Below are 115343 nucleotides of genomic sequence, written 5' to 3'. Positions count from 1 at the left end.
CATAATCCGAACAAAAGAATACGCAGGATTTTGCTACATCATCATCTGTCGGGAAGCGGCGGAGAGCCATTTTATCTTTCACCGGTTTTGTTACTTCATCTAATGTAAGACCGTATTGATCTGCCTGTGCCTGAAAAGCCGATTCCAATACAGGGCCCCATTTGAATCCCGGTGCAACATTATTTACTCTGATACCTAAAGGTCCCAGCTCTTTCGATAAATAATGCGTTGCTGTTCTCAATGCCCCTTTCCCGATACCATAACTCATTTGTAAAAAATCTTCGCTTGGGATGGCAGCAGAAGCAGAACCAATAAATACTACTGCCCCGCCCTCATCTTTTTTCAAGTAAGGAACGGCTTCTTGTACTAATTGTAATGTACCTTTAATATTTATATCCGATACTTTATCCCAATCTGCTAAATTGTTATCCAATAATCCACCCATTGTATTATCATAGGCAGCAACCTGGATTACTCCATCAAGGCGGTTAAATTTTTCATATCCCGCTTTTATTAGATTTGCGTTACTCTGCTTATCTGCTAAATTAAGATGCTGTGCAAAAGTTCGCTTTCCTGATGGATCAAGTTCTTGCTGTATTTCCACCAATTGATCCTCCATTAAATCTCCCATAATAACAGATCCACCCTCATCAAGAATGTTTCTGGCAACATCCCTTCCCAATCCACGGCCAACACCAGCGACTAAAATTACTTTGTCATTAAGTAATCCCATTACTATCCCACCTTTTTAAATGTATTATTATGGATTCGCTTATACATCAATCTATAAATGATAATGTTTTATAGCAATTTCACTCAGCCCTGCATCTTCAAGTGTAGACAGCGGAGCCAGAAACGTAACTGTCACAACTCCCGGGTTGCGTCCAATATCAACAGCCCCCGTAACAGTCGCGCGGTTCATGACTTCTGGAACGCTCATTCCAAGTACGGAAGCTGCGCGCTGTAAACCATTATCCGTCGCTTCATTTAAATCTGCACCTGTTCCAATAAATGATACAGGAGCAGTCTCCTCAATTTCCTCAAAACCATGTGCTTTAGCAACTTTTAAAGCTTTCGACTTTTCATCCGCAGGTAGCGGCTTCGCATTATATGGAAGATCCTCCTCAACAGGGAGTAAAATAGGGCCGTCAAGCTTGATTCCTTTTAGCAAGTCTACTTTTAAAGTAGCAATTCCAGAAACATCCGCTGTATGTCCGGCAATTTCGCCATTTCCCTGCATCGCATGCATATCTCCAAGATAAATGCCGCCCCCTTTTGTTTTTACAGGGCAAATTAAAACTGCTCCTTCCCGAACCCGATTAATATCCATATGGCCATCTGTACGCTCTTCCAGCTGTTCCTTCGTTATACCGTAATCGTGGGGAGCGTCCAGCAGGAATTGACCGAAGTCTCCAGCATTATGAGAATCCGGCATAGCTCTAGCAGGTGTTGTTCCAATTTGTCCTAAAAAAGGACGTACCCTGGCGACCATGCCCACAATGTCATGAGGAGTCACAGATACGATTGGATTTTGCACGGAATGCTCAGGTGTGCACATGTTTTTACGACCTTCTTTTCCTGCTTTTTCAGCTGCTTCTTTCGGCAGAGTAACTCCTATTGTTCTATCATCATCAAAAGCAATGGTGTATCCGTTCGTGAACTGAAAAGGAGTAACTGCTGTTCCGCAATTTGAGCACCGGACTGCTTCTGACCCGACATCTGCTATAATCGTATCCGGGTTCACAGTTCCACATTCAGGGCATTTTGCGTCTACAAATGGGTCAGAAATAAAATGGCCTTCCACAGTGCGGTCATTACCCGATGCAGTAACCATAGACGTCACTTGAATAGAAGAAATTTGAATAGCAACTGCATCACCAACCTCTGCTCCTTCCACATAAACCGGCTGTGTCACTTCATGTCCGCCTTGAAGAGATGGTGTAATCATCGGCCCCCAGCATCCGGGTGCTGTATTAGCGATAATATACCCGCCGTCCTTTACGGGTCCAAGCATTGCTTTTTCTGGATCCAGTATTCCATCCGTAAACGTGTTCACATAGACAATCTGCTTTGCTTGTTCATTTTTCATTTTTGATCTCCTCCTTAATTATATTGTAAGCCTTTTCATTAACTTGCACAAAGGAATAACCTTAACATTGAATAACTTCATATTACTATAACTCGGTTAACTATATTGTATAATAAATTCGTAATCGGGTTTGTTAAAGTCTCTGCTTCTTTATCTTCCCTCCATTCCTTCCTCTTTAAGTAACTCATTTCCTCTACCTAACGGAAAAAGACTCCCTGTGCACCTTTGGATTCATTAACTAAAATAAAATTAGGGGGATACAAAATGTCCTTATATTTAACCTTAAGAATGGCAGAAATAATTAAGATACTCTCTTCAACAAATGAATTTATCACAAGTGATAAGCTCGCCTTAAAATTGGGGGTGACGTCAAGAACGATACGTGAAGATATCAAAACAATAAATTATAAAATGAAAGAATTCAAGACAGAAATTGTATCCAAAAAGAGTAAAGGCTATAAAATAACTGCGGAATCGGAAGACCAGCTTAAAAAATTGCTTTATAAAGTGGAAGCAGAAAATTCTCTATTTAATAATACGTCCGTCACTGTCACACCTGAAGATAGAGTACAATTCATCATTAAAAGACTTTTATATTCTAATAAGAGCATAAAAATTGAATCATTTATGAATGAGTTGTACGTAAGTGAATCAACGATTAAGAATGACTTGAAGAGAATAAAACAGGTTTTAAATAGCTATAACATTAAAATAGTTAAAGACCATCAGGGAATTAGAGCAGATGGAAATGAAGTTAATAAACGATTCTGCATTTCTGATTACTTTATACACAGCGAAGAATTTGATAACCGTTTGATTCTTAAACTCGTCAATAGCTTTGGTTATTACTTCTTTGAGGATGATATAAATAAAATTAAAAAAATAATCCTTGATGAATTAAATAGAAATGATATGGAGGTAATGGATGATACTTTAAATAAAATCGTCATCCATATCATGATCGCTATCGGCAGGATTAAAAGCGGCCAGCATATTAGCTCTATCAACCATATAGAGTTTCTCAAAAAGGAGAATGAATACAGAATAGCCGAAAAAATTAATAAATCTATTGAAACACTTTATGATATCCAGAATCCTGAACAGGAAATTGAGTATGTTGCTTTACATTTAGTTGGCAATAGATTAGGTAAAAAAGGAGAAATATCTTTACCAAATCTGAAATTATATTTAGGCAAAGAAATCTTCCAATTAACAATGGAGATTATGGAACAAACGAAAATTGGCTTGAAAGGCCTGCATATCGATAAGGATGAAGAATTGTTCTATAGTCTCGGTCTGCACTTGAAACAATTAGTAACCAGACTCACTTTTAATATGAATATCAGAAATCCGATGATTGATGAAATAAAAATTAAATATCCTCTTGCATTTGAAACAGGTGTTATTGCAGCACATTATGTGGAAAAAGCTACAGGTTTCCAGGTAAATCAAAATGAAATCGGTTTTTTAGCTTTACATTTGGGTGCAGCTATTGAAAGACAACGGATAAAATACGTATCCAAGAAGAAAATCGCGTTAGTATGTGCATCAGGGATGGCAACGTCAGAGCTGCTTCTAACAAAGCTGTCTCATGTTTTGGGTAACAGCTATAACCTTACTGGCGTATATGCCCTACATCAGCTGGATGAACTTTTAAAACAAAAACCCGATTTTATCTTGACGACTGTTCCCATTGAAAGGCATCTGGGAATACCGGTTGTACATGTGCCGTCTATTTTGGATGATAAAGATGTTATAAAAGTCCAGAATACATTAAAGAAAATGCAGAACAAAAATAATGTCATCCAACCATTTTTCCGTAGAGAATTGTTTTTCCGGAATTTAAAACCGGAAACAAAAATGGAGATGCTGGAAACGATGACAAAAGCGATGATTAACCAGGGTTATATAGAAAAAGAAATCCGGGATTCTATTATGGAACGTGAACGAATATCTCCAACCTCCATTGGAAATATGGTTGCCATTCCCCATCCGCTGCATATGATTTCCAACCAATCGTTTATCTGCACTGCAGTATTGGAGAAACCATTAATATGGTCAGAGACAGAGGAAGTCCAATTAGTGATGATCATCGTCTTGGAAAAAAGACTCCAGACAAAATTTCAGGGGATATTCGAATCTTTGTATGAAATTATTCAGTCACCTGATAATGTAAAAAAACTATGTTTATCTAAAAATTATGACGCATTCTTAGACATTATTGGGTCTATTTAGTTAGGAGAGTCATCTATGAATAAATCAGAATTAATAAATGACAGTTTAGTTGAGCTTAATGTCGAAGCACGATCAAAAGAAAAAGCTTTGAAAAAAGTTGCTGATCTTGTTTTGAAAGCTGGATGCGTAAAAAGTGCAGAAACTTATTACCACGGAATGATGGAAAGAGAAAAAAACTCAACAACGGGGTTTGGCAGCGGCATTGCAATCCCCCATGCAAAGATGGAAGAGGTGCTTAAACCCGCTATCTGCGTAATAACACTAAAAGATGCTGTTGATTGGAAAGCAATGGATGATAAACCAGTACACTTATTGATAGCATTAGCTGTTCCAACCGAACATGAAGGAAGCCTTCACTTGAAATTATTAGCTACGCTATCAGAGAACCTGATGGAAGAACATTTCGTCCATTCACTGCTTTCAGCAAAAACAAAACATGAAATTCTTTCAACAATTACGGATATTTTCACAGACAAAGGAGAGGTTTAATAATGAATATTTTAGCAGTAACTGCATGTCCAGCCGGGGTAGCGCATACGTATATGGCAAAAAAAGGATTAGAAAAAGCAGCCAAAAAGCTGGGCCACAAAATAAAAGTAGAAACGCAAGGATCCATGGGAATTGAAAATGAAATCACAGCAAAGGATTTAGAAAAAGCTGATTTAGTCATTTGGGCAATTGATACAAAGATCGAAAAAGCAAACAGGTTTGATGATAAAACCATCCACGAAGTTCCTGTTGCAGCAGCAGTTAAAAATGCTGCGAAGGTAATTGAAGATGCAATAGCAAAACGATAAAAAAACAGGAGTGAGACCTATGTGGAACACAGCTAAAAAACATTTGATGACAGGGGTTTCTTATATGATTCCTATTGTCGTCGCTGGCGGTATTTTACTTTCATTAGGGGTAATTATTGGGGAAGATACTGCTCTAGGCGAACAGTTATCTAACTATGGAGTATGGGCTTTAGGTTTGATGGTTCCAATGATTGCAGGTTATATTTCTTATTCCATTGCTGACAGGCCAGGAATTGCAGTTGGTTTAGCAAGCGGTGTGTTTGCATCTGAACTTGGTACTGGATATATCGGCGGTATTTTAGTCGGTTTCTTTGCAGGCTGGATCACCAACCAGTTGAAAAAAATACCGATGCATCCCAACATAGCAGTAATTAAGCCGATTATGATTATCCCAGTACTTGGTATTGGTGCTTCCGCCATTTTCATGTCGTTAATTTCCATGCCACTAGCCCCGGCAATGACTGGCTTGGAAAACTGGCTGAATTCAATGGAAGGCAATAATCTATTAATCTTAGGATTTATCATTGCAGCAATGATGGCATTTGATATGGGCGGTCCAGTTAATAAAATCGCTCTGGCATTCTGTTATGCTACACTGGCTGAAGGAATTTACGCCCCTATGGCAGCATGCTGGATTGGTATTATGGGGGCGCCGCTCGGGTTATCTTTAGCAACACTGCTCTTCCCTAATAAGTTCTCAAAATCCGAGAAAACCAACGCTATTCCAGCCGCCTTGATGGGAACATTAGGAATTACAGAAGGAGCAATTCCCTATGCAGTAGCTACGCCTCTAAAAGTAATCCCTGTTATTACAATTGGTTCTGGTATCGGTGGCGGTATTGCATTAGTACTTGGAGCTCAATCTCCAATCCCCGCAGCAATTGGGGTCTGGGGACTGCCATTTGTCAACGGTCCATTTATGCTATTAATTGGTCTGCTTATTGCCATAATCATTATCGCATTAGCAGTAGGATTCTTACGTAAGGAGAGCGATGTAGAAGAATCAGAAGATACAGGGCTATCGTTTTAATGAGCCAGGAGGTGCTTTTTTGACTATTCCATTTGATAAGGTCATTAATCGAAAAGGAACGTATAGCACGCAATGGGATTTCGCTAAAGATCGTTTCGGTAAAAGTGACGTTCTCCCTTTTTCCATATCAGATATGGATTTTCAATGTCCGCCTGAGATTTTACAGGCAATACAAGAATATGCAGCACATGGGATATTTGGCTATACAAGGTGGAATCATAATGCATATAAATCATCTATCACCTATTGGTACAAATCTCGTTTCACTGCCGATATTCCTGCTGATTGGATTGTTTATAGCCCAAGTGTTATTTATTCTATTTCCAAATTAATTGAAATTCTAACAGAGAAACACGATCAAATCATCCTACAGACTCCGGGATACGATGCTTTTTTCAAACAGCTGACTGCTTCTAATAGGGAGATGGTCAAGAATCCGCTGCTTTATAAAGATGGTTCGTACTCTATCGATTTTAATTTGTTAGAAAAGCAGCTCTCCAATTCCAAGGCAAAAGTGCTGCTTTTCTGTAATCCGCATAACCCTACCGGGAGAGTCTGGAATCATAATGAACTGCAGCATATTATTAAACTATGCGAAAAGTATCAAGTAAAAATTATTTCCGATGATATTCATATGGATATTGTTTATCGAAATCGCAGTTATATACCTATAACCAATATAACGAGTAATCCGGACAATATATTTATCTGTACCTCTGCCAGTAAAACATTTAATACGCCAAGCTTAGGCGGCTCATATACATTTATCCCGGATAAAAAAGCAAGAGATCAATTTTTGACCATCATGAAGCAGCGTGACGGCTTATCAAGTGCATTTATATTCGGCCTACTTTCTATTATCAAAGGATATAATCATTCTGCATATTGGGTTGATAATCTGGTGGACTACCTGTATGAAAATATGAACCTTGTATCTTCTTTTATCAAAAACCAGCTTCCAGATATAACATTTAAGATACCGGAATCCACATATCTTGCATGGATTGACTGCTCAAATCTGCAATCATCCGATGATGAAATACAGCATGCTTTAGTAAATACCGGGAATGTAGGAATTATGTCTGGCAGCGTCTATCATGTAAATAAAGGAAAGTTTCTGCGGATGAACGTTGGGTGTCCGCGCAGCAAAGTGATAGATGGGTTGGAAAGATTGGAGAAATCTATTAAAGTAGTTAAGTAGGTTAGAAATTTTACATTGCGTTTGCTTCAACAGGATTAGTTAAATAAAACTTGTAAGTCATGAGTTTCTTCCTTAACTGGAAACTCATGACTTTTATTATTTTAAGGACTATTTAAGAGAGAGAGACTATCGCAAGCATATCTATTAGCTGTTACAAGTTATGAACACTATAATCAACAAAAATATACCGAAACAGCAATTCCCTTGTAAACCCCCTTTCAATTCCAGGTTTAGATAAGAAATATTCTACAATTCCCTCTTTCGTAAGATCAACCTCTTTTAACCCACGATAAATCATAGATAAATAGGATTTAGGCGGGGTGGTAAAATTATGCGTTCCCATTACATCTGGACTTGTAAATGTAAACATTGGCGCACCATCTCCATACCAGCCTGCTTCCAGGTCAACCTAGCCTTTATCCATAATATCCTGGACATTGATATATAAAGCATCAGCATTATTTCCCTGTTCCACGTCTTCTCCCAATTGCTCATCTATGATTAGGTACTTTCTTGCATATGTCTTTATTTCTCTATCTGGTTCATGACCGATAATGGCAACACCGCCCTTCCATCGTTTACTTCTTTCCTCCTTAATTATATCGTAAACCCTTTCATCAACTTGCACAAAGGAAACAATCTCTTTTTTATATTATATAACGAGCTAAATTGCATAAAGTTTCATTAAAATTAAAATAAATATTGAAATTAAATTTCATAAATGCTATTCTATAAATAATAAAAATACAATAAGGAGGAGAAAAATTGGAACAGCTTTTAACAGAAAGACGCAATAACAGAACAAATAATCTCGATCAATGGAGTACGATTGAAATTATTCAATTCATGAATGAAGAAGAAAAAATAGTCGATCTTGCCATTGAGAACCAAGAAAAGAATATCGAAACTGTAATTACTGAAATTACGAAATGCCTTGAGCAAAAAGGCCGGCTAATTTATGTAGGCGCTGGAACGAGCGGCCGTCTTGGTGTTTTAGACGCAGCTGAATGTATTCCAACCTTTGGTGTATCTAAGGATCAGGTAATCGGAGTTTTAGCTGGAGGAAATAAAGCATTTGTCGAAGCAATAGAAGGAGTTGAGGATGACTTTAATCAAGGAAGCTCTGATTTGGAAGCGCTTAAAATATCCAACAAAGATATTGTTGTAGGAATTGCTGCAAGCGGACGCACACCTTATGTTTTAGGAGCTTTAAATTATGCGAAAGAAAAGAATGCGCAAACTGTAGCATTAGCATGTAATAAAGACTCGGAAATAGGCAAGTGTGCTCAACTGAAAATTGAGTTGGATGTTGGGCCGGAAGTACTTTCTGGTTCTACAAGATTGAAATCAGGGACAGCTCAGAAAAAAGTTTTAAATATGCTGTCTACCATTTCAATGATTCGTATTGGAAAAGTATATGAAAACTTGATGGTAGATGTAAAGGCTACCAATAAAAAATTAAAAAGAAGAGCTGAACATATTTTGAGCACAGTTGGAGAAATCCCCATGGAAGAAGCACAGCAAATCTTATTAAGAACAGATTATCAGTTGAAGCTGGCTATTATTATGGTTAAGAAAAACTTGGAAATGAAAGAAGCAAAACAGCTACTGGCTTCTAAAAATGAATTTCTAAGATTAGCATTGGAGGATTAAATATGAGGCAGGTTATTTTAGCAGGACATGGTGATGGATGTTTAGGAATGAAACAATCCACAGAAATGATCTTAGGAGAACAAACTCATTTACATGCTATAAATCTATACGCATCTGAAAGTGCACAAGATTACCATAAACGGCTTCATTCGCTGATAGATAAAGGCAGAGTGGATGGCGATAATGAGTTTTGGATATTAACAGATATTAAAGGTGGAACTCCAGGAAACGTAGCAACTCTAATAGGAAAACAAGAGGAAGGAGTTACGGTGATTTCAGGTTATCATCTGGCTATGATTATTACAGCATGCACAGATAGTCATATCACCGCTAACCATTTAATTGAAGAATCCAATAAAATGATTCAAAAAATAATTTAATATAGGATGTTCAAAATCTTCATTTTTTTGGACACATATAGAAAAAGGAGGAGCTCGAATGAGTATCGCAGTAACTAGAATAGATGAGAGATTAATCCATGGACAGGTAGCTTATTCATGGTCTGTTGCATATCAAGTGAATGAAATTGTGGTAGTGGATGATGTGCTGGTAAATGATGAAATGCAAAGAATGTTATTGGAAATGGCGGTTCCAGAGGGAAAGAAGTTTCAATTACTTTCTGTAGATGAGGCAAGTAATTATTTTAAATCAGAAAATAAATTAAATACATTCTTAGTAGTGAAAGGACCGCAGACTATCTTGGATTTAGCAAATCAAGGAGTTCATTTTAAGGAAATTAATGTAGGCGGAATGTATTTTAAAGAAGGAAAAGAAGAAGTCACGAAAACAGTCTATCTGAATGATGATGAAAAAAAGATTTTTCGAGATTTAGCTTCAAAGAATATTTATTTAGATGTACGCACAGCTCCCAGTGATAAGTCAATTGACTTAATAAGCAGAATTTAATGGAAGGAGAAGTTTAAATGACATTGATAGCAGCACTATTGTTGAGTGTTTTAGTAGCCCTTCTCATTACAGAAAATTACGGTTATGGTTATTGGATGATTAGCCGCCCTATTTTTGCTGGTCCATTAATTGGATTAATACTTGGAGATTTGCAAACCGGATTAATTGTCGGAGCAAGTGTTGAATTAATGTTTATGGGGGTCCTCCCGATTGGCGGATCTGTCCCCCCGAATGCACAAATTGCAGGAATTATCGGGACAATTTATGCTATTCAAGCTGAGTCCACCGCTCTGGGAATCACTCTTGCTCTGCCGATTGGAATATTAGCACAATTTTTAATCATGTTAGCTTGGAATTTAAACATTTATTTAGTTCATAAATCAGATAAAGCAATTGTCGATGGAAACACCAGAAAAATGGAGCTCCTCCACCTGTCCGGAATACTCGTTTTCTTTAGTGTATTTTTTGTATCCTCTTTTCTTGCGATTTACTTTGGCAGCGATTTCGTTAGCCGGATAAATGACGCGTTGCCTGGATGGGTTTCTGGAGGTCTCGAAATTGCCGCAGGTCTACTCCCAGCTATTGGGATGGCTATGCTCTTGAAAATGATGGATCTTAAAAAGTTTTGGCCATTCTTTTTAATCGGTTTCATACTATCGGTTTACTTAGACCTAAATGTTTTAGCAGTATCTTTGTTAGGTTTAGGGATAGCAGCCGGCATATCAGTGATTAGTAAATCAAAAGAAAATACAGAAACCTTTACAGCAGCAGATTCCACCTCTCAAAATGAGCAAAGTCTATTGAAGAAAAAAGATTTATGGCGTGTTTTTGTAAGATCATTTTTCAGCATGGCTAGTATCAATTATGAAAGATATATCAGTTTAGGCTTTGGTTATGCGATGGTTCCAGCTCTCAAACGATTATATTCTGATGAGGGAGAATATAAGTCAGCTTTAAAAAGGCATAATGAATTTTTTAATTGTCACCCCTATACTGCAAACGTTGTATTAGGTGTTGCTGCAGCTTTGGAAGAACAGAAGGCCCAACAGGGTGTCATTACCGACGAAACAATTGCATCTACGAAAACTGCTTTAATGGGGCCATTATCTGGTATTGGAGATTCCGTATTTAAAGCAACATTTATGACAATTTTTGCAGCAATAGGCGCTGGATTAGCACTTAACGGAAATATACTAGGTCCAATTATTTTCATTGTCCCCAATGTATTATTAAATGTCTTAACACGTTATTTTGGAGTTTTTTGGGGATATAAATTCGGTGTCCAGCTCATTGCTAAAATGAAAAGTTCCGATGTAATCCAGAAATTTGTTCAAGGAGCAACAATCGTCGGGATGATGGTTACCGGGGCCATGATTGTGAACTTTGTAAAAATCGAATTAACCGCAGAATGGACGAGTGCCGGAAAAGAAATTATGCTTCAGGAACTGCTTGATCAAATTTTTCCGAGCCTGCTTCCACTGGTGATTACATTACTATTTTATTTCGCTCTAATTAAAAATAAGAAAGCAATTTATTGGCTGATGCTAATTTGCTTTGCGATTGGTTTAATTGGGAGACTTTTAAACATTATATAATGGAGGAATTGGTTTATGGAGAAAGAAGAGCTATTAAATGCTATCAGAGGCGGCCTGGTGGTTTCCTGCCAGGCACGCCAAGGATGGCCAATGTATGGCACAGACATCATGGTTGCTTTTGCCAAAGCTGCCAAACAAGGAGGAGCTGTAGGAATTCGTGCAACAGAGCCTCAAAATATCTCTGCTATAAAAGAAGCTGTAGATTTACCTATTATCGGGATTTATAAACAATGGTTTGAAGGATATGATGTATATATTACACCTACGTATGATAGTGCAGCTGCTGTTGTTGAAGCTGGTGCTGAGATAGTTGCTTTGGACGGTACAAAACGACGCAGACCAAACGGGGAGAATTTAAAAGACATTATTGCACGTATTCATGATAATTATCCCGATGTTTTAGTCATGTCTGATTGTGATAATTTAGAGAGTGCATTATATGCAGAAGAATGCGGGACAGATATTGTTTCTACAACGCTATCGGGGTATACTGAAGAAACAAAGAACCAAAATAGTTTTAACTATGAATTCGTCAGTGCGTTAAAAAATCACTTGAAAATTCCAATTATAGCCGAAGGTCATATTTCTACACCTGAAGAATTGGTGTCGGCCTATAAAAGTGGAGCGGATTCAGTAGTTGTTGGTTCTGCTATTACCAGACCGGAGATTATTACAAAAAGATTTGTTGATAACCTTGAACAATTAAAAAAGAAAACCATATAGGAGGAAGCCAGTGTGTCCTTGATTGATAGCTTAAAATCTCAAGAGAATTTTACAAATATTGAAATGAAAATTGCGAATTATACCCTGAATAATTTAGGCAAGATTTCCAGAATGACCATAAAGGAATATGCCATTGCTGCTAAAGTTAGTGAAGCAAGCGTTGTCCGCTTTTGTAAGCAGCTGGGGATTAAAGGGTTTCGTGATTTTAAGTTAGAGCTTAATCAGGAACTGACTCTAAAAGAAAATAAAATTGGTTTTAATATTGTTCAAAAAGAACATGCTGATAAGCTATCCATGCGTGACATTTTCTTTAATACACTGGAGTTAGATCGCCAAGCAGTTGAGCAGTTGATTAATACATTGGACCTAAAGAATATTGAGTCCACAGTTGCTGCCATCTTGAAGAGTCAGACAGTTGTTACTTATGGCGCAGGTGCGTCTGCGATGGTTGCAGAGGACCTAACGCATAAGTTTACTAAGCTTGGAATTAAAGTTTTTTTTAATCGAGATTTCCATTATATGCTCTCTCTTGTTTTAAACATGCAGCCTGGAGATGTATTTATCGCTATTTCTACAACTGGCGAAACACAGGAAATTCTTGAACTTGTTGAACTGGCAAAAGAAAAGGGAGCAATTATTGTTGCTGTTACCACATTGCAGAAATCAACATTAGCTCGCAAAGCTCTGATTCCACTCTATACACCGATGCTGGAAGAATATTTTCGTGTTGCTAATATGGCAACACGAATTTCTCAGCTTGCAGTTGTAGATACATTATATATGAGTCTTTATGAAGAACTGGGAGATCAGATTATTGATCGATTCTATGAATTGAGAGACTCTGTTAATCGTTTTAGGCGTTAAGCAGCAAAAGAAACAAGAATCTTTGAAACATCCCTTCTTAGGTGAAGCATGTTAATCATAGTTATTTATGATGTAAGTACTTCAAGTTCCGGCGGCCAAAAACGATTTTGCAAGGCAGCAAAACTTTGCTAAAGCTATGGTCAACGCGTGCAAAATTCTGTTTTGAATGTATTGTTAACAGCACACCATATACTATCCTAAAAAATAAACTTCTTGGTATAATTGATATAGATAGTATTAGACTTTAACGATTAGGTGCTACCCTAAGCGAATATAAATTACTAGAGAGGTTAGCACTTTTACAGTTATAAACCCTTGTTGTAACTAGGCGTATACTATGTGTGTTCGCACTCTATACGGGTGCGTGGATTGAAATTGAATATATTAATTAACTTGGTGCTAACTCTAAGCTTCGCACTCTATATGGTGGCGGGATTCCCCCGCCACTTCACCTCTACTATTAACCTAATCCACCACCAAATTAATTCTCCAACTTAAACATTCGCTTTAAGTATGATTACTTAAAGATTGGAATAAAAGCATTTGTCGTCTAAAACTCTAAAGTTCAACTATGCACCTCCAAATCTAAACCAGACCCCAAATCTAGATAAAGCAGCTGTTAAGAATATATATTATGTTGATTTAAGCTATGAAAAAATTATACTCAGCCAAAAATATACCCCAAAAGCGAATCCTCCGTAAACACCCCTTCAATTCCAGGTTTAGTTAAAAAATATTCCACAATTTCCTCTTCTGTAAGGCCAATCTCTTTTAACCCACGGGAAATCATAGATAAATAGGATTTAGGCGGAGTGATAAACCCATGTGTGCCCATTACGTCTGGATTAGTAAATGTAAACGTTGGCGCCCCGTCCTCTTTTCCCAAGTAAATAACCCTTCCATACCAGCCTTCTTCCAGGTCAACATAGCCTTTCTCCATAATCTCCTGTACATCGATTTGTAAGGCATCAACATTATTTTCCTGCTCCACGACTTCCCCGAATTGTTCATCCGTGATCAGATATTTTCTAGCATATGTCTTTGTGTCTTTATCCGGTTCATGACCGATAAAGGCAACTCCGCCCTTACCCCATTTACTTTTTTCCTTCATAAAATAGAGCGGATAAGGAAGGATGGCTTTTTTTGTTTTCTTTGGCAGTGTGATATTTTTACAGCCTCTTTCTGATTTTGCGGAGCCTTCAGGAATACCGCCTTCGATATAACAGGCAAAACGTTTTTTGCTAATGTTGGAACCATAGCTTACATACCATACGTCCATGATGAAAACCTCCTTGCTTCACTTCATTTTGAAAGTGATAGTAATTTTTGATTTTATAATAACTCAACTTTCGCACACTGAAATAGGCAGGTAAGCCCTGATATAGCTGGGTAAACCTGCAATCCATTGTTGGACTTGACTTTTGATTAATTTTTGTACCTTTTTATTGCTCATTTTCAAGGCATCTTCAAGAAGCTCGATCAACTGCTGAAGTGCCACAGCCCAATCGAGATCACTAACTTCATCACACAATTCATAAAACATGCCGCCAAGTGTTCGCTCGTCTGTGCTACATCGGTTTTGCCACGAGAGAACAATATAGCGTGCGAATACGATGGTCGTATGACTAATTAAGCCGTCATACGAACGACTTTGGAACTCTTTTTGAAGTTTTAAAAGAGATTTTGTTGTTTTGAAAAAAACTTCAATGTCCCATCTCATCCCATAAATACGAATGATTTCTTGATCACTAAGTGTACAATCGGTGCTTAGAATAGCTAACCATTCGCTCTTTTTATTCCGATTACGAACAAAGACAACTTTAATAGGAATGCCATTCGCTTGTGTCGTATGAATCGAACGAAGAATGCCTTTCTTTCCATCTGTTGGTTTCGCAAAACGATAAAGTTCTTTTAAGCTTACACGTTGGCCATTCACAAGGTAACGCTGTTTCAAGTTCTTTACCATGCCAATGACGTCCAAGCCTTGCTCTTTTATCTCCTTAACGAGAGGCTGATACGTGAACCAAGAGTCCATCAGCACATAGGAAGCATCGATACCGGCATTCATCGCGCGTTCCACCATACTTGGTAGTTGCTCAGGTGCGGTTTGTAATGCTTCTACTCTGCGTTTATAACCGGAACTACGCTTATCAATTTTTGATGATATGCCATTTATTTGGCTTTTCTTCGAGCTCAATAAAGAAAAGTCTACGGGAATGAACGTTGCACCATCTGACCAACCAAGCGTGAGCATACGGAACCCTTTATAAAAGCGCATCTTTTGGGATGCATGGTCAAAACAGCGAGCTAATAATTCAACCGATTTACTGCGGTTACGATCATACGAAGAATCATCTACAATCAATACTTTGGGGCGATCATGACGCGTTAAGCTGGTTACTTTTCCAATGGTATGAGCACTTAGAAATAGTAAGAACCTTCTCCAAGCGAAGGTAGATTTGTTTAAAAAACGATAGACAGCATTCTTCTCTGGACAATCACTCGCTTTGTTACTTTGAAGTATTTGATACCAGTTCTTATTTTCAAAGATCAAACAAAAAATCAATTGAAAAAGATAGGCACAAGTAAAACCGACAGACTTTGTAATACCAGCTTTTCTAAGATGCTTATACACGTTTAATTCTTTAAAGATGGAAGAAAGTTCATTTGGTAGTTGATTATTTTGGTCATTATTCGCTATCATATAGGAGACACCTCTTCTGTATTGGTAGTGTTTTCTAGTCAATTACACTATACCAAAAGTTGAGGTGTTTTTTTATACCTATTTCTAATGTCAACGACCATATTTGAACAGTAATAAGCTTTACGGCTAGTTAAATTGAATGCTTCTTTCTAGCTGCGAAAGTTGAGTTAATATCAAATAATCAATATCTTCAAAGTTAGTTATATCTTTTCTACTTGTAAATAATTGTCCATCTATTTCAGTATTATTTTTTATCATTCTAGCAAATAACTCATGTTCCCTATCATCAATATCAATACAAGCAAATAAATCGACTAATCTAGGATTATGACTTCTTAAAGAAGTATTAAATGGCATTTGATCAAAGGGTATACAACCATAGTCCAAATACATATCCGATAAAAAATGACAGGTTCTGTGATTAATTTGACTTTTTATTATTTTGTTGTTCAATTTATAGAGTAAATATTTTAATGTATTTGTTCCAGGAGAATTGTTAATTATTATCTCTCTACACTTGTCTAGCAAGTTAAAAATTTGCGAGCTTTTCGAACTAAAGTTTATCTTCTCTTTTATTTCCTTGTAGTAATTTTTGGGCATACTAACAAATTGACTAAGATCCATCCCAGTATTAAATATAAATAACATTAATTCTTTATACTCAACATGCCCCGTTGAAATTTTAGAATCCAAGCCAAAAATGCGAGCAAAATTATTCAATTCACACGGACGAATAGATACTTCATAATTTTCTATAATTTTAATTGACATTCTCTTTCCTAAAACATCTATAATATCATTCCTAATTGAAAACTTAACTGCATAGTTAGACATTATATCAATATCAGTAAAGGCAATTATTCTATCAAATTTACTCACATAATCATTTGCCGTTGTAAACGTTACTTCATAGTAAATTTTTTGGTTCACAAAGAATGGTTTTATTTTCCATATATAATACCTATCATTATATTCATTACTGTAACCGCTGATTGCAGAACTGTTGATTCTCTCAGCTATTTTCTCGTTGTATTCATTTAAGTGTGGGTCTAGTTTTATTGGAAATTCCTCTATATTCGATAAAATATTTATATTATATCTATTTTGTAATAATTCTTTTATTTCCAGCATGTATTTATAATATTTAAGCATTAATCGTTCAGAAACTCCCTCGTCAAGAGTATAATGCGAGGTTGTTATTTGAAGGAAACTATGAAATTTGTTTAAAAAATTTAAAGAGGCAACTGTTTTAACATACTCATTTGCTTTTTGAATATTTTCGTATGAAATGTCTATATCTACTCCATTACTAAATGCCTTTAGAGAGGTATGTTCTACTAAATCGCGTAAATCAGACAAAATATTTTGCGATAAAAAACCTCGATCAATTGATTTAAGATATTCAATATTCCTACAAATCTTTTTATCAATAACACCTATTGCTTTATCAATTCTCAATTTGATTGTCACCTCTTGTTAGTTTATATCACCAAAAATTCGTACTGGTAGTTTTCTTATTACATTAAATATTTAAATATAGGCGGCAGAATAAAATTAGTCATTTAAATTTGAATAATTTAAATTGCCTTTTAAATACTTGTTCTACAAAGTAGGTTTCTCAAAAGCTCTTTGAATGTATCCTAATCCCCAACTTTTTCTCAATTTTCTTTTTTCGATTCTTAATTTGTTGCATCATTAGATTATTAGTTTTTGGTGAAATTTTATCGAATGAATTTTGCGCTTTTTTAGCATAAGTAATAAAATTCCCATATGGTTTTCTTTCAGTTCCCAAATCAGTATATTGGCTATAAATCGATTTTCTATATGGTATCTTGTCTAATTTCTTTTTCTCTTTTACGCTAATTGCTTTATCAATCAATTGGTTAGCTTTTCTATAAAACTTATATGGACTCTTACCTCTCATTTGTACATTGGCTCCATCAAATACAAAACCCAGATAATCAAGATGAGATTCTTTATTTTCTTCTATATCCGTTAATATTTCATTACTATATTCAAATAATCCAGTTTTTTCTTCTTGTATTATAATTTTATCTTTTTCCGCCAGTCTTCTCACTTGCTTATCAATTTCTTTAATTTGCGCTATGGTAGTATCGTTATTATGTTTCTTAGGAATCACAATTATGTAATCATCTGAATACCTTCTATATAGCCCTGAATAATGTTTAGCGATTTGCTGGACTTCTTTATCAAAATTTATAGAATAAACATTTGCTAATACCGCACTAATTGCAGTTCCTTGTGGAATACCATAATTATCCAGATTTTTTTCACACTTATATTCACGCTGAAATGCTCTGAAATCTTTAAACTGTTTAAAGTAACTATATGTACCTTTACTTCGCAGAAACCTATCCGAACCAAATTTCTTTTCTAAAAATGATTTTTCATAATAACCGTACTTGGTTACAGATCGAAATACATTATACCAATCTTCTTCTAATAAACTTGTCTTTAAAACTGTTTTCACACGCTCTTTAAGAATTTTATGATTTAGATAATCAAAGTATTTAGTGAAGTCACCTACTATAATATAAGCCTCTTCATGTTGAACTATTGAATTTATTATCTCGGCTGCAAATTCAATATTCGAACTACCATCTTTATTATCTCTATAGGCAATGGAACATTCATCAATTTGATTAGAACTAGTCCAACTATTATATTCACAATTCAATTTTTCTGCGTAAAATTTAAAAATATAATTATCCAGATGACCGGCATACATAATATCTCTATTTTTATTTTTGATTGGTCTATAATCCATGTCAGGATTTTTCTGTCCAATATTTCGGTCAAAGGAATCTTTATAGTGAATAAATGGCAAAAAGCTATGCAACGCAATCCGATTACGATTGGTTAGATAGCTCTCTTTTTTTTCAATTCTCACCCTGCGATCAAAATGAATATATTTTTTCATTGGATATTTATCATATTCAAGCAAAGTTACACCTCATTTTTGGAGCAGAAGGAACAGCAGACTTGGTTTCTGACAATAGTTCCTTCTGCAGCACTTAGCCATAGAACTACAATATTGACCATTTTTACATGTAGCACACCAAGATAGTTCAACTAATCTGTTACAATGGTATTGAATACATCATTATTAGTAACTCGAAAGGAGAGATTCTGGCAATGGCTCTTTCATTGGTATTGCCGATAATAGGATGGTTATATCATTTATTAAGAAGCTTATTAATCAATGATATAACTTTCCACAAATCTTCTGATTATCGGAGGTTACTACTTGACAGTTTCAAACCTTGTATTCTACTTAACTTGTAAATAAGTAGGCAAATATAATTATATCATAATGTTCAATATAAGTCATATCTAGATGTATTATTGAGTAAATATATACAGATTCCCACCACTTTTTTAATTTCTTTAATAAATTGTTTATACATAATATTTTATTTAATTTAAATAAATATTCCTATTAATACCTTTCTGATTGAAACAAACCGTAGCTTCTCTGATAACACCGTCCACTATATTACTTTTTAAACCATAAAATACTACCGAACCCTATTATACCTAAAGCATAATAAAATCCGGCAGCAATACAAAATATATACTCATACATTCTTTCAACCATAATAATTTCTAAAATAAACTTAGATTGAAATACACAGCCACTGAGTCTACTTAAAAACCCCTTGCCATTTCCAAAAATCTATTATACATTAATACTGTTCGATCCGAGGGAATGAATCTATCTGATTGGCGTTAGATTTCTGATTCATTCTCTCTTTTATTAATGCTGAAATTCGCTTCAACGCTGACATTCTAATCGGATGCCTTATCACACATTCAGGAGCAAAGATAATTTGTCTATCATATGATCCGTATAAATACTCATCCACTTCCAAAATAACCTCGTCCACTTTCCCCTCTGTAAGTAACCTTCTGGAAACCCCTCCAAAAATCACTTTATCATCTGGCATTTCCTCGTGGAAAGCATCGATCGTTACATCTGATTCATTGATATGCCAGCTGTAACCCTCCACGTCAAATTGTTTTAATATCTCCGTTGATTTTATCTGGCCATGTAAATGAAGAATAATATATTTATTCTGCTCATGTATAAAATCAATGAGCTCCCTCTCCACTTTCAAGCCGTACTCTTGATATTCTTCTGGATGCTGGTAATGAAAGTCGATGGCTTGATTAGCAAAAAAGAATCCGGCGCAGCCGCTTCTGCTAGCTGCTTCAATATATTCCTTTGTTATGGCAGTAATTTTCTCTGTTATTTGCTCAATTTTTTCCTTCTCACCACTATTCATCAGCATCACTAAATCTTTTGGAAATAACTTTTTCAGGAGTGTAAGCGGTGTAAAAACAGTACAGATAATTTCTGTGTTTTTCGATAACGAATCTCTTAATTGAATAATCGAATCAATCTCCCGTTTATATGCGCCTCTAGTGACTGTTAAATCCTTTGAAATTATCTTTTGTATCAAATCTTCATAAATTGTTTCATTAATTTTGGCTACGCCTCCATGAGGAACCTCTGAATAATCAACTAAGTCGGAAATCCAATCTTCTATCGCAAAAAGTCCATTAGGCATTGTTTTGATAACATTCATTTCAAGATCATGATTAAATTCAGAAATACGCTTCACAATTTTTTCAGAGTCTAAGTCATCTAACGGAAAATGCGTCCAAAAGCTGAAACCGTTCCTTCCCTTATTAATTTTCCTCACCGATTATCACTTCGCTTCGCCTCATCAATCGAGGTATGATTAATCGATAAACAGGCTTGAGATAGCGTTGTCCATACTTCAAAATCTTCTACAACAATAATACTTGTATAAATTGTATTAGAGTCTACATCACCATGAGGATGCCTGCATATTGTATTGATTGGCCCGTTTTCATGGTCGGAAGCAATTTTTATCATTTCTTGTAAACGAACATCCCCGAAATGTTCTTGCAAATATGCTTCCGCTCTTTCTTTTCTAAAGAATGTTGATTTATATTCCTCTCGATTCGGATTTAATTGGACTAAATCAGGATGTTCATAGTGATTCGTTCGAACAATAATATCATCCGCTTCATTAGCAACTCGTAAGTTGTCTTTTGTCACTTCCACACTTACTGCTTTTTCTTTATCGGCTAAAACGATATTTAAACCTGTCATACGAGGCATTTTCTCTATATAATCAATTGCTTCATCTACGTTAGCTGCATTTTCAGCAATAAGTCTTGAATTAATTAAAGCATGAGAATCTACTACTCTGTTTAAATCAAAGCTCATTTTATCTGACCAGACACCGCTTGTTGAAATGGCCAGGCCATCACAATTCATGACGTTACCCGGGAAAGTAATCATTCCTGCACCGCTTACTTCAATAAGCTGCTTCCCATTAGGCAATGTTCTTTTTATCACTGCATGTTCTACCCATCCATTACCCATATCTCTATTTTTTATTAAATACGTCTTTCCATCTGCTGTTGCTTTATTACGTGCCAGAATGGAACTGCACTCATCCGGCAGCCATCTTAGAATAAAATACAATGGAATATTGATAAATAAAATATCATCCAGCTCTATTTCTGAACCATCGCTGAGCCCCTGCAATTCCTCCGCGTATTCCGGATGGTTTTTCTTTAAAAATTCAAAATTATCATCTACCAATTTTTCATAGTTTATTTTTTGCAGATTAAACTGTCTTAAAGCTTCTTTATATCTGTCTATATTTTTTTGAATTTCAGCTTTTAGTACTTCCCCATGTTTTTTTCCTTGCTCATAAAATGAACCATCCAGTTCTAAGTAATATCCATTTAACATTTTCCGATACATTTTAAATCTCCTTCTTATTTGATATTCCATGACAATAATAATCATGGGTTTCAGATAGTTTGCTTATCTCTGGGAATTTCTTCAGACATATGGATTTTCTAATCTCACAGCGACTATAAAACGGGCACCCATCCTCCCCTTCTTCAAACATTTGATTAATCACTTTTTCTTCCTCTCCAGCTTCATCTAATACAATTGGCTTACCTATCTCTGGAATAGCAGAGACGAGTAATTTTGTATAAGGATGCACAGGCTGATCAATAATTTCTTCTACCTTTCCTTTCTCAACCAGTTTTCCCCGGTAAATAACGATTACTTCATCAGCGACCTGTCTTAATACACTTAAATCATGTGTAATGAAAAGATAGGTCAGCTTTAATTGGTTCTGTAACTTTTTTATCAAGTTAATAATCTGCGCCTGTACAGAAACATCTAATGCAGAAACAGCTTCATCAAATAGAATAAGAGATGGAGACAAAGCCAGTGCTCTTGCAATCCCAATTCGTTGCCGCTGGCCGCCTGAAAGTTCATGTGGATACCGCTCTAAGAACTCAACCGGCAAACCTACAAGTTCTATTATTTCATGTATGGATTTTTCTCTATCCGGTTTCTTATGAATTTTTAAAGGTTCCGCTATAATCTTTTTAATTTTTTGTTTTGGATCCAATGAAGCATAAGGGTCCTGAAATACCACTTGAATATCTTCTCTTAATTTTTGAAGCTCTTTCCGCTTTAATCCTATAATGCTTTTGCCATTTAATAATACTTCTCCCTCGATATCGTGCAGTAATTGAACAATCGCACGCCCCAGTGTAGATTTACCTGAACCGGATTCTCCCACAATCCCTAATGTTTTTCCTGCTTCCAGTGAGAAACTGATGCGGTCGACAGCTTTGATAACGTCTTTTTTCAAACCATTCTTCATGACAAAGTACTTCTTTACGTCAGATACTTCTAAAATAGGATGAACAGTCAAACTTTCACCCCCTTCTTATTCTGTGCATATAAATTACAATGGACAATACGTTCTTCTGTATGCACTTCCTGTACAGCTTCCTTGCATGACGGAAGTCTTTTCGAACAACGATTGTAAAATAAACAGCCTTTCATGTGATTTCCTTCCGCCAATCCAGGTATTTGTCCTGGTATGGAATTTAAGATCTCTCCTTTTTGATAAAGACTAGGTATCGATTCAATTAATCCCTCTGTATAGGGGTGTAACGGATTATTCAAGATATTCTTCGTTTCACCCAGTTCGATAAAATCTCCGGAATACATGACTAATACCCTATTGGCAATCTGAGAGACGACGCCTAAATCATGCGAAATAAATAATATCGACATATTCAATTTATTTTGTAAATGGATTAATAGTTTAATAATGTCCGCTTGTACGGTAACATCCAATGCAGTGGTAGGTTCATCTGCAATGAGTATTTTAGGATCGCCTACCAGCGCCATGGCTATTAATATTCTTTGCCTCATACCACCCGACATTTCAAACGGATATTGTTTTAATCTCATTTTTGGATTCGGTATTTGAACCATCTCTAAAAACCGGATAGCTTCCTGTGTTAACTGCTTTCTCGATATATTTGGATTATTTCTCGTTATTGCCTCTTTTAATTGGCTGCCAATGGTTAATACAGGATTCAGCGAAGTCATTGGTTCTTGGAATATCATCGCTATATCATTACCACGGACTTTTCGATACGTTGCCTCATTCATTTTAGTTAAATCTTTATTTTCTAACTGAACCGAACCATCGATGTTATAGGTATCCCGGGACAAGAGGCCCATCAATACTTTAGCAGTTACAGACTTCCCCGAACCCGATTCACCTACAATAGCTAGCACCTCCCCTTCTCTCACATTAAATGAGATACCTTTTACAATTTTCAATTCACTTTGGTTCACACTTACTTCTAGATTTTTTACTTCAAGAATATTTTTGTACATATGAGCGCCCCTACTTTTCAACATATTTAGGATCGAAATAATCTCTCAACCAATCCCCAAACAGATTGATTCCCAGCACCGTAATCGTAATTGCCAACCCAGGAAAAATAGCATTCCATGGATTGGAAATAATCAACGTTCTTGCTTCAGCTAGCATCTTTCCCCATGTCGGTACTTCAGCCGGCACACCAAGTCCTAAGAAACTCAACGCAGACTCAAGAAGAATTAAATTCGCCATTTCTAACGTTGCGATAACGATGAGCACGTTTGCAATATTCGGCAGGATATGAAGGACAATAATTCGAAAATTGTTCGCTCCAATGGAATGTGTAGCTTCTATAAAATCATTTTCCTTCACATGTAATACTTCACCTCTAATCACTCGGGCTAAATTGACACCTGTGGCAAATCCGGCAACAATAATAATATTGAAAACACTCGGTCCTGTAATAGCGATAACAAAGATGGCTAACAAGATAAAAGGAAATGCTAATACGATATCGACTAGTCGCATTAATATCGCATCTACTTTTCCACCATAGTACCCGCTGATTGCTCCAATAACAGTTCCGATAATTAATGCAAGGAGGGTTCCAAATAATGAGACAATCAAAGATACCCTGCTCCCATGAATAATCCTGCTTAATACGTCCCTGCCTAACTCATCCGAACCCAGGATAAAGCTGCTATTACCATTCTCATCCCACACTGGAGGCAGCAGTTTACTTTCAATATGTTGGTCCTCCGGGGAATATGGTGCAATAAATTCTGCAAATACCGCAAATAAGACAACCAGTATTAGAACCAAAACAGAAAATAATGCTACTTTATTTTTTACTATTTGACGAATCATTTTGAACTTCCCTTCATCAATCTAACCCGCGGGTTAATTATTGAATATAAAATATCAACAAGAAGATTGATAACAACGTATATACTGGCGATTAATATAACCACAGCCTGCACAACGGCAAAGTCACGATTATTGATGGACTGTACTACTAACCGGCCAATGCCTGGCCACGAAAAAACAGTTTCAACAATCATGGAACCAGCCAGCAGCCCGGCAACCTGTATCCCTAATACGGTTAATATGGCAGTGACTGCATTTTTGAATGCATGCTTCCATACAATTTTTCTTTTTGATAACCCTTTCGATGTAGCAACCTGTATATAATCTTTGCTTAATACCTCCAGCATAGAAGATCGCAGCAGTCTTACCGTTGTAGCCGCTGAGTATAGTCCCAAGGTGATAGATGGCAATACTAAGTGTCTAAAACTGCCCGTTCCCTGCGTAGGAAATAGATTTAATTGAACGGCAAATACGATAATTAAAAGCAGTCCTGCCCAAAAAACCGGCATGCATTGACCGATCAATGCGAAAATCCGTACAATATAATCACTTGCTTTCCCGCTTTTTAAAGCGGAGTATACGCCAGCTGGTATGCCAATGATTAATGTGAACAAGAAGCTGAATAACGTTAATTGAATAGTGGCAGGCAACCGTTCAAAAATAACACCGGTTACCGCTTCTTTATAATAATAGGATGTACCAAAGTCACCTTGAAAAATGTTTTTTAAATAGATTCCAAACTGAGCGACAAGGGATTTGTCCAAGCCTAATTGCTCTGTATATATTTCCACCATTTCTTCTGAAGCACCAGGCGGCAGCAAGACATCGATTGGATTACCAGACAAACGGAGTGTAAAAAATACAATGACTAAAACACCTAATAATACAATGAGCGATTGTAATAATCTTTTTAAAATATAATGGAACAAGAATATCACTCCAGTTTATTCATTTTTTTCAATGTCTTCCAGAAGAATGAGTTCATCTCCTCTTGGCGTATAATTTGTGTACGCACTACTTAAAACATTGGACGCATACTCTTGATATAGAAATATTGCCGGTGCTATATCGTAAATATTATTTTGATAGTCCTGCCATAGCTGTTCAGACTTTTCTTCATCCATTTCACTATTCGCAGCAACTCTTAATTCATCCATTTCACTGTTAAAGAAGGTAGAATATCTTTGTACTGATCCAAAGCCAATTCGAGACATTAATTCGGATGAATTATAAGCACCGCCAATATTAAAGAAATATAGATCGGATATGGTTCCTGCAGCAACTTCTTCACGCATTAACACATTTTCTTTCTGAACAACTTCTACATTGACACCAATCTCGCGAATCATATCTGCTACTGCCTCTACAACAGGCAGCTGTTTTGTATTTGCTGCAATAGCTAACTCAAGACTTTCTCCATCATATCCTGACTCTTCTAATAATTCTTTTGCTTTTTCTACGTCATATGCATACGGCTCAATACCACTGTTGTAGCCATTAAAGTGACTTAGAAATATTGCTGGTATAGTCTCGCCATTTCCTTCTAATAAGTTTTCGATAATGGAATCGACATTCACGGCATAGTTTAGTGCTTTTCTAAATGACTCATTTTGAATCAGTTCACTGTCTTTTCTCATATTGAAGCCAATATAACTCACTCGGGTAGTTGGAAAGGATTCCACGACCAAATTTTCTGCTTGTTCTAATCGATTGAGCTGATTAATTGATACATCTGTAATCAGATCCACCTCACCAGATTCAAGAGCTGCAATACGTGATGATTCTTCTGGAATCGGTTTAAACGTCAATTCTTTAATATTTACTTTCCCTTTGAAATAGTCATCGTATCTCTCATACTTTACATGAGCATCTTTTGCATATTCTTGAAACTTAAAAGGCCCTGTACCAATTGGATTTTCTGCAAAGTACTCATCGCCATTTTCTTCAATATATTCTTTGGGTACCATTGATAAATAAATGAGGCTGAGCGGCGTTCCATTATTCGGCTCTTTTGTAATAATATTCACCGTATAGTCGTCCACAATTTCCACGCTATCAATAAATAAGTAGTCACTGGTTAATCCAAATTGTTTGGAAGTATCCAGCATCCTTTCCACACTGTACTTTACTGTTTCTGCATTGAACTCCTCTCCATTGTGGAATGCCACATTCTCACGCAGCTTAAATTGCCATGTCAGTTCATCAATACGTTCAAATGATTCTGCTAGATCACCTTGCACCTCTCCTTCAGGGCTCGTTCTTGTTAAGGCATTAAACATTTGATAGATTACTGTCGCAGAAGTAGTACTGGTTCCGTTAAATGGCTCAATTGCCTGCGTATCAATTGGTAATGCAAAAGTAAAAGACTCAATTTCATCACTGCCTGTTTTTTCTGCATCTGATTCATTGCTGCTGCATCCTATCAAAAACATGCATACGAATGCGAAAATCAGGAATTTTTTCAACATGTTATCCTCTCCACCCTCAAATAAGTAATGTTCCTCTATCCGTTTTAGTAAGTATTTCAAATGAATCTTCCGTAACAACGACGGTGTCGGAATGCCGTACTCCACCCCATGTTTTTTCCATTAATCCCGGTTCCACAGTCAAGACCATTCCCTTTTCAAGAATGATATGATTGGCTGCTTCAATCGATGGATACTCATGCGGATGTAATCCAATACCATGTCCCACTCTTCCAGGCAATATTTCCTCAAATCCAAATTGAATAAACTGTTCTTTTGCATATTCATATAAGCTGGAAAACGTATTTCCAGGTTTTAGATTTTCGAATATCGCTTCTCTTGCATGCAGCATTGCTTCATATGCCCTTTCCTTGTAATCGCTTACGTTTTTAGAAATTAATGTTCTTTCATTCTCTGCATGATATCCACCAATTGTTGCCCATACCATCGGCAGTAAAATATCAGCTGTATCTACCTCTATCTTCTGAGGACAGTCACATCCATAAGATATTCGCTGATTCGTTAAAAGCCAACAATGAAGATCATCTATGATTCCGCCCTGCTTACCACCAAATCCAGAAATTTCATAATCACTATAAGACTGCTCCCATAGCTTTCTCATAACATACTGCCCTTCTGTTGTAATCTCTATTTCATTTGCTCCGGCATGAACCAACTCAATCATTTTTTCCATGGATGCATCTGCTAGTTTAGAAGCAATACGAATTCTATTAATCTCTTCTTCATCCTTTACAAGCATGGCATTTTTAATAACTTCACCAACATCTACAAATTCACAATTACTGCGATGTTCTTTCCATTTCTTAATAAACTGATAAGGCGTACTCTCAAAATCAATACCGATTCTTAATTTCTCTTTGGAAGCATTCATTAGCAACAATAAACTTGGGATAAACGCTTTATGAACAAATGCTGTATTTCCCCAGTGCCCATGAGCAAATATTTGAGAAGACTCTAAAAAGGAATCTTTTTTGGCATGTTCGTAACGAATACTGTGCGTGAGCAAACTTACTTTACTATCCTCTGCTGAAATAACGATGGCATTATCATGATGATTTAACACTGGATTAAAACCTGAAAAATAATAAACAAACTCCGGTTTCAATAAAATAACAACATCAATGTCTGTATTTGAAAAAATAGCTGCCCGGTTCACTAGATAATTCTCCTCCCTTTCTTACACTAGTGTTGATAGAGTTTTACTATGAATACGCACGTTATAAAGCGCATTTTCAATATCTGAAATGATATCTTCCACGTTTTCTAAACCAATGGATAGTCTTATCAAACCTTCCGTTACACCATGATAGCTTTGACTTTCCAATGACATCGCACTATGCGTCATGGAGGAAGGATGTTGAACTAATGTTTCCGGATCGCCTAAACTGTAGGATATTTTAAGCATTTCTAACGCATTGATAAATTTAAAAATATTCTCCCTGTCTGTATCCAATTCAAATGAAACAATCCCGCCAGTGCCATACATTTGATCCTTTAAATCTTCGGTAATCTTTGGATAATGGACTTTATGTACTTTGGAATGATTTTGCAGGAATTCCGCTACCTTTTTAGCATTAGCTTCATGCTTCTCCATCCGAACGCCTAGCGTCTTCAGTCCCCGGATAATAAAGTACGCATCCCAGCTGCTTAGATTTTGGCCTAAATCCCCCATTACTTTTCTTCGCATTTCGTCAATAATGGTTTTATTAGCTACGACAATCCCACCTAACACATCTCCATGCCCATTTAAATATTTCGTTGCACTATGGATAACAATATCTGCTCCGTTATCTAACGGTCTTTGGAAAATAGGCGTCATAAATGTATTATCGACGATTAATTTCAGCCCGTGGGCATGACATACATCTGCTACATGACGGATATTCAATATTTGTAAAGCAGGATTGGATGGCGTTTCTATGAAAATACATTTGGTATTGGACTTTATGTGCTTCTCAATTGTTTTCGCAGTAGTCATATCAATATAATCGAACTGAATATGAAATCTTTCTCCTATGTTTTTTAAAAAGCTATATGTGCCGCCATAAATATCTTTGGTCACTAAGATATGGTCACCTGCATTGACGCAATATAAAATAGCACTTGAAATAGCGGCCATTCCACTGCTTACCGATAAAGCGCTTTCACTATTTTCCAGAAAAGATATCTTCTCCTCTAATTCCATTGTCGTTGGATTACTATACCTTCCATAATATTCCTGGTTATCTTCTCTTTTAACAGCTTGGATTGCACTTTCAATTGTTGCGAATTCATATGCTACGGACGGTGTTACGGAATGCGTTATGGATTGTTGTAATCGGTATTTTGATATTTCTACTTTAGGGTGAATAAGATTTGTTGAATTAATTTTTGACATTTAATTAATTGCTCCTTGTTTTTTAATTTAGTTAATGAAAATTTCTATTTTATAGTACACATCATAAGAAGGTAAATGCGGTTTCTGAAAGTCACTCTTTTGTGTCAACCCAAATTTATCACTCTCCTATTTTCAAAAAATATTCTGACATTTAAAATTCTTTCAACACACATTTCGTGTGTTATTCACTTATAATAATAGAATAATTCGTAATTGTCAACACGTTTCGTGTGTTTTATTAGATATCCCCTCGATTTGTGTTACGTTTTCTGCAAAATAAGATAGAGGTGGTACCATGAAAGGATTTGGCTTGCGTTTACAAAATCTTAGAGAAAAATATGATTATTCCAAAACAGAGATGAGTTCGAAACTTGGTTTTACCGACAACGTATATGGTTCTTATGAAAGAGGCGATAGAAGACCTTCATTGGAAACTATTATTGAGCTAGCAGATATTTTTGATGTTTCTATTGACTATTTAATTCGTGGCAAGGAGTATCAATCTAAAGATGAAGAAATGCCTGAAGATGTAGCACAGCTTTTGCATATTATTAAGGAACTTGGCGATGAACCACGGAGAAAATTATTGGAGTTTTTAAGGCTGATGCAGGGATAAAGTGGGATCAGTAAAGGACAGATATTCCATAAGCAGGTTATTTCATACATTGGTGTGATAAAGCCTGCTTTTTTCTATATGATATGGAAATTCCATAACAGCTTATTTCTAAACATTTTGTCTTTATATATAATCCCTACTGATAAATAACTTTATAAGTCACCGTGTTATTTTCTGCTGGAGTACCCTTATGCTTAAAGTTATTTTCAATACAAAATTAATAATTACACATGTATAGGCCCGCAAAAATTTTATAAACAATAAAATTTTTGCGGGCTATTTTCATTATAAACCAGTCGATTTCATCATTATTTTGATAGCTATCCTTCTCTTAAAATCTAAACTCCACTTACCGCACCTTTAGCACGCTTTACCTCATCCATAAAAATCTTCGCACGCTTAGGGTCTATTGGATTCTTCATATCCCCATTCTTAATCCAGGTAGCCACACATACACCATCGTAATGCTGCAGCAGTTCATAGACATTTTCTCCTGTTGCGCCTCCGCCTAAGAATATTGGTGTGTCTTTCACTTTTGTCCTTGCCTTTTTTACTAACTCTAAACTCTCGCTTGGACTCTTCCCTGCAATAAATAGACCATCTGCAAATGCCTCATGTACAGATTCCCATGCTGCATCTTGAATAGGCTTTGCTCCTAAAGGTACACCATGTACCTCATATACATCTGCAAATACTGGGACATCGCTTTTTATTCTTTTTCTAAGTTCGTTTATTTCTACACATTGCGCTTCCAGTAACCCTGCACTTGTTACTTCTACACCGGTAAACAGATGTTCCACTCTTACAAAATCTGCGCCAATTGCGTCTGCTACTGATAAGCCTGCTACTCCATCCCAGTTCATCAACACACCTAATACCTGATCAGGGAACTCCCTTTTTATCGCATCTCCTATTTGAGTCATATAAGCGATAGCTTCCGGCGAAGCAATTTGTTTAATTGGCATATCATTCATATTTTGGAGGACGATTCCGTCAAAACCATTCTCCAGCACCATTTCGGTTTCTTTTAAGGAATGATCAATTATCTCCGTTATTTTTTTATTAGTATGTCTATAGCTCCCCGGTAATGGATCAGGCTGAACCATGGACAACGCTAGACCTTTTGTATTTATTCTACTCACTAGTTATTCCCCCTTCAAGCTATCATGAAATTTTTTACTATTGTTAAATAATTGATTAGCAGGAATGATTCCTTCTTCAGTAATTATTGCGGTTATATATTTTGGCTCAACGCCAAGCAATTCCGGACAATTAAAGTCGATCTTGCTTTTTAGATTTGAATCCCAATTAGAGGCTAATTCCTCTGTTAAATCATTTATTTTTAGCTGCTTTTTATAGCCATATATCGCTCTTATATCAACTTTTATCATTGGGGTCAGCACGTATAGTGGAATATTGAATTCTTTACATACTAATCCAACGATATCTGAACCTGTTGTATTAAAAGTTGTACCATCTGGATAAAAAGTTTCCGCACCGAAAAACGCTCCATCACATCCCTTTAAATAGTACATAATGGCTGCGTCCGGGATAAATTTAATCTGATGACCAGCTTCTCGGCACGCTTCTATAAAGGGATAACCACCATTAATTATTCTGCTTTCCGGTATAACGATAGTATAATTTTTATTTTCATTGTTTAAGTTTTGCAGCCATTTATTTACCGTACTAGAGTAATCAAAAACCATGATTGTATTCATGGATGAAGCAGCTTCAACCCCATACTTCACTACTTTATTTATTGCTTTCTCTGATTGAATCAGATAATTATTCTTTTTTTGGATGATAAGTTTCGACGCTTCTTCCACATCTAAGTTTCTTACTTCATCAATATTTTTTATCATAATATTAATGGCATTACTAATTGCCTGACTGGCTGCACCTCTTGTTTCAATGAAGTATTGGGAAAGGGTTTTGATTTTATCTACTACACTATGTACGGAAGCATGATTCTTTTCTCCGATTAACGCAATAGATTCAATCATATCGCCTATCATACTAATATGCTTGCTGGCTCCTAGCACCCTTTGATAAACGATATCATCAAATGCTTGTATACTTTGTTCATCATCTAATGTTTGTCTGGCATCTTCTACTTCTATCATATTTACATCCGTTCCTTTCACTTCGATTCAAATACAAAATAGCATACAATAATTTTGTATCTATTTCTCTTATCGTAGTTTCCAATGTCATAACTATTTTTTCACTGTCTTTTTTAAAGTGGTAACTTTTTATTTAGAAATATTTAGTTGATGAAAATCAAATTCTTCTTTATTAATAAATTGCTCATACTCTGCTAAAGAAGGTAAGGATGTAATAGCTCCTTGTTTCGTAACAGAAAGCGCTGCAACATTTACTGCATTTTTTACCGAGTTATCCAAATCACCACTTCTAATCCAGAAAAAAGATACAGCGCCTACAAAACAATCTCCAGCTCCTGTTGTGTCTACCACATTTACTTTAGAAGCAGGGTAATGTTTAATTATATCTCCCGTCTTAAAAACCGCTCCTTCCCCGCCTAAAGTGATAACAATATTATCGATACCTATTTGGGAAATGATTTCTACTGCCTCTTTAGCTGAATCAACAGAATTCACATCCATACCTGATAAAAATGAGGATTCGGGTTCATTGACAATTAATAAATCAACTAATTTCAAAACTTCGGAATCAATATCTACAATTGGAGCTAAATTTAAGATGATTTTTTTACCTAAATCAGAGGCCATTTGAATCGTATATTCTCCGACTTGTTTATCCATCTCCAGTTGAAGAACTACTCCTTCCGCCCGCTTTAATTTATCTAACGAATGCGTAACATCCTCTTCTGTTAAAATAGCATTCGCACCTTTATAGGTAACAATTGAATTATTACCAGATTGATCCACACTTACCATCGCAATACCGGTTTGAATCCCTGGTGAAATCAATACATTCTCATCATCAACGCCAGCCTGAGCTAATTCATTTTTCATCACTGTTCCAATATGGTCATCACCAACACGTCCGACCATTGCTGTTGTTGCCGTTAATTTTGCTGCTGTAATTACCTGATTTGCTGCTTTCCCGCCAGGTCCTATATTAAAAGAATTCGAAGCAACAGTCTCACCAGGTTTCGGCAATTTATCTACATAACCAACATAATCCATATTTAAGCTTCCATAAACAACCAAGTCATATTTATTTTCCACTTGTTTCATTCCCTTTGCATATAGTTTTTTGCTATTATACTGCATTCATTAGAGAAACCCGCTATAATCGGGTAAGATATTCCAGTAACTCATGCCTAAATAAAATCTTATTATCGCTCCCTATATCTTCTGCTAATTCTCCTATTTGCGGTTTGCTAATATTTGATTCTGCTACAATATCATTATTCCAAAATATATTTCTTGCAGAATCATCCGCTATAATACGTTTATTGGCCATTGCAATCACTCTTGAAAAATTGTCTGCAACAAATTCCATATCATGAGTAATGGTGATAACGCTCCTGCCTTCCCCCTGTAAGATATTCATCAATTCGGCAAGCCGATTAATCCCATTAATATCTTGTCCGGCGGTTGGTTCGTCTAAAATCAAGTAGGGGGTATCCAGTGCAACAAAAACAGCAATAGTAACAAATTTTCTAATCGAGTAAGGAATATCGAAAGGTTTCATATCCATATATTGCTGAATACCTGTCAGCTCAGCCGCCCGTTCTACCCGTTTATTAATTTCTTCATCGGTCAGTTTAGAATGTTTAAAAGAATATTCCAGTTCAGCCTTCACTGTATTGTTAAAAATTTGATCGTCAGGATTCTGAAACACATAGCCTACATATTGGGAAATTTGAGCTACAGTTTTATCTTTAGTATTTGTACCATCTACTAATACATCTCCTTTGGTAGGCTTGTGCAATCCATTCAATAACTTTACCGCTGTTGTTTTCCCGGCACCATTTTGTCCGACAATCGCAACACGTTCGCCTTTTTCAATAGTAAAATGAAGGTTTTCATTTGCTACATAGCCATTTGGATAAGCAAAAGAGACATCTTTAACTTCTAATGACATATCTTTTCACTACCTTTTTTCAGAATTTGCTCCCTTGCTTGAGATCTTGTAATAGCAAAGGTATCGAAAGGTTTGCCTTGTTCCTTCATATCATTACTCAGCAAGGCAATTTGTGGAATATTCACACCTTCATTTAATAAATTCACGTCGGAAAATACGTCACTGGTTTTTCCATTCGTAATTAACTCTCCTTGTTTAATAACTAAAACTTCATCCGCATATTCAGCTATTAAATCAATTTTATGTTCCACAAGAAGAATCGTTTTGCCCTGCTCTTTTAATAAATGAATAATCTCAAATATATCGGATGTACCCTTCGGATCTAACTGGGAAGTTGGTTCATCGATTACAAGAATGTCTGTTTCCATCGCAATAATGGAGGCAAAAGCAACTCGTTGCCGCTGCCCGCCAGAAAGTTTATTTGGATTGTTTTTAACTAAATGTTCTATTTTTAGCTGTTTAACAACATTAATGACTCTATCAATAATTTCTTCTCTTTCCACGCCTAAATTCTCTAACCCTAAAGCAATTTCTTCAAAAACCGTTTCTTTGATGCCGCTGATTTGGGTGAAAGGGTTCTGAAATATATATCCAATCGTTGAAGCTAATGCGCTGCTTTCCCACTCACGGATCTCTTTTCCTTTAATAAAAACCTCTCCCGTCAAATCCCCTCCATAAAAACTGGGAATCAGACCTTTTATTAAATCGCAAAAAGTTGTTTTTCCACCGCCATTTTCACCGATAATGCCATAAAGTTTACCTTCTTCAAAAGCATAATTAATATTTTTCAAAGCATCTGCTTCAGCCAGCGGATATCTATAAGATACATTTTTCAATTCAATATAACTCATAATACAACCCCCAAAATAATCAGACCCAAAATAAGAATGTCCACTAGTATCACCAATATTTTTTCCAAAGCTGGTGTAGGACGAAGAAAACGCAAATGCGTATTAGGATTGGCAGATGAGAATGCTCTAGCATCCATGGCAATTGTTTTTTCCTCCGCCCCAGAAATTGCCCCCAAGAATAGTGGACTTAGAACAGGGACAAATGCTTTGATTCGGACAAACACATTCCCCTCTGTCTCGATCCCTCTGGACCTTTGTGAATCCATAATGACTTTTGTTTTATCCTTTAAATCAATAATCAACTGTAGCGATGACAAAATCATGAAACTAACATTGTGCGGCACGCCGATTTTTTCTAAGGAATAGGTTAAATCCTCTGCTTTTATCGTCACCGTACAAAGGACAAGAATTCCGCAAACGACTAACATAATCGTCGCGTATTGAATACCTAAGTCAATTCCTTCCTGTGTAATATTAATAATTCCATAATTAAATATCATATTTTCACCCGGCCAAAAGATAGCACGCACAATGAAAAAGAAAGGACCAATAACCAAACCAAGTTTCAGAAATGGACCGATAAAACTTTTGAAACAGCCGGCTGCAACCGCTAACAAAATAAATACCAAGGTTATCACAACGTTCACTTGCCAATGCTGAAAGAATAACGTAATTAATCCTAAAGCTATATAGATATTAATTTTGTTCAAAGGATTCAAATTTAAAAGCCAATTCTTACTTAATTGTGGACTACGATAAGAATTTATAAATGTCTCGTCCATCATGCACCCCTCCTGAACAATCCGTTTATTTTTTATATGCGTTCAAAAAGACATTACCATTTGGCAGCTTAACAAGTGTTTTTTGCGGTATATTTCTAATAATCAAGTAAGCCACCAATGCTGTCGGAACTTTATCAATAATATCTACTGACATATTAGATATAAATGCACTAGCCCATACCGGCACTCCAGATCCCATTAATATTCCGCCTAGTACTCCTGTTCCACTAACACCAAATCCGTTAAATAGAAAGTAAGAAATCAGACTTCCTGATATCCCGACAATCAGCCCCATAATGGCACCGGCTCCAATTGTTTTGGGAACAGTAGTAAAAAATCCTTTTTTAGCCAAGTATCCCGCTAATAATCCCATCAGCATGAAATTAATGACATAGAATAGCGATTGAGGATTTGTAATTGAAATACTTAAACAGGTAAGCAAACCAACAAGGATACCTGCAAATGGTCCAGCAATTGCTCCAATAGTAAATGTCCCGATAGTATCTAAAAATAAAGGCAACTTCAATAAAACAGCAATTTGACCACCAACAAAATTAACCGCAACACCAATAGGTATTAAAAAGATTAATAAACCCATGTTTCTATTTTTCATAACCCTTATTTCTCCTTTAATAACAAATTTTTTCTATCAACATTCAACATGATAAAAACGAAAGAGAGAGTCCCTTATTCTTCTCATTAAAATTTCATTTCAACTTTTCCCCCATTAATAAAAGGCACCCAAGGATTTACCATTTCATCACCAAATTTATCTGGTTTCTTTTCAATTGCAAAAAGATACGTAGAATCTTCATTAACCGGATAAGCAGGGCTATGCCAAACTCCTTTATTGATTACTATGCCCTGGCCAGGTTTAATCCGAAAACATTGCACAGTCAAGATATCCGGCTGTTCATCTGGATCATCTATATCGCCACAAAGTGCTACAGGCTGAATGATTTCTTTATCTAAAGCGATTAACAACTCTTCTCTGCTGACATGACGTTCCATTGCATCTACTATAAGCTCTCTTTGTTTTGTATTTACTAATCCCATTCCTATCGGTTCTGAGACATCTAACATAGCAATGTAATTCCAACAATCCCAACCCTCCCCTACTTTCGGAGGTGGTGTATTGGGAATCTCAATTACCTTGCCGAATTTTTCAAATTCAGCAGCATTAATATCTTTCACTGTTGTGTATTTAGACATGTTTGTCACTCCTTAAAAATAATATTCTCTTACTTATATTTAATAATTAAAACGCTTTCTTTAAATTTCAAAAACATAGCTAGATTATTTTTCTAGCAGCACTTTCCAGCATAATTGTAATGACTTCCTATAATACGTTGTATTGTGCTAAAGGTTATTTAACCATTGATAAGAATATCTATAAATCTAGCCTCCTTTTCAAAAAATTATATCTATTTGATAATCAATATGGTATATTACGTTATCGTTTATGTCAACATTTTATTTTTTAAACAAACATAATATAACATAAACAAACATAATTGTTGTTAATAGCCATATAAATAGCTATAATGATCTTAACGATAGTATTCTAGGAGGAAACTTAATGTTACGAGAAGAGAGACTAAAGGAAATAGAAAGAATATTGCGTGAAAAAGGACGCGTGGAGGTAGGAAATTTATCTAGAATATTTAATGTCACTGAAATGACTGTGCGAAGAGATTTAGATGAGCTGGCTACCCAGCAAATAGCTGTTCGATCACATGGGGGAGCAATCATTCATTCTGATAGGTTACTAGCTGAACGGCCTTATGAGTTAAGAATTTTAATGAACAGAGAAGAAAAGGAAAAGATCGCTGAAGCAGGTCTCTCTTTTATTAATGACGGGGATAAGATATTTATTGATTCCAGTACTACGGGATATTGCCTTGCCCATTCCATTCCTAATGAAAAAAGACTGTTAATTGTTACCGGAACCTTATCAACAGCAGTTGAATTAAACAATCGCCCCAACTTGCAAGTCGTATTTATTGGCGGTGATTTAGAAAAAGAAACTGGTTCCAGCAAAGGGTATTTCGCTGAATTAATGATTAACGCTATGAATTTTGATATAGCTTTTATCGGTGTTCCCAAAATAACTCCAGCAGGCATACTCACTACCTCCAGTATTGATGAGCTAATGATTAAAAAAGCGGTCATTAAAAAAGCTAAAAAGGTTATAGTGTTAGTAGATAGTTCAAAAATTGGTGAACCGGACTTTTTAGAGTTGTGTCATATAAGTAAGATTGATACGATTATTACCAACAAAGGTATTGATGAAGGATTTTTACAGACTTGTGAGGAAGAAGGAGTAGAAGTTGTATTGACGGATGTGTGAAGGTCGAAATGAACACCTCTAGTTTAACTCTTTTAATATCCATTTACCTATAAAATGGATTTATGCTTACTGTTATTGCTTTACAAACCTTGGAAATGTTGTATCTTTATCAATGACTTAGGATAACACTACACGTAAAGATACTAAATCTATCCTCAGGATATATATTTTTCCCGATATCCTATTTTCATCATTACTTGTAATCATTCTATTTGTAACCCAAAGTGTTTAAATTCAAGTATAACACTTGTTGACATATTTACCCATAAGTTCAAAATAAACCATGCCTAGACTTAGACATGGTTTATTTTTTACCTCATTGTCAATATTTCTTTGATTCCCCTCACAAAACTCAGTCAATTGTTGGCTTATTGTTATCAGATTACCTTTTTAAAAAGCAGTTTAGATGATTCAGTAGAGTTTATAATCCGTAACAAATTCACTATAACTATTTAAGATTAATTTGAACAATTTATCCTTTAATTATATTATCCAGTATGTTCAAAAATCCCAATAAAAATATGAACTTAATTAATCTTCAACTGAGTTATCACATTTCTAATAACAGATTTCTCATCCTCCATTAATGGTTTTAACGGAAGAATCGGTTCTCCTACATCATAACCTTGAATTTCTAATGCAGCTTTAACACATGCAGCCAGACCATACTTTTGAAAAATCTCATTCACTTTCCATAGCTCTCTTTGAACCTCAAGTGCTTCTTCCCATTTTTTAGAGCATATTAAGTCATATAAATAGATAGATTCTTTTGGAAAGATACATGCAGGTCCAGCCATCCAGCCTACTCCACCCATTTCCAGGACAGAATAAGGAATATGTGCAGATGCGCTAAATATTTTTAAGTTATCGCCTACTTTATTCATAATAGTAAGCAATCTTCCTGTGTTTCCAGTAGCATCTTTAAAATATTTAATATTAGGTTCTGAAGCAAGATTAATGACAATTTCAGATGTTAGATCTACACCACTAAAATTAGGATTATTATATAGAACAATTGGACATGATGCAGCTTTAGCAATCGTTCTAAAGAAATCATGAATTTCCGATTTAGAAAGTTTAAAATATGTATTTAAGATGAGGACAACCCCATCTACACCCATCTTTTCAAAATGTTTTATTTGATGTATCGCATCATTTGTTGTGTATGCGGATACACCAGGTATAACTGGCACTTGTCCTTGAGCTGCATCAATTACTGTCTGAACGACTTCTATTTTTTGCTCCCAGGAAAGATAATGTACTTCTCCAGTACTTCCAAGCGGACTTAATCCATGAACACCTTTATCTATTAAATCTTTTGTAAGTGCAGTTAAAACATCGTATTTAACCTTCCCGGTATCCTGATCTATTGGACTTATTAAATAAGGAATAATTCCATGAAAATCTTTATGTGACATTACATCATGCTCCCTTTTGATTTTATGATACTTTTATATTAATCATTCACTTTAATATTACAATATATTATTTAACTCTTTGAAAATAGATAACTCCTTTCTTAAAATATGAAAGATAATGAAGGAAGAACACAACTTTCCAGCTAATAGCTGCATCCTTCATAAGCTATTTTATTCGACATCCTTTCTTCTTCGGAACATTGCAGAAAACACAGGGTAGAAAACAAATAATGCTGCTGCAATTAACAATCCCAAACTTATCGGCTGTGTAAAGAATATTGTGAAGGAATCATTAGATAGTACCATGCTTTGTTGATAACTACTTTCTAATAGAGCACCTAAAACTACCGATAAAATCAAAGCAGAAAAAGGAATATTAAATTTGTTAAACAGATAGCCAACGATTCCAAAAGCAATGATAACCCACAAATCGAACAGACTGTTTTTAAACGCAAAAGCACCTGTAAAACAAAGAATAACAATACTTGCTGCCAATAATTCTTTTGGTACTTTTAATATCGTAGCTGTTAAGAACTTTGCCATTAACAAGCCTAAAGGAAAAATAAATATATAAGCTGCTAAAAAACCGATAATTAATAAATAAGCAACTTCCGGATTGTTATTAAAAAGAGAAGGGCCTGGCTGTAAACCATGAATCATTAACGCCCCTATAAATAATGCAGATACTGAATTTCCCGGCACACCCAAAGAAACTAAAGGAACCATCGAGCTGGCAACTACAGCATTATTTGCGGCTTCAGGAGCAGCTACTCCTTCCGGGGCACCATCTCCAAAGTTTTTCACTTTCTTTTTCAATCTGCGCACCGTATGATCATAAGCCATATATACAGCCATAATCATTCCTGCACCTGGAAGTATCCCAACAATTGTCCCTAAACCTCCAGAATATAATATCGTTGGCGTCAGCCTTTTAAACATTTTTTTATCAGGCAGTATTTTTCCAACTTTTACTTTCTCTGTTTTAGCTTCAACATCTTTTACTTTAGGCACTTCAAATAATTCTAATACAGCAGTAACACCAAATAAACCTATCATTAAAGGAACAAGAGGAATACCGTCTAGTAAGTCAGCCTGTTGAAAAGTAAATCGGGCGAACCCTGTCTGTGGACTCATCCCTATTGTAGCAATAAACAACCCTGTTAAAACAGCTATCATACTTTTTATAACATTTCCTTTAGCCATTCCAATCACTGTACACAAGCCTAAAATAATTAATGAAAAGTACTCCGGAGGACCAAATTTTAAAGCTTGTGCTGCTAAAAATGGCGATAACGTTATTAGTACAATGCCACTTATAACTCCTCCAATTGTAGAACTAACCGTTGATATTCCTAAAGCTTGACCAGCTAGTCCTTTCTTGCTCATTGGGTATCCATCAATGGTTGTTACCACAGAAGAAGCTGTTCCAGGAATTTTTAATAAAATTGCTGGGAAAGATCCTCCAAAACATGTGGCACAATAAATACCTACAAGTAACATAATCGCTTGTTGGGGATCCATACCAAAAGTAACTGGTATTAATACAGCGATTGTAATGTTGTCATTCATACCTGGTAATGTTCCTACTATTAATCCAATAATAACGCCCAATAATAGGAAAAGGATACTTGATAGTTGAGCTAATTCTTGTAACCCAATTAAAAAACCATCCATGAGAATTGCCTCCTAACTGTCCTATCCAATAAATGTATTTTGCGGCAATGGTATATTGAGAAGTGTATCAAAAAGAAAAAAGATGGCCGTTACTACTACAATTGCCGTTATTGAGCCAGATATTATTTTTCTGTAACCCATAATAATAAATGTACTTATAAAAAGTAAAAGGGAAGAAATAAAGTAGCCCAATATTGGTAATAGAAAGACATAAACAATCATCAAAAATAAAAGTATACTAACCTTCCTAATGTTTGCTATATCAAAAATAGCATCGCCTTTTTTTCTTATCGCCGTTTTGACTAGTAACGCACATGAAAAAATACATAAGGGGATGGAAATCAGCATTGGAAATTGCTGTGCTTGTTCCGGCATCTGAAGGCTTTGTATAAATATAAATATACTTAATCCAATAAAGAAAATAGATAAATAAAAATCACTATTTTTTAATAACATCTGTTCCCTCCTCACAAACATATAAGAAAGAAGAGCATGAATAACGGCATCCATACTCTGCTAAATTTATTCCAAAAATGGCAATACTTGCTGGATAAATTCCTCTTCTGTTTCTATTCTGCTATTTAGTTCTGCTGCATCACCCGCTACTACTTCAAATCCATAGCTTTCCATATCCTCTATAAAACCTTCATCATTTATAATATTAGTAAAGATTTCTTCCAATTCAGCCTTTGTTTCTTCTGGAGTATCTGCTGGTGCTGCTAAACCACGGAATGGTCCATACACCATATCAATTCCTTCTTCTTGGAATGTTGGCGTATCAGGCAGTTCTTCTGAACGTTCTTCACCCATAATAGCTATCGGTCTAATTGTTCCTTCTTCAATTTGGCTAGCAACTTCAGCATAGGTTAATAGAGCTGCGTCTACATGCCCACCTAATAGCTGCTGAATTTGTTCTCCTGCACTTTCTGTATGAACAAATTCTAAATTCCAGTCATGATTTTCATTTAACAAAATACCTGCACTGTGATGTGAGGTAGAGTGCCCCGGTGTAACTAAATTAATCCCTCCATTTACAGCTTGATCAGCTACTTCTCCAAAGGATTCTAACTCTGAATCACTAGGCACTACTAATAGCTCTGGTTCAAATGAATATAGAGCAATTGGTGCAAAATCTTCATGCGTATAAGATGTGTCTGTCGTTAATGGATTACTTACAACACTGGAAGTAAAAGCTAGTAATGTATATCCATCTGGTTCAGCATTGGCAACAAAAGTTTGTCCAATCACGGCTCCTCCGCCTTCTCTATTTTCAACAACAATATTTTGACCATTAATGTACTCATCTGCATTTTGTGCAATCATTCTGCTAATTGTATCCACTGCACCACCAGGACCAAATGGAACAATAAGCGTTATATCCTTTTCAGGAAAGTTTGATTCCTCTGCACTTCCATTTTCATTACTACAAGCTGTTAACAGTAAAAAAACAGCAATAAAGATAATGGAATATTTACTTATTAATTTCATATTTATCCCCTCTTTTATTAGATTTTAATGGAATCTAAAGAAAATAATGCCGGACTTCCACCTGTATGAATAAACATTACATTATCTGTATCTTTAAAGTAGTCTTTCTCAATCAAATCAATTAAGCCGGACATCCCTTTACCTGTATAAATATGATCCATGAACACACTTTCCGTTTCACTTAAGGTTTTTATAGCTTGTACTCCCTTTTCAGTCGGGATAGCATATCCTTCGCCAATATAGGAATCAAATACAGTAATATCATCCTCTGATACGTTAATGTCTAAGTTATAATGATTGATAAAACTTTCCGCTTGTTCCAACACTAATTTTTTTATCTCCGGCGCTGGTCTGGAGACACTGATACCGATAATTTTAGTGTCTATATTAAATAGTTTTTTACCAATAAGTAAACCGCCTATGGTGCTGGAGCTTCCAACAGAAGTTATAATATAGTCCATATGATTTTTACTTTCAATCATTTGTTGATATATTTCCAAACTGGCTAAACAGTATCCTAATGTTCCAGGTATACTTCTGCCTCCTCTTGGGACAATATAGACATTTTTACCTTCATTTTCATATTTCTTTTTTATTTCTTCTACTTTTTCTTCTCCTAGTATCCTCGCTCTGTTATGTTTTTCCTGATGTGTTAAATGTTCATCATCAGGATAAGCAAAATGAATTTCTGCCCCTAAAAGCTTATCTAATAATAAATTTCCTTCATATGCTTCAGGAGCGTCGTTCGTAATAACAAGGACAGGTTTTATTCCTGCCTTAACAGCGGCTGCAACCGTTAATCTGCCATGGTTTGTTTGTATGCCGCCAGACGTTATCATTACATCCGCTTTCTTTTCTAAAGCATCCGCAACGATGAATTCAAGTTTTCTAACTTTATTGCCGCCAAAAGCCAGTCCTGTTTCATCATCTCTTTTCAAATAAATATTTGGACCATTTAATTTATCTGAAAGATTTTTCAAGTGTTCAATTTGTGTGGGTAAATTAGCTAATCTATATCTAGGAATTTCTTTCCAATTCATAAATGAGCCTCCTATTTATTTTGGTAAAGCATATCCTTTAAAATACTGTTATATTGTTGCTGTTCTAAAGAAGTTAACTTATCATACAACGATTCAATAACAGCGCTTTCATAATTGTCTTCTAAGCACATCGTAAATTTTTGATGCATATCTTTTTCTGTAAATGGGTTAGATGGATGGCCAATCGGATATTCTACTTTCTTTTTAAGCGTTTTTGATTTGATATTAATCTTGACTGTTGCTACTTTTTCTTTCGATCCCGAGCCCTCTTCCTGCTCTTTATCTACAGTCATCACAACCTTGCTCATTAAGTCTTGTATCTTCTCCCTGTTCACATTTTCATCTGTAAATGTCTGAAGAGTTATTTCTCTATCAAATAACGCTGCTGCCAGGCAGTATTGCATACTAAATTTTCCTTCTAACGACGTTTTGGCATTGGGATAAATAAGAACCTTAGGTACGTGATAATGTACGATAACTTCAATATTTTCTACCTCATCTGCAGAAATATCATATTTATTCACAAGTTCTAATACCCCATCAATGGAACGGTGTGTATAAGCACAGCAAGGATATTTTTTAAAGATAATCCCGAATTCTTCCAGCTCCCATGTCTGTCCAATTTTATAGATATTAGACAAATCCAGCTTTTCTCCCGTCGTTAATGTATCAATAGAAATCGGATCTGAAAAAATATCAGTTGTTGCCGTCAATCCTTTTTTAATTAATTGTGAGAGTAAGTAGATATTTTGGTTTAAATAGCCGATATGGAGCGGTTTCGTCATTGTTCCAAAGTTTTTTCTGCTTCCAGCGGCTAAGGAACTTGCTAATCCAAATGCTTGTTTAATTTGTTTCGCATCGAAGTCCATTAAAGCACTGACAGCTGCTGTTGCACCAAAAATTCCTACGGTGGAGGTAGTATGGTAGCCTTGGCTGTACTGTCTTCCGCCTATACTTTCCCCTATCCGGGCTTCTACTTCAAATCCGATAGCATAAGCACGCATCATTTCTTGACCAGTTAGATTTCTTTCTTTTGCTATCGTTAAGATAATTGGAATTAATGTTACAGAAGGATGTCCTTGAAATGTAAAATTCACATCGTCAAAATCCAATACATGTGACATAGTTCCAAACAGTAACGCTCTTTCCATTCCTTTTCCACCCAAAGCCAGTTCGATTGCTGAGACATCTTCCATTTGTTCATTTGCTTCTATGATGATTTCTTTAACAATCTTCGTTTCCACTGTATCCACAGCAGCTAAAGATACACCAATCGTATCTTTAAAAGCATATTTGACAACTTCTCTTACACCATCCGGGATATCCTTATAGGTTGTATTCCGGATAAAATCAACAATTGCATTCATATAAGTATGTTGGTTATCTGTTTTATTCATTTAACTTTTCCTTTGTTTTTTGAACTACCGTATCAGCATAATCGTTGGAGTAACCAGTATAATTCGAGATATTAAATAATTCATCCAGTTCCTCTTTTGACAGGTTGTCCATAATTTCGCTATTCTTTAACAATAACTTCTCTAAAGCAATATTATTTTCATATGCTTCCATACAAGCATCATACACAATATCATGTGCCTTTTGCCGGCCTATTTTTTCACCAATTTTAATCATAATTGATTCAGATACAATTAAACCATTGGTTAATTCTAATAAATTCTTTTCCATCCGGTCTTTATTCACTTGCAAGCCTTTTATGACATCATTGGAACTACGCAAAATATTGGAAATGAGTAAACAAACTTCAGGTAATGTTTCCCATTCTACTTGCCAGGAAATCATGTCACGTTCATGCTCACTGATTAAACATTCAATAAATAACGGTACATTTGATTTAAGAATTCTAGCTAATGTGACAATATTTTCAGTTTTAGACGGATTTCGTTTATGAGGCATTGTACTGCTTCCTACTTTTCCTTTTTGGAACGGTTCTTCCAGCTCTCCAAATTCCGTCTTTTGTAATTGCACGACTTCATTCGCAATTTTTCCTAGTGTCCCGCTGAGAACCCCAAGAAATGAAGCAAATTCAGCAAATGTATCTCGTGCTGCATGCCAGGAAATATCAGGCTTTCCAACACCTAGCTCCTTCATTATTTCCTCTTGCAATTCTAATCCTTTACTTGTAACAGATGCTAATGTACCTACAGCTCCTGAAAATTGACCGACTAATAGTCTGGGCTTCAGTTCTGCCAATCGCTCACTGGATCTATTAATTTCTGATAACCAAACAGCTGCCTTATATCCAAATGTAACAGGGAGTGCCTGTTGTCCATGGGTTCTTCCTGCCAAAACAACTTCTTTATTTTCTTCAATTAAATCAATAAGCCCAAGTTGAAGATCTTTTATTTCACGCTCTAATATTTTAACAACCTCTTTAAGCTGTAAAACATTTGCTGAATCCATAATATCTTGCGTTGTTGCACCCCAATGTACATATTGTCCATACCCATCTTCACATACATCAGATAATTGTCTGATCAGGGGAACAATTGGATGGCTTGTTCTTTTAATTTCAATACCCAAATTATTTAAATCCATATTTTCTACTTTTGCTTTTGCGTCAATTTCTATTGCTGCTTCAGCTGGAATAATATTCAAATGAGCTTCTGCTCGAGCAAGAGCTGCTTCTACATCTAACCATTTTTGAACTAAATAGCTATCTGAAAATATCTCTCTCATTTCTTCTGTACCAAATAAATCTTTGAATAAAACGGAATCATAAATTGCTGCACTCAAATTTTTAACCTCCAATAATTTAATAAGTTTATCCTATCTCAAAATTCTAATAATTACTAATACTTGTTTTTCATACTTCTTATGCATTTTTGTTATACTAAATGAAAAGGTGGTGCTTAAATAGTGAATAAACAATTAGAATATTTTCGTAAAGTTGCAGAAACAGAGAGCTTTACGAAAGCAGCAGAGCAATTATTTATTTCTCAGCCTGCTTTAAGTCGTTCTATTAAATTTTTAGAAAATGAGCTTGGTGTGCCCTTGTTTGAAAGAAAAGGGAGAATTTTGAAGCTAAACCATTACGGCGAAATATTCCTGGAAAAAGTGGAAGAATCTATTAGCGCTCTTGAAGAAGGAAAAACATTATTAAAAGAATTGGTAGATCCTTTTACGGGGACTATTCGGATTTCTTTTATACATACTTTAGGGAATAATTTAGTACCTGAATTAATCTCAAAATTTCAAAAAATATATAAACATGTTAATTTTCAATTATATCAGGGAGATGCTGGAGCAGTCATCGAGCATATTGAGTCTGGGAAAGTAGATTTTGGTATTTTAATGGAGGCAAATTTCTCAGAAGATATTATTTATGAAACGGTTAAAAATGAAGAATTATTTGTTATTGTTCCTAAAAATCATCCACTAGCTTCAAAAAAGAGCCTTCCTTTAGATCTAATAAAAGATGAATCTTTTATTGGTTTTAAAGAAGGAATAGGGCTAAGAGCAGTTGCTGATAAGTTATGCTTAAAAGCCGGGTTTTCCCCAAACATTACTTTCGAAGGTCAGCAGGTTGGAACCGTAAACGGTTTTGTCTCTGCAGGTTTAGGAGTTAGTTTGGTGCCAAAGAACAGAGGAATAAGTGAATTTGATATTCAATGTATACCAGTTTCGAATCCTGTGTGTTTTAGAAATATTAATCTAGCATGGAAAAAGGATATTTTTATACCTAAAGTAGTCAATGAATTTAAAAATTTTATATATAAACATATTGCTGCTATTCAAATATAAAATTTTTAACCAATAAGGGGCTCTTCGTCCCTTACTGGTTAAAATTGAATAAATGTTATTTTACTGGCTGCATATCTCCTATTTGAAGGGACTAATATCTAATTCGAACTCGAGAAACGCTTTCCTTCGCTTAAAATGTCCCAACAGCAACAGTTAATCTTTAATCAAATATAAAAACTGTTTCTATTATCTAGTAAAATACCGCACATACTGCGTACTAGCAGTAATATACAACCCGCTCTTAAGCTGATACATATAACCATTGCCAACTTGGAACCTGTCTCCAACCACAGTAAATACTTCCCCTTGACTTACAATAACAGCACGATCATCCCAGTTCGGAGTATTGTAAGTCCATAAAGATGGTGTAATCACTTCTACATACCCTTGGCCGCTTCCACCACCTGATTTTCGGCTTAACCCAAGAGCCTGCGCAATACCATTCGCATGTCCTAAGGCAATTCGGTTAAGATAAGCATCTGATTTTAGTTTATTCGCGTCTGCTACCGTATCAATGAAACCATTCTCTGTTAAGACGGCAGGCATGCTTGATTCACGTAAGACATGAAAATTTGCCCGCTTTTTCCCGCGATTGTTAAAGTCAACCTGTTTCATAATTTCTGCATGAAGCTTATCACGATAAGTTACCGTGTTACTCGACACGCTCCCATTAAAGATATAATCTTCATAACCAGTGCCACCGCCAGCGTTGATGTGAATAGATACAAAGTAATCAGCACCCCAGCTGTTTGCATCATTTGTACGCTGTGCAAGGCTTAGAGTTGTGTCGCTTGTCCTGCTCATTCGGATAGTATGACCTTCGTAATCACGATTTAGGATATCCCGTGTTTTGAGTGCAAGAGATAAAGTTACATTTTTCTCCTGTAACCCGTTTGCAGATGCACCTGGATCTGTTCCGCCGTGTCCTGGATCTAAATAAATTTTTGCCATAATAAAATTCCTCCTTAAATATTTTTTTATAGAAAAAGAGCAGCTGCAGCTACTCTTTATTCTTGCTAGTAAATTCTTCTTTAATTTCTTTTTCAAATGAATTATTTGAATTATCAATGCTATGCAATTTTTCGGCTAATCCTGGCGGTACAAGAACGCCTACATCAGCTAAGTTTTCAGTAATGCTGATACCTTCGTTGACAATATAAAAAAGTACCGTAGCATATGCCACAGCACCATTCAATCCAAGTATCTGGTCAACAACATTAGCCAATACAATAACGACTAATATAAGCACTTTTCTAGCGTACCCAAATAAACTTTTACGGCTCCACAAATTATCATTTTTCCATGCTTTGAATAATCCTGTTAAGATATCTAAAGCCATCAATAATAAAAGCAGGTGGAGAAATTTCACTTCACCGAATAAATACATATGCGCTGCTTCCAAATATTCCAAATTAACACCCCCCATAATTTCAGCTCCTTATTTATATTAATTTGTCCCCTTATTATTTCCATCAGTTTTATTCCATTGAAAAAGACACCTCATATGAGAGGTGTCTCAGTTACTTATTAGCTTTTCTAAATCTTTTTTTCGTTCTATCAAAAGATTTTAATAACCATTTAAATTGGCGTAGTGCTCACGAAACTTACTGTGTTTTTTCTCTATTTTTTTAATAACAATACTAATTACAACTATAGTTATAATTGTCAGCACCAGAAAGATTATAAAAAGTATATTTTGTTTAGCAAATGTAACTGTCATACTACTTAGAAACGCTAGTAAAAAACTAAATCCTATTGTTGCAAAAGATAAAACTGAAGAAAGTCCATCTTGTTTTAACATTTCACCATATTCCTTAACTCTAAGCTTTTCTAACTGAAGAATATTTTTGCCACTTACACAACATATTCCAGTTAATTCAAGCTCATCTTCTAATTTAGCGGTATATCTTCTTAAATCGATTATTTTTTAGCTATATCAATCATTAATATTCCCCTTCCTTTTAACTATATCGGCATAGCAGAAAGGAAGTTAAGCACTAAAAATAAAAAAATAATCGGTGTTAATCCTCTTACTCATACGAATCTCCTTGTAATTCTTTCAGCTCTCGTTCAAGTGCTTCAATATTTTTTGCCCGTTGTTGTTCTTCTGTTGGTATTACAATCTCTTCTCCTTGTCTCACACATAACTTAGGAGTGAAGCCATCAATATATAATTCACATTTATCAATTTGATAGGCTACATAATAGTGAACATAAAATTGAAATCCCTGTTCAAGAGAAACAACTTGGTCTCCTACTTTTACAGAAGTGACCTTTCCATCTTCAACAACAAAAAATACTTTTATTTGATTACGGTTTTGCTTAGTTTGAAACGTTTCTATTTCCAAATCTATTCCTCCTTATGGCTCATCAGTCAAATGTGCAGATTCTACTTTAAATATCATATTTTCATCAGCAGCACCCCAGCCATGTACCCATCCTATTTTAAGACCAACCATGCGATTTACATATGTCGGTTTACCTAAGTCAGCGATTAATAGTTTGTAGCCTTGATAATCTTTTTCAAAAAGTTCATAGTAAATCCTGTCGTCAATGTTTGCAGTACCATTATTTATGATATGCACGCTAAATCTTGCACCTCTATTTTTTCGAAACCCAAAAACAAGATATCTTGCCGAATGGTTGAATCGGTATCGTTGAAAAACAACACAATTCATATCATCTCGTCTGTCTTGAAAATTCGTACCTTGGTATCCTCTTCCGTCCAGTGTCCCTTTTACTCCTCCATAAAAATGAGATGAGTTGTTTATGGCTGTACCCCCGGCTTGAAATCCTACTGCCGATAATGTTTGGTTCATATCTTGCCATCTTCTATCTGTCATATAATGTGGATCAAATCCATAGACACCATAATCAGCTTTAATTAACCCATTCTCCATCCAAACTGCACCATCTGGACGCCTGATTTGGATACTTTTTTCTGTCAACGTCATTTGCTCATTACCAATAGTTAATTTGCCACTTTCATCTACTTTAAATTGCTCATTAATATTTAAGCCATTAAGTGATTTAATATAATCAGCAATAAGCCAGTTAACACCAAAACTAGTATCTGTATCAACAATGTTTGGGCCTCGGGGCCCTGTCTCTCCTTTTGGTCCTTGTGAACCAGTTGGGCCACGAGAACCAGCGTCGCCTTTTGATCCTTTATCACCCTTTATTTTTGACCAGATATAATCAGATGCATTATTGCTCTCTGTGGCAGTGGTTTTATTATAAGCAAACCCTATATATTCTTTTCCATCAGGGAAGTTACTCATTCCACCACCATTAGCATTATCAGCATAGCGTATCCATGTATACCTTGGTTGACCATCGGAACCTTTAGGACCCTGAATTCCCTGCTGGCCTCTTGCCCCCGGTTCACCTTTTAATTTTGACCAAGTGTAATCACCGGCATTATTAGATGGCGTTGAAGTCGTTTTATTTGGCGCTAGACCAATATATTCTTTATTGGTTGGCGAACTACTAATACCATCACCGCTGGCATTATCAGCATACCTTATCCAAGTATAGGTGGGCTGACCATTGGAGCCTTTTGGCCCTTGGATACCTTATTCTCCTTTATCACCCTTGTCTCCTTTGTCACCTTTAATAAGTGACCAAGTGTAATCTTTTGGACTATCAGATTCGTTAGCAATTAATTTGTTATAAGCAAGACCGATATATTTTTTTCCTTGTGGACTGTCTGACATACCTCGACCCTGGTCATCATCAGCATACTTCACCCATGTGTAACGTGGAGCCCCGTCCTTACCGTCTGGACCTGGTACACCAGTATCACCTTTTTCACCTTCAATTTTTGACCATTCATAATCAGCAGGATTGGTACTTTCTACAGATGTTTCTTTGTTGTACGCAAGCCCCATATACTTTTTACCTGAAGGAGAATCTGCTATACCATTTCCTCGCTCATCATCAGCGTATTTGAGCCAAGTATATAAGGCCTGTCCGTCTTTACCAGGCGGTCCTTGCAAACCTTGTGGACCTCTTGCAGCTGCAACCCACTCATTTTTTTCTTGGCTATAAATTTTCCAAGTTACATTATCCGGATCAGATATATCTACCCATACAACAGACTTATCCTCTGGTTCAGTTGGAGATTCAGCACGTTTTTTCTCCGCGTAATCTTTTGTAAAGTTCTTAGAAGCTTCTAAGTTTTCCAACGCTTGCCTGATTCGTTCCTGTTCTTCTTCGGTCAATTTTCTATCCGTATATTTACGGTTCTCTACAGCAATTTGTGCAGGCAATTCTTGCTGTTCTACACCTTCCAACTCATTAAATTTGCGTTTTATTTTGTTGATGAAAGTTGGGCGTGATTGGCCAAATGTAGCCTCCAATCGAAAACCATCAGCTTCATAAATTTCTAAAAACTCGGTGATGGGTGCGGACATCATTATTCCCCAAGATTTATTAACAACATCCACTTTATCCCCTAAATCAAAATCTGTTTCGTATTGAAAAATAGCATCTTGTGAAGGAGTCAGAATCTCAGCTTCTAATGATTGGAGAGTTTCCATTTCGCTGATTTTTTCTGACCCATGCTTTTCAAGAAGTTCCTCCACTTCTGCATCTGTTAAATCCGGTTCCCCATCTTCCGGTTCTTCATTAATATTTCGGGCATCAATAAAAGTTTCAATACGCTGCCAGCCGGTATCAGATCCAACTTGAACAATCTTTCTCTCTTTACCTTCGCCCTCTCCTCCAACGTATCCAACATTTTTTAAATCATTGTCACTATCAATAAATGATTGGGATTTAATAGTTTCAAATTCAGGACTCAAAAATACAGGATTATTACCATAAGGATTATCTTGTGTTAAATCATTTGATTCAGTAACATCAAATATTAATTTTTTAGTTCTAAAATCTGCGAATATCCCCCAGCCCAGACCAGAATGGATAGAAATATTCTCTAATTCTTCTGCTACGTTTTTATATCGAGATTCCCAGCTTAAATCAGCACCTCTATTTTGATTTGGCGCAATTTCAAGATGTGGCAGCTTTCGCCTGCTATCGTCTGGATTGACAAAGTTCTTATCAATATAATATTTCATTACTTCCTCTGCACTTCCATTCTTCCGGTCATAAGAAGCTTTCGCTGGAGGTACTGTTATACGCCTTCCCATTAACCCGTCCAACGTATAACCCGATAGTTTAAAATTCTCACCTTCCTTGCCGTTCTCATCAAGATCTATTTCTTTGGTAAGAATAATGGCCGCTTTATGAGGATGTTTATCCAATGCAATTATATCGCCTTTATTTAGCTTTTGAGCTTCATGCAAATAACGATTAACATGCAGTTCAAATGTTGCAACTCCATGATAATTACGACCAAACTGCAGTGATTGATAAATATCCAGTTCACCTTTTAAATCGAGAAATCTATTATAAATTCTAATAGGCGTCTTCATTTTCTATCACCTTCTAAGCCATTTTTGCTATCCGGATACGAGTGAACCATGTAGGAGGCATAGATCGATTGCCAAGGCCAGCTATACTTGCGACAAAAGTAATCTTATCCCCTTTTTCAACACTATCGGATCCTGAGCAGATAAAGAAACGGTCTCGTTGATCTGTTGCCCACCTTGCACCTAAAGGAAAACTTTCTCGACCATTTTTATATAAATACATTCGGTAACCGATATTATCTAAAGCTTCATCCCAAGCCATTTCCACCCAAAAGTGATAGATACCGTCTTCCTTTGGGATAAAAGTAAAATTATCACTTTGCATTTCTTTTTGATTATCTATTTCTACAGTTCCAAATGGAATAGCATCCCTTTCACCTGGATATTTGTATTCGTTCCAATTAGTCGCCTTAACAAAAGATTGATTGGGTAATGTCACAAGTCCGTTTTCATTGATTTGCATGCCTCGATAAATATTGTGCAAGGGAATATATCCGCAAACATTATCATTTGCCCTCTCATCTCGAATTTCAGATTGCTCAATATAAGACTTACCCGCAATAATAGTAACTTGTGCAACACTCATTTCATAAACATAATCATCACGCTGTAAACTTGGTGGTGTTGGATTATTTGCAGGCACTCCTTTTTTAATATATGAATAGATACGTCTTTCCACAGGATTACTATCAAAGCAAATTATTATTCTATCTATACGATTATTATTTGGATCAGCGATACTATGTGATAGCGTCATAGTACTGTCATTTTGATACATATAACCGTTAGCAAACATGTAACCAGCGCCTAAAGCAATATCCATATTTGTTCTAGCTGTAACTTCTAAATCTGGCAGATTAGGAGTATTTGATACACCATTACCAATAATTTGATTATGAAATCTAGCCCAATCAGCTGCTTGATAGATACGTTTGTCATCTGTGGTACTGTCGAAAAAATACATTCGTTCCAAATTAATTCACATCCTTTTAAAAAAGTAAAAAGCACCTCTATAAAGAGATGCTTCAGTAATTTCATAAATTTTTTATATTCCAACATACTGATTATTCCAGGTCACTGCAACCATACCCGATGTATCTCCAGAATCAGCAATATGCTCAATTAAATTTTCTCCTACGTCCAATTGAAGCCAATCAGAATCATGGTCTATATAACCAAATACATTAAACACTCTGCCATTACGATAAACTTCTACTCTTTTTTTGCCATTAGTAGTATCAATATGCAATATCTCATCTGCAGCAATAGAGCGATTAACTCTTAACCAATCACCGTTTGTACGGTTAATTATTTGTGGATTAGCCACTGGCCCTTGGATATCAATCCTTACTGGAGCAGGAATATCACCACTATTATAAAGTGTTGTGTGTGATCCCGACCTTCCCATTTCAATCGGGAAGGTATTTGGCATGGTAAGATTACCAGAATAAGCTTGTAAAGGTTGACTTGTTTGGTTCGGATCTCTCCAATAAGGATAAGGTGCCCTAATATATAAAAGAGCTTTTTGAAATAATGGTTTTCTATTAGTTTGTCCATCTGGGAAATTTGGGACAGATTCAGCTACTGCGTCAATTTCCTTTACATCACCACCACTAATATACCTCAGAGTACCTACGCCTAATTTAGGATTAAAAACCGAAGCAAAATAACGACGTTTTGCATTTAGGTCTTGTTCATTGTCTCCCGTTATTTTCAATTCTATTTCAATCGGTTTATCTTCTAAAATCGAACCGATATAACTAGCGCCATCTTGGAAGGGGACTTTTTGCATTTGTGTAGTTGCCTCTGTATCGCCAATACCTTCAACTCTTATTAGTCTATAAGGATGGTCGAATAATTCTACTGTTTGATCGATTGCATTAGTAAACATTAGTTTAAACATCTGTTAAAACCCCATTTCCATGGCTAATCTTTGTTGCTGCTGTCTTTGTTTTCTAGCCGATTCACTCGGTGTTGACTTGGCTGGTGTGAAATAGTTATTGATATTCGGAGAATAGGTTCTTGTATTATTATTTTCGTTACCTAAAACACCAGATGTTGTATTTAATTGTGCACTTACTCTTCCCAAAGACATAGAAGTTCCCCTCAACCGGTTAGTAATCTCAGGATTCATTTCATCAGCCAAATCATCTGTTAGAGAACGCATTTCTTTTAAAGGTTTACTGCTACCCTGCTTAATATTTTTAGCAAGCGAATTTGTAATACCAGGATACATAATATCTTTTAATGCTCCCTCTTTTGCAGGTGAGAATGGTAAAAAGTCACGTATTTTAGATGCAACGGAGCTAATTGCTCCAGTAACTTTATCTATACCATTTGTAATACCATCAGCAATAGATCCTACAATATTTCCTCCTGCATTGAAAAACTCTTTTGTCTTTTCCTTAACACCATTAATTCCTTCTCCAATGATATTTTTGGCAGCATTATAAATATCCTTCCCTTTATCAATAATGCCGCCTGCTAAATCTGTTACCAGTCCCCAGCCGGCCGACACAACATTGCTAATCATTTGTGTAATTCCGCCTATTAATGCAGTGATTAACTGAACACCTGCATTTAAGAGCTGTGGGAGTAACTGAATAATAGCTCCAGCTAACTGAAGTATTAATTGCATACCGGCACTTAACAATTGTGGAACAATGGAAATAATTCCTTGTATTAAGGCCATTAATATTTGTATACCAGCATTTATTAGTTGCGGCAGTAAGCCAATGAATGCATTTACCAGCTGTAACAGTAATTGGATACCTGCATTGATCAATTGAGGCACGATACTCACTATTCCTTCTATTAAAGCAAATAGAATTTGAATTCCAGCATTTAATAATTCAGGTAAAAGGCCAATAATCGCCTGAATTAATGCCATAATAATATTTAGCCCAGCTTCTATTAACTGCGGGAGAATCTGCACTATACCATTAATTAAGGCTGTTAAAATCTGCATACCTGCATCTAAAATTACTGGTAAATTCGTAATAACAGCCTCTACTAATGCCATTATTATCGTAATTGCTGCTTCAATTAAAGCTGGTATCAAGATGATTATTCCATCTATTAACGCAGTTAATATTTGTATACCGGCTTCAATAATTAGTGGCAGATTTTCGATTAAAGTACCCACAATAGTCATTAATAAAAGAAGAAAAACCTCTATAACCAGTGGCAGCACAGTTGTAATCGTATCGATTAAAGTCATAATAATTGTTAAATAAGTCTCTATTAGCATTGGTAATGCGGTAACAATTGCTTCTATTAACGTAGTTATGATCGTAATACCTATTTCCAAAATCAGTGGTATCATCGTGATTACTACCTCTAATAATGTTGTGAAAAGCTGTAACCAGGTCTCTATCAGTAAAGGCAGCGCTATAACGATTGCTTCTATTAATGTGGTTATAATCGTAATACCCATTTCCAAAATTAATGGTATCACCGTGACAACTACTTCTAATAATGTTGTAAAAAGCTGTAACCAGGTCTCTATCAGTAAAGGCAACGCTACAACGATTGCTTCTATTAGTGTAGTTACGATTGTAACTCCTATTTCAAGAATCAATGGTATTATCGTGACGATTACCTCTAACAATGTTGTAAAAAGCTGCAGCCAGGTCTCTATTAATAAAGGTAATGCTGATACCAGACCGGTTATTAAATTTGTAATCACTTCAACACCAGCATTGATTAATTCAGGAAGGTTTACGGCAAAGGCATCAATGAATCCTACAATCATTTCAGTCCCTTTTTCTATAAAGATAACTGCATTTTTAGCCAGATTAGTTATCAAATTAGAGAGATCTGCTGCAAAATTATTTACCACTTCACCAATAGACATATCGCCTTTAAAAACTCCAAGGATATCGGAAAAAATGGATGTTTGTGCTGCCAGCAATGCAAATCCTTTGATTACCCAGCCAATTGGACTTGCCAATCCAAAAAATGCAGTTGCGGTGGTAGTTAATGGCCCGATTACAGTAGCAAGGACGCCTCCAATATTGATTCGTTCTCTCAATTCTGTAAAAAATTCACCCACGGTCCTTGCTCTGTTGCCTAACCATTCCATAGCAGCACCAAAGCCATTTACTGCACCAGCTGTCATAATGGTTATTAGTTCCTGCGTCCTGCCCGCCAGATTAGAAAATGTTTCTCCGGTTGTTTCTATTACACTTCCAAGCCATTGAACAGACGTACTGAAAGCATCTAATGATGCATCATACATTTTTTTAGAAACCTCAGCTATTTGGCTGCCAAGCATTTGTAAGCCTGGACCTAAGTTTATTACAGCATTTCTGATTGACTCCCAGGCATTTATAAAGAAGTTGCGGAAATTCTCATTGGTTTTCCATAAATAAATGATAACAGCAGCTAAAGCAACAACAGCACTGATAATTGTAATGATTGGGTGCTTAGCAATTACATCCCAGACATAAAGAGACGCTATTGCTAATGTTTCCATACCACTTTTAAGCACACTTAGAGTGCCCGATAAAGTTAATGAGCTTGCGGCTACCTGCTGGAATACAGTTACCGCCAAAGGTCCAAAAGCCGTAATCAACTCCTGCATTTTGGGCAGTCCAACGCTTTCCAGCATCGAATCTATAGACCCGATAATCGCAGTAATACCGCGTACAGTTGCTGATTTCATGTTATCAATTGAATTAGTCCATGATGATCCTGCGTCTTTTGCAGCTCCATCAATAGCTCCGAAACTTTCGGTCCCATCCTTTAATGCACTATTCATGACATTCATAAAACTATCTGCAGAGATTTCACCCTGCTGCATTTGATTCGCAACTTTTTCCACAGATTGCCCTGTCGCATCTGCATAAATGCGCAAAGCAGGAATTCCCGCCTCCGTAAGCTGGTTCATGGTATCCATTTGTGCTTTTCCACTGTCAACCATCTGAGCCAAAGATTCCGTAACAGCAGTAAATGCCTCATTTGATCCATCACCATAGTGACTGACCGCATCTCCCCAGGCAGCAATCGATTCGGTTGCTTTACCTACATCCATATTCGACATTACAAATCCCTGTACGGCATTCGTAGCAGTGTCAATTCCATAGGTTGTACCACTAACAATTTTCTTCGTGCTATCCAATGCTGTATTAGCCTTCTCTGCACTTCCAGTTATGGCTGTGATTGTTCGTTCAAATTGCTCCATCGTGGCTATTTCATTAAAAGCTGTATTTACTGAATCCTTCAGCATATCAAATACGCCTGTTTTTTTAGCAATGTCAGAAACAGATTTAGCAATTTTACCTATGCTGAGATTTGCCTTCTCCCCACTTTTATCCAATTCATCTACCTTATTATTTATATTGTCTAAACCTTGAACAGCCTGTCCATCGTTTAATATAATATTTATAATTACTTTTCCTTCACCATCAGCCATTTACATACTTCACCCCCATGCTCTAAATTTTTCAGCACAGGGGCTCAAGGGCTCTCTAACGGTCATTTACTGTATTAACCGTTGCGCATCTCGGGCATTTTATTTCAGCAATGCCCTTTATTTTCCCAATTAATTTATTGCATTTTTTACATCTTATTTCTTTTAACTTCAATTCCACACCGCCTTTAAAAGGCATTATTCAGGATTTAGCTTATAAGCTTTTTTTGCTTCTTCCACTTGTTTACGATGTTTTGCCGCTCCTTTACCCGATGGCAATTCCATTGTGCGGATTTCGATTACTTCCTTAAACTTAGTATCTTGACGCAGCCCTGCCAATAAAGCTTGAAATTTATACCAATGTAATTTCCCTTGAGCTTCAAATAAATCAATTCCATAATCTTGATAAAAAGATGCGTAAATATATTCTGCATCCTGTTTAATGGAATAAACCTTCTTATTGTCTTTCTCCTTATTCATTATTGGCATCGGATTACCATCAATATCAACAGCAGCATTATCTTCCGATTCCTTGCTTATTGTACTTTTAAATATTTCAAAGAAGACTTCTTCTTGTTTCCCCAAATCTACATCAAGCGGCCTGCCAAGAAGCATTTCTATGCCTATTTCAATTTGTTCGACATCATTTAATTCATCATCATTAAGCATATCAAACAAGCGTAATACGTTATCATAAGCAAGGTTAATCTCATACCTTTCATCATCAATAACGACTGTATCATTAATAGGATAGGCTAGATTCAGCATAATCCACCACTACTTTTTCTTCTTGACTGTTTGTTTCTTATTTTGTTGTATATATTTCTGTGCTTTTTCCTGTGTAGAATCAGAGAAGCCTCTTTCTTTCAGTTCGTCTTCGAGACCTTCAGCTAGCTGTGAATAGTAGTGCATGCAGTAAACAAGCGATGGTGTTACTTTATAAATTTTATCGAAGGATCCTTCTCCTAAAATGACGTCATATCCTTTGCTTAACGCTTCCTTCACTAATTCCTGATCCTCTTCATTATTTTCGGGTGCTAGTTTTTCTAATTCTTCCTTTAACTTCGGAATTTGATCTCGAAATTTTTTAATAGCCTCATCATCAACAGGGAATTCAAAATTTAATTCTCCAATTTCAATAGGTATGACGGGTTTTTCCGTTTGAATCTTAATTGCCATTACAGTTCATCACCTTTCTAATTTTTTAGATAACCAATGAATCCGCTCATCCTTTAACAGATTCATTGGTTATCCTATAGTTCGTACTTCTCTTAGAAAATAAAATAAGAGAGCGGCTTATTCGTCGCTCTCTTCCTCTTCTTCTGACCCATCCGATTCTTCCGGATCTTCAGGATCGGGTTCATTCGGTTCTTCTCCCCCGTTATTCGGGGGATCCTCAGGGAGTAGCTGTAGTCTTTTCAGGACGGCGGTCCCAGCTGATAGAGCATTCAAATACTGCGTACTCTGATGCTTCTCCACCAGTTACTTTAGGATCCTTCACTGTAGCAACTCCGGCAAATTCATCTCCGTTAGTGCGTACTTGTTTAAACATGATTTTACGGCCTGATCCTGTCTCAAATTCCAGCCCGGCAATAAACTTCATTGCCTCAATCTCATCATCATACATACCTTCAAAGGCATATGTCTTCTTCACACTGATAACATCATCCTCTGGTGTACCATCGCCATCATAAAAAGCCATGTCTTCTACTTCTTCTTCCGTATCATCTGTTACACTGGAAATCCATTTTGCCAGACGCAGCCATTCCACTTCCTCTGTACCATCCTCTGGAACAGCACCTACATAGTATTCTGTTTTCGCGTTCTTTTCTCGTCCAAAAAATTGAATGTTTAATTTTAGCAATTCGCTCATAATATTTTAACCCCTTTGTGTATTGTAATTTTAGCAGTAATAGATAATTTATAAATAAAAAATCCCTGCTCATCATATAGAACTAATGCAGGGAAATCATTTATATTGATACTTTGAAATTTGTAACTATCATTTTCACTTGGCAGATTATCTAAGCTTTCCAGTTCCTTATAAATACTGGTTAAGCTCTCCAAGCATTCTTGTCGATTTTTACTTTTAGCTGTAACTTGTATATTGAAATTTTTATCTCTTGTACCGTCGAAATAAATTGTTTCATCAGCACTAGGTATAGAAGTGATTGCTATAGAGTATTCATCATCGATTACTCCAACAACACTTCTGCTAAACAGATTCAAACTATTGATCCGACGGTTTAATTGTTGCATAAAGTCTGCTTTCATCAGCTCTTCATCCTTTTGATGATTTATTCCTTGCCTCTGTTGTAAACTAATTATGCAGTAATATTCAACATCAGTACTGCACAATACTAATCTTTAATGTAATTCAGTGCTGCTTCTTATAAGTTACTTGCCCGCAGCTCAATTGTGTATAGATGCAACTATATCAATCCTCCTTTCCAAAAGTATGTTTCGTATTTTACAAAATGAGGCATCACCTCCTTCATAGTATCTGGAATATAGACAAGAAAAAAGACACCCATTATTGGATGTCTCATGTTCACCAGCTCATGTCAAAATAATGATGCTGGAAGTTTTATAAACTTTTCTATACTAGCATATTAGCACCCTTCTAATGACATTATCAAGACAGCTTTGCGACAGGTTCATTTTGCAGGGCGTTTGGTTGAGATATAAAAAAACCACAGAAATAACTGTCCTTACAGCATCCTTGTGGTTTTGCAATAAAATCTGAACTTATCTGATGAATTATTTTATAGATTCTTCTATACTATCATACTAGCACCTTTATAATGACACTATCAAGACAGCTTTACGACAAGATTATTTTTTGGAGCATATGCTGCTAAAAAATTCAGTGCTTAAAACCTGTAGAAGAATAGCCTTAACTAATTAACTGCATCTTATAATCCGAATTTAGTATCGATTCAGTTCCAAAATCAGAAGCAATACTCTTCCATTAAAAAACCACAGAAGCAGCTGTTTTTTACAACGCCTCTGTGATTTTCCAATAAAATCTAATTATATTGTACATTTTTCTATACTATCATATTAGCATCTTCGTAATGACACTATCAAGACAGTTTTACGACAGGATCAATTAGCAAAGCTTATGGCTGAAACCCCAAAAAAGATAACCGGTAAATCTTCAATCGCCTTTTTTAAATAGCGGTGTACTGTACGTTCATCAATATTCTCTAATTCCGCAATTTGTGAGATGGTATATTTCTGCTTTGATAGGTATCTTTTTTCCAGCACTTGATAATATTTCAATTCATATTCGTTACAGGAACGCCGGTAAGCTTCCATCTTTCCTTGAATAAAGTAAACCATAGAAATTGATTTTCTTTTACTTTGTTTGATAGATTCGATAGACTCCAGGCTGATTGTTTCTATATCTAATTCTTGAATGGATGTTTCGTTAAACTCTTCTAGTTCATCCATCAGCTCTTCGCAGTGAAGAACCAGAGCTCTATAATTTTTTAAAAGCAGCTTAATATTATGCAATCGATAATCCTGCTTGGTGATTTCACGTTTCTCCACATCTTCTTTATATGTTCTAATTGCTTGCTCGGAAACAACTTCAGTGATTAATTTTAATTGCTCATCCGTTAAATTCATATTTATTTCCCCCTTAGCTGATTAGTTATATTTGATAGAAATATTAGGAATAGAAAAACCTGACTTCTGATTTATCCTTTTTTAAAACATATGTCGTCTTATATCTTCATTTATAGCTGGTGCTCTTTGCCGGTTAATTTTCTTTTGGTTGAGCATTCTGAGATTTTCAAATGCATTATTAAACTGCTCTAAAATCGTATTCTTCAGCTCCCATTGACCACATACTGTAATTCTTAAAGCCTTTTCATTGATGCTGATAATCCGGTTGACTTCTTCCATAACATCATCATAATCCTCTTCCAAAAAATGATCTTTAAGCATTTTTTAATCCCTCCCCCAGCATAAATAATTTGTATATTAATTTTTTGTTCATTTTTTTTGAACTTTATAATTAAAAAATATCGTGGGATATCACTGCTATCAATTTCAAGAAGCTCAATATTTTTGGCAATTTCATCCTGTTTCCATCCATCTTTTCCATCTAATTTTAGGATAATTGATTTCTCTGGCAGACCTGCTGCTTTTGCAAAATCATGTTTACTTCCATACTTTTCAACAATTTTATTATATAACCTGGAGTAATTAAAATTCATTATATCACCCTTTTCATTTTGTTCAATTCATTTGAACTTTAGTAAATAATACCATTTATAACATTGCTCGTCAACACAAAAAGTTCAAAATAATTGAATCTTTTATTGAATAATGTATTTATATTGTATATACTTAAATTATTCTACCAAATCATTTTTTCTTTCTATAAGTTTGTATGACTTATAAATATATATTATTTTACATACTCATAATGCAGCTTCTCTGAGCACTTTAAATAGCATACGGTGATAACTATAGCAGCCATAAAAGGAAAATTTATAAGGGAGATTTTATTTATGAGATTAAGTACAGGAGATCGGTTAAAGCAAATCATGAGAGAAAGAAATTTAAAACAAGTAGACATACTTAACTCAACTAAAAAATACGCTCGTGATAATATCAAAATATCAAAAACAGATCTCAGCCAATACGTAAATGGTAAAACAGAGCCCCGGCAGGATAAATTATATATATTAGCTGAGGCATTAAATGTAAACGAAGCCTGGCTGATGGGCTATGATACACATAAAGAACGAATTCCTGCTGATAGAAGAGAAGCAGACGAAGATAAAATAGATACTATTGCCGCACATCATGATGGAGAAGATTGGACCGAAGAGGAATTAGAAGAAATTGAGCGCTTTAAAGCTTATATACGTTCTAAGAGAAATGAGGAATAGTATGTATGAAAAATTATTAAGTCACGCCAGTAAATATAATGTAGAAGTTTATGAGAAGTCTATGGTTAAGAATGTAAAAGGATTATATGCAGATAATGTCATATGGATTAATAAAAATTATTTAACCACCTCTGCAGACAAAGCTTCCGTTTTAGCAGAAGAATTAGGCCACTACCACACTACTGTCGGGGATATAATAGATCAGTCCAAAATTGTTAATCGGAAACAAGAGCTGCGGGCCAGATCCTGGGCTTATGAAAAGACGATTCCTATAGCAAAAATTATAGAGGCGCATCGTTTAAATTTGAGAAATAAGTATGAATTGGCTAATTATCTAGAGGTTACGGAGGCGTTTTTAGAGGCTGCTTTGCAGAGGTATAGGGAGAAGTATGGGCTGTCTGTTTGTTTTGATAATTATACTGTTTGTTTTGATCCCTTGGGGGTAATTGAGTGGTTTGATTATAGGAGACATTAAGAATAAATTGTTAACCCAACTAAATTTCTTATTAACTCAACTTTCGCACACTAAAAAGTAACTTCCTATCTATAGGAACAGGGGTTGATCATTTCTTCTATATATCTGTTGACAAAGATAGAAAGTAAAGTGTAAGGCCACCGCTACGGCGGACCGTTTTGCTTTCCTAGGGGCACGCTCTTCAGCTAACTTTTGCCAAGAAGATCACTTGGCAAAAGTGGATCTTCAGATGGTGCTAATCCCTCAGGAGTCAAAACGGTCCGCCTCCGCTGGCAGGATATTCTATACTGAAATAACTGAATAAATAAAAGGTAGATCCGACAGTACAAACTTTCGTGTTGCATGATAAAAAATGCTCAGCAATCCTTATTTTTGATGCATGAAAGCTATTCTCGATATGAATTATTCATACTGTCATGATTTGAACTGTTAAAAACCATTTGAAACACCAGCATGATTGTTTATTTAGGCTAAAACGATGATTTCATCTAACTTCATCAGGATATTATTTCTTCCATGCGCTGTAGAATCCTATTAGAGCGCAGGCCAACCACGTAGACTCCTATGGGAACAGGGCGAGCTGAAGATCCACTTGAAAAGCGGGTTTCTTTTCAAGTTAGCTGAAGCCGTCCCCATGGAAAGCGGAGTGGTTGGCCGGAGCGGAAGCTATACACAATAACCTGTTCAAAAAATAAAAAGATGAGTAGCAAGCATGATAATTGAAACCATGTACATCCTGGAACAGTAAGGTTTATATGTTTATTCTCAGATGCGAAAGTTGAGTTATTAATAATATAATAATGTTAATTATTAAAAACACTCGCTTGAAATTCTTTATATTGAATTTCAAGCGAGTTTCTACTTTGATCTCTTTATAATGAACCTTTTAAATAACTATAATCTGCATCGTATTCTTAATTTCTGTAACCGTATCTGTAGTCTGCCATTCATTTCTGTTTCCTAGACAGGCACAAATATGCGTAATTCCATTCTCTTCCTCTCTTTGTCTGTGATGCACATGTCCCATGATATTATATTTAATCTGATAATCTTGCAGAAGCTGATTACAATCTGATGTACCAATGAAGGCATTAAAATAATCAAATACTGGATGTGGCATTTTCACCCCGAAATTTTTATATGTAACCATATGCGTCATTAGAATAATATTCTTATCCTTTACTTTATTTAAATCTGCTTGAATAGCAGCCGCGAATTTTTTTGAAAGTGTACGGTCATCCAGCTTCCAATCTGTATTCAGCTTATCCTGCCATACCCTCCCGTTAAAGCTTCCTTCAGACAATTCCTCTATGGAAAAACGCTTATCAGCAAAGGTATAATCATACCAGGCACTATGTCCAACAATTGCCCAATTATCATTAATGATAAAAGGCTTCTCTATAATGGATTCTTCTTGCGCTTTAAAATATTCGAGTACCTTGTTTGTATCTTTTTCTTCTTGTCCTTTGAGCCAATAGTCATGGTTTCCTGGTACAAACAAAATCTCTCTATTTGATAACTGCTTCACTTTTGCAATAAACTGATGTGTCATTTCATGATTATTTGATACATCCCCAGCAACTAACAATAGGTCCACTTGCTGTTCACCAATTTCATCAGCAACTATTCTGCTAAAATCTGAAATACTTACTTGTTCATTACAATTATTATCAATATGCAAATCTGAAATAACTCCTATTTTCATCCTTACACTCCTCTCCTGCCTTTTAACTGGTTCTAGAAGTAAATGAAACATCAGGAATAGCATTAAAGAGCTTCTTTGTATATTCGGCATGTTCTTCTTGATGAAATTCTTCTGTTTGGAATAGCTCTATCAAATCTCCCAGATAAACTACTGCAATTTTATCGCAAAAGTATTGGACGACATTTAAATCATGCGAAATAAAAATATAAGTTAGCTTGTGCTTTTCTTTTAATTCATTCAATAAATTTAAAATAGATGCCTGTATAGATACATCAAGTGCTGAGACACCTTCATCGATTACAATCACCTCTGGCTCCAATATTAATGCACTGGCAATCGCAATTCTCTGTCGTTGTCCTCCACTCAATTCATGAGGCTTTTTTTTCAAGTAGGATTCACCCAGTCCAACTTCTTCTAATACTTCAATTACTTTTTCCTTTCTTGATGCTTTTGTACCAATGCTATGAATGATAAGCGGTTCAGTTAATGTCCATTCAATGGACTTCTTCGGATTGAGAGAACTGTATGGATCTTGAAAAACAATTTGTAGATTGCGGCAAATCTCTCTCTCCCCCCCGCGGGAAAGTTGAGCAATATTTCTTCCCCGGAAAATAATCTCTCCTTCTGTCACTTTATTAATTCCCATGATTAAATGCGCAATTGTTGATTTTCCCGAACCACTTTCACCAACAATGCCAAAGGATTCACCGGGGAGCACTTGAAAATTTATATTTTTTACTGCATGAATATAGGATGTTTTTTGTCTGAATTTCTTCTGGGCAGCTTTATACGTTTTTGTTAAATTCTTTACTTCAATAATTGGCTCAAGCATATGTTTACTCCTTTGTTTCTCTTTGAAGAATCTCTGGAAATATATCAGCAACAACTTGCTTATTTTCTTCTGTTATTTCTATATACGGCCAGTTTCCTTTTCTTCTTTCAGTTAAAGCAGGAACACGCAGCGGAATGCTGTATAATGCTTCTCCTCTTTTTTTAAAATCTGGAATTGCTTTTAACAGACCTTTTGTATACGGATGTTGGGGGTTCGATATTAGATTTTCCATTGGACCTTGTTCAACGATTTTTCCTGCATACATAACCAATACATAATCACATACTTGTGAAATAACTCCCCAGTCATGTGAAATAAATAGCATGGCACCATTTCGCTTTTTCATAATATCTTTCAGAAGGTCTATAATTTGTGCCTGAATTGTTACATCTAATGCGGTCGTCGGTTCATCAGCAATAATTAATTTCGGATTATTAACCAGTGCTATGGCAATCACAATTCGTTGGCGCATTCCTCCGGAAAGTTCATGTGTATAAGAATGATAGATACTTTCTGGCCGTTTGAGCCCAACTTCTTTCAGTATATCAATTGTTTTTCTGTAACATTCATTATTTGAATAATTGGTATGCTTTCTTAGAACCTCGCTAATTTGTTTGCCTACCTTCATCAAAGGGTTCAATGCAGTCATCGGTTCTTGAAAGATGAGGGAAACTTCATTACTGCGGAGTTTCTGCCAAGCTTTTGAGCTTTTATTGATTAATTCGTCGTTTTCCAGTTTAATACTCCCTGTAACTTCTGTATTAGCTGGTAAAATCCCTAGAATAGATTGAGCCGTTAAGCTTTTTCCACTTCCCGACTCACCAACAACTCCAACAACCTGGTTTTCATTGACCTTGAACGTGATATCCTCCAATGCCGGATAGACTTTTTGTTTCACTTTAATAGAAACATTTAAATTATTTACTTCTAACATTAATTTAGCCAATGATTTCACCGCCTAATTTCTTTTTTCTTTCAAATCACGTAAACCATCACCCAGCATATTAAAGCCAAGCACTAATAACACAATAAAAATACCTGTGATACCAATGTACCAAGGAGCATTCGTCATATAAGCCTGAGCTTCACTAAGCATTCTTCCCCAGCTCGGATCTGGCGGCTGTACGCCAAGACCAAGATAACTTAGTCCAGATTCAGCTAAGATAGCACCTGAAAAAAATAACGTAGAGGCTACTATGATTTGCGAGAAGATATTAGGCAGGATATGTTTAAAAATAATTCGGAAAGATCCTGCTCCTTTGACTTTACTAGATTTCACAAAGTCAAATTCTTTTACCTGCATAAATCCGCTTCTGATTACCCTGGCAAATGTAGGAATACCCATAATTCCTAAAGCAAGAATGGTATTTTGCATCCCGGTATTGAATACAGAAACCAGCATAATCGCAAATAAAATACCAGGTATAGCTAAGATGGAATCGATAATTCTCATTAATACTTCATCTACTATTCCTCCAAAATAACCGGCAATGCCTCCAATGATAAATCCGAATGTTAAAGCAATCATAATGGACGTTATCCCAACAAGAAAGGCCGTTTTAGATCCTTCTAAAATCCGGGAAAAAATATCTCTGCCAAAATTATCTGTACCAAATGGATATGTCCAGGATGGAGCTTGCAGAGCAATTTTTGTATTCATTTCATTTGGACCGTAGGGTGTCCAAAAAAAACTGACAATCATCATCAAAAATAATATACTGACCAGTACAGCCCCTATGTAAAGCGTAATACTTTTTCTTTGCACTTTTTTCGACACTCCTATACCCTAATTCTCGGATCAATTACTTTATATAATAAATCGACAGTGAAATTAGCGAGAATAATGATTAAAGAAATAATTAATATTAAGGACTGGATTAACGGAAAGTCCCTGCTTTCAATAGAAGTAACAAGTAAACTGCCTAATCCAGGTAGAGCAAACACGTTCTCAATAATGATGCTGCCTCCAAGTGTATCTGCTGTAATCAACCCTAAAACTGTAAGTACTGGAAGCAAGGCATTACGCAATACATGGTTATACATAATTTCATTTGCGCCCAAACCTTTTACAATAGCGGTTCGAACATAATCTTCTTTGGTCTGATCCAAAATGGAATTTTTCAAATAGCGAATTACAATGGCTATATTACCAACAGCAATCGCAAGTGACGGTAAGAATACAGACTTTAAAGCTTCCCCCAAATTTTCAGACCATGGTATAAATCCATAGGTTGGAAATAACCCAAATTTTACTGCAAAAACCATGATTAAAATAAATCCTAACCAAAAGGAAGGAGTGGAAATACCTAACTGTGTAATCATGGATAATATAATAGAAGACCATTTACCATCCGTTTTGGCAATCAAAATTCCCAGCGGAATTCCAATAACAACTGTCAAAATTAAAGCAATAACAGCTAATGAGAAAGATATCGGTATTCTGTCTTTAAGCACTTCTGCAACCGGTTGACCATATTTGTATGACACACCTAAATCTCCCTGAGCAATACCAATAATCCAATGAATATAACGGAGATGCAGGGGCTCATTCAGCCCCAGCTCCTCCTCTAACAGCTTAACCTGCTGCTCATCTGCATCCACTCCCAGGATTGCCTGCGCAGGACTTCCAGGTAATATATTAAATATAAAGAAAATAAGTAAGGATACAATAAAAATTGTCGCAATGAAGGATACTAATTTCTTCACTAAAAACCTCATAGAAACAATAGCCTCCTTCTATTCTGCCACCGTAATATCCTCTAAGTTTAATTTCCCGATTGGATAAAGACTCAGCCCTGTGATACCTTCTCTCATTGCAATAGTTGAATCAGGATCCATAATAAATACACTCGCTGCATCTTCTGTTAAAATTCTTTGTGCTTCCTTATAATAGTCGGCACGCTTATTATCATCTGTTTCGAGTGTCGCATTATCAATCGCTTCATTATATTCTGAGTTGTTATAGTTTATAAAGTTATGTGAATATCCTTCAACAAACCGAACTAAAACATCATAGGGATCAATTTTCCCTGTTAAGCCAATAATAGTGGATTCATAATTAAACTCAGTATAAACCTGCTCTAACCAAGTACTCCATTCTACTGGCTCCAAGGTTAGATTGATGCCAACCTGTCCTAATTGATCCGCAACGATTTGCGCTAAATCTGTATACAATGTTGCATGTGAAGGCACTGTCATGCTTAAATCAAAACCTTCTGGGTAGCCGGCTTCAGCAAGCAGGTCCTTCGCTGCTTCTATATCGTAATCATAATAACCTTCTACACTATCATCATAGAAAAAGGCCATTGCAGGACTAAAGTTAGAATCAATTCTTGTAGCGTGCCCTTGCATTACAGTGTCCATAATTTCCTCTTTATTGATTGCCATATTGATGGCTTTTCGGACATTTATATCATCCAAAGGCTCTACTTCATGATTTAACCCAAAGATAACAGGCATATTTTGAGGTCCTGAAAGTGTTGTAACATCCTCACCAAGCTGGGCTAGCTCTTGTTCACCAACACCTGGGATAATGTCGATTTCTCCAGATTGCATCGCCAGAACTGCCGTTTGTGTGTCTGGCATAATGGCAAAATGCACCTCTGCTACTTCTGGCACTTTATCCTCCATATAATAATCATCATTTCTCTCAAGCACTAACTCTTGAGATACTTTATATTCAACAAATTTAAACGGTCCTGCTCCAATTGGATGTGTATCTTGTTCCTCGTAATCCGCTGGGACGATGGCAGCAATTGTACGTGCCAAAAATCCAGAATCTACATTTTTCAAGGTAACTTCTACTTCATACTCACCAGTTGCTTCAACGTTCTCTACAACCGCCCACTTATCAGACATTGGCTCTCCTGTTTCTAACCCTGCTAATTTAGAATAAGAATAAACCACATCTTCTGCAGTCAAAGATTCACCATTATGAAAAACAGCATTGTCAACGAGAGTGAAAGTATATGTTAAATTATCTTCAGATACCTCATAATCTGTTGCTAGATTGGGTACTAGTTCACCATTTTCATCTGAATCAAATAATCCATCAAATACGTTGTTCATCATAATTTCAGTATCTGTAGCAGATGCTTGATAAGGATCTAAGCTATCGATTTCTGATTTCATTGCAATTTGCAGGGTGGTGTCATTTCCAGCTGCCTTCGCTGCTGTGTCCTTCGCATTATCTGTTTCAGAGGCCGAATCATCATTTTCATTATTTCCACAAGCTGCTAACATCAAGAGTAAAATTGTAAAAAGTAATAGTTTGATTGTTTGTTTCATCGTTGTCATTCTCCCTTTGAATACTTTCTTTTGTTTTACATCTACATGAATAATTATTTTCTATCACATAAATAGACTTCTGTTCAAGCTGTATAAAGGATGTCATTTCCCTTTTCCACTTTACATTTTTATAGGATACTCCGAAGATGAATACCACTCGCATGATATTAATAGAATTGCTATCATTCTAGAAAAAATGACAAATTTCGCGATTTTTCCAGACGCTCACCTTCTTTCATTCCCTTTTAAACCAGAAGTAGTTTAGATTGAATGGCGGGATATAAATCTTTGATATTAGAAATAACCTGCACATTCTTTAGTTCTTCAATTCCGAGTTGATTGTACGGATTGATAATAATACTTTTCATCCCAACTTTACTGCTTCCAATGGCATCATCATAATAGTTATCCCCGATATACAAACATTCTTCTGTGGTAACACCTGCTTCATCAAGTGCAATGTTAAAAATTTGTTCATTTGGTTTTTCGACATCTACTTCCGATGAAATCACGATATGATCTAAGTATTTGAAAATACCAGTTTCTTTCAGCACTTCTCTGGCAGTGTGGTTCCAGTTGGAAATTAACCCTATGCTCACGCCTTGTTCTCTCAGTTTTTGCAATGTTGGAATAGTATCTTCAAACGCAATCCATCTGCCCTTAGGGCTGCTTTCATCTGCAGGTTTCGTTAATTGTTTGAAATCCAGCTCCGAATCTAAGTTCAAATATTCATGCAATGCCTTATAATAAGACGCAGCATAAAGCTCATATTTTTTACTGAGGAGCCCTGGAAACTCTCTCATAAAATATTTATCTGTTACATGAAATCCTTGTTTCAATTCTTCAATAGATATATTCACTCCATAGCGTTGCGGCTTCTGTTGATATTTCTCTTCCCTATTTACATAAACCAGCGTATACCCTAAATCAAACCAAACGTACTTCAACATTTATCTATAACCACTCCCTCATTTATTTAGAAATACGTTAAAATATTAAATTTTTAAGCACTTCTGTCACTGATTAATTGTAATGATAGAATATGTAGACAGTGTGAATAGCAGGTAAAATATATGTAAACAAATTAATTTTTATGTTCTTTCTATAGATACTTCCTTTCGGTATGATTATATCTCCGAAAACAATGAGAATATAATCATCAGATGAATTTGAGTTTGCTGACAGCTGTATATAAACAGAAAAGGAACACACCGGAGATAATGTTATTTCCACACTGCCGAAACCCTTGTTTTTTTATTGTGAAAGAATTAGGATAACGACAGTATTTTCAAACAGGTCTATAATGGAGATACTAGCAATTTTGTGGAATTCCAGACTTCTTAATTTTTATCTAAAAATTTCAATCTATGAATTCAAATAATTTCCAGCCATAAACTTCATTACCTGGAACAACAATTTACGAAATATAGATTCATCCAAAAAAATCTGATAGTATATCTATATAAAACAAACCGAGTACTTTCCATTCAACCCTTGTGAAAAAGCAAATAAAAATATCAATTGGAAAGAAAACTTTGCAATCTATGGAGGGAAAACCAATGAGCTTAGACTATACAAATTCCATTCCTCTTCATGTGCAATTAAAACAAAAAATAGAGCAGAAAATATATACTGGCCATTATGAAGATAAAATCCCTAGTGAGCGGGAATTGATGGATGAATATTATGTTAGCAGAAGTACGGTAAGGCAAAGTATAGAGCAGCTTGTCCGTAAGGGTATCCTGATAAGAAAACCGGGTAAAGGCACCTTTATAGCAGTCAGGACAATAAACGACTGGCTTGGCAGCCTGAGTAGCACCTCAGAGAATATCGAAAAAATGGGGATGTCACCGGGAACAAGATTAGTTACCTCTCAAGAAATTGAACTATTTGGAAGATTAAAAGATATCACCGGTTTAGAAAAGGCCCATCATTTTAAAAGAGTAAGATATGTGAATGAAATTCCAATGGGTGTTGAGCGACATTACTACCCAGTTACATTAGGTAAAAAGCTAGAGCAATTCAATTTAAATCAAGAGGCATTTTATGAATTACTGGAACGGGAATTAAAAGTAAAAACCTTCCAGGCAGAGCAGGAAATCAAAGCTGGTACTTCAACAAGCAATGATGCGCAGCTGTTAAATATTGCAGAAGGTTCAAGTATCATTATTGCCGAAAGAAAAATCACAGATATGAATGGGGATTTTGTCGAATTTGAAAGAGCCCATTATCGGGCCGACATGTACTCCTTTAAGATAACCTTGGCGAGAAATAGCAATTGAACATAGAATAATCTACTATTGCTTAACTGGTACGAACATTCTTACCCCCTTGAGTTCGCTGTTATTTATAGCATAAAATTATGAATACTATATTTATGTAGACAATAATAGACAGTTTTTTTGAGGAGGTCATAAGTATGAGTTTTATGATTGCTTTTGGAATCGCAAGCATCCTGCTTTGTCTTGGTATGATTATCAGATCAAAAGTATCTTTTATTAGAAATATGCTGGTACCTGCAAGTGTCATAGCTGGTATTTTAGGCATGATTGTCATGAATACAAACCTTATTCAGGCAACCAATGCCGAAATGTTCACAATCATCGTTACACAGCTATTTACTATTACGTTCATTTCCATTGGTTTAACAAGTAATAAAAATAAAAAAGATAATACTGTTGGTAAGCAAATTACCAAAGGCGCTGTTGGCCTTGGTATGCTTTGGAATCTATTATATGCGCTGACACCTGCTGTTGGTGCTGTTGTAATTCTATTAGCTGGCAGTTATTTTGGGATGGACGCGCTATATGGGTTGCTAATCCCGTTTGCTTTTACGCAGGGACCTGGTCAAGCAGCCACATTCGGCTCCATTTTTGAACAGCAATATGGGATAGAAAATGCAGCTATGGTCGGCCTTACCTTTGCAGCAATTGGTTTTATTGCCTGCTTCTTAGTTGGCGTACCAATTGCAAAATATGGATTAAAACGTGGATTAGCCAAGAAATATGGTGAATCAGAGATTAAAGACTATATAAAACGCGGCTACTTTACAAAGGATGACAAAAAAGAGTCGATCGGACAGGAAACAGTCTTCAGCGGAAATATGGATACGATGACCTTTCATTTTACGATGATTGGTATCTGTTATGTGCTGGCTTTAGGAATGGCCCATCTCGTTTCACTAATTCCAGGAGCCGGCCCAACCCTTGGCGGAATGCTGTTTATTTATGGGATGCTGGCCGGTTATCTGGTTAAAATGATATTGAAAAAGCTTCAGCTCGATCATTTGCTGGATAATACATTTCAAACAAAAATTACCGGCTGGTCCACAGATTATTTGGTTGTATGCTCTTTCATGGCCGTTCAATTCAGCATCATCGGTCAGTGGATTATTCCGATTATCATTGAATCCATTGTTATCACGATCTTAACGGTCGCTGTGGTTTTATATTTTGGAAAACGGTTCGGCGGCGACAACGACTTTTCCCGAACGCTTGGTTTACTGGGAACTTCACTGGGGACGGTGCCGAGCGGAATTGCGCTGGTAAGAATTATTGAACCTTCCCTACGCTCCACCACTGCCATTGAATTAGGCATGATGAACATCCCTATGATGTTCTCTTATGTTACAGTTACTACGATTATGATGATGATGGCTGGAACGCTGTCTGTCACAGCAGGAATTCTATGGTTATTAGCACCTATACCCATTTATTTAATTTTATTAAAAGTTTCCAAAGTATGGGGAAGAAAAACATATGACTTTAAGAAAACTGTCGAACCGATGGAAAACAAAGAAAAATCTTATGCAAAAGTATTATAAAAAATAAGGAGTGACATGTCATGCAAAAACTATATTATGGCGGCGATATCCTTCCAATGACTGGAAAATCTGACAGCGTAGAGGCTGTTTTAATAGAGGACGGTCTTATTAAGAAGCTGGGAAGTCTGGAAGAAGTGAAACAGGCAGCTGCACATCACGCAGAAAAGATTGATCTCCAAGGCAAAACATTGATGCCAGGTTTTATCGACCCGCATGGGCATATTTCGATGGTCGGTCAATTTACATTGATGGCCGATTTAAGTGAATGCAGCAATTTTAACGATATCATTCAGACGTTGAAAGATTATATTCAGGAAAAAAGGCTGAAAGAGGGAGATATTGTAGTCGGGTTTGGCTATGATAATAATTTTCTTGAGGAAAACAGTCATCCAGCCAAAGATATTCTAAATCTAGTATCCACGGAGCATCCAATCTTAATTTTACACGCATCCGGACACTTAGGCTGCACGAATGATTTGGGACTGCAATTAGCCGGTATAGATGAGCATACACCAGATCCAGAAGGTGGAGCCATCGGCCGGATTGAAGGCAGCAGAGAGCCAAATGGCTATTTAGAAGAAAATGCCATGATGGGCTTACAGAAAACTCTTTTCAAAGATGTGAAGCGGGATGATATCAAACTTGCTGATCTTGCCCAGGATGTTTATATCAAAAATGGCATTACAACCGTCCAGGACGGCGCATCATCAAAAGAAATCATTGACTTATTCAAAACATTGGCACAGCAGCAAAAGCTGAAAATAGATGTTGTTGCCTACCCTGTCTTTGATGCAGAACCTCAAAAGCTGATGGAAGAAAATCAGGCTTATGCAGAAAAATATACTGACCGTTTTAAAATCGGCGGTTATAAAATGTTTTTAGACGGATCTCCTCAAGGAAAAACCGCCTGGCTGACAGAACCGTATGAAGGAGAAGAGAGCTATCGGGGATATCCATGGTATCAGGATGAGCAGGTGAAGCAATTTACAGATGCCGCAATTAATGACAATGTACAACTGTTGACGCATTGTAACGGTGACGCTGCCTCCGATCAGCTTTTGCGTAACTATCAAGCTTCTTTAAAAGAATCAGAGAATCCAAATAAACATCATTTAAGACCTGTTATGATTCATTGCCAGACTGTACGGAATGATCAGCTTGATAAAATGGCAGAATTATCCATGATCCCCTCTATCTTTATCGCGCATACGTACTATTGGGGCGATGTACATCTCAAAAATCTTGGAGAAGAACGGGGCCGGCGTATCAGCCCGGCAAGATCAGCATATGATCGCAGGCTATGTGTGAACTTCCACCAGGACGCGCCAATCGTGAAACCGGACATGCTGCATACAATTTGGTGTGCAGTGAATAGGCAAACCAGAAATGGTGTCGATATTGGACCGGAAGAGTGTGTCAGTGTCTATGAGGCACTGAAGGCTGTAACTATTAATGCCGCTTATCAATATTTTGAGGAGGATTATAAAGGAAGTCTAGAAGAAGGGAAATTGGCAGATTTAGTAATATTAGACAAAAATCCATTGAAAGTAGATAAAATGGATATTAAAGATATACAGGTTTTGGAGACTTTGAAAGATGGAGAAACCATTTTCCATCTAGAAACTAATCCAATCCAATAACGAGGAGTCTAGCTTATGAAAGAAGTGAAAAAGAGAGAAACGCTTACGAAAACACTCAAGCCTCATTGGGTCTGGGCGATTGCTTTAGGTTCAGCGATTGGCTGGGGAGCTTTTGTACAGCCAATCAACTGGATGTCTACAGCAGGACCGCTTGGAGTAATTATCGGTTTCTTTATCGGTGCACTGCTGATGATTCTGATTGCTGTCAGTTACGGGTTCCTGATTAAGAGCTTCCCTGTTTCCGGTGGTGAGTTCGCTTATGCTTATGTCAGTCTGGGCAGAACACACGCTTTTATTTCCGGATGGTTTTTAACTTTAGGATACATCTGTATTGTTGCATTAAATGCCTCTGCATTTGCCCTTATGATTAAATTTATCTTTCCGAAAGTTATTGAAAACATCCCGCTCTACCAGATTGCAGGCTGGGATGTTTATTTGACCGAAGTTTTTGTAGCAGCCATTCTCCTTGCAGTATTCGGATTTTTTAATATTAGAGGAACAACCTTGTCAGGAAGCATGCAATTTGTTTTTTGTATCGTTATGATTGCAGCTATATTTATTCTGCTGCTTCTTGTCGGTATCCAGCCAAGTGCAGGATTTTCCAATATTACGCCAATGTTCCCGCCGGAGACAACAGCAATTGCTGCCATTATATCCATCGTCGCCATTGCCCCATGGGCTTATGTCGGATTTGATAATGTCCCGCAGGCCGCAGAGGAATTTGATTTCCCATCCAGTAAGGCATTCCGTTTAATTGTATTTGCCNCTCTATCTTTATCGCGCATACGTACTATTGGGGCGATGTACATCTCAAAAATCTTGGAGAAGAACGGGGCCGGCGTATCAGCCCGGCAAGATCAGCATATGATCGCAGGCTATGTGTGAACTTCCACCAGGACGCGCCAATCGTGAAACCGGACATGCTGCATACAATTTGGTGTGCAGTGAATAGGCAAACCAGAAATGGTGTCGATATTGGACCGGAAGAGTGTGTCAGTGTCTATGAGGCACTGAAGGCTGTAACTATTAATGCCGCTTATCAATATTTTGAGGAGGATTATAAAGGAAGTCTAGAAGAAGGGAAATTGGCAGATTTAGTAATATTAGACAAAAATCCATTGAAAGTAGATAAAATGGATATTAAAGATATACAGGTTTTGGAGACTTTGAAAGATGGAGAAACCATTTTCCATCTAGAAACTAATCCAATCCAATAACGAGGAGTCTAGCTTATGAAAGAAGTGAAAAAGAGAGAAACGCTTACGAAAACACTCAAGCCTCATTGGGTCTGGGCGATTGCTTTAGGTTCAGCGATTGGCTGGGGAGCTTTTGTACAGCCAATCAACTGGATGTCTACAGCAGGACCGCTTGGAGTAATTATCGGTTTCTTTATCGGTGCACTGCTGATGATTCTGATTGCTGTCAGTTACGGGTTCCTGATTAAGAGCTTCCCTGTTTCCGGTGGTGAGTTCGCTTATGCTTATGTCAGTCTGGGCAGAACCCACGCTTTTATTTCCGGATGGTTTTTAACTTTAGGATACATCTGTATTGTTGCATTAAATGCCTCTGCATTTGCCCTTATGATTAAATTTATCTTTCCGAAAGTTATTGAAAACATCCCGCTCTATCAGATTGCCGGCTGGGATGTTTATTTGACCGAAGTTTTTGTAGCAGCCATTGTCCTTGCAGTATTCGGATTTTTTAATATTAGAGGAACAACCTTGTCAGGAAGCATGCAATTTGTTTTTTGTATCGTTATGATTGCAGCCATATTTATTCTGCTGCTTCTTGTCGGTATCCAGCCAAGTGCAGGATTTTCCAATATTACACCAATGTTCCCGCCGGAGACAACAGCAATTGCTGCCATTATATCTATCGTCGCCATTGCCCCATGGGCTTATGTCGGCTTTGATAATGTCCCGCAGGCCGCAGAGGAATTTGATTTCCCATCCAGTAAGGCATTCCGTTTAATTGTATTTGCTATTTTAGCAGCAGCAACATTATACAGTTTAATGATTATTGTTACTTCCATGGTTCGTCCGTGGGAGGGCGTTGTTGAAGAAAATCACATCTGGGGAACTGGTTATATCATTGAAAACCTGCTCGGACCTTTAGGCCTGGCCATCCTTGCAGTCGCATTGACCATGGGAATTTTTACCGGTCTGAATGGATTTATTATTTCATCCAGCCGACTTTTATTCGCCATGTCCCGTGCTAAGTTTATTCCAAAAGGCTTCTCTAAGCTTCATCTGAAATATAACACACCAAGCCTGGGTATCATTTTTGCAGTAGTCATTGCAATGTTATCACCATGGTTTGGGAGAGAAGCATTGATGTGGGTCGTAGATATGTCCTCCATCGGTGTAACCATTGCTTATTTTTATACCTGTTATGCCGCTTTTACGTTATTCAAAATGAAAAAGGATCATACGTTTAATGAGAAAAAACATATTGAAGCACCCAGGAAAAAAATTGTTGCCATCCTGGGTATGGTGGCCAGTATTATCTTCCTTGGATTACTGCTTATCCCGGGTTCACCGGCATTTTTAGGGATTGAGTCCAGAATTGCATTAGCTGCGTGGGTTGTTTTGGGGATTATCTTTTATTTAATCAAGCGTAAGGATATTAAGAACATTCCTGATAAAGAATTGAATTATTATATTCTTGGGAAGGAAGAGGTTGAGATTGAGAAGGATGAGTGATTAAGTAATATATATGATATTCTCATATGAAGACCCCTGATATTAACAAGTATATCAGGGGTCTTCCATCCTATTCTATTTTATAAATCAATTCTAATTTATCTTTCATTTGCCCTGCAAATTTAAGATTGTTCCTTCTACAATTTATAATAATAGTAAATCATTCTTTATTATATTTATCATTAAGTGGCGAATAAACAGGTATCTATAATAGTTGCTAAACCTCCTGTATACTATTGTCATGCACTTTGCATACAATTTCATTATACAAGAGGTTATTCTTATTAATTGTACTGGCTCTTTAACCCGCAATATTCAACACCTTGAGGCAACATTCATTCCACTGATTCTCCACGCATCGTAATTATTTTCTATGGAGATTATCTTATGTGTGGTTTATAAATTGTAGGTAGGGATTATCCGGCACTTACCTTCCTTCTCTTAACCCATGGTTATGAAAAAAGCTAACAAATTTTATTTTATCGAAATATAGTAAAATCCAGCAGCATTATAACATCTAATTCACATATGTTAGTCCAACAAAAAGCAATTTATTCACTTATTCTTAACTAACGGCCTACCAATCGAATGATATTCCACTCCATTGTCAGCCATTTCCTGCACTCCATAAATATTTCTGCCATCAAATACTAATGGAGAACGCATTAAATCTTTATAACGTTTTGGAGTAATTGCTTTGATTTCTCCCCACTCTGTAAAAATAAAACATACACTTGCTTCTTCTAAAGCAGTCTCCGGGTTATCAACATAAGTGATTTCTCCCTGGCTATGGTTTCCTTCTGGATAGAACTCTTTAAAGTTATCTCCCCCAACTGGATCATATGCATAAATATCCGCTCCTTGTTCTAAAAGAAGCGGAACATTTGCAAGTGATGGAGCTTCACGAAGGTCATCTGTACCTGGTTTAAAAGTTAATCCAAGTACTGCTACTTTAATGCCATTAAAAGTAATTAACTGTTGTCTTGCTTTTTCAAAAAGCTTAAGTTTTTGCTCCGTATTAATATCAATTGTTGCTTTTATTGTTCGCAAGTCATATCCATGCTGTCTTGCAAGAAATTCAAGTGCGCTTGTATCTTTCGGGAAACAAGATCCTCCATAACCAATCCCTGCATTCAGAAATTTATCACCTATCCTGTCATCATAGCTCATTCCTTTAGCAACATCTTGAATATCTGCGCCTACTAGCTCACAAAGATTTGCAATATCATTCATATAAGAAATTTTCAACGCCAAAAAATCATTAGAAGCATACTTAATCATTTCTGCTGTGCGACGATTTACAGATACAATCGGAATTCCAAATGGTTTATAAACACTTGTTAATATCTCTTCCGCCCACTTACTCTCTGTACCAATAACAATACGATCTGCTTCTAATGTATCCTTTACCGCTGATCCTTGAGCTAAAAATTCTGGATTAGAAGCTACTTCTACTCTTACATCATTTACAAGAAAATCATTGATAAATTTTTCTATTTTATCATTAGTTCCGACTGGTACAGTTGATTTAATTACAACTAAACAATCTTTTTCTAAGGATTCCGCCACTTGTTTAGCTACTGTAGCAATATATTTTAAATCGGCTGAACCATCTTTTTTTTCTGGTGTACCTACGCCAATAAACACTGCTTCAGCTTCTTTATATGCAGCAGCAAATTCAGTTGTAAAGTGTAATTTTCCTGATTCAATATTCTTCTTCATTAACTCTTCCAATCCTGCTTCAAAGATCGGAGAAATTCCGGCACGCATTGTTTGTACCTTTTGTTCATCAATATCAACACATGTTACATTATGGCCGTTCTCTGCCATACACACACCTGTCACAAGACCGACATAACCTGTACCGGCAACTGCTATATTTTTCAAGAGGTAACCTCCTATAATCAATTTCTTTAAGATTTATAATACTTTCAGTTAACAACTTCTATCATATCTTCTAGAAATAATTTAAACAACTATTTCATACCTATAAATTTTCCAAAAGAAAATGCTCTATATTGAAAACAAAAGAAGACCCTCTAATCACTAATTTAAATCATTTCTGTAATGAAAAGTTGAAATATATTACAGTTTATTATCAAAAAATTCAGAATTGTATCATCTATTCTTCTAGAAGCTTCTCATCACCATAAGGATTCGAAGCTTTTGCCATCTGATCATACTTTTGTTGGTCACTTAATAATTCATTAGCCATATTAAAAATATGTATCTTCATCCGTTCCAGCTAGTTTTAATACTCCTGCATCAACTCCCTCCTGACGCTCTGTCGTATCTCTCAATACCAGTACAGGAACACCCAATGATGGTGCTTCTTCTTGAACGCCGCCAGAATCTGTTAATATTAGGTGTGCACGAGATGCAAGGTTATGAAAGTCAACTACATCTAGAGGATTAATTAATTTAATTCGGTCATCATTTTCTAAAATATCATCAGCTGTTTCTTTAACCAATGGATTCAAATGAACTGGATAAACCACTTGAATGTCGTCATGCGTTTCTACTAATCGCTTGATCGCTCGAAAAATTTGTTTCATATTGTTGCCTAAATTTTCTCTTCTATGTGCTGTCATCAGTACAAGGCGTTTGTCACCTAGTTCATCAATAATTGAATTAGAATACGATTCATCAACTGTTGTTTTTAAAGCGTCGATTGCTGTATTACCAGTAATAGCAATACGATCTTCAGGTTTATTTTCATTAAACAGATTTTGTTTGGATTTTTCTGTCGGTGCAAAATGTAAATCTGCTATTACTCCGGTAAGCTGGCGGTTCATTTCTTCAGGGAAAGGAGAATATTTACCCCATGTACGCAAGCCAGCTTCTACATGTCCAACCGCAATTTGATTATAGTAAGCAGCGAGAGAAGCTGCAAAGGTTGTACTCGTATCACCATGCACTAAAACAATATCTGGCTGCACTTTCTTCATTACTTCATCCAGTCCTTCTAAGGCACGAGTTGTAATTTGTGAAAGAGTCTGTTGTTTTTTCATAATATTCAAATTAAAGTCCGGAATAAGCCCAAATATCTTCATAACCTGGTCTAGCATTTCTCTATGTTGAGCAGTAACCGTTACAATGGACTCGAACTCTTCTGTACGCTTATTTAATTCCAACACAAGCGGTGCCATTTTAATTGCTTCTGGTCTCGTCCCAAAAATAGCCATTACTTTAATTCGTTTTGTCAAATCTATCAATCCAAGTTTATGTATTGATTGTCAAAATGATTTTGGGCTTAGTATAGACAGTCTGTTTATATTTCTCCAGTAAACATAATTTTATTTACTTTCATACTCGGAATTTGTAACTATATGTTGATACATGAATGGTAGATACGCCTTTAAATGAAAAAATTAATCCTCCAGCTATGTTGGGGATTAATTTTTTTCGTTAAGAACTTCGCTATTACTATTAATTTACAATTTTCCAAGAAGATATCTATTTTTAAAATAAATTAAACGTTTGAACAATCTCTCATTGTCCTTTCTGATACGCAATTTTCCCTCTGCAAACGGTATATACTATATCCATTTCATCATTTAATAATACAAAATCTGCATCCTTACCAATTTCAATACTGCCCTTTTTATCAAAAATACCTACTTGTTTCGCTGGGTTTTCTGCAGTCATCTTTACAATATCAGTTAGTTTAACACCATCTAACTTCAACATCACTTTTACTGCGTCAATCATTCTCAGTATACTCCCTGCTAAAGAGCCATTATCCAATGTTGCCCGGCCATTTTTCACTTGAACAGGCTGTCCGCCCAACTCATAATTACCATCTTCCAGTCCTTTTGCTCTCATGGAATCTGTAATCATAATAATTCGATCCGATCCAACATTATTAAAAATCAACTGCAGCATCTCTGGTACAACATGAATACCGTCTGAAATCAATTCTGCATGTAAATCCTTTGATTGAAAAGCTGCTCCTACTGCTCCAATATCACGATGATGAATCCCATTCATTGCATTACATAAATGTGTCAGCTGTCTAACTCCTAATTTAACAGCATCTTTTATTTGTCCAAAAGAAGCATCTGTATGACCGGCAGATACATTAACGCCAGATTTATATAGTGTTCTTATAAATTCACCAGTTTTATCATGCTCTGGAGCCATTGTAATTGTCCGGATTTGTTCCTTTGCTTCCTCTTGCCATGTCATAAATTTATCTAAATCCGGTTCTGTAATATATTGCTTTGGCTGTGCTCCTGCTTTAGATACTTCTACAAATGGACCTTCTAAATGTACTCCAACTAAATCGGCACCCTGTTTTTGTTCTTCATCTGTCCATGCAGCAATATTTTTTAAAGCATTTGATATTTCATTATCTGACTGTGTAATTGTTGTAGCGAGATAACTGGTTGTTCCTTCTGATGGCAGTTTATCTGCAAGTGTCTGCAATGTTTCTGGTGTTGCATCCATTACATCAACACCATATCCTCCATGGATATGTGCATCAATAAATCCTGGAAGTAATTTTAATTCGTTCCTTGCGTCAATAACCTCTCCGTCAAATGAGAGATCGCCTACCACTTCTTGCTTAAGAATTTGTTTTATTTTCCCGTTTTCTATAATAATAGAAACATTTTTTTCAATCTCTTGGTGCAGGTATGCTTCCTGTATATTTTTTATAAGTAATGTTGATGGTTCCAAAATTTAATTCCTCCGTTCTTTCTTAATGATTTATATATTATTTTATTATAACGCTATCTGTTGAATAAATGAATATTTTGTTGGTATTTCCCGGGAAATGATATGATTTATCGAAAATTACGAATTATTCTCACTTAGTATTAGTGAGAAATTATATAAATAACAATTTATAGTTGGAAAATAATGTTAGAACTTAAATATCATTTCAAAGAAAACGACACTTTTTATTCGCTTCATACTCTTATTAGATTAAACATATTTCAATCTTTTTTCCATTTCCTACAAATCACGTATAAAATATTCTGTAAAAAATGACTTTATATTCATTTCTAATTTGCTATTAATTTCACTTTAAACTAAACCATTGACCTATTATCTTTATCATCTATTGATAAACGACCTGAAATTAGTTCCATAGACCCTCTTTATAAACATTACAAACATATTACAAATTCACATATCATCTACCATAATTATCTATAAAACGATATACTTTTATAAAGATGTATTTATTGGAATTATTTTTTTATAAACAAGTCGTTTTTTGTATTATGTTTGTAATTAAATAAACTGGTAATACCTCATTATAAAACTATTAAACCACACTCTAAAATTACAATTGACATGCATCTGTGGGTAAAATACATCTTGTTGTCCTATGTCGAATATGCAATTTGTTCCTGTACCAAGATTGTTACGTATGTGTTAAAAGATATTCTTCTTCATTTAATCGTACGGGCAAAGCTTTGAGAGAATAGTAATATAACTATTATTTTCTTTAAGGCACTCCTCTTTGGTCTCCATACAAATAATCATATTCAGCACACATCTAACAACACCCCATATAAAAAATCTAAGGAGGAAATGCACAAATGGCAAACAAGAAAATACTCTTATCTGTTACTGCATCTGCAGCAATTGCATCTGCTTTTGTAGCTACAGACAGTGCTGATGCAGCATCTTACAAAGTGAAAAGCGGCGACAATCTATGGAAGATTGCACAAAATCAAGGAACAACTGTTTCCAAATTAAAATCTCTTAATAACCTTTCTTCGGATCTCATTTTCCCGAATCAGGTTTTAAAAACAACCGGATCTTCGAGCTCTGGTTCCAGTTCTAAATCAAGCTCAAGCTCTAATTCCGGTTCAAGCAGTTCAGGCGGAAGTACATACACAGTAAAATCTGGTGATACATTAAGCGGTATTGCACATAAACACGGTATTTCTTTAAACAACTTAATGAAGTGGAACAATTTATCTACTACCTTAATTTACCCTGGAAATAAATTAAGTGTCAGCAGCGGCGGTTCCAGCAGCTCTGGTTCAAGCTCCAGTTCTAAATCAAGTTCTGGATCTAATTCTTCCAGTTCTTCTACTGGTACCTATACGGTAAAATCTGGTGATAGCCTTTCTAAAATTGCAAGTCAGCAGGGTACTACTGTATCAAAGTTGAAATCTCTCAACAATTTATCCTCTGATTTAATTATTGTCGGTCAGAAATTAAAAGTGAGCGGCTCCGGCAGCTCTAGCTCTAATACCAGTTCAAACAGCAGTTCCGGTTCAAAAAGCAATAGTTCTAACACATCCTCTTCCAGTGCTGTTTATGATGTAGATAAACTTATTTCTACTGCACAAGCTCAGTCCGGAACGCCTTATGTATGGGGCGGGCAATCTCCAAGCGGTTTTGATTGCAGCGGATTTATCCATTATGTCATTAATCAGGCTGGTAAGAGTATGGGGCGGACAAATGTGGAAGGCTACTATAACAAATCTTATACAATCAGCAGTCCACAAGTAGGAGATTTAGTATTCTTCTCTGGAACATATAAATCCGGTCCTTCTCATATGGGCTTTTATGTTGGAAATAACAAGTTTATCCATGCAGGGACTTCTACAGGTGTAACAACAACATCTCTGGATAACTCTTACTGGAGTTCACATTTTGATAGCTTTAAACGTTTTTATTAATTTTATATAATAATAGTAGAAAAAACTTGTATCTGCTTTCGAGAGAATAAGCTGGTACAGGTTTTTGTTATTTATAAAGAAGTAAGACATTTCGGAAATTACCCGGAATGTCTTACTTCTTTTATTTCCTATTCTTTTTCCCGTTCTATTTCAATTTCTTCCTTCCCAAGTATATGATAATTCATTTCTTTTTCAGGTATGCTGTTAAAATCTTTTCGTTTAAAGATGTAGAAAATAGCCCCCAATACAATCCAGATTACTAAAGAAATTCTCGATTCAAACCCTAAAAAGGCTGGTGAGCCGGGAATTAATAAAAGTCCCAGAAATGTAGCACTTGCAGCCATCCCCAAGAAAGCCAAAATCTTTTTACCTGGACCTAAAATGTGTTTTTTCTCATTGAATGTATGATCCTTTTTTGTTTTAAATAGTGTAAAAGCAGCATAACATGTATAGAAGTAAGCAATAGTCACACCGATAGAGGACATATCAACGACCCACAATAGAGCTTCTCTTCCGAACCATGGGGCTGCCATGGCCATACCTACTGCAAATATTATCCCCCAGTACGGTGTATTATATTTTGGATGCAGCTTCCCGAATGCTTCCGGTAATATTTTTGCCCGAGCCATGGAGAACATTAAACGGCTGGAAGAGATAATAAAACCATTTAAGCCGGTGAATATTCCCATTGCCAAAGCCACAGCAAGAATTGCCAAACCTAAAGGCCCAAGCAGCTCCTGAATTATATATCCAGTTCCCCAGATATGTTCCTCTGAGACAACACCTTCCCACGGCCGAACCATTGATGTTGCAATAATCATTAAGCTGTACAAAGCTGCTGCTGCTAAAATGGCAAAAACAATGAGGGTAAACGCTTTTTTTGCTGGAAAATTAAATTCCTCCGCTGTCTGTGGTACATTATCAAAGCCGACAAACGCCCACGGTGCAATGGCTACAATAGATATAATTGCCGCAATTGCTGTGGTATCATTCGGAAATAGTGGTTTTATATTTTGAAAGCCGGCACTTGGCTGAATTCCAACAAACAGTAATAAAGCAAATATTGCTCCAATCATAATTATACAAAAGATAAATTGAATGCTTCCAGACAGGCTCGATCCTCTAAAGTTCGAGTAACCGAACACTCCAAGCACTAATGTCGCTACAATAATTTCTGTTAAATAGACATCCCAGCCTGCAATTTGATATAAAGGTATATTCTCAATAATACGTGGAAAAACAAATTTAATCATAAGCGCAAACGCAGATGCATTTAATGCAACAATACATATGTACCCTAAGGTTAAAAACCATCCCGAAATAAAAGCATGAGTCCTGCCCAGACTGATATAGGCATAAGCAAAGCCGCCACCTGACACAGGGAAGCTTTTAATCAGAAAACCGAAGCTTACGGCAATTAACAGCATTAATAGAGCACCAATAAAGAAGCCTATAATAACCCCTAATGGACCTGCTGATTCCATCCAGGTTATCGGCTGTACAAACGCTCCCCAGCCAATTGCTGAACCTAGAGCAAGTGCCCATACCCAATGAGGTTTTAATGTCTTTTGTAACGTCTCTCTCTTTCCATCCATAAATGAGCTCCTTTTTTCTTTTATAAATTTTAGAAAAGTTTATATTTTTCACAGTGTATAACTTTACATTAAAAATTCTATTTCGACAAATAAACGCGCTAACATTTTACATTTAGAAGTTACAATTTACTAATATATTAAAAAACACATTCATTTTACCTATTCAAATGAAGTATGTGCCAAACTAAATGAAGAGATTAGCATATTGAAATTTATATCGTATGAATGAGAATATTATAGTATAGTAGATTTTAATTGTATAAACACCAAAATTGGAGGCTCAATAAACTATGAGAATTGGATACCTACGTAATTATAAACAGCCTCAAACGCTGGCTAATCTAATTGCTTCTATTGCACAATCAAAAGATATTGAAATTCTGTATTTTAGCCCAAAAGATGTTAACTTAAAAACAAGAAGAATTAACGGATTACTCTTTAAGGACAGTTGCTGGAAGCGCATAAAAGCAAAAACACCTAAAATCATTGATGTAAATGCAAATTGTTTAAAACATAAGGAAGTTATTAAACACCTGAGAAAGTATGCCCATTTGACAGATAATGGTCTTAATCGGATATCCAAGCTTACATTGCAAGAACTATTAAATGAAGATCCTGATTATCAGAACTATACCATTCCTACAAAGAGTTGTGCCTTTTTTTCTGACATAGAGGAATTTCTCAATGAATATAGTGAGATTGTTTTACGCCCTATACGCAGCAAACGTGCAGATGGTGTATATAAGATTTCAAAAATTAATCCTGAAAAATATTTTTTAGACTATTTCAACACTACAATAGAGGTTTCTTATGAGGAGCTTATCGTATTTTGTAATAATGAAATCCTTATAAAAGATTATCTTGTACAAAAATACATCGATTCCAAAACACCACAAGGTGACTCTTTTGATTGGCGAATTCATTTTGAAAAGACTGGTCATGGAAACTGGCGGATTATCAATAATCAGATCCGTATCGGGCTGAATCAAAAAATTACAACAAATTGGAATCAGGGTGGCGGAATAATTGATACAGATATCTTTATGAAATTAAAGTATAGCGATCAAGCAGAAATGAAACTGGAACAGGTAAAAGAGTTTGGACTTAAAGCTGCAGCAAAATTGGAATCACTTAGAAAAACAAAACTGGCTACTATCAGTATAGATTTAGGAATTGATCATAATGGTGATATATTTATATTTGAAGCAAATGACGCCCCTATTACAACCAGTTTACTTGGTGAGATTGCTATGATAAGAACGGACTATTATCAATATTTACTCAAAAATAAGTCAGATAAATGATTGGAGGAGGAGAACAAAAAGGACTTTTTTAAATAAAGTCCTTTTTGTTCTCCTCCCATTAGATTACTAATTCCACATTTATCTAAAAATAGTTTACAGTGTATAGTTTCTGTCTAAAAAATATTTCACATTAATATTTGACAAAAGCTTCATTATCAGTCTTTTTTCAAATTTATACTTCAAATTATTTTATATTGTGGTAAAATTGTTACTAGATAATTAGGAAAACGAATAAATCAGGAGGAGAAATGATTCCATGTTAGTAGGACTAATGTATCCCTTCAGAAAGCCGACATCACTTGCTAAAGATATATCCATCAAAGCAAAACCAAAGGGAATCGATATACTATATATGCATCCAAGCGATATTAATGAGGCCGACCATACAACATCGGGGATGGTTTTCAATGGCGATTCATGGCAAGAAGTACGGACGAGTATCCCTGAAACAATTGATGTTTCTGCTTTCTGCTTAAAATTTAAACATACCATCAACTATTTACAAGAACATGCTTACTTAACAGAAGACGGGAGAAATAAAATCTCAAAGGAAAGTATACAGAAAATTATGGAGAAAGATACACAATTTCAAAAGTATGCGATTCCTACATCCAGATGTAAAACTTTCTCCGTCATTAAAGGCTTCTTGTTAAAATACGGAGAGGTTGTTGTAAAGCCGATCTACAGTCAATTAGGGAAAGACATATATAAAATTTCACAAGTGAATGAAGATGAGTTTATTATCGGTTATCAAAAATCCAGCCGCAAAATGAACTTACAAGAAACTTTTATTTACTTTCAAGATATCATTACACAGGATAAATTTATTGTTCAAAAATATATCCCCTCCAGAACTCATCTTGGAGATCCCTTTGACTGCCGTGTTCATTTGGAAAAAAATAAAAATGGAAAATGGGTTATTGCTAAAAAATATATCCGCGTTGGAACAGGCCAACAGGTTGTTTCTAACATCCAGCAAGATGGAAATATGTTAGATACAAGTATGTTTTTAAAATTGAAGTTTAAAGAAGGTGCACAATCTGTTAATAATCATATTGATTATTTCGCATTAAATATAGCAAAGAAAGCAGAAAAAGTACGGAAGAGAGAACTAGTGACACTCGGCCTAGATATTGGAATTGACGAAAATGAGAACCTCTTTCTCTTTGAAGCAAACAGCGCTCCTGATACTTCATTACTGCAAGAAGAAGTGGCTAACTTACGCACAGATTATTACTCTTACTTATTGGAACAAAATACCGAACAGGTTCCGAAAGAAATTGTTTAAAAATCACTATTTATCTTCATTCTCATAGTTAATTATGTTGGGAATCCAGTTTACATATTAATAATACTGGGTCCCCGCCAATTAACTTTTGTATATAAAAAATTTTTACATAACCCCTCATTTATTAACTTACCCTACATCTATAACTACACAGTTTACTCAGCTTTAGATGAGAAATAACAGATTTGTTGTTGCTCTTATTTATTCCTTTATCTTTTCTTATGTTACTATTATTTTAATAGGCTTTTAGGGGGTGGAAATGATACGTACTATTATCACTTATGGAACTTTTGATTTATTACATGTAGGTCATGTTAATTTACTAAAACGTGCAAAAACAATGGGTGATTATCTTATAGTAGGATTATCCACCGATTATTTTAATACACTCAAACATAAACAGTCTTTTTTTTCCTATTCTGATCGAAAAATTATCCTTGAATCAATCCGTTATGTAGATAAAGTCATCCCAGAGAAAACATGGAAGCAAAAAAAAGAGGATATTTTGCAATATCAAGTCGATACATTTGTTATTGGAGATGATTGGAAAGGAAAATTTGATGAGCTGTGTTCTTTTTGTGAAGTCATCTACTTGCCCCGTACAGATGGTATCTCCTCCACAATTATCAAAGAAAATTTAAGAGATGACAGCTAGGTATTTGGATATATCGACAAAAAAGAACATGTAATGTAATTGTAAATTTACTAATCAATTATTTCATAGTAAAATTAAGAGTGGTTTATCAAGAAATGAGTCCATATTTCTTGTAAAAAAGGAGATTTGTAATGTCAAAACATAAAAAGGTGCAGAGTCGCAGAGTTACGCGAAAAAAGCGCAAACTTAGAAAAGGGATTTTAATTCCTTTAGTTGTCATCGCCTTAGCTTTGCTTGTAGTTATTGGATATGGAAGTTATTTATATGTTAAAGCAAATAATGCTGTCAATGATTCTTTTGAAGATGACGGTCGCGATAAATCGGATTTAAGGGAATTTGAAGTTGACCCTAATATTGATAATGTTTCTATTCTTATTATTGGTGTTGATGAAAATGAACATCGGGGAAACGCAGGAAATTCACGCTCAGATACACTTATGTTAGCAACCTTTAATAAGGATGAAAAGAGTGTTAAATTAGTTAGTATTCCCCGTGATTCATATGTATATATACCTGAAGTAGGTCGTGAGGATAAAATCACGCATGCCCATGCCTACGGCGGACCAAAAGCAACGATTGAAACTGTTGAAAATTTAATGAATATTCCAGTTGATTACTATGTACGTGTTAATTTCCACGCATTTGTAGATGTGGTAGATGCAATTGGCGGTATTGACGTTGATGTACCATACGAATTTCAAGAGTCTGATTCCATGGATAAACGGGATGCTATCCATCTTTACCCTGGAGAACAAGTACTTGATGGTGAAGAAGCTTTAGCATTTGCAAGGACCCGTAAATTAGATAATGATATTGAACGCGGGAAACGACAGATGGAAGTCGTCAATGCTGTAGCGGATAAAGCAACATCTATCGGATCTGTTTTAAAATTCGACGATCTGATTGCAGCAGTTGGAAGCAACATGAATACGAATATGACGTTTAAACAGATGATGACCTTAGCTACGTTCGGTACAGGCGGCCTTGATATCGAAAACTTTACCTTAGAAGGCAGTGATTATCAGCCTAGCTCGACTTATTATTGGCTGCTTGATGAAATGGCACTAGAAGAAACAAGAGCTATGCTTCAAGATCACTTAGAAATCTCTAATTCCCTTGCTGAGGAAGAGAATGGCACAACTAATGAAGCTGATGCCCAACAAGATGAACCTTCCCAAGAAGAGGGCGAGGTTTATCAAGATCCTAACGGAAAAACAAATACCGAAGATGGAACTTATCAGGAAGAAGGCTCATACGAAGAACAAGGTGAGGCTTATCAAGAAGAAGGTTCTTATCAAGAGGACCCCTATCAGGAAGAAGAAGAAACAGTAGAATATGATGCAGAAGGAAATCCTTATTAATCGAAAAACTCTTTCCCAGGCTTGATTGGGAGGGAGTTTTTTGATTGTCTGAGAATCAGTATGCAAGCAGATACAGTATACAGGCAAAAGACGGTTTTCTTTAAACAAAAAAGCCTCTCTAGATATTGCTAAAAACAACAATAATTAGAGAGGTTCTCAGATCATATTTTAACTTTTTAAGCTTATTTTAACTTTCTCTTATTTAACCCACTTTTTTTATTTATAAATAAGGCAAATCTTTCAGTAGATGCTATTCCGCATACGATAGAGAATAAATGAATCCCTAAGATAATAAAGCAGAATACGGCTAAAGAAGTCATCAGCTGTGCATTATTAACGACAATAGCCATAGCACCAAAGAACATACTGAATGCATAGATAATCAGCACAGATTCTCTATGCGAATAACCGTTTTTTAACAATCGATAATGAATATGATTTCGATCTGCAACTGAAATACCTTGTTTATTTTGGACTCTCCGGATAATAGCAAGCAATGTATCAAAAACTGGTAGTGCAATTACAATAATCGGGATTACAAAGCTGAAGAAGGCTACATTTTTGAATAAGCCAAGCATTGATATAATAGCAATCGAATACCCCAGGAATAACGCTCCAGTATCTCCCATGAATATTTTAGCCGGGTGAAAATTAAATACTAAGAATCCAACTGTTGAACCAATTAGCAATACGCATAATCCAATAACAATCATACGATAGTCCATAACGGCCATAATCAAAATGCTAATGAAAGCAATTGTTGATACACCTCCAGCTAGACCGTCTAAACCATCAATCAGATTAATTGCGTTGGCAGCAGCAACAATCCAGAAAATAGTAAGAGCTATCCCAACATATTCGCCTAAAAACACTGTCCCCATAAAAGGTAATGTCAGTTTTTCAATTACTAACCCTGAATATGCTACAACAGAAGCAGCTAATATTTGTCCCAACAGCTTTGTACCAGGACGAATATCAAAAATATCATCCAGAAAGCCTGTTAACAGTATAATAATTGCACCAATAATAATTGCCGTCATCTGCGGATGCTCCGGCTGTAAATAAAGGAAGCCTGCGGCAATGCCAAAGAAAATAGCTAGCCCTCCAATACTTGGTACAGCCTTTTGATGCTGCTTTCTATTATCAGGTTGATCTACTAGATTTAATCTTTTCGAAATGCTTATAATAATTGGTGTCGTGATAATTGCTGTCAAAAGCGCGATGAAAAATGCTATCAGCAATTCAGTAACACTCCACATAGTTTTTCACCTACTTGTTTTATTCTAGTAAACTGATACCTTTTATATTTTATTACCCTTTCTTGCATTAATTTTACCATAATTCGACTATAACTGTTATATAAAACTCCGAAAAAAACAACCGAACCTCTTCCTTTGAGAAGCAACTCGGTTGTTTTCTTTAGCGGTATTGAGCAATGTTAAATTTATATATCGGGTTATCCAGCATGTCATATAATTTCTTAATGCTTGGAACTTGTTTCACTGCCCAGGCAATATCTGTTGCATATTGCGGGTATCCAGGATTTGCAGGATTCCAGCGCATTTTATATAACGTATTTTGGCTATATTGATTATGAATATAGCTTTCTCCGATAAATCTCGCACCGCCAATGATAGCTTGTTCTGGTGTAAACCAGCCTTCATTATAAGCTCTGATAGCTCCCGCAGTACGGGCGTTGCCATCTACTGCTCCAATACCATACATATTATAAGCTGTTTTTATGTTTGTAAGACTGCTTCGATTAGAGGCGGTTACTACAACAGGATTTTTGCTGCTGTTTAATCCTACTTCAATACCTCTTGCTAAATCTGAATTACCATTACCAGTTTCCAATAGCGCATGAGAAATCAGATAGATTTCGTTTACAGAATGCTGGCTACTAGCTGTTATAAAGGATTGTCCTTTTCCAGAAAGAATTCCTTTACCACTTAAAATACTACTATTTAATGAAGATGCTATTACTCCTACACTACTGGATAGGTCTAAATGCTGGAATATATCATTCTGATCTGGATCTAGATAGGCTTTTACGTCATTACTTGTCGGATTCCTCCATGTATTATAGCTAATTTTATACCAGTTGCCTGTAGAACCAACAATAGTAACCTGTTTGCCTTTCTCTATCTGTCCATAAATGTGGCCCGAATTACTTGCAGATGAACGTACATTTACGGTTGCAGTTGTTGTTCCAATAGAAGTATTAGTGTTAATAAGTGAACTGTGGACATATAACGTTTCACCACTATAAGTTATACGATACCATTTCGTACTTCCTTGATGTGCGGCTCCTGTCACTTCACCCTGAACGGTAACTTTTGTACCGTTGGCAACTGTATATTTAATATTGTTACTAAGATCAGCTGAAGATCGTAATCTTACACCACTGCCCACAATTGTTGCAGAACCGCTTGAAGTATTTATATAGTTCTTATGAACAAAAGCATCATTGTTACGATACTTATCCGTCTGCTGTAATTGGTTCATTTGTGTGTTTAATGCTTGATTTAAAGTTACGTTATGAGATTCATGGTTGATAACCCAGCGGTTATTGATTGCTTCCTCAAGAGCTTTTAAAGTTCTTTCATCCGCTATGCCATTTACTCGTAAATTATTATCCCTTTGGAATTGCTTAACCTGACTTTCCATAAAGCTTCCAAAAAGCGTTGTTACCGATATATAGCCGTAACCAAGCGTATTTAATTGCTGTTTAATAAACTTTATCTCTTCATGACGCTTTCCCTTTTGATACGGATGATTATAGATACTGTTCAACTTATCCTTTGTTGCTTTATTCAGTTTGCCATTAACAGTTAGTCCATAGTATTCTTGGAATCTCTTTACTTGCGTTTCCATAAAGCTTCCATATAGGTTTGTCTCTGAGATATAACCAAAGCCGATTGCATTTAATTGTTTTTTATATTGAACAATATCTGCATGTCTATCTCCTTGTTGATATGTGTCCTTAGGAGCCAGTTCATTTAATTTTGCTAAGGTTACCTCATCCATTATACCATTCACCCGTAAGCCATGATTTCTTTGGAATTTTTTCACTTGGCTTTCCATGAAATCTCCAAAAAGCGTTGTGATGCTTATATAGCCATAGCCGAGACTATTTAATTTTCTCTTCATCTCTTTGATATTATTATGACGTTTCCCTTTTTGGTATGGATTGTTATAGACACTGTTCAACTTATCCTTTGTTGCTTTATTCAGCTTGCCATTAACAGTTAGTCCATAGTATTCTTGGAATCTCTTTACTTGCGTTTCCATAAAGCTTCCATACAGGTTTGTCTCTGAGATATAACCAAAGCCGATTGCATTTAATTGTTTTTTATATTGAACAATATCTGCATGTCTGTCTCCTTGTTGATATGTATCCTTAGGAGCCAGTTCATTTAATTTTGCTAAGGTTACCTCATCCATTATACCATTCACCCGTAAGCCATGATTTCTTTGGAATTTTTTCACTTGGCTTTCCATAAAATCTCCAAAAAGTGTTGTGATGCTTATATAGCCATAGCCGAGACTATTTAATTTTCTCTTCATCTCTTTGATATTATTATGACGTTTCCCTTTTTGGTATGGATTGTTATAGACACTGTTCAACTTATCCTTTGTTGCTTTATTCAGCTTGCCATTAACAGTTAGTCCATAGTATTCTTGGAATCTCTTTACTTGCGTTTCCATAAAGCTTCCATACAGGTTTGTCTCTGAGATATAACCAAAGCCGATTGCATTTAATTGTTTTTTATATTGAACAATATCTGCATGTCTGTCTCCTTGTTGATATGTATCCTTAGGAGCCAGTTCATTTAATTTTGCTAAGGTTACCTCATCCATTATACCATTCACCCGTAAGCCATGATTTCTTTGGAATTTTTTCACTTGGCTTTCCATAAAATCTCCAAAAAGTGTTGTGATGCTTATATAGCCATAGCCGAGACTATTTAATTTTCTCTTCATCTCTTTGATATTATTATGACGTTTCCCTTTTTGGTATGGATTGTTATAGACACTGTTCAACTTATCCTTTGTTGCTTTATTCAGCTTGCCATTAACAGTTAGTCCATAGTATTCTTGGAATCTCTTTACTTGCGTTTCCATAAAGCTTCCATACAGGTTTGTCTCTGAGATATAACCAAAGCCGATTGCATTTAATTGTTTTTTATATTGAACAATATCTGCATGTCTGTCTCCTTGTTGATATGTATCCTTAGGAGCCAGTTCATTTAATTTTGCTAAGGTTACCTCATCCATTATACCATTCACCCGTAAGCCATGATTTCTTTGGAATTTTTTCACTTGGCTTTCCATAAAATCTCCAAAAAGTGTTGTGATGCTTATATAGCCATAGCCGAGACTATTTAATTTTCTCTTCATCTCTTTGATATTATTATGACGTTTCCCTTTTTGGTATGGATTGTTATAGACACTGTTCAACTTATCCTTTGTTGCTTTATTCAGCTTGCCATTAACAGTTAGTCCATAGTATTCTTGGAATCTCTTTACTTGCGTTTCCATAAAGCTTCCATACAGGTTTGTCTCTGAGATATAACCAAAGCCGATTGCATTTAATTGTTTTTTATATTGAACAATATCTGCATGTCTGTCTCCTTGTTGATATGTATCCTTAGGAGCCAGTTCATTTAATTTTGCTAAGGTTACCTCATCCATTATACCATTCACCCGTAAGCCATGATTTCTTTGGAATTTTTTCACTTGGCTTTCCATAAAATCTCCAAAAAGTGTTGTGATGCTTATATAGCCATAGCCGAGACTATTTAATTTTCTCTTCATCTCTTTGATATTATTATGACGTTTGCCTTTTTGGTATGGGCTATTATAGACACTGTTCAATTTGTTCTTCGTGGCTGTATTAATCGTTCCTGTTACTTTTAAACCATAGTATTCTTGGAATCTCTTTACTTGCTTTTCCATAAAGCTTCCATACAGGTTTGTCTCTGAGATATAACCAAAGCCGATTGCGTTTAATTGTTTCTTAAACCGAACAATATCTGCATGCCTATCCCCACGTTGATATACACTTTTTGCAGCAAAAGTTTCTGCTCTAGCTAAGCTTTGTTCACCTATTTGGTCTCTCACTTCTGTATCTTTTTCAACATTTGCTTCAGATTCTTCCTCCGCTTCTACTTCAGATTCTTCCTCCGCTTCTACTTCAGATTCTTCCTCCGCTTCTACTTCAGATTCTTCCTCCGCTTCTACTTCAGATTCTTCCTCCGCTTCTACTTCAGATTCTTCCTCCGCTTCTGCTTCAGATCCTTCCTCTGCTTCTGCTTCAGATCCTTCCTCTGCTTCTGCTTCAGATCCTTCCTTGACTTCTTCCTCTTCCGTCACAAATTCCTCTGGGTTACTGAACTCCAGGTGTTCTTCACGGTTGAATGAATCGTATGATAAAATGTCTTCTATTTTTAGTAGTGTGTCTTCATCTGCAACTCCAGTGTCTTCTATGTCATAAAACTTTTGAAATGCTTTTACAGCTTCTTCAGTATGTAGACCATAATACGTTGTTGGTTTTTCCAACGCCGCAAATCCTAGCTCTGTTAAATCTTCTTTTAGCTCCTGGATTTTTTTATCATCATCACCTAATTCAAGTTTTATTTCTTCAGACACTGCTTCATTCGTGGAAGAATCCCGTTCAATAACTGATTCTTTATTCCCGTCTTCTTGATCATCATTTTGCTGACTTTCTTTTGATTGATTTGTCATTGCAAATGCTTCACTTACTGAAGCAAATGGTGAAGCCACCAATAAAATGATTAAAAAGAGAGGAAACCACTTTCTTTTCAAATCTTTTCCACCTCCTATATATAATTGTATCCTACAATATATTTATCGACAATAGTTACTCATTTCTTAAGCTTTTTTAAATACAACATTTATAAAACAAATTACACTAGACCTATATATAAACTACTGAAAATACACATATTTTTTAATTATTTGCATCGAACAAACCTAACTAAACTTATGAGTACATAAGCAAAATATAAAAACTTATAAGAATAATATCTATGGGTCTATTAAATATTCTTTTTAACTAAGAAAAGACTATAGCTATCAAAATGATAAGTATAGCCTCACCCTTCAATATATGATATTTCTTTTATGTTCTACCCCAATCTACACTACGAAGTTTACGCTTTGCACTTTTCGCCCAGCTTTTCACTGCTTCTATGCTCACCTGCTCTTTCTCAGCAATTTCCTGATTGGATAGACCTTCTATAATAGCATAGCTGAACCAAATTTTTTGTTTTTCAGTCAGTATAGCTGTTAATTTAAAGAAATCGTTTTCATTTTTCTGAGCTATAATTTCTTCTGGATTAAATCCACCCTCCTTTTCAGAAGGTATTTTATTCCCATCCATATAGTTCCCAGAATACGTTTCACCTTTATATTGAATACTCAACTGCTCAAAATATTTTCTTTCCACAATTGATTGACGGAGTACATCAACTAAGCGGTTACGAATTTGAAAATTCATGTATGTAGCTAACGGTCCTTTATCGGGATTATAGTTTTCATAAGCTCTCCACATTGCTACAAGTCCTTCTTGAAAATAATCTCCCTCCCTTTCACCAATTTGCAGTCTTGCCATCTGATAGTATACTCTACGCTGATTTTGTTCAATAAAATCTTCCAGCTCCCACCTTTTCTTTGTCATTATTCATTCCTCCTTCTCTCAAGATATTTTTAATCTAGCAGGATCGACCTACTTTGTCACATTACCCTTTTTGCACGTTTGTCCCGTACAAAATGGCATTTTGCACAGGGGAAAATGCATTTTTGCTCTTAAAAAACCTCTTTTTTGTACGTTTTTTGTCTCAAAACGCCAATTTGACTATTTTGCAATTTTTTTATCGACAATTTTCGACTTTTTTATCTATTTTGTATTTAGAATCCTCTGGTATCAACGTTTTGCAGGCATTTCTCCTTATTTTTCGTAGTGGTTTTTTAGAAAAATAAAATTCTTTTTACAAACATGCCCCTTTTTTTGAATGGGAAACGACTATAGGGATGAAAGGAGGTGATAAACATGGCAGTTGCTCAACTGACTGAATCTGTTTTGCAGCTTACGCTGAATGAGGGTTTCGATCCCATTTCTGGTGAGTTTATCCTGAAGCATAAACGATTCAATAATGTAAAACCCGATGCCACTGCTGAACAGCTCTTCGAAACAGCAAACGCATTCGTATCTGTTCAGCAGCATGAGCTTTATGGCGTAAGCCGCCGTGATGTTTCTGAGATTCACGAGGATGAAGCCTAAGCTCTAAAATTCCAGGGAAGGAGGTGAAAACACATGAGAAAACTTGAATTGAAGTTTTTAAATACAGAGGGGAAGGTTGTAACTTATTCAGTAGATCATCCGACAGAGCCGGTTAATTCGGAAACCATTCAAGAAGCAATGGATACCATCCTTCGTGAAAATGCTTTTTACTCCACAGGCGGAGATCTGACTGAAATACACAGCGCCCGCATTGTTGAACGTACTGTAGAAGAGATTGAATTATAATCCCTTCCAGTGTTAAGACTTTGTCCCGTGAGGAAACTCTCCTCACGGCATTGTCTTTTACCAGGAAATACAGAAAACCTTCATCGTCTATCTGCCTGCTCTTGAAAATCAATTAAATAAAAGGTGGTGAATTGTATGGAAGCATGGATTTCTCTTTTAACCGATATTGGATTTCCTGCAGCGGTGACCTTCTATTTGCTCCACCGGGTTGAAGGAAAGCTTAATCAGTTGATTGAGTCCATCTATTCGATTTCAATTCCTAAGAAAATAAGCTAAAAAGAGGATTTTCCCAATTTATTTTATTTGGGAAAATCCTCTTTTCTTTTATTTCCTAAAATATAAGCTTTTTTACTTTCTTTTTAGATTATAAGATTGTGCAATAGCATCAGCTGTATATTGCGCTAGCTGTTGTCGATAATTTTCATTCTTTAATAACGCATTTTCCGTGAAATTATCAATAAACAGATATTCAATTAGAATAGACGGCATATTCGTATTGCGAAGTACACTAAAGTTAGCAGTCTTCTGCCCTCTGTCAGGAACATTTAATCGCCCAGACAGATACGAATGAATATCCTGCTGCCTATTTTTTATTTCTTGAGAAACATTTCCATTATGAATAAATGATTCAAATCCTCTTGTTGAACCATTAAAGGCATTATTATGAAGACTTACAAAGTAGTCAGCGCCCCATCTATTTGCATGGTTTGCCCGTTCTGTTAATTCTATAAAGGTATCATTTCTTCTGGATAGTTCTACTTCTACATCTTTATATTTGGTAGTAAGTACTTGCTCTGTTTTCAATGCAATGTCTAAAACAACATCTTTTTCTTTTAATCCGTAACCTGTTCCACCAGGATCACTTCCGCCATGACCTGGGTCGAGAAAGATTTTCACAGAAGATTGTTGATTAAAAGCCTGATTAATCTGACTTAATGTTATTTCATCAATTATACCATTGGCTCGTAAGCCATGATCTCTTTGGAATTCCTTGACCTTTCTTTCCATAAAGTCCCCGTAGAGAGTTGTGATACTTATATAGCCATAACCAAGACTATTCAGCTTTTTCTTAATCTCTGCTGTGTGATTATGATGTTTTCCTTTTTGATACGGGCTGTTATAAACGCTGTTCAATTTATTCTTTGTAGCTGCATCTATCTTGCCAGTTACATTGAGACCATAATACTCTTGAAATCTCTTCACCTGTGTTTTCATGAAGCTTCCAAAAAGATTTGTCTCCGTGATGTAGCCAAATCCGACTGTGTTCAATTGTTTCTTATATTTAACAATATCTGCATGTCTGTCCCCTTGCTGGTACGTATTCTTTGGCGCCAGTTGATCCAGCTTTGCTAAGGTTACCTCATCAACTATGCCATTCACCCGCAGGCCGTGATCTCTTTGAAATTCTCTGACTTTCTTGTCCATAAAGCTGCCATATAGTGTAGTGATACTTATATAGCCATAGCCGAGATTATTTAACTTTTCTTTTATCTCTTTCATATCATTATGACGTTTTCCTTTTTGATAAGGGCTATTATAAACGTTGTTCAATTTATTCTTTGTAGCTGCATCTATCTTGCCAGTTACATTGAGACCATAGTATTCTTGGAATCTCTTTATCTGTGTTTTCATGAAGCTTCCAAAAAGATTTGTCTCCGTGATGTAGCCAAATCCGACTGTGTTCAATTGTTTCTTATATTTAACAATATCTGCATGCCGGTCCCCTTGTTGATACGTATTCTTTGGCGCCAGTTGATCCAGCTTTGCTAAGGTTACCTCATCAACTATGCCATTCACCCGCAGACCGTGATCTCTTTGAAATTCTCTGACTTTCTTGTCCATAAAGCTGCCATATAGTGTGGTGATACTTATATAGCCATAACCGAGATTATTTAACTTTTCTTTTATCTCTTTCATATCATTATGACGTTTTCCTTTTTGATAAGGGCTATTATAAACGCTGTTCAATTTATTCTTTGTAGCTGCATCTATCTTGCCAGTTACATTGAGGCCATAGTATTCTTGGAATCTCTTTATCTGTGTTTTCATGAAGCTTCCAAAAAGATTTGTCTCCGTGATGTAGCCAAATCCGACTGTGTTCAATTGTTTCTTATATTTAACAATATCTGCATGCCGGTCCCCTTGCTGGTACGTACTCTTTGCAGCAAAGGTTTCTACTTTGGCCAGGCTTTGTTTCTTAACTTGTTGTTCTTCAGTATGTTCTTCTATTTCGGATTCTTGATCTTCTTCTGATTCTAGGTTTTCCTCTGTTTCAGATTCTTGAACTTCCTCTGATTCTGGAATTTCTTCTGTTTCAGACTCTTGCTCTTCCACCGATTCTGTGTCTTCCTCTGTTTCAGATTCTTGCTCTCTTTCGGATTCTGTGCCTTCCTCTGTTTCAGATTCTTGCTCTTCCACCGATTCTGTGTCTTCCTCTGTTTCAGATTCTTGCTCTCTTTCGGATTCTGTGCCTTCCTCTGTTTCAGATTCTTGCTCTCCTTCGGATTCTATGTCTTCTTCTTTCTCAGATTCTTGGCTTTCTTCCGATTCGACATCTTCCTCCGCTTCAGAATTTTGCCCTTCCTCAGACTCAGCGCTTTCCTCTATCTCTGCTTCAGAATCCTGTTCAACTTCTTTCTCGTCTGTCACAAATTCTTCTGGCTTACTGAACTCCAGATGCGCTTCACGATCAAAGGAATCTTCTAATAGCATGTCTTCTATCATTTGCAGAGTTTCTTCGTCTGCAATTCCTGTCTCTTCTATGTAATGAAAAGCTTGAAATACCTTTACAGATTCTTCTGTATGTAAGCCGAAATATTCTGTTGGATTCTCTAATGCAGCAAATCCAAGTTCTGTTAAATCTTCTTTCAGTTCTTGAATTGCTTCCTCTTCATCGCCCAGCTGAAATACTACTTCTTCTGACTCTGCTTCATTTGTCGAAGCTTCCTGTTCCGTGTCTATTCTGTTGTTGTCATCCTCTTCTGTATGCTCATCGCTCTGCTGACTTTCCTTCGATTGATTATTACTCATCGCGTATACTTCGCTTGCAGTGGAAAATGGTGAAATAATCAACAAAGCAATAACTAGAAGTGGAATCCATTTGTTCCTCAAACTGCTACACCTCCTATTTTACTTCCTTTATCTTTATCGGTAGAAACAAAAGATTATTTAGTAGAAAAAACACAAAAATAAAATCATATCTGCCAAAAGGACTAATTTCCAACAGATTTTACCACCTTAAACATAAGCATATATACCTTTTTTTGTTTATATGTATGTTTTAAAAATGATTCCTCATTTAAGACTGCTATGATATCCTGTCTGTTTTTCATCCAAAAATTATCCAATTTATGTAAAATCTAAATCACAGACTCGAGTAATAGAAAATTAAATTTTTAACAATATTATTTGGAAGTTAAATTTTACTTCTTTCTGCACGTATGCTATTTTCTTAAATAAGCAGCATGAGGAGGAAATGCTATAAACGTCCTAGTTAACAACAAGATTACAGGAGGCACGAAATGTATATATGTTATATGAGGAACTTTAAAAATCCACCCGAGTATGTAAAATTATTAGCAAAAGCAGCGAAGTACTATAATATTGAAGTAATCTATAGCCATCCTAAAAATGTGGATATAACGAAAGAAATCATTAACGGCTACACGCTGCATCATAACAAATGGCGTGAGATAGAGATTCCTGTTCCTGCCTATATCGACTTGAACAGTTATTGTTATAAATACAAGAATGTGGCTGCTTTCCTAAAAAAGAAAAGCACGCTGTTAAATACAAAGGGATTTGGTACAAAACTGAAGCTTTACAATACATTGATTGAAGATGGAACGTTCGCAAAATATATTCCGGATACGATTCAAATTTCTGATTTCGATTCTTTGATACAGTTTATCCAAAAGCATCATCAGGCTATTCTCAAGCCAAGAGTCGGCCACAAAGGGATTGGGGTCTATTTGATCAATAAGATTGATGTTGATTCCTACCAATTGTTCGTCAATAATTCAGAAAAAACGTTGTCTGCTGAAGAACTGAAAGCTTATATAGAAGATTTAATCAGTGATAAAGTTTATTTAGCACAGCAGTATATTCAATCCATTACAACGGAAGGCAGCCCTTTTGACTGCCGGATAAGATTAGAAAAAAATGAAGAGGGGAAATGGGGTGTGGCGATTTATCTGATTCGTATCGGCTCCAATAATAAAGTAGTTTCGAATGTTTCCCAAGGCGGAGGCGTACAAAAGCTGCTTCCCTTTATTAAGTTTCATTATCCAGAGGATTGGAAGCATATCAAAGCAGAGTTTGATTATGTTGCAGAATACCTTCCTCCCAAATTAGAAACACTCTATCAAAAACAAACATCCTCTCTTGGGATTGATATAGGAATCAATACCGATGGAAGAATCTATATATTTGAGGTCAATGCTGCTCCCGGCGTGGAGTTCGGTGAAGCAGAAATTATTAACCTCAAGGCAGATTATTATCATTATCTTCAACAGCAGGCGGTAGATAAATAATCAAAAGGAACGATGCATAACTTCTCAGTGTCATGCATCGTTCCTTTTTTGTGTGCAGTCTATTAGCTTTTCTTCACCAGCTTTTTCGCTTTTCGAAGAAATCCGGTTACCTTCCATGAAGTGCTGTTTATCATATCCTGAATCTGTTTTTCTTTTTTCTCTGTTTTCTTCGTTTCTTTGCTTACTGCTGTTTCTAATTTGGAATTAGCAATTTCCAATTGAGCAATCTTATGTTGATCATCTTCAATCACGTCTGTCAGGTCTTGGATTGGATAATTTAATTTTTCTTTTAACACATACGCATAATAATTGCTCCGATGGAATGCCGCTTCGGAGATAACGTTTTTAGTGCCAGGCCCGTCATTTGTCTCGAATAAATATAGATCACCATTTGATTCTATCCCGATATCTATTCCTAAGTACATGATATGTGTTTTTCTTAACGTCTCCATTTTCTTTGGCAGCGTCTTTCCAATCGTCACCAAATTACTGTAAATCGTCTCCCACTTATCACTATAGAATGCTTTCAAAAAGGCAACAGGCTCACTGACGCCGCCCCCTTGACTCACATTCGAAACAACAGACTGCCCAATTCCAATCCGTACATAGATTTTTGCAATTGACCATTTGCCAGAGCGGTCTCTTTCAACATGCACACGGATATCAAAAGGGTCTCCCTGTGGTGTTTTGGATGCAACATATTTTTGAAGAATGTAATTTCTTTGCTGCAAAACCTCATCAAAGAATTCTCGCAAATCTTCTAGTGGAACATCCCATTCATTTCGTTGATATCCTATCGTAAAGTTATCTTCTCCGATTTTTTCAATCGAATAGATATCCTTGCCTTTGATTCCATTTCCAGGCTTTATAACGACTTTATTATATTTCATTAGATTCGGATAGACATCATCAAATGTCTTTACTTTATGAGTAGGAATGATTAAATGAGCAAACTTGGGGTCTTCCTTTAATATTCCTTGTAATTTCTCTTTATTTATCAAGTTTTCTCTCGTATCCGAGAGAAAACTTGTCTCTTTTAAAAAGTCCATAACTTCTTTGTTATCTTTTTTAAAGCAATATATAGCTGCATCAATAAAAGGTGGAATATCTGTTTTTTTGTTAACCCATTTATTATTAACCATTACTTTCCCATATATCTTTTTTTCTTCAATATGGACATCTTTTGGTGACATGTAAATAATTTCAATTCCATATGATTTCGCTACTAATGCCGTCATTGTTGCTAGTTTTGTAGGTTTTTTAAAATTTGTCATAATACCTACTTCATACATGGATATTACCACCTTTTTATTCTTTTAACATGCTGTATGCTATCTTATTCTTTATTCTTCTTTTACTGCAGCTGTTTCCGGGAATAAGGCATCGACTACTTTTCCGATGACATCCCTCTTTTTCCCAACCCATGGAAAATGATGCATGGTAAGCATCGGACCCAGAGGACCGACATTCATTTCCAAAATATGAATATCCTCTCCTTCGATCAACACATCGACGCCGCATACTCTTGCACCCGGGATAGCCCGAACTGCTTTTCGTACGGTTTCTTTGATTTCAAAACGAATATCATCCGTTACATCAATGGCGTCTCCGCCTGTTGACACATTGGAGTTCGACCTTAAGTATACCATCTCACCGTCAGCCGGGATAGTATCAAATGTATAATTTGATTTTGATAGTATCCGTTCAATTTCCTCATCTAATTTTATTTTGATATGAATGGGATTTTTTCTTTTTTCCCGCTCTTTATTTTTCTTCTCTACCAATTCCGTAATCGTCGAAACTCCATCCCCTGTCACATTGGCAGGAATTCGATGCGCAACCCCTACTATTTCATTATTTACATACGTAAAACGATATTCTTTCCCGCTGATGTATTCTTCGATGAGTACTTCTTTATGATTTTCGCCAACTTTATGAAAGCAATGAACAAATTCATCATAGTCCGTAATTTTAACGTATACATCTGTCCCTTTTGCATCATTATATGGTTTTATCACAACTGGCAAAATTGGCTGTGCCCAAGCCCAGGCCCGCTCGACATCTGTATTCGAAAATACAATATTTTCAGGAGCTGGGAAGCCCTTCCCCCGCAGCATCCTGCTCGTGATTTCTTTTCGGTTCGTCACTTCAATGGCCAGAGAAGTATTATAGCTGTTTACAATCATTCCTCTTCTAATGAGATACGACTTGCCATTGTACGCCATTTTAAATCTTTTATTCGGTAATGGGGTTATCTCGACCCCTCTTTTATGTGCTTCCAAGACAATCATTCGATTCGACCGGTTTAGTATTCTTCCTGTTAAATCCTTTGCCCTCATAATCTCCCACCTTATGTATCTACCAAAGAAGGAAGCAAATGTGTTTATCCAGTTCATTTCAAACGTTATAGCTTCAGAAATATCCTCCGTTGAATTGGAGTTACTTCTTATGAAGATATAACACACTTTTTTCTCGTTCTCTGGCAGGCTATTTCAATCTATGAATCTGCGTAGCTATATTCCTGACTGCTTCAACGGCATTTTGTCTTTGTGATGACCTGGAACCCGGTTTTTCTTGGTTCATTCGTATAGACAAGGTCCTGTTCTTCTACACTCTCGACAGAAGATTTTTTATTTCCTTTCTCTACGGTCTTTCTAAATGTATCCAGCACTTCTTTTTCTTCGCCGATAAGGTATACTTCCACCGTGCTTTTATTTATTTTTTTCACATGGCCGAAGAGATCATTCTTCAGCGCTTGCCTCTTGATAAATCCAAGATATCCTACTTGATTCACTTTCCCGGTTACGGTATATTTTTTTGCATGCATTTCAATTGCCGGTGTCCGGATAACTTTCATTTCATCCACGGCATATTTTTTTAATGGTTCCAGCATGCAGAGATAGTCAAAATAAAAGTGAGATTTCGCTTTTCCGATTGTTTCCGGGAAGTAATAATCCATGATAGCGCCAGGAACGTCTCTAGCCTTCCCTACTAATGGGAATAAGTGAAAACCAATTTCCGCTGTTCCATTGATTTCCAGTACAACTCCCTTGCGGTTATCCTCTGGATTGACAATAATGTCTAACCCGGCATGTGGAAGAGATGGCAGAGCCTTTAATGCATCTACGGCAATCTGTTTCACTTCGTCTGTCAGCTCATCCGTTGCCTCGATCGGATCTCCACCAGTAGACAAATTACTTTTTTCCCTTAAGAAGACCTGCTCGTCTTTTTCCGGAATACTGTCTAATGTGTAGCCTATTCTTGTCAGCATGGTATTTACTTCATGATCAACTTCTATCGGTTTGGTTGCTAAATACGGGTTTTTTTTTCTCTCGTTATTTTTTAGTTCAATTAATGTTTCAATGGAATCTGCACCATTCCCTGTGACATTAGCAGGAATCCGGTTCGTTGCGCCAATAACCTTATCCCCGACAACATACACTCGGTATTCTTTACCGTGATAGTGTTTTTCTACGATATATTGACGGTAGGAATAGCTTTTTCTTAATTCTTTTAAAACAGCAGTTAACTCATCTTCATTATCAATATTGGTAAAGACGCCTTTTCCCATGCTGCCTTTTAATGGTTTGATAATAACCGGATAACCAATCTCGTTGGCATAATTTATGATCGCTTCATCTGTTTCTAATGTCTTTCCTGCAGGAACAGGTACATTTCCCTGCTCAAGAAAAGCTTTCGTTTTTTCTTTATCCAAACATATCGTGACTGATTTATTCGCTACTTTATCCCCTCTGGAACGATAAAAGTAATGCAGCGTGTCTCCGTTGCTTAGAGAATAGAATTTCCCATGCGTGCTGCTGAACATTCGATGCAGCTTACAAAGACTCGATTCGTCTCTGTACCATTTTAATTCTAATCCTCTTCTCCATCCTTCTAAAGCGATTAAATAACCGCATAGTTGATAGCCGGTAACATCATTTACTGCTTCCTTTGTTAATGATGGAAGAAGTTCTACTTGTTGTGTTTGCATAAAAAAGTCCCCTTATTGTATTTATTTGTTTATTCTAAAAACATGTAATAGAATACGATACGCCGTTTGTCTGAGTTTTAGGGACATACCATCCGGATGAAATGATTTCAATTCTATTAAGTTTTCTTTATATTATGACAGACAGATAGCTACTTATTTACAAATATTTTTTAGCTTTTCTCAAAATACCTGTTAGTTTCCAAGAAGAGCTATTCAATATATCATTCAGCCGTTTTTCTTTGCTTGTGATTTCCTTCTCTTTTTGAACCATTTGCTTCTTCATGCCGGCGATTACCTTATCTTTTTCTCCTCCCATTTTTTCCAATTGAGAGATTTGGTCTGTAAGGAGCTCTATCTCCTTCATCGGATCTTTCACGTGTATATTTAATTTTTCTTTTAACACATACAAATAATAATTACTTCTAAAATAGGCTACATCAGATTTCAACGCCTTGGAGCTGGGGCTGTCATTCACTTCAAACAAATAAAATTGGTCGCCGCTTTGATCGATTCCAACATCCAGCCCTAACGTCATAATATCCTTCCCTCTAAGCTCCTCCATTTTCTCTGGAATTATTTTGCCAAGCTTTTTTAAATATTGATAGATTTTCTGCCATTTATCACCGTAATTTACTTTTAAAAATTCTCTGGTATCACTAACCCCTCCGCCTTGATTCACGTTAGAAATAACAGACTGTCCGATACCGATTCGCACATAAATCTTAGCTATTGCCCACCGTCCTCTGCTATTTTTCTCTACATGGACCCGGCAGTCAAATGGGTCGCCCTGAGGCGTTCTTGATACAACGTATTTTTGAAGAAAATACTGATTCCCTTTGAACGTAGCATCGAAAAATGATGCAAGTTCATTTAAAGAAACCTTCCATTTTTCTGTATTAAATCCAATTTGGAATCCATCTGCTTCTATCATTTCGATAAAGTAGATATTTTTACCACGCAGCCCGCTTTCTGGCTTCAGCACAACTTTTTGGTATTGATTCAAGTAATGATGTAAATCTTCAAACGTCTCCATCGGATGGGTAGGTATCATTAAATGGGAAAACGCCTCGTCTTTACTCAATACCTCTTGTAAATATTCTTTCGTAATGACATTTTTTCGATCCTCGGATAATAACGTTGTTTCTCTTAAGAAATCCATGACTTCTTTCGTTTCTTTTTTAAAGCAATACGGGACGACGTCGATAAAAAGCGGAATATCCGTCTCTTTGTCCATCCACTTATTGTTGACGAGTACTCTTCCGTATACCTTTTTCTTTTTCACATCGACATCTCTCGGGTTCATATAGAGCAATTCTAGCCCATAGGACTTGGCGATTAGTGATGTTGTTCTTGCCAGTGAATCCGGTTTTTTTAAATTGCGCATATAGCCAATTATCATCTACAATCCTTCTTCCTGTTGATTAATAAAATCGAGTGTATTTATGATTATAGATTTTCATTTCACACATATTTTTCCATTTAAAACAGTAAAATCTGAACTATTACATAGAAATAATGCTTCACTTATCTCAGTTTAAAGTCTGGAGCCCATTGTGTTAACCTGTTTTTTAGCTCGGTGTATATCTCTAAACTGTCGAATGCGCCAAAGTCCGTTTTGATATGACGATGTTCTTCGATATAATCCCGGAATAAATGCATTTGAAAACTGGTATTGTTCTCATCATCGACGAAAGTTAAATCCATTTCAGGCTGTCCGATCGTTACTTTTCCGGATTCGTCTTTGCTTATATCCAGAGAAAGTACACCGCCAATTTGTCTGTAGACACCGAACTGGCCTGTATACAGATTTCCCAGAGAATAGACTGCTAGAGACTTGTTTGCCCGGGAATTCAATATCCACTGCGCCGGCTGCAAGACATGCGGATGATGGCCAAGGATAATATCTGCGCCTGCATCTGATAGAGATGTAGCAAGATTTATCTGAGAAGATGATGGATTTAATGCATACTCTGGTCCAAAATGCACAGCTACAACTACGACATCTACCTTTTCTTCTTCTTTTAAACGCTCAATTACTTTTCTGACAGGGATGGTTGATCCGCCGATAATTCTGTTTAATAAGTATCTTTTTCCTTTAGGGAAATCCTTATTATTGGAAACGGTCGAATACGCCAGCACACCTACTCTTATTCCATTTCTCTCAAATATCCGGAATGTATCCTTATCTGCTTTTGACTTATGAGAGCCTACATAGGGCAAACCTATTTTTTCAAGGTTCTCAATCGATTTCAACACACCTTCTTCTCCAAAATCAAAGCTGTGATTATTAGCATTCGTGACAATATCTGTGCCGAATTCCTTTAAGTTTTCAGCAATCTCGATGGGATTATTAAACCTTGGGTACGTCGCAAGTCCAAATTCTTCACCAGCTACGATTGACTCTAAATTAACAATCGACAAATCTCCTGCTTGTAATAATTCCTTTACAGGAGCCATCTTATCCCGGAAGTCATATTTTCCGTTTTTTATACATTTATCATATACCCTGTCATGTAATAGAACATCTCCTGTTGCTACTAATTTCATCTGTGACATACTATACCTCCGCCATCTGTTATTTAAACCTTCTATGAAACGATGCTTCCACACTGTTGTTTGTAAATATACTGTACCAAAAAAGACACTTTTTGACATGATTTTATGTATTTTTCAAAAATTTGATTAGATGTTTAGATGTTCTTTTGGCTTACTATTTATTTAGATAGGAAGTCTCCACATGCAATAAAAAGGAAAATATTGGTTTAAAAAAGATTCTTTTAAACTCCTTCTGCCTGTAATTACAAAAACTATTCGGCATAGATATACTCCAAATAGTTCATTTTACAACAATATCACGATAGTCAGTTACCACGTGGATGCTTCCCCTGTTAAATCAGGATGATGTTATAATTTTAAAGCCAGTTTTTCTTGGTTTACCAGAGAGTTCAAGATCTTCTTCTCTAATATTTTTGACGACCGATTTTTTCGATCCTTTTTTCACATATTCTTTAAATGCATCTAATTCTTCTTTTGATTCTCCTATAAGGAATATGTCGACGGTGTTTTCATCTATTTTCTTCGCATAGCCATATAAATTTCTTTCCAGGGCAAATCTTTTTATTTTTGTCATATATCCAACTCTGTTTAATTTTCCAGTTGCCGTATATTTTTTTACAAACTTTTTATTTAATGGCGTTTCAGCGACCTTGATTTCCTCGATCGCCCCTGCTTTTATCGGTTCTAAGATGCTCAGGTAATCAAAATAAAAATGTGTTCTTTCAGCGCCTGCAGTTTTTGGGAAATAGTAATCCATGAGTGCTCCAGGGATGTCCTTTGCTTTTCCTACCAACGGAAATAGATGGAAGCCAATTTCAGCGGTTGCATTCACTTCTAATACGACCCCTTTTGTATTGTCCTTCGATTCTACAATAATATCCACTCCTGCATGAGGGATGGAAGGAAGTGCTTTTAATGAGTCGACAGCAATTTGTTTTATCTCATCCGAAAGCTCATCCGTTGCTTCAATCGGATCGCCGCCAGAAGAGAGATTACTTTTCTCTCTCAGAAATACTTGCTCGCCTTCTTTTGGAACACTGGTCAGGGTATAGCCGACTCTTTCAAGCATATAGGTCACTTCATAATCTACCTTTATCGGCTTAGGCGCCAGATACGGATTCTGTTTTCTTTCCTCGTTCTTATTTTCAATTAATTTTTCAATCGTGTCTACCCCATTCCCTATGACGTTTGCTGGGATTCTATTCGTGGCGCCAACCACTCTATCTCCCACGACATAAATACGATATTCATTGCCCTCATAATGTTTTTCCACTAAATATTGGCGGTAAGAGTATTTTTTTCTTACTTCCTTCAGAATATTTATCAATGTCTGTTCATCAGAGATATTTGTATATACGCCCACTCCCATGCTTCCACTTAACGGCTTGATAATAACAGGATAGCCAATCTCATTCGCATAGCTAATAATCTCTTCATCGCTTTCCAAAGCGACGCCAAGCGGCACTGGCACACCATGCTTTCGCATATATGATTTGGTTTTTTCTTTGTTTTGACAAATCCGCACCGTTTTATTGGCTACTTTATCTCCTCTTGAACGAAAGAAATAATGCACCTCTTCTCCATTATCTAAGGAGAAAAATTTCCCATGAGTACTGCTATTCATTCTATGCAAATTACAAAGACTTGATTCATCGCTATACCATTTTAATTCCAACCCTCTTCGCCAACCTTCTAAAGCTACTAAATAAGAACATAATTGAAAACCAGTTATACCTTCAACAACTTTTTTACTTAGTGCTGGAAGAAGCTCTACTTCTTTAGATTTCATACTTATTCTCCTTGCATTAACAAATTATTTTATTTTATAATCTAAAACTAGCTATTGCTGAACTCAATTGTACTTTGATTTTCATATGCAAAAAGTTTAATGAGCAAAACCAATTCATTTAAGATCGTAATTGGCATTGTTATTACTCATTCTAACAATAATTCTTAACACAATACTAGGCTCATCACACCTCGTTCCTTAAGATTTCAAATCTACACAATTTCCACGAGCGAAGTATATATTTAAGATTCATCAGTAATGCCTTTGGCATAACAGGTACTGAAATGCATTTCGCTAAAAAAACACGCTAGCGTTTCTAGTAGAAGCTACCCTTACCGTTGTATTATTTTTATTGATCCTTTCAAATTCATTTTAGCTTAAGCATACATTTTAAATAGACTGAAAACTCAATTGCAAGAATTTCAATGTAATGTACTAACAGAATAAATACTGATATGTTATTTGGTATTATAAAATTTGATATACTATATTTTATTTTTTATTAAATACTTATAGTAATCTGTTCTATACATAGCTACCTCTCCTCTTAGCCTAGATGTATCTGGTGCTCCATTAGCTTCAAACACATAAAAACTACCATCTCTATCTATGCCTATATCAAACCCAACCGTAGGTATTTCTACCTCTCTTAATTGCTCCATTTTAGTTGCAAGTTTTAACCCCAGCTGATTTAATTCTTTAAGCATTTTTTTTGCAGAATCAGGATAGTTAGCTTTTAAAAATACTCTTGCTTCAGCAACCCCCCCCCCTTGATTAACATTAGAAATAACTTGCTGACCAATACCGATTCGAATATATTTTTTAGCAACTACCCATTCACCTTTACCGTTTTTTTCCATATGTATTCTACAATCAAAAGGGTCCCCTTGTGGCGTTCTCGAAGTTATGTATTTTTGAATGACATGTTTTTTTTCAGTTAATTTATTATTATAAAAATTTTCTAGTTCCTCAAAAGATATTTCCTGCTCTGTTTTATTATGTCCAATTGTAATTGACCCTTTATCATTTATAGAAACTCTATATACTCCCACTCCTCGTTGACTCCTAGTTGGTTTAATTACAACGTCTTTATATAAAGAAAGAAATTCTTTCATTTTAAAAAAAGAAGAGCAAGAAGCAGATGGAATAACATATCTTTTAAAGTCTCCATCCTCCAATAGTTTATATTGAAGCACTTCCTTGGATATACGATTTTTAAAACTAACTGTTAGGTACGAATGCTTTTCCAGAAATCTAACTACTTTTGGATATACTAAGCAAAACTGACTAACGTCAATAAGTTTGGGAATTTTGGTCTCCATTCTATGCCATTCACTACCTGTAAAAATAAAACCATTAATTGTTTTTGTATTCATATTTACGTCATCAGCTCGAAAATACAAAATTTCCATCCCTTTGGCTTTAGCAACTAATGAAGTTAATTTAGCCAGAATGTTAGGTCTGTTAAAATTACGCATATAGCCTATAATCATCTATGTTTCCTCCTATTTATCAACAAATTTAACTTACCTACTATAATAATACATTTTATCATATGTGAATATAGCAATTCTTGTAATGAAGTATTTACTTTTTTATAAATTATAACTTTTAAACTAAAAAAATAAACTTAATTGATTGTAATATGGGTTCATTGTAAAATGAAATGCATCAGCTAAAGACATAGAAAGTCATCGTGTCTACGTATAGTTAAAATTGACAAAAACGCAAAATAATACGAAGTCAACTCGTGATGACTCAAGTACATTCTAGCACGAAATCACGCATATTTACATATTTAACCGAAATAGAAAGAGGACAACTCGCAGCGTATTTGAAAGAAGGCTTATCTATAAGGGAAATAGCGAGGTTCGCTGAAACAAATGGATACCCATCGTAAAACGTATATAAAATACTTTCCGGATGCCGGATTATGTATCTACACAGGGAATCAGAAAATGTATTCCTGATTTGAAGTTTGATTATATCCCTTTCATAAAGAATGTATATAACTGAAATGATGTAATGTTATTAAAGATGAGAAATATGTTGTGAGCGTCAAGTAGAAATGAACACTTTTTGCTAATTAAATTTGGACACTTTCTTCCATGAAAATGGAAGAACGGTGTTTCATTCGATAACTATCATCATCATGAAAATGAATAACTTCAGCTCGATGTAAGATTCTATCTAGGATGGCCGTTGTAATCCCTGGGTCACCTAGTAATTCTCCCCATTCATTTGGTCCTTTATTAGAAGTTAATATAATTGAAGCCTTATCATAAAGGTCGTTAATAAGATGGAAAAATAAATTCGCTTCACGTGTATCCATTGCCATAAACATTAAATCATCAATAATCACTAAATGAGAGGAACGAACTCGTTTCATTCTCGTTTGTGATTTTCTAGTAACTTCTTCTGTTTTTAATGTTTGAATCAGTTGCCCCATGGAAATAAAAGAGACTTTATATCCTTTTTGTATGGCTTCTATTCCGAGCCCAGTGGCCAAATGCGTTTTCCCCTTATAGAAAGCTTTACATAAGGGGAATTATCGAAAGTTATTGTTTATGGTAAGAAATAAGTGTATATGCCCTGAAATTTTGAAATATATGTTTATTTCTTTCCATAATCCTCCACAATAGATTTATAAACTAGGAGGTGTGCTAAATGGAAACTCGATTACCAATTGAAGCATTAGCTAATAAAGTATTATCTGAATTAGAAAGATTAGATTATGCATATAACACTATTTGTGGTTTTCGTGCTTTTTACAAAAGGGTTATTGCATTTGCAAAAGAAAAGGATGAAATCTATTTTTCTGAAGCACTGGGTAGAGAATTTTTAAAGGAAAAGTATGAATGCACAATTGATTNTAATAAGTTGTGAGCGTCAAGTAGAAATGAACACTTTTTGCTAATTAAATTTGGACACTTTCTTCCATGAAAATGGAAGAACGGTGTTTCATTCGATAACTATCATCATCATGAAAATGAATAACTTCAGCTCGATGTAAGATTCTATCTAGGATGGCCGTTGTAATCCCTGGGTCACCTAGTAATTCTCCCCATTCATTTGGTCCTTTATTAGAAGTTAATATAATTGAAGCCTTATCATAAAGGTCGTTAATAAGATGGAAAAATAAATTCGCTTCACGTGTATCCATTGCCATAAACATTAAATCATCAATAATCACTAAATGAGAGGAACGAACTCGTTTCATTCTCGTTTGTGATTTTCTAGTAACTTCTTCTGTTTTTAATGTTTGAATCAGTTGCCCCATGGAAATAAAAGAGACTTTATATCCTTTTTGTATGGCTTCTATTCCGAGCCCAGTGGCCAAATGCGTTTTCCCCTTATAGAAAGCTTTACATAAGGGGAATTATCGAAAGTTATTGTTTATGGTAAGAAATAAGTGTATATGCCCTGAAATTTTGAAATATATGTTTATTTCTTTCCATAATCCTCCACAATAGATTTATAAACTAGGAGGTGTGCTAAAT

99 protein-coding genes and 4 pseudogenes (1 of these 103 running past the window's edge) are annotated in these 115343 nt (G+C 35.9%); 31 read left to right on the top strand and 72 right to left on the bottom strand.

Translation table 11 applies throughout. The annotated features are described in order from the left end of the window. A protein-coding gene (locus BN1068_RS04370; RefSeq protein WP_077601620.1) for an SDR family oxidoreductase crosses the window boundary here: on the bottom strand, positions 1-733 show its 5' portion. It extends 56 nt beyond the left edge of the window; the window shows 733 of its 789 coding nt (coding positions 1-733); it begins with the start codon at positions 731-733; its stop codon lies off the left edge, out of view. 51 nt (positions 734-784) lie between these two features. Continuing rightward, positions 785-2089 (bottom strand): acetamidase/formamidase family protein, encoded by a 1305-nt coding sequence (locus BN1068_RS04365; protein ID WP_077601619.1) that lies wholly within the window; start codon positions 2087-2089, stop codon positions 785-787. Between the two features lie 264 nt (positions 2090-2353). On the opposite strand from BN1068_RS04365, the gene BN1068_RS04360 reads away from it, so the two are divergent. The 5 genes from BN1068_RS04360 to BN1068_RS04340 are packed head-to-tail and all read left to right on the top strand — an operon-like array spanning position 2354 to position 7352. Then, positions 2354-4324 carry a BglG family transcription antiterminator gene (locus BN1068_RS04360; protein ID WP_077601618.1) on the top strand — a complete coding sequence of 657 codons (1971 nt, stop codon included), beginning with the start codon at positions 2354-2356 and terminating at the stop codon, positions 4322-4324. Positions 4325-4339: 15 nt separating this feature from the next. After that, entirely contained in the window at positions 4340-4813 is a 474-nt protein-coding gene (locus BN1068_RS04355) for a PTS sugar transporter subunit IIA (protein ID WP_077601617.1), read from the top strand. A 2-nt stretch (positions 4814-4815) separates the two neighbouring features. Beyond that, positions 4816-5121 (top strand): PTS fructose transporter subunit IIB, encoded by a 306-nt coding sequence (locus BN1068_RS04350; protein WP_077601616.1) that lies wholly within the window; start codon positions 4816-4818, stop codon positions 5119-5121. A gap of 19 nt (positions 5122-5140) precedes the next feature. Then, complete coding sequence (locus BN1068_RS04345; protein ID WP_139344721.1) at positions 5141-6151, top strand: PTS fructose transporter subunit IIC; 1011 nt, start codon at positions 5141-5143, stop codon at positions 6149-6151. A 19-nt stretch (positions 6152-6170) separates the two neighbouring features. After that, positions 6171-7352, top strand: a complete 1182-nt coding sequence (locus BN1068_RS04340; protein ID WP_077601614.1) for a MalY/PatB family protein — start codon at positions 6171-6173, stop codon at positions 7350-7352. A gap of 151 nt (positions 7353-7503) precedes the next feature. Here BN1068_RS04340 and BN1068_RS04335 read toward each other — a convergent pair whose 3' ends face one another. Both BN1068_RS04335 and BN1068_RS04330 read right to left on the bottom strand, forming a co-directional pair. Further along, positions 7504-7722 carry a hypothetical protein gene (locus BN1068_RS04335; protein WP_077601613.1) on the bottom strand — a complete coding sequence of 73 codons (219 nt, stop codon included), beginning with the start codon at positions 7720-7722 and terminating at the stop codon, positions 7504-7506. A 39-nt stretch (positions 7723-7761) separates the two neighbouring features. After that, positions 7762-7980: a hypothetical protein gene (locus tag BN1068_RS04330; RefSeq protein ID WP_077601612.1), complete on the bottom strand. Its 219-nt coding sequence runs from the start codon at positions 7978-7980 to the stop codon at positions 7762-7764. A gap of 137 nt (positions 7981-8117) precedes the next feature. On the opposite strand from BN1068_RS04330, the gene murQ reads away from it, so the two are divergent. The 6 genes from murQ to BN1068_RS04300 are packed head-to-tail and all read left to right on the top strand — an operon-like array spanning position 8118 to position 13093. Beyond that, the gene (gene murQ / locus BN1068_RS04325; RefSeq protein WP_077601611.1) at positions 8118-9005 is read left to right on the top strand and encodes an N-acetylmuramic acid 6-phosphate etherase; all 888 of its coding nucleotides are present in this window, start codon (positions 8118-8120) and stop codon (positions 9003-9005) included. 2 nt (positions 9006-9007) lie between these two features. Next, positions 9008-9385, top strand: coding sequence for a PTS sugar transporter subunit IIA (locus tag BN1068_RS04320; protein ID WP_077601610.1), 378 nt, complete (start codon positions 9008-9010; stop codon positions 9383-9385). A 58-nt stretch (positions 9386-9443) separates the two neighbouring features. After that, a complete protein-coding gene (locus tag BN1068_RS04315; protein ID WP_077601609.1) occupies positions 9444-9911 on the top strand; it encodes a PTS sugar transporter subunit IIB in 468 nt (155 codons plus the stop codon). Positions 9912-9928: 17 nt separating this feature from the next. Next, positions 9929-11506, top strand: a complete 1578-nt coding sequence (locus BN1068_RS04310; RefSeq protein ID WP_077601608.1) for a PTS system mannose/fructose/sorbose family transporter subunit IID — start codon at positions 9929-9931, stop codon at positions 11504-11506. 15 nt (positions 11507-11521) lie between these two features. Continuing rightward, entirely contained in the window at positions 11522-12229 is a 708-nt protein-coding gene (locus BN1068_RS04305; RefSeq protein ID WP_077601607.1) for an N-acetylmannosamine-6-phosphate 2-epimerase, read from the top strand. 12 nt (positions 12230-12241) lie between these two features. Further along, entirely contained in the window at positions 12242-13093 is an 852-nt protein-coding gene (locus BN1068_RS04300) for a MurR/RpiR family transcriptional regulator (protein WP_077601606.1), read from the top strand. Positions 13094-13757: 664 nt separating this feature from the next. Here BN1068_RS04300 and BN1068_RS04295 read toward each other — a convergent pair. The 13 genes from BN1068_RS04295 to BN1068_RS04235 all read right to left on the bottom strand — a co-directional run bounded on the left by BN1068_RS04295 (position 13758) and on the right by BN1068_RS04235 (position 29299). Next, entirely contained in the window at positions 13758-14372 is a 615-nt protein-coding gene (locus BN1068_RS04295; RefSeq protein ID WP_077601605.1) for a hypothetical protein, read from the bottom strand. 63 nt (positions 14373-14435) lie between these two features. Then, complete coding sequence (locus BN1068_RS04290) at positions 14436-15797, bottom strand: IS4 family transposase (RefSeq protein ID WP_077600813.1); 1362 nt, start codon at positions 15795-15797, stop codon at positions 14436-14438. A 126-nt stretch (positions 15798-15923) separates the two neighbouring features. Then, positions 15924-17255, bottom strand: a complete 1332-nt coding sequence (locus BN1068_RS04285) for a hypothetical protein (protein ID WP_077601604.1) — start codon at positions 17253-17255, stop codon at positions 15924-15926. Between the two features lie 160 nt (positions 17256-17415). Continuing rightward, complete coding sequence (locus tag BN1068_RS04280; RefSeq protein WP_254846706.1) at positions 17416-18762, bottom strand: reverse transcriptase domain-containing protein; 1347 nt, start codon at positions 18760-18762, stop codon at positions 17416-17418. 742 nt (positions 18763-19504) lie between these two features. Then, positions 19505-20524, bottom strand: a complete 1020-nt coding sequence (locus BN1068_RS04275; protein ID WP_077601603.1) for a uroporphyrinogen decarboxylase family protein — start codon at positions 20522-20524, stop codon at positions 19505-19507. Next, a complete protein-coding gene (locus BN1068_RS04270; protein ID WP_175637069.1) occupies positions 20521-21624 on the bottom strand; it encodes a C45 family autoproteolytic acyltransferase/hydrolase in 1104 nt (367 codons plus the stop codon). The genes BN1068_RS04275 and BN1068_RS04270 overlap by 4 nt, the downstream gene beginning before the upstream one ends. A gap of 1 nt (position 21625) precedes the next feature. Further along, complete coding sequence (locus BN1068_RS04265; RefSeq protein ID WP_254846705.1) at positions 21626-22600, bottom strand: oligopeptide/dipeptide ABC transporter ATP-binding protein; 975 nt, start codon at positions 22598-22600, stop codon at positions 21626-21628. Continuing rightward, positions 22597-23583 carry an ABC transporter ATP-binding protein gene (locus tag BN1068_RS04260; protein WP_175637068.1) on the bottom strand — a complete coding sequence of 329 codons (987 nt, stop codon included), beginning with the start codon at positions 23581-23583 and terminating at the stop codon, positions 22597-22599. Before BN1068_RS04260 ends, BN1068_RS04265 begins: the two co-directional genes overlap by 4 nt. Positions 23584-23593: 10 nt before the next feature. Then, entirely contained in the window at positions 23594-24436 is an 843-nt protein-coding gene (locus BN1068_RS04255) for an ABC transporter permease (protein ID WP_077601600.1), read from the bottom strand. Continuing rightward, positions 24433-25365, bottom strand: coding sequence for an ABC transporter permease (locus BN1068_RS04250; protein ID WP_077601599.1), 933 nt, complete (start codon positions 25363-25365; stop codon positions 24433-24435). The genes BN1068_RS04255 and BN1068_RS04250 overlap by 4 nt, the downstream gene beginning before the upstream one ends. 15 nt (positions 25366-25380) lie before the next feature. Next, positions 25381-26904 carry an ABC transporter substrate-binding protein gene (locus tag BN1068_RS04245; protein WP_077601598.1) on the bottom strand — a complete coding sequence of 508 codons (1524 nt, stop codon included), beginning with the start codon at positions 26902-26904 and terminating at the stop codon, positions 25381-25383. Positions 26905-26920: 16 nt separating this feature from the next. Continuing rightward, positions 26921-28078 (bottom strand): M24 family metallopeptidase, encoded by a 1158-nt coding sequence (locus BN1068_RS04240; protein ID WP_077601597.1) that lies wholly within the window; start codon positions 28076-28078, stop codon positions 26921-26923. A 21-nt stretch (positions 28079-28099) separates the two neighbouring features. Next, positions 28100-29299 (bottom strand): trans-sulfuration enzyme family protein, encoded by a 1200-nt coding sequence (locus BN1068_RS04235; protein ID WP_077601596.1) that lies wholly within the window; start codon positions 29297-29299, stop codon positions 28100-28102. Between the two features lie 295 nt (positions 29300-29594). On the opposite strand from BN1068_RS04235, the gene BN1068_RS04230 reads away from it, so the two are divergent. Then, a complete protein-coding gene (locus tag BN1068_RS04230) occupies positions 29595-29915 on the top strand; it encodes a helix-turn-helix domain-containing protein (protein ID WP_077601595.1) in 321 nt (106 codons plus the stop codon). Positions 29916-30253: 338 nt separating this feature from the next. On the opposite strand, the gene BN1068_RS04225 is transcribed toward BN1068_RS04230, so the two are convergent. From BN1068_RS04225 to BN1068_RS04190, 8 genes are all read right to left on the bottom strand, one after another. Continuing rightward, positions 30254-31057: a BtpA/SgcQ family protein gene (locus BN1068_RS04225; RefSeq protein WP_217697300.1), complete on the bottom strand. Its 804-nt coding sequence runs from the start codon at positions 31055-31057 to the stop codon at positions 30254-30256. Positions 31058-31060: 3 nt separating this feature from the next. Continuing rightward, positions 31061-32041, bottom strand: coding sequence for an IF-2B domain-containing protein (locus BN1068_RS04220; protein WP_077601594.1), 981 nt, complete (start codon positions 32039-32041; stop codon positions 31061-31063). Between the two features lie 129 nt (positions 32042-32170). Continuing rightward, the gene (locus tag BN1068_RS04215) at positions 32171-33130 is read right to left on the bottom strand and encodes a ribokinase (RefSeq protein WP_175637067.1); all 960 of its coding nucleotides are present in this window, start codon (positions 33128-33130) and stop codon (positions 32171-32173) included. A gap of 61 nt (positions 33131-33191) precedes the next feature. Further along, positions 33192-33992: an energy-coupling factor ABC transporter ATP-binding protein gene (locus BN1068_RS04210; protein WP_077601592.1), complete on the bottom strand. Its 801-nt coding sequence runs from the start codon at positions 33990-33992 to the stop codon at positions 33192-33194. Continuing rightward, positions 33983-34843 (bottom strand): energy-coupling factor ABC transporter ATP-binding protein, encoded by an 861-nt coding sequence (locus BN1068_RS04205; RefSeq protein WP_077601591.1) that lies wholly within the window; start codon positions 34841-34843, stop codon positions 33983-33985. The genes BN1068_RS04210 and BN1068_RS04205 overlap by 10 nt, the downstream gene beginning before the upstream one ends. Further along, positions 34840-35625 (bottom strand): energy-coupling factor transporter transmembrane component T, encoded by a 786-nt coding sequence (locus tag BN1068_RS04200; RefSeq protein WP_175637066.1) that lies wholly within the window; start codon positions 35623-35625, stop codon positions 34840-34842. The genes BN1068_RS04205 and BN1068_RS04200 overlap by 4 nt, the downstream gene beginning before the upstream one ends. A 25-nt stretch (positions 35626-35650) precedes the next feature. Continuing rightward, positions 35651-36238: a hypothetical protein gene (locus BN1068_RS04195; protein WP_077601589.1), complete on the bottom strand. Its 588-nt coding sequence runs from the start codon at positions 36236-36238 to the stop codon at positions 35651-35653. A gap of 86 nt (positions 36239-36324) precedes the next feature. After that, positions 36325-36837, bottom strand: a complete 513-nt coding sequence (locus BN1068_RS04190; RefSeq protein WP_077601588.1) for an ureidoglycolate lyase — start codon at positions 36835-36837, stop codon at positions 36325-36327. 367 nt (positions 36838-37204) lie between these two features. Between BN1068_RS04190 and BN1068_RS04185 the strand changes: the two genes are divergently transcribed. Next, positions 37205-37975, top strand: a complete 771-nt coding sequence (locus BN1068_RS04185) for a DeoR/GlpR family DNA-binding transcription regulator (protein ID WP_077601587.1) — start codon at positions 37205-37207, stop codon at positions 37973-37975. Positions 37976-38502: 527 nt separating this feature from the next. Here the strand turns inward: BN1068_RS04185 and BN1068_RS04180 are convergent. From BN1068_RS04180 to purB, 7 genes are all read right to left on the bottom strand, one after another. Further along, positions 38503-39393, bottom strand: a complete 891-nt coding sequence (locus BN1068_RS04180; protein WP_077601586.1) for a dihydrodipicolinate synthase family protein — start codon at positions 39391-39393, stop codon at positions 38503-38505. Between the two features lie 171 nt (positions 39394-39564). Beyond that, positions 39565-41067, bottom strand: a complete 1503-nt coding sequence (locus BN1068_RS04175) for a tripartite tricarboxylate transporter permease (RefSeq protein ID WP_077601585.1) — start codon at positions 41065-41067, stop codon at positions 39565-39567. A gap of 21 nt (positions 41068-41088) precedes the next feature. Next, entirely contained in the window at positions 41089-41523 is a 435-nt protein-coding gene (locus BN1068_RS04170; protein ID WP_175637065.1) for a tripartite tricarboxylate transporter TctB family protein, read from the bottom strand. 66 nt (positions 41524-41589) lie between these two features. Continuing rightward, entirely contained in the window at positions 41590-42555 is a 966-nt protein-coding gene (locus BN1068_RS04165) for a Bug family tripartite tricarboxylate transporter substrate binding protein (protein ID WP_077601583.1), read from the bottom strand. 17 nt (positions 42556-42572) lie between these two features. Next, entirely contained in the window at positions 42573-43595 is a 1023-nt protein-coding gene (locus tag BN1068_RS04160) for a D-cysteine desulfhydrase family protein (RefSeq protein ID WP_077601582.1), read from the bottom strand. 11 nt (positions 43596-43606) lie between these two features. Then, positions 43607-44992: an MmgE/PrpD family protein gene (locus tag BN1068_RS04155; protein WP_077601581.1), complete on the bottom strand. Its 1386-nt coding sequence runs from the start codon at positions 44990-44992 to the stop codon at positions 43607-43609. Further along, positions 44985-46349, bottom strand: a complete 1365-nt coding sequence (gene purB / locus BN1068_RS04150) for an adenylosuccinate lyase (RefSeq protein ID WP_077601580.1) — start codon at positions 46347-46349, stop codon at positions 44985-44987. Before purB ends, BN1068_RS04155 begins: the two co-directional genes overlap by 8 nt. Positions 46350-46472: 123 nt before the next feature. On the opposite strand from purB, the gene BN1068_RS04145 reads away from it, so the two are divergent. Then, on the top strand, positions 46473-47357 hold the full coding sequence (locus BN1068_RS04145) for a LysR family transcriptional regulator (protein ID WP_077601579.1): 885 nt from the start codon (positions 46473-46475) through the stop codon (positions 47355-47357). A 186-nt stretch (positions 47358-47543) separates the two neighbouring features. Here the strand turns inward: BN1068_RS04145 and BN1068_RS04140 are convergent, their stop codons facing one another. The 16 genes from BN1068_RS04140 to BN1068_RS24400 all read right to left on the bottom strand — a co-directional run bounded on the left by BN1068_RS04140 (position 47544) and on the right by BN1068_RS24400 (position 62428). After that, the gene (locus BN1068_RS04140) at positions 47544-48308 is read right to left on the bottom strand and encodes an N-acetylmuramoyl-L-alanine amidase (RefSeq protein ID WP_077601578.1); all 765 of its coding nucleotides are present in this window, start codon (positions 48306-48308) and stop codon (positions 47544-47546) included. 49 nt (positions 48309-48357) lie between these two features. Next, positions 48358-48783 carry a phage holin family protein gene (locus tag BN1068_RS04135; RefSeq protein ID WP_077601577.1) on the bottom strand — a complete coding sequence of 142 codons (426 nt, stop codon included), beginning with the start codon at positions 48781-48783 and terminating at the stop codon, positions 48358-48360. A gap of 141 nt (positions 48784-48924) precedes the next feature. Further along, a complete protein-coding gene (locus tag BN1068_RS04130; RefSeq protein ID WP_077601576.1) occupies positions 48925-49158 on the bottom strand; it encodes a hypothetical protein in 234 nt (77 codons plus the stop codon). A gap of 229 nt (positions 49159-49387) precedes the next feature. Then, positions 49388-49705 carry a hypothetical protein gene (locus BN1068_RS04125; protein ID WP_077601575.1) on the bottom strand — a complete coding sequence of 106 codons (318 nt, stop codon included), beginning with the start codon at positions 49703-49705 and terminating at the stop codon, positions 49388-49390. Positions 49706-49717: 12 nt separating this feature from the next. Then, on the bottom strand, positions 49718-50638 hold the full coding sequence (locus BN1068_RS23535; RefSeq protein ID WP_077601574.1) for a collagen-like triple helix repeat-containing protein: 921 nt from the start codon (positions 50636-50638) through the stop codon (positions 49718-49720). Positions 50639-50932: 294 nt separating this feature from the next. Next, complete coding sequence (locus tag BN1068_RS04115) at positions 50933-52792, bottom strand: siphovirus ReqiPepy6 Gp37-like family protein (protein WP_077601573.1); 1860 nt, start codon at positions 52790-52792, stop codon at positions 50933-50935. Between the two features lie 13 nt (positions 52793-52805). After that, positions 52806-53762, bottom strand: a complete 957-nt coding sequence (locus tag BN1068_RS04110; protein WP_077601572.1) for a hypothetical protein — start codon at positions 53760-53762, stop codon at positions 52806-52808. 72 nt (positions 53763-53834) lie between these two features. Beyond that, complete coding sequence (locus BN1068_RS04105; RefSeq protein WP_077601571.1) at positions 53835-54692, bottom strand: phage tail family protein; 858 nt, start codon at positions 54690-54692, stop codon at positions 53835-53837. Positions 54693-54695: 3 nt separating this feature from the next. Beyond that, positions 54696-58205 (bottom strand): tape measure protein, encoded by a 3510-nt coding sequence (locus tag BN1068_RS04100; protein ID WP_077601570.1) that lies wholly within the window; start codon positions 58203-58205, stop codon positions 54696-54698. 55 nt (positions 58206-58260) lie between these two features. Continuing rightward, positions 58261-58401, bottom strand: a complete 141-nt coding sequence (locus BN1068_RS24255) for a Com family DNA-binding transcriptional regulator (protein ID WP_077601569.1) — start codon at positions 58399-58401, stop codon at positions 58261-58263. Next, positions 58401-58970 (bottom strand): Gp15 family bacteriophage protein, encoded by a 570-nt coding sequence (locus tag BN1068_RS04090; RefSeq protein WP_077601568.1) that lies wholly within the window; start codon positions 58968-58970, stop codon positions 58401-58403. Before BN1068_RS04090 ends, BN1068_RS24255 begins: the two co-directional genes overlap by 1 nt. Positions 58971-58979: 9 nt before the next feature. Next, positions 58980-59381: a DUF6673 family protein gene (locus BN1068_RS04085; RefSeq protein ID WP_077601567.1), complete on the bottom strand. Its 402-nt coding sequence runs from the start codon at positions 59379-59381 to the stop codon at positions 58980-58982. A gap of 217 nt (positions 59382-59598) precedes the next feature. Further along, positions 59599-60075 (bottom strand): phage tail tube protein, encoded by a 477-nt coding sequence (locus BN1068_RS04080; protein ID WP_077601566.1) that lies wholly within the window; start codon positions 60073-60075, stop codon positions 59599-59601. Further along, on the bottom strand, positions 60072-60476 hold the full coding sequence (locus BN1068_RS04075) for a phage tail terminator protein (protein ID WP_077601565.1): 405 nt from the start codon (positions 60474-60476) through the stop codon (positions 60072-60074). Before BN1068_RS04075 ends, BN1068_RS04080 begins: the two co-directional genes overlap by 4 nt. Positions 60477-61310: 834 nt before the next feature. Beyond that, positions 61311-61835: a hypothetical protein gene (locus tag BN1068_RS04070; protein ID WP_217697299.1), complete on the bottom strand. Its 525-nt coding sequence runs from the start codon at positions 61833-61835 to the stop codon at positions 61311-61313. Between the two features lie 233 nt (positions 61836-62068). Beyond that, positions 62069-62428 (bottom strand): DUF739 family protein, encoded by a 360-nt coding sequence (locus tag BN1068_RS24400; RefSeq protein ID WP_077601562.1) that lies wholly within the window; start codon positions 62426-62428, stop codon positions 62069-62071. Between the two features lie 297 nt (positions 62429-62725). On the opposite strand from BN1068_RS24400, the gene BN1068_RS04055 reads away from it, so the two are divergent. Together BN1068_RS04055 and BN1068_RS04050 are read left to right on the top strand one after the other, a co-directional pair. Then, positions 62726-63109, top strand: a complete 384-nt coding sequence (locus tag BN1068_RS04055; protein ID WP_077601561.1) for a helix-turn-helix domain-containing protein — start codon at positions 62726-62728, stop codon at positions 63107-63109. Position 63110: 1 nt separating this feature from the next. Continuing rightward, complete coding sequence (locus BN1068_RS04050) at positions 63111-63584, top strand: ImmA/IrrE family metallo-endopeptidase (RefSeq protein WP_077601560.1); 474 nt, start codon at positions 63111-63113, stop codon at positions 63582-63584. A gap of 886 nt (positions 63585-64470) precedes the next feature. On the opposite strand, the gene BN1068_RS04045 is transcribed toward BN1068_RS04050, so the two are convergent. The 7 genes from BN1068_RS04045 to BN1068_RS04015 all read right to left on the bottom strand — a co-directional run bounded on the left by BN1068_RS04045 (position 64471) and on the right by BN1068_RS04015 (position 71358). Continuing rightward, positions 64471-65289 (bottom strand): metallophosphoesterase, encoded by an 819-nt coding sequence (locus BN1068_RS04045; protein ID WP_077601559.1) that lies wholly within the window; start codon positions 65287-65289, stop codon positions 64471-64473. Between the two features lie 22 nt (positions 65290-65311). Continuing rightward, the gene (locus tag BN1068_RS04040; protein WP_077601558.1) at positions 65312-66121 is read right to left on the bottom strand and encodes an ATP-binding cassette domain-containing protein; all 810 of its coding nucleotides are present in this window, start codon (positions 66119-66121) and stop codon (positions 65312-65314) included. Between the two features lie 4 nt (positions 66122-66125). Beyond that, complete coding sequence (locus BN1068_RS04035; protein ID WP_077601557.1) at positions 66126-67067, bottom strand: ABC transporter ATP-binding protein; 942 nt, start codon at positions 67065-67067, stop codon at positions 66126-66128. A 12-nt stretch (positions 67068-67079) separates the two neighbouring features. Beyond that, complete coding sequence (locus BN1068_RS04030; protein WP_077601556.1) at positions 67080-67886, bottom strand: ABC transporter permease; 807 nt, start codon at positions 67884-67886, stop codon at positions 67080-67082. Positions 67887-67900: 14 nt separating this feature from the next. After that, positions 67901-68827, bottom strand: coding sequence for an ABC transporter permease (locus BN1068_RS04025; protein WP_254846704.1), 927 nt, complete (start codon positions 68825-68827; stop codon positions 67901-67903). 30 nt (positions 68828-68857) lie between these two features. After that, the gene (locus tag BN1068_RS04020; protein WP_175637064.1) at positions 68858-70408 is read right to left on the bottom strand and encodes an ABC transporter substrate-binding protein; all 1551 of its coding nucleotides are present in this window, start codon (positions 70406-70408) and stop codon (positions 68858-68860) included. A 245-nt stretch (positions 70409-70653) separates the two neighbouring features. Continuing rightward, on the bottom strand, positions 70654-71358 hold the full coding sequence (locus BN1068_RS04015; protein WP_077601553.1) for an HAD family hydrolase: 705 nt from the start codon (positions 71356-71358) through the stop codon (positions 70654-70656). A gap of 609 nt (positions 71359-71967) precedes the next feature. Between BN1068_RS04015 and BN1068_RS04010 the strand changes: the two genes are divergently transcribed. From BN1068_RS04010 to BN1068_RS03985, 6 genes and pseudogenes are all read left to right on the top strand, one after another. Beyond that, positions 71968-72690 (top strand): GntR family transcriptional regulator, encoded by a 723-nt coding sequence (locus tag BN1068_RS04010; RefSeq protein WP_077601552.1) that lies wholly within the window; start codon positions 71968-71970, stop codon positions 72688-72690. Between the two features lie 137 nt (positions 72691-72827). Next, positions 72828-74231 carry a sodium/glutamate symporter gene (locus BN1068_RS04005; protein WP_254846703.1) on the top strand — a complete coding sequence of 468 codons (1404 nt, stop codon included), beginning with the start codon at positions 72828-72830 and terminating at the stop codon, positions 74229-74231. Between the two features lie 20 nt (positions 74232-74251). Then, positions 74252-75871 carry an amidohydrolase gene (locus tag BN1068_RS04000; protein WP_077601551.1) on the top strand — a complete coding sequence of 540 codons (1620 nt, stop codon included), beginning with the start codon at positions 74252-74254 and terminating at the stop codon, positions 75869-75871. A 24-nt stretch (positions 75872-75895) separates the two neighbouring features. Further along, positions 75896-76642, top strand: a pseudogene (locus BN1068_RS03995) (APC family permease); the annotation flags it as partial. Then, positions 76615-77088, top strand: a complete 474-nt coding sequence (locus BN1068_RS03990; protein ID WP_368483274.1) for an amidohydrolase family protein — start codon at positions 76615-76617, stop codon at positions 77086-77088. The pseudogene BN1068_RS03995 and the gene BN1068_RS03990, both read left to right, overlap by 28 nt. Positions 77089-77112: 24 nt before the next feature. Beyond that, positions 77113-78573, top strand: coding sequence for an APC family permease (locus BN1068_RS03985; protein ID WP_077602178.1), 1461 nt, complete (start codon positions 77113-77115; stop codon positions 78571-78573). A gap of 555 nt (positions 78574-79128) precedes the next feature. Here the strand turns inward: BN1068_RS03985 and BN1068_RS03980 are convergent. The 3 genes and pseudogenes from BN1068_RS03980 to nagA all read right to left on the bottom strand — a co-directional run bounded on the left by BN1068_RS03980 (position 79129) and on the right by nagA (position 83253). Then, complete coding sequence (locus BN1068_RS03980) at positions 79129-80460, bottom strand: UDP-glucose dehydrogenase family protein (RefSeq protein ID WP_077601549.1); 1332 nt, start codon at positions 80458-80460, stop codon at positions 79129-79131. A 164-nt stretch (positions 80461-80624) separates the two neighbouring features. Continuing rightward, positions 80625-81779 (bottom strand): annotated as a pseudogene (wecB, locus tag BN1068_RS03975) (non-hydrolyzing UDP-N-acetylglucosamine 2-epimerase). Between the two features lie 286 nt (positions 81780-82065). Beyond that, a complete protein-coding gene (gene nagA / locus BN1068_RS03970; RefSeq protein WP_077601548.1) occupies positions 82066-83253 on the bottom strand; it encodes an N-acetylglucosamine-6-phosphate deacetylase in 1188 nt (395 codons plus the stop codon). Positions 83254-84125: 872 nt separating this feature from the next. Between nagA and BN1068_RS03965 the strand changes: the two genes are divergently transcribed. Continuing rightward, positions 84126-85220, top strand: a complete 1095-nt coding sequence (locus BN1068_RS03965) for a C40 family peptidase (protein ID WP_077601547.1) — start codon at positions 84126-84128, stop codon at positions 85218-85220. A 128-nt stretch (positions 85221-85348) separates the two neighbouring features. On the opposite strand, the gene BN1068_RS03960 is transcribed toward BN1068_RS03965, so the two are convergent. Then, the gene (locus BN1068_RS03960) at positions 85349-86815 is read right to left on the bottom strand and encodes an APC family permease (protein ID WP_077601546.1); all 1467 of its coding nucleotides are present in this window, start codon (positions 86813-86815) and stop codon (positions 85349-85351) included. 290 nt (positions 86816-87105) lie between these two features. Here BN1068_RS03960 and BN1068_RS03955 point away from each other — a divergent pair, with 290 nt between their 5' ends. The 4 genes from BN1068_RS03955 to BN1068_RS03940 all read left to right on the top strand — a co-directional run bounded on the left by BN1068_RS03955 (position 87106) and on the right by BN1068_RS03940 (position 91423). Beyond that, the gene (locus BN1068_RS03955; protein WP_077601545.1) at positions 87106-88119 is read left to right on the top strand and encodes a YheC/YheD family protein; all 1014 of its coding nucleotides are present in this window, start codon (positions 87106-87108) and stop codon (positions 88117-88119) included. A 256-nt stretch (positions 88120-88375) separates the two neighbouring features. Further along, positions 88376-89407 (top strand): YheC/YheD family protein, encoded by a 1032-nt coding sequence (locus BN1068_RS03950; RefSeq protein ID WP_077601544.1) that lies wholly within the window; start codon positions 88376-88378, stop codon positions 89405-89407. Positions 89408-89669: 262 nt separating this feature from the next. Beyond that, entirely contained in the window at positions 89670-90062 is a 393-nt protein-coding gene (tagD, locus tag BN1068_RS03945) for a glycerol-3-phosphate cytidylyltransferase (protein WP_077602177.1), read from the top strand. 131 nt (positions 90063-90193) lie between these two features. Continuing rightward, positions 90194-91423 (top strand): LCP family protein, encoded by a 1230-nt coding sequence (locus BN1068_RS03940; RefSeq protein ID WP_077601543.1) that lies wholly within the window; start codon positions 90194-90196, stop codon positions 91421-91423. A gap of 182 nt (positions 91424-91605) precedes the next feature. Here the strand turns inward: BN1068_RS03940 and BN1068_RS03935 are convergent, their stop codons facing one another. The 3 genes from BN1068_RS03935 to BN1068_RS03925 all read right to left on the bottom strand — a co-directional run bounded on the left by BN1068_RS03935 (position 91606) and on the right by BN1068_RS03925 (position 98126). Then, positions 91606-92682, bottom strand: a complete 1077-nt coding sequence (locus BN1068_RS03935; protein WP_077601542.1) for an MraY family glycosyltransferase — start codon at positions 92680-92682, stop codon at positions 91606-91608. Positions 92683-92842: 160 nt separating this feature from the next. Further along, on the bottom strand, positions 92843-97252 hold the full coding sequence (locus BN1068_RS03930; RefSeq protein ID WP_077601541.1) for a peptidoglycan-binding protein: 4410 nt from the start codon (positions 97250-97252) through the stop codon (positions 92843-92845). 316 nt (positions 97253-97568) lie between these two features. Then, positions 97569-98126 (bottom strand): RNA polymerase sigma factor, encoded by a 558-nt coding sequence (locus tag BN1068_RS03925; protein ID WP_077601540.1) that lies wholly within the window; start codon positions 98124-98126, stop codon positions 97569-97571. A 372-nt stretch (positions 98127-98498) separates the two neighbouring features. Between BN1068_RS03925 and BN1068_RS03920 the strand changes: the two genes are divergently transcribed. The 3 genes from BN1068_RS03920 to BN1068_RS03910 all read left to right on the top strand — a co-directional run bounded on the left by BN1068_RS03920 (position 98499) and on the right by BN1068_RS03910 (position 99251). Continuing rightward, complete coding sequence (locus BN1068_RS03920; protein WP_077601539.1) at positions 98499-98729, top strand: DUF1659 domain-containing protein; 231 nt, start codon at positions 98499-98501, stop codon at positions 98727-98729. 33 nt (positions 98730-98762) lie between these two features. Next, positions 98763-98975, top strand: a complete 213-nt coding sequence (locus BN1068_RS03915; RefSeq protein WP_077601538.1) for a DUF2922 domain-containing protein — start codon at positions 98763-98765, stop codon at positions 98973-98975. A gap of 135 nt (positions 98976-99110) precedes the next feature. Beyond that, positions 99111-99251: a YvrJ family protein gene (locus tag BN1068_RS03910; RefSeq protein WP_077601537.1), complete on the top strand. Its 141-nt coding sequence runs from the start codon at positions 99111-99113 to the stop codon at positions 99249-99251. A 72-nt stretch (positions 99252-99323) separates the two neighbouring features. Here BN1068_RS03910 and BN1068_RS03905 read toward each other — a convergent pair whose 3' ends face one another. After that, positions 99324-102086 (bottom strand): peptidoglycan-binding protein, encoded by a 2763-nt coding sequence (locus BN1068_RS03905; RefSeq protein ID WP_077601536.1) that lies wholly within the window; start codon positions 102084-102086, stop codon positions 99324-99326. A 410-nt stretch (positions 102087-102496) separates the two neighbouring features. On the opposite strand from BN1068_RS03905, the gene BN1068_RS03900 reads away from it, so the two are divergent. Next, positions 102497-103507, top strand: a complete 1011-nt coding sequence (locus tag BN1068_RS03900; protein WP_077601535.1) for a YheC/YheD family protein — start codon at positions 102497-102499, stop codon at positions 103505-103507. Between the two features lie 62 nt (positions 103508-103569). Here BN1068_RS03900 and BN1068_RS03895 read toward each other — a convergent pair whose 3' ends face one another. The 9 genes and pseudogenes from BN1068_RS03895 to BN1068_RS03850 all read right to left on the bottom strand — a co-directional run. After that, complete coding sequence (locus BN1068_RS03895; RefSeq protein ID WP_077601534.1) at positions 103570-104799, bottom strand: YheC/YheD family protein; 1230 nt, start codon at positions 104797-104799, stop codon at positions 103570-103572. A gap of 51 nt (positions 104800-104850) precedes the next feature. Next, entirely contained in the window at positions 104851-105846 is a 996-nt protein-coding gene (locus BN1068_RS03890; RefSeq protein ID WP_084788513.1) for an ATP-grasp domain-containing protein, read from the bottom strand. 191 nt (positions 105847-106037) lie between these two features. Beyond that, positions 106038-107498 carry an acylphosphatase gene (locus tag BN1068_RS03885; protein ID WP_077601532.1) on the bottom strand — a complete coding sequence of 487 codons (1461 nt, stop codon included), beginning with the start codon at positions 107496-107498 and terminating at the stop codon, positions 106038-106040. 157 nt (positions 107499-107655) lie between these two features. Further along, the gene (locus BN1068_RS03880) at positions 107656-108897 is read right to left on the bottom strand and encodes a YheC/YheD family protein (RefSeq protein WP_077601531.1); all 1242 of its coding nucleotides are present in this window, start codon (positions 108895-108897) and stop codon (positions 107656-107658) included. 125 nt (positions 108898-109022) lie between these two features. Then, positions 109023-110054 carry a CapA family protein gene (locus BN1068_RS03875; protein ID WP_077601530.1) on the bottom strand — a complete coding sequence of 344 codons (1032 nt, stop codon included), beginning with the start codon at positions 110052-110054 and terminating at the stop codon, positions 109023-109025. 337 nt (positions 110055-110391) lie between these two features. Beyond that, entirely contained in the window at positions 110392-111843 is a 1452-nt protein-coding gene (locus BN1068_RS03870; RefSeq protein WP_077601529.1) for an acylphosphatase, read from the bottom strand. A gap of 485 nt (positions 111844-112328) precedes the next feature. Next, positions 112329-113336, bottom strand: coding sequence for a YheC/YheD family protein (locus BN1068_RS03865; protein WP_077601528.1), 1008 nt, complete (start codon positions 113334-113336; stop codon positions 112329-112331). Positions 113337-113929: 593 nt separating this feature from the next. Continuing rightward, positions 113930-114364, bottom strand: a pseudogene (locus BN1068_RS03860) (ATP-binding protein); the annotation flags it as partial. Positions 114365-114760: 396 nt separating this feature from the next. Then, positions 114761-115195: pseudogene (locus tag BN1068_RS03850) on the bottom strand (ATP-binding protein); the annotation flags it as partial. Positions 115196-115343 lie beyond the last annotated feature (148 nt).

The sequence above is a fragment of the Oceanobacillus sojae genome (genome assembly GCF_900162665.1).
Lineage (GTDB): Bacteria > Bacillota > Bacilli > Bacillales > Amphibacillaceae > Oceanobacillus > Oceanobacillus sojae_A.
This window is presented reverse-complemented; position numbering and strand designations above follow the sequence as displayed.

Bases quoted from the DNA above. Each gene is read 5' to 3' on its own strand.
- BN1068_RS04230 (WP_077601595.1), top strand. From the start codon at position 29,595: ATGAAAGGATTTGGCTTGCGTTTACAAAATCTTAGAGAAAAATATGAT.
- BN1068_RS04305 (WP_077601607.1), top strand. From the start codon at position 11,522: ATGGAGAAAGAAGAGCTATTAAATGCTATCAGAGGCGGCCTGGTGGTT.
- BN1068_RS04345 (WP_139344721.1), top strand. From the start codon at position 5,141: ATGTGGAACACAGCTAAAAAACATTTGATGACAGGGGTTTCTTATATG.
- BN1068_RS04090 (WP_077601568.1), bottom strand. From the start codon at position 58,970: ATGCTGAATCTAGCCTATCCTATTAATGATACAGTCGTTATTGATGAT.
- BN1068_RS04195 (WP_077601589.1), bottom strand. From the start codon at position 36,238: ATGAAAAATAGAAACATGGGTTTATTAATCTTTTTAATACCTATTGGT.
- BN1068_RS04160 (WP_077601582.1), bottom strand. From the start codon at position 43,595: ATGAATTGGAAAGAAATTCCTAGATATAGATTAGCTAATTTACCCACA.
- BN1068_RS04170 (WP_175637065.1), bottom strand. From the start codon at position 41,523: ATGTTATTAAAAAATAGTGATTTTTATTTATCTATTTTCTTTATTGGA.
- BN1068_RS04020 (WP_175637064.1), bottom strand. From the start codon at position 70,408: ATGAAACAAACAATCAAACTATTACTTTTTACAATTTTACTCTTGATG.
- BN1068_RS03900 (WP_077601535.1), top strand. From the start codon at position 102,497: ATGTATATATGTTATATGAGGAACTTTAAAAATCCACCCGAGTATGTA.
- BN1068_RS04320 (WP_077601610.1), top strand. From the start codon at position 9,008: ATGAGGCAGGTTATTTTAGCAGGACATGGTGATGGATGTTTAGGAATG.
- BN1068_RS04210 (WP_077601592.1), bottom strand. From the start codon at position 33,992: ATGTCATTAGAAGTTAAAGATGTCTCTTTTGCTTATCCAAATGGCTAT.
- BN1068_RS04190 (WP_077601588.1), bottom strand. From the start codon at position 36,837: ATGTCTAAATACACAACAGTGAAAGATATTAATGCTGCTGAATTTGAA.
- BN1068_RS04220 (WP_077601594.1), bottom strand. From the start codon at position 32,041: ATGATAGAAGTAGAAGATGCCAGACAAACATTAGATGATGAACAAAGT.
- BN1068_RS03870 (WP_077601529.1), bottom strand. From the start codon at position 111,843: ATGAAATCTAAAGAAGTAGAGCTTCTTCCAGCACTAAGTAAAAAAGTT.
- BN1068_RS03915 (WP_077601538.1), top strand. From the start codon at position 98,763: ATGAGAAAACTTGAATTGAAGTTTTTAAATACAGAGGGGAAGGTTGTA.
- BN1068_RS03925 (WP_077601540.1), bottom strand. From the start codon at position 98,126: ATGACAAAGAAAAGGTGGGAGCTGGAAGATTTTATTGAACAAAATCAG.
- BN1068_RS24400 (WP_077601562.1), bottom strand. From the start codon at position 62,428: ATGAATTTTAATTACTCCAGGTTATATAATAAAATTGTTGAAAAGTAT.
- BN1068_RS03965 (WP_077601547.1), top strand. From the start codon at position 84,126: ATGGCAAACAAGAAAATACTCTTATCTGTTACTGCATCTGCAGCAATT.
- BN1068_RS03890 (WP_084788513.1), bottom strand. From the start codon at position 105,846: ATGAGGGCAAAGGATTTAACAGGAAGAATACTAAACCGGTCGAATCGA.
- BN1068_RS04260 (WP_175637068.1), bottom strand. From the start codon at position 23,583: ATGTACAAAAATATTCTTGAAGTAAAAAATCTAGAAGTAAGTGTGAAC.
- BN1068_RS04200 (WP_175637066.1), bottom strand. From the start codon at position 35,625: ATGGACGAGACATTTATAAATTCTTATCGTAGTCCACAATTAAGTAAG.
- BN1068_RS03960 (WP_077601546.1), bottom strand. From the start codon at position 86,815: ATGGATGGAAAGAGAGAGACGTTACAAAAGACATTAAAACCTCATTGG.
- BN1068_RS04350 (WP_077601616.1), top strand. From the start codon at position 4,816: ATGAATATTTTAGCAGTAACTGCATGTCCAGCCGGGGTAGCGCATACG.
- BN1068_RS04175 (WP_077601585.1), bottom strand. From the start codon at position 41,067: ATGGATGGTTTTTTAATTGGGTTACAAGAATTAGCTCAACTATCAAGT.
- BN1068_RS03950 (WP_077601544.1), top strand. From the start codon at position 88,376: ATGTTAGTAGGACTAATGTATCCCTTCAGAAAGCCGACATCACTTGCT.
- BN1068_RS04180 (WP_077601586.1), bottom strand. From the start codon at position 39,393: ATGTCACATAAAGATTTTCATGGAATTATTCCTTATTTAATAAGTCCA.
- BN1068_RS03940 (WP_077601543.1), top strand. From the start codon at position 90,194: ATGTCAAAACATAAAAAGGTGCAGAGTCGCAGAGTTACGCGAAAAAAG.
- BN1068_RS04335 (WP_077601613.1), bottom strand. From the start codon at position 7,722: ATGTTTACATTTACAAGTCCAGATGTAATGGGAACGCATAATTTTACC.
- BN1068_RS04055 (WP_077601561.1), top strand. From the start codon at position 62,726: ATGAGATTAAGTACAGGAGATCGGTTAAAGCAAATCATGAGAGAAAGA.
- BN1068_RS04115 (WP_077601573.1), bottom strand. From the start codon at position 52,792: ATGAAGACGCCTATTAGAATTTATAATAGATTTCTCGATTTAAAAGGT.
- BN1068_RS04355 (WP_077601617.1), top strand. From the start codon at position 4,340: ATGAATAAATCAGAATTAATAAATGACAGTTTAGTTGAGCTTAATGTC.
- BN1068_RS04100 (WP_077601570.1), bottom strand. From the start codon at position 58,205: ATGGCTGATGGTGAAGGAAAAGTAATTATAAATATTATATTAAACGAT.
- BN1068_RS03920 (WP_077601539.1), top strand. From the start codon at position 98,499: ATGGCAGTTGCTCAACTGACTGAATCTGTTTTGCAGCTTACGCTGAAT.
- BN1068_RS23535 (WP_077601574.1), bottom strand. From the start codon at position 50,638: ATGAGTAACTTCCCTGATGGAAAAGAATATATAGGGTTTGCTTATAAT.
- BN1068_RS03935 (WP_077601542.1), bottom strand. From the start codon at position 92,682: ATGTGGAGTGTTACTGAATTGCTGATAGCATTTTTCATCGCGCTTTTG.
- BN1068_RS03875 (WP_077601530.1), bottom strand. From the start codon at position 110,054: ATGTCACAGATGAAATTAGTAGCAACAGGAGATGTTCTATTACATGAC.
- BN1068_RS04205 (WP_077601591.1), bottom strand. From the start codon at position 34,843: ATGAGTTATATTGAATTGAAAAATGTATCTTATAGATATCCGCTGGCT.
- BN1068_RS03910 (WP_077601537.1), top strand. From the start codon at position 99,111: ATGGAAGCATGGATTTCTCTTTTAACCGATATTGGATTTCCTGCAGCG.
- BN1068_RS04085 (WP_077601567.1), bottom strand. From the start codon at position 59,381: ATGGCAATTAAGATTCAAACGGAAAAACCCGTCATACCTATTGAAATT.
- BN1068_RS03865 (WP_077601528.1), bottom strand. From the start codon at position 113,336: ATGATTATAGGCTATATGCGTAATTTTAACAGACCTAACATTCTGGCT.
- BN1068_RS04080 (WP_077601566.1), bottom strand. From the start codon at position 60,075: ATGAGCGAATTGCTAAAATTAAACATTCAATTTTTTGGACGAGAAAAG.
- BN1068_RS04310 (WP_077601608.1), top strand. From the start codon at position 9,929: ATGACATTGATAGCAGCACTATTGTTGAGTGTTTTAGTAGCCCTTCTC.
- BN1068_RS04000 (WP_077601551.1), top strand. From the start codon at position 74,252: ATGCAAAAACTATATTATGGCGGCGATATCCTTCCAATGACTGGAAAA.
- BN1068_RS04045 (WP_077601559.1), bottom strand. From the start codon at position 65,289: ATGAAAATAGGAGTTATTTCAGATTTGCATATTGATAATAATTGTAAT.
- BN1068_RS04015 (WP_077601553.1), bottom strand. From the start codon at position 71,358: ATGTTGAAGTACGTTTGGTTTGATTTAGGGTATACGCTGGTTTATGTA.
- BN1068_RS04070 (WP_217697299.1), bottom strand. From the start codon at position 61,835: ATGAATTTAACGGATGAGCAATTAAAATTAATCACTGAAGTTGTTTCC.
- BN1068_RS04290 (WP_077600813.1), bottom strand. From the start codon at position 15,797: ATGATAGCGAATAATGACCAAAATAATCAACTACCAAATGAACTTTCT.
- BN1068_RS04040 (WP_077601558.1), bottom strand. From the start codon at position 66,121: ATGCTTGAGCCAATTATTGAAGTAAAGAATTTAACAAAAACGTATAAA.
- BN1068_RS04255 (WP_077601600.1), bottom strand. From the start codon at position 24,436: ATGATTCGTCAAATAGTAAAAAATAAAGTAGCATTATTTTCTGTTTTG.
- BN1068_RS04005 (WP_254846703.1), top strand. From the start codon at position 72,828: ATGAGTTTTATGATTGCTTTTGGAATCGCAAGCATCCTGCTTTGTCTT.
- BN1068_RS04270 (WP_175637069.1), bottom strand. From the start codon at position 21,624: ATGTATCGGAAAATGTTAAATGGATATTACTTAGAACTGGATGGTTCA.
- BN1068_RS04075 (WP_077601565.1), bottom strand. From the start codon at position 60,476: ATGAAAGCAGACTTTATGCAACAATTAAACCGTCGGATCAATAGTTTG.
- BN1068_RS04155 (WP_077601581.1), bottom strand. From the start codon at position 44,992: ATGAATAAAACAGATAACCAACATACTTATATGAATGCAATTGTTGAT.
- BN1068_RS04185 (WP_077601587.1), top strand. From the start codon at position 37,205: ATGTTACGAGAAGAGAGACTAAAGGAAATAGAAAGAATATTGCGTGAA.
- BN1068_RS04360 (WP_077601618.1), top strand. From the start codon at position 2,354: ATGTCCTTATATTTAACCTTAAGAATGGCAGAAATAATTAAGATACTC.
- BN1068_RS04245 (WP_077601598.1), bottom strand. From the start codon at position 26,904: ATGTTGAAAAAATTCCTGATTTTCGCATTCGTATGCATGTTTTTGATA.
- BN1068_RS04165 (WP_077601583.1), bottom strand. From the start codon at position 42,555: ATGAAATTAATAAGTAAATATTCCATTATCTTTATTGCTGTTTTTTTA.
- BN1068_RS04235 (WP_077601596.1), bottom strand. From the start codon at position 29,299: ATGTCAAAAATTAATTCAACAAATCTTATTCACCCTAAAGTAGAAATA.
- BN1068_RS04295 (WP_077601605.1), bottom strand. From the start codon at position 14,372: ATGGACGTATGGTATGTAAGCTATGGTTCCAACATTAGCAAAAAACGT.
- BN1068_RS04365 (WP_077601619.1), bottom strand. From the start codon at position 2,089: ATGAAAAATGAACAAGCAAAGCAGATTGTCTATGTGAACACGTTTACG.
- BN1068_RS04050 (WP_077601560.1), top strand. From the start codon at position 63,111: ATGTATGAAAAATTATTAAGTCACGCCAGTAAATATAATGTAGAAGTT.
- BN1068_RS04135 (WP_077601577.1), bottom strand. From the start codon at position 48,783: ATGGGGGGTGTTAATTTGGAATATTTGGAAGCAGCGCATATGTATTTA.
- BN1068_RS04130 (WP_077601576.1), bottom strand. From the start codon at position 49,158: ATGTTAAAACAAGATGGACTTTCTTCAGTTTTATCTTTTGCAACAATA.
- BN1068_RS24255 (WP_077601569.1), bottom strand. From the start codon at position 58,401: ATGCCTTTTAAAGGCGGTGTGGAATTGAAGTTAAAAGAAATAAGATGT.
- BN1068_RS03880 (WP_077601531.1), bottom strand. From the start codon at position 108,897: ATGATAATTGGCTATATGCGCAATTTAAAAAAACCGGATTCACTGGCA.
- BN1068_RS03895 (WP_077601534.1), bottom strand. From the start codon at position 104,799: ATGTATGAAGTAGGTATTATGACAAATTTTAAAAAACCTACAAAACTA.
- BN1068_RS04315 (WP_077601609.1), top strand. From the start codon at position 9,444: ATGAGTATCGCAGTAACTAGAATAGATGAGAGATTAATCCATGGACAG.
- BN1068_RS03955 (WP_077601545.1), top strand. From the start codon at position 87,106: ATGAGAATTGGATACCTACGTAATTATAAACAGCCTCAAACGCTGGCT.
- BN1068_RS03885 (WP_077601532.1), bottom strand. From the start codon at position 107,498: ATGCAAACACAACAAGTAGAACTTCTTCCATCATTAACAAAGGAAGCA.
- BN1068_RS04140 (WP_077601578.1), bottom strand. From the start codon at position 48,308: ATGGCAAAAATTTATTTAGATCCAGGACACGGCGGAACAGATCCAGGT.
- BN1068_RS04105 (WP_077601571.1), bottom strand. From the start codon at position 54,692: ATGTTTAAACTAATGTTTACTAATGCAATCGATCAAACAGTAGAATTA.
- BN1068_RS04010 (WP_077601552.1), top strand. From the start codon at position 71,968: ATGAGCTTAGACTATACAAATTCCATTCCTCTTCATGTGCAATTAAAA.